Source organism: Paenibacillus radicis (ex Xue et al. 2023) (assembly GCF_024722015.1).
Classification (GTDB): Bacteria; Bacillota; Bacilli; order Paenibacillales; family NBRC-103111; genus Paenibacillus_S.
Genome location: NZ_JANQBD010000028.1, coordinates 1 through 113,720, shown reverse-complemented (window position 1 = coordinate 113,720; position 113,720 = coordinate 1). Strand labels below are relative to the sequence as shown.

At 46.3% G+C, this 113,720-nt stretch carries 96 protein-coding genes; 28 read left to right on the top strand and 68 right to left on the bottom strand.

The annotated features are described in order from the left end of the window. The coding region (locus tag NV381_RS30435; protein ID WP_258217080.1) for a hypothetical protein at positions 1–260 on the top strand (260 nt) is incomplete at its 5' end. Between the two features lie 510 nt (positions 261–770). Here the strand turns inward: NV381_RS30435 and NV381_RS30430 are convergent. The 5 genes from NV381_RS30430 to NV381_RS30410 all read right to left on the bottom strand — a co-directional run bounded on the left by NV381_RS30430 (position 771) and on the right by NV381_RS30410 (position 3,950). Continuing rightward, entirely contained in the window at positions 771–974 is a 204-nt protein-coding gene (locus NV381_RS30430; protein WP_258217079.1) for a hypothetical protein, read from the bottom strand. Between the two features lie 89 nt (positions 975–1,063). After that, positions 1,064–1,447, bottom strand: coding sequence for a metal-sensitive transcriptional regulator (locus NV381_RS30425; protein WP_258217078.1), 384 nt, complete (start codon positions 1,445–1,447; stop codon positions 1,064–1,066). A gap of 109 nt (positions 1,448–1,556) precedes the next feature. Then, positions 1,557–2,015 carry a DUF4871 domain-containing protein gene (locus NV381_RS30420; protein WP_258217077.1) on the bottom strand — a complete coding sequence of 153 codons (459 nt, stop codon included), beginning with the start codon at positions 2,013–2,015 and terminating at the stop codon, positions 1,557–1,559. A 185-nt stretch (positions 2,016–2,200) separates the two neighbouring features. Next, positions 2,201–3,232 (bottom strand): Gfo/Idh/MocA family protein, encoded by a 1,032-nt coding sequence (locus tag NV381_RS30415; RefSeq protein WP_258217076.1) that lies wholly within the window; start codon positions 3,230–3,232, stop codon positions 2,201–2,203. A 172-nt stretch (positions 3,233–3,404) separates the two neighbouring features. After that, entirely contained in the window at positions 3,405–3,950 is a 546-nt protein-coding gene (locus NV381_RS30410; RefSeq protein ID WP_258217075.1) for a PadR family transcriptional regulator, read from the bottom strand. 264 nt (positions 3,951–4,214) lie between these two features. Here NV381_RS30410 and NV381_RS30405 point away from each other — a divergent pair, with 264 nt between their 5' ends. Then, a complete protein-coding gene (locus tag NV381_RS30405) occupies positions 4,215–4,565 on the top strand; it encodes a DUF1904 domain-containing protein (RefSeq protein WP_258217074.1) in 351 nt (116 codons plus the stop codon). A gap of 470 nt (positions 4,566–5,035) precedes the next feature. Here the strand turns inward: NV381_RS30405 and NV381_RS30400 are convergent, their stop codons facing one another. The 12 genes from NV381_RS30400 to NV381_RS30345 form a co-directional block, all read right to left on the bottom strand. Next, entirely contained in the window at positions 5,036–5,779 is a 744-nt protein-coding gene (locus tag NV381_RS30400; RefSeq protein ID WP_258217073.1) for an alpha/beta hydrolase, read from the bottom strand. A 352-nt stretch (positions 5,780–6,131) separates the two neighbouring features. Beyond that, positions 6,132–6,494, bottom strand: coding sequence for a response regulator (locus NV381_RS30395; protein ID WP_308862370.1), 363 nt, complete (start codon positions 6,492–6,494; stop codon positions 6,132–6,134). Between the two features lie 286 nt (positions 6,495–6,780). Continuing rightward, positions 6,781–7,608: a phosphoenolpyruvate hydrolase family protein gene (locus tag NV381_RS30390; protein ID WP_258217071.1), complete on the bottom strand. Its 828-nt coding sequence runs from the start codon at positions 7,606–7,608 to the stop codon at positions 6,781–6,783. Positions 7,609–7,666: 58 nt separating this feature from the next. Then, a complete protein-coding gene (locus tag NV381_RS30385; protein ID WP_258217070.1) occupies positions 7,667–8,896 on the bottom strand; it encodes a Tm-1-like ATP-binding domain-containing protein in 1,230 nt (409 codons plus the stop codon). 626 nt (positions 8,897–9,522) lie between these two features. After that, complete coding sequence (locus NV381_RS30380; protein ID WP_258217069.1) at positions 9,523–10,278, bottom strand: sugar phosphate isomerase/epimerase family protein; 756 nt, start codon at positions 10,276–10,278, stop codon at positions 9,523–9,525. 112 nt (positions 10,279–10,390) lie between these two features. Next, positions 10,391–10,753, bottom strand: a complete 363-nt coding sequence (locus NV381_RS30375) for a cupin domain-containing protein (RefSeq protein ID WP_258217068.1) — start codon at positions 10,751–10,753, stop codon at positions 10,391–10,393. A gap of 21 nt (positions 10,754–10,774) precedes the next feature. After that, entirely contained in the window at positions 10,775–12,286 is a 1,512-nt protein-coding gene (locus tag NV381_RS30370; RefSeq protein WP_258217067.1) for an extracellular solute-binding protein, read from the bottom strand. 31 nt (positions 12,287–12,317) lie between these two features. Beyond that, a complete protein-coding gene (locus NV381_RS30365) occupies positions 12,318–13,199 on the bottom strand; it encodes a carbohydrate ABC transporter permease (protein ID WP_258217066.1) in 882 nt (293 codons plus the stop codon). Next, positions 13,199–14,110, bottom strand: a complete 912-nt coding sequence (locus NV381_RS30360; protein ID WP_308862371.1) for an ABC transporter permease — start codon at positions 14,108–14,110, stop codon at positions 13,199–13,201. The genes NV381_RS30365 and NV381_RS30360 overlap by 1 nt, the downstream gene beginning before the upstream one ends. 97 nt (positions 14,111–14,207) lie before the next feature. Further along, positions 14,208–15,203 (bottom strand): Gfo/Idh/MocA family protein, encoded by a 996-nt coding sequence (locus NV381_RS30355; RefSeq protein ID WP_258217064.1) that lies wholly within the window; start codon positions 15,201–15,203, stop codon positions 14,208–14,210. Positions 15,204–15,695: 492 nt separating this feature from the next. Next, a complete protein-coding gene (locus NV381_RS30350) occupies positions 15,696–16,253 on the bottom strand; it encodes a helix-turn-helix domain-containing protein (RefSeq protein ID WP_258217063.1) in 558 nt (185 codons plus the stop codon). Positions 16,254–16,333: 80 nt separating this feature from the next. Further along, the gene (locus tag NV381_RS30345) at positions 16,334–17,356 is read right to left on the bottom strand and encodes an S-layer homology domain-containing protein (RefSeq protein WP_258217062.1); all 1,023 of its coding nucleotides are present in this window, start codon (positions 17,354–17,356) and stop codon (positions 16,334–16,336) included. A 149-nt stretch (positions 17,357–17,505) separates the two neighbouring features. On the opposite strand from NV381_RS30345, the gene NV381_RS30340 reads away from it, so the two are divergent. After that, positions 17,506–18,000, top strand: coding sequence for a DinB family protein (locus tag NV381_RS30340; RefSeq protein WP_258217061.1), 495 nt, complete (start codon positions 17,506–17,508; stop codon positions 17,998–18,000). Positions 18,001–18,114: 114 nt separating this feature from the next. Here the strand turns inward: NV381_RS30340 and NV381_RS30335 are convergent, their stop codons facing one another. Next, a complete protein-coding gene (locus NV381_RS30335; protein WP_258217060.1) occupies positions 18,115–18,981 on the bottom strand; it encodes a helix-turn-helix domain-containing protein in 867 nt (288 codons plus the stop codon). After that, positions 18,932–20,071, bottom strand: coding sequence for an ATP-binding protein (locus NV381_RS30330; protein WP_258217059.1), 1,140 nt, complete (start codon positions 20,069–20,071; stop codon positions 18,932–18,934). The genes NV381_RS30335 and NV381_RS30330 overlap by 50 nt, the downstream gene beginning before the upstream one ends. Before the next feature lie 118 nt (positions 20,072–20,189). Here NV381_RS30330 and NV381_RS30325 point away from each other — a divergent pair, with 118 nt between their 5' ends. Together NV381_RS30325 and NV381_RS30320 are read left to right on the top strand one after the other, a co-directional pair. Then, on the top strand, positions 20,190–20,987 hold the full coding sequence (locus NV381_RS30325) for a DUF3891 family protein (RefSeq protein WP_258217058.1): 798 nt from the start codon (positions 20,190–20,192) through the stop codon (positions 20,985–20,987). Between the two features lie 20 nt (positions 20,988–21,007). Further along, positions 21,008–21,448 (top strand): DoxX family membrane protein, encoded by a 441-nt coding sequence (locus tag NV381_RS30320; protein ID WP_258217057.1) that lies wholly within the window; start codon positions 21,008–21,010, stop codon positions 21,446–21,448. A 222-nt stretch (positions 21,449–21,670) separates the two neighbouring features. Here the strand turns inward: NV381_RS30320 and NV381_RS30315 are convergent, their stop codons facing one another. Continuing rightward, positions 21,671–22,294 (bottom strand): NUDIX hydrolase, encoded by a 624-nt coding sequence (locus NV381_RS30315; protein ID WP_258217056.1) that lies wholly within the window; start codon positions 22,292–22,294, stop codon positions 21,671–21,673. Positions 22,295–22,488: 194 nt separating this feature from the next. Between NV381_RS30315 and NV381_RS30310 the strand changes: the two genes are divergently transcribed. After that, on the top strand, positions 22,489–23,274 hold the full coding sequence (locus tag NV381_RS30310) for an MBL fold metallo-hydrolase (RefSeq protein WP_258217055.1): 786 nt from the start codon (positions 22,489–22,491) through the stop codon (positions 23,272–23,274). Between the two features lie 89 nt (positions 23,275–23,363). Then, complete coding sequence (yqeK, locus tag NV381_RS30305) at positions 23,364–23,999, top strand: bis(5'-nucleosyl)-tetraphosphatase (symmetrical) YqeK (RefSeq protein WP_258217054.1); 636 nt, start codon at positions 23,364–23,366, stop codon at positions 23,997–23,999. A 36-nt stretch (positions 24,000–24,035) separates the two neighbouring features. On the opposite strand, the gene NV381_RS30300 is transcribed toward yqeK, so the two are convergent. Further along, a complete protein-coding gene (locus NV381_RS30300; protein WP_258217053.1) occupies positions 24,036–24,614 on the bottom strand; it encodes a histidine phosphatase family protein in 579 nt (192 codons plus the stop codon). 69 nt (positions 24,615–24,683) lie between these two features. Continuing rightward, complete coding sequence (locus NV381_RS30295; protein ID WP_258217052.1) at positions 24,684–25,097, bottom strand: NUDIX hydrolase; 414 nt, start codon at positions 25,095–25,097, stop codon at positions 24,684–24,686. Between the two features lie 644 nt (positions 25,098–25,741). Here NV381_RS30295 and NV381_RS30290 point away from each other — a divergent pair. From NV381_RS30290 to NV381_RS30280, 3 genes are all read left to right on the top strand, one after another. Next, positions 25,742–26,704 carry a carbohydrate ABC transporter permease gene (locus NV381_RS30290; RefSeq protein ID WP_258217051.1) on the top strand — a complete coding sequence of 321 codons (963 nt, stop codon included), beginning with the start codon at positions 25,742–25,744 and terminating at the stop codon, positions 26,702–26,704. Continuing rightward, positions 26,701–27,522 carry a carbohydrate ABC transporter permease gene (locus NV381_RS30285; RefSeq protein ID WP_258217050.1) on the top strand — a complete coding sequence of 274 codons (822 nt, stop codon included), beginning with the start codon at positions 26,701–26,703 and terminating at the stop codon, positions 27,520–27,522. The genes NV381_RS30290 and NV381_RS30285 overlap by 4 nt, the downstream gene beginning before the upstream one ends. A gap of 90 nt (positions 27,523–27,612) precedes the next feature. Beyond that, a complete protein-coding gene (locus NV381_RS30280; protein ID WP_258217049.1) occupies positions 27,613–29,010 on the top strand; it encodes an ABC transporter substrate-binding protein in 1,398 nt (465 codons plus the stop codon). A gap of 593 nt (positions 29,011–29,603) precedes the next feature. Here NV381_RS30280 and NV381_RS30275 read toward each other — a convergent pair. The 3 genes from NV381_RS30275 to NV381_RS30265 all read right to left on the bottom strand — a co-directional run bounded on the left by NV381_RS30275 (position 29,604) and on the right by NV381_RS30265 (position 30,773). Then, the gene (locus tag NV381_RS30275) at positions 29,604–29,918 is read right to left on the bottom strand and encodes a hypothetical protein (RefSeq protein ID WP_258217048.1); all 315 of its coding nucleotides are present in this window, start codon (positions 29,916–29,918) and stop codon (positions 29,604–29,606) included. A 97-nt stretch (positions 29,919–30,015) separates the two neighbouring features. Then, positions 30,016–30,528, bottom strand: a complete 513-nt coding sequence (gene def, locus NV381_RS30270; protein WP_258217047.1) for a peptide deformylase — start codon at positions 30,526–30,528, stop codon at positions 30,016–30,018. Positions 30,529–30,530: 2 nt separating this feature from the next. After that, the gene (locus NV381_RS30265) at positions 30,531–30,773 is read right to left on the bottom strand and encodes a helix-turn-helix domain-containing protein (RefSeq protein WP_258217046.1); all 243 of its coding nucleotides are present in this window, start codon (positions 30,771–30,773) and stop codon (positions 30,531–30,533) included. Between the two features lie 211 nt (positions 30,774–30,984). Between NV381_RS30265 and NV381_RS30260 the strand changes: the two genes are divergently transcribed. Then, complete coding sequence (locus tag NV381_RS30260) at positions 30,985–31,158, top strand: hypothetical protein (RefSeq protein WP_258217045.1); 174 nt, start codon at positions 30,985–30,987, stop codon at positions 31,156–31,158. A 137-nt stretch (positions 31,159–31,295) separates the two neighbouring features. On the opposite strand, the gene NV381_RS30255 is transcribed toward NV381_RS30260, so the two are convergent. The 7 genes from NV381_RS30255 to NV381_RS30225 form a co-directional block, all read right to left on the bottom strand. Continuing rightward, entirely contained in the window at positions 31,296–33,827 is a 2,532-nt protein-coding gene (locus NV381_RS30255) for a LuxR C-terminal-related transcriptional regulator (protein WP_258217044.1), read from the bottom strand. Positions 33,828–33,965: 138 nt separating this feature from the next. After that, positions 33,966–35,648 (bottom strand): S-layer homology domain-containing protein, encoded by a 1,683-nt coding sequence (locus NV381_RS30250; RefSeq protein ID WP_258217084.1) that lies wholly within the window; start codon positions 35,646–35,648, stop codon positions 33,966–33,968. A gap of 73 nt (positions 35,649–35,721) precedes the next feature. Further along, positions 35,722–45,006: a hypothetical protein gene (locus NV381_RS30245; protein WP_258217043.1), complete on the bottom strand. Its 9,285-nt coding sequence runs from the start codon at positions 45,004–45,006 to the stop codon at positions 35,722–35,724. Between the two features lie 51 nt (positions 45,007–45,057). Then, positions 45,058–47,412, bottom strand: a complete 2,355-nt coding sequence (gene secA, locus NV381_RS30240; protein WP_258217042.1) for a preprotein translocase subunit SecA — start codon at positions 47,410–47,412, stop codon at positions 45,058–45,060. Between the two features lie 456 nt (positions 47,413–47,868). Then, a complete protein-coding gene (locus NV381_RS30235; RefSeq protein ID WP_258217041.1) occupies positions 47,869–48,213 on the bottom strand; it encodes a hypothetical protein in 345 nt (114 codons plus the stop codon). A gap of 218 nt (positions 48,214–48,431) precedes the next feature. Continuing rightward, positions 48,432–48,794, bottom strand: coding sequence for a winged helix-turn-helix transcriptional regulator (locus tag NV381_RS30230; RefSeq protein ID WP_258217040.1), 363 nt, complete (start codon positions 48,792–48,794; stop codon positions 48,432–48,434). Positions 48,795–48,874: 80 nt separating this feature from the next. Further along, positions 48,875–49,426 carry a PadR family transcriptional regulator gene (locus NV381_RS30225; protein WP_258217039.1) on the bottom strand — a complete coding sequence of 184 codons (552 nt, stop codon included), beginning with the start codon at positions 49,424–49,426 and terminating at the stop codon, positions 48,875–48,877. A gap of 128 nt (positions 49,427–49,554) precedes the next feature. Between NV381_RS30225 and NV381_RS30220 the strand changes: the two genes are divergently transcribed. Together NV381_RS30220 and NV381_RS30215 are read left to right on the top strand one after the other, a co-directional pair. Continuing rightward, positions 49,555–50,778 carry an alpha/beta hydrolase family protein gene (locus tag NV381_RS30220; protein WP_258217038.1) on the top strand — a complete coding sequence of 408 codons (1,224 nt, stop codon included), beginning with the start codon at positions 49,555–49,557 and terminating at the stop codon, positions 50,776–50,778. Positions 50,779–51,488: 710 nt separating this feature from the next. Further along, positions 51,489–52,232 carry an SDR family oxidoreductase gene (locus NV381_RS30215; RefSeq protein ID WP_258217037.1) on the top strand — a complete coding sequence of 248 codons (744 nt, stop codon included), beginning with the start codon at positions 51,489–51,491 and terminating at the stop codon, positions 52,230–52,232. A gap of 18 nt (positions 52,233–52,250) precedes the next feature. Here NV381_RS30215 and NV381_RS30210 read toward each other — a convergent pair whose 3' ends face one another. The 4 genes from NV381_RS30210 to NV381_RS30195 form a co-directional block, all read right to left on the bottom strand. Beyond that, entirely contained in the window at positions 52,251–53,702 is a 1,452-nt protein-coding gene (locus NV381_RS30210; protein ID WP_258217036.1) for a serine hydrolase domain-containing protein, read from the bottom strand. An 11-nt stretch (positions 53,703–53,713) separates the two neighbouring features. Continuing rightward, entirely contained in the window at positions 53,714–54,709 is a 996-nt protein-coding gene (locus tag NV381_RS30205) for a serine hydrolase domain-containing protein (RefSeq protein WP_258217035.1), read from the bottom strand. Positions 54,710–54,739: 30 nt separating this feature from the next. Then, positions 54,740–55,492, bottom strand: coding sequence for a metallophosphoesterase family protein (locus tag NV381_RS30200; protein WP_258217034.1), 753 nt, complete (start codon positions 55,490–55,492; stop codon positions 54,740–54,742). Between the two features lie 249 nt (positions 55,493–55,741). Next, the gene (locus NV381_RS30195) at positions 55,742–56,158 is read right to left on the bottom strand and encodes a DUF2188 domain-containing protein (protein ID WP_258217033.1); all 417 of its coding nucleotides are present in this window, start codon (positions 56,156–56,158) and stop codon (positions 55,742–55,744) included. A gap of 152 nt (positions 56,159–56,310) precedes the next feature. On the opposite strand from NV381_RS30195, the gene NV381_RS30190 reads away from it, so the two are divergent. Then, positions 56,311–56,937: a LysE family translocator gene (locus tag NV381_RS30190; protein ID WP_258217083.1), complete on the top strand. Its 627-nt coding sequence runs from the start codon at positions 56,311–56,313 to the stop codon at positions 56,935–56,937. A gap of 1,045 nt (positions 56,938–57,982) precedes the next feature. Here NV381_RS30190 and NV381_RS30185 read toward each other — a convergent pair. After that, positions 57,983–61,741: a cadherin-like beta sandwich domain-containing protein gene (locus tag NV381_RS30185; RefSeq protein ID WP_258217032.1), complete on the bottom strand. Its 3,759-nt coding sequence runs from the start codon at positions 61,739–61,741 to the stop codon at positions 57,983–57,985. 968 nt (positions 61,742–62,709) lie between these two features. Here NV381_RS30185 and NV381_RS30180 point away from each other — a divergent pair. Continuing rightward, the gene (locus tag NV381_RS30180) at positions 62,710–63,471 is read left to right on the top strand and encodes a YqcI/YcgG family protein (protein ID WP_258217031.1); all 762 of its coding nucleotides are present in this window, start codon (positions 62,710–62,712) and stop codon (positions 63,469–63,471) included. Here NV381_RS30180 and NV381_RS30175 read toward each other — a convergent pair. After that, positions 63,468–64,781, bottom strand: coding sequence for an amino acid permease (locus NV381_RS30175; protein ID WP_258217030.1), 1,314 nt, complete (start codon positions 64,779–64,781; stop codon positions 63,468–63,470). The two genes, NV381_RS30180 and NV381_RS30175, sit on opposite strands and share 4 nt — an antisense overlap. A 91-nt stretch (positions 64,782–64,872) precedes the next feature. Continuing rightward, the gene (locus NV381_RS30170; RefSeq protein WP_258217029.1) at positions 64,873–65,475 is read right to left on the bottom strand and encodes a spore coat protein; all 603 of its coding nucleotides are present in this window, start codon (positions 65,473–65,475) and stop codon (positions 64,873–64,875) included. A 161-nt stretch (positions 65,476–65,636) separates the two neighbouring features. Here NV381_RS30170 and NV381_RS30165 point away from each other — a divergent pair, with 161 nt between their 5' ends. Continuing rightward, on the top strand, positions 65,637–66,239 hold the full coding sequence (locus NV381_RS30165) for an urea carboxylase-associated family protein (protein ID WP_258217028.1): 603 nt from the start codon (positions 65,637–65,639) through the stop codon (positions 66,237–66,239). A gap of 101 nt (positions 66,240–66,340) precedes the next feature. Here NV381_RS30165 and NV381_RS30160 read toward each other — a convergent pair whose 3' ends face one another. From NV381_RS30160 to NV381_RS30115, 10 genes are all read right to left on the bottom strand, one after another. Beyond that, entirely contained in the window at positions 66,341–66,634 is a 294-nt protein-coding gene (locus NV381_RS30160; protein ID WP_258217027.1) for a DUF6509 family protein, read from the bottom strand. Positions 66,635–66,739: 105 nt separating this feature from the next. Next, positions 66,740–69,643 carry a VWA domain-containing protein gene (locus NV381_RS30155; RefSeq protein ID WP_258217026.1) on the bottom strand — a complete coding sequence of 968 codons (2,904 nt, stop codon included), beginning with the start codon at positions 69,641–69,643 and terminating at the stop codon, positions 66,740–66,742. Then, a complete protein-coding gene (locus NV381_RS30150) occupies positions 69,627–71,804 on the bottom strand; it encodes a vWA domain-containing protein (protein WP_258217025.1) in 2,178 nt (725 codons plus the stop codon). The genes NV381_RS30155 and NV381_RS30150 overlap by 17 nt, the downstream gene beginning before the upstream one ends. A gap of 33 nt (positions 71,805–71,837) precedes the next feature. Further along, on the bottom strand, positions 71,838–72,731 hold the full coding sequence (locus NV381_RS30145) for a DUF58 domain-containing protein (RefSeq protein WP_258217024.1): 894 nt from the start codon (positions 72,729–72,731) through the stop codon (positions 71,838–71,840). Next, on the bottom strand, positions 72,728–73,717 hold the full coding sequence (locus NV381_RS30140; RefSeq protein ID WP_258217023.1) for an AAA family ATPase: 990 nt from the start codon (positions 73,715–73,717) through the stop codon (positions 72,728–72,730). Before NV381_RS30140 ends, NV381_RS30145 begins: the two co-directional genes overlap by 4 nt. Positions 73,718–73,752: 35 nt before the next feature. Next, a complete protein-coding gene (locus NV381_RS30135) occupies positions 73,753–75,459 on the bottom strand; it encodes a hypothetical protein (protein ID WP_258217022.1) in 1,707 nt (568 codons plus the stop codon). Between the two features lie 465 nt (positions 75,460–75,924). Continuing rightward, entirely contained in the window at positions 75,925–76,821 is an 897-nt protein-coding gene (locus NV381_RS30130) for an ABC transporter permease (protein ID WP_258217021.1), read from the bottom strand. Further along, a complete protein-coding gene (locus tag NV381_RS30125) occupies positions 76,818–77,747 on the bottom strand; it encodes an ABC transporter ATP-binding protein (RefSeq protein ID WP_258217082.1) in 930 nt (309 codons plus the stop codon). Before NV381_RS30125 ends, NV381_RS30130 begins: the two co-directional genes overlap by 4 nt. A gap of 146 nt (positions 77,748–77,893) precedes the next feature. Beyond that, the gene (locus NV381_RS30120) at positions 77,894–80,329 is read right to left on the bottom strand and encodes a DUF7408 domain-containing protein (protein ID WP_258217020.1); all 2,436 of its coding nucleotides are present in this window, start codon (positions 80,327–80,329) and stop codon (positions 77,894–77,896) included. A gap of 359 nt (positions 80,330–80,688) precedes the next feature. Further along, positions 80,689–81,447, bottom strand: coding sequence for a copper amine oxidase N-terminal domain-containing protein (locus NV381_RS30115; RefSeq protein WP_258217019.1), 759 nt, complete (start codon positions 81,445–81,447; stop codon positions 80,689–80,691). A 232-nt stretch (positions 81,448–81,679) separates the two neighbouring features. Between NV381_RS30115 and NV381_RS30110 the strand changes: the two genes are divergently transcribed. After that, on the top strand, positions 81,680–83,092 hold the full coding sequence (locus tag NV381_RS30110; RefSeq protein WP_258217018.1) for a DUF5050 domain-containing protein: 1,413 nt from the start codon (positions 81,680–81,682) through the stop codon (positions 83,090–83,092). Between the two features lie 154 nt (positions 83,093–83,246). Here NV381_RS30110 and NV381_RS30105 read toward each other — a convergent pair whose 3' ends face one another. Next, on the bottom strand, positions 83,247–84,236 hold the full coding sequence (locus NV381_RS30105; RefSeq protein ID WP_258217017.1) for an alpha/beta fold hydrolase: 990 nt from the start codon (positions 84,234–84,236) through the stop codon (positions 83,247–83,249). 133 nt (positions 84,237–84,369) lie between these two features. Further along, complete coding sequence (locus NV381_RS30100; RefSeq protein ID WP_258217016.1) at positions 84,370–84,867, bottom strand: hypothetical protein; 498 nt, start codon at positions 84,865–84,867, stop codon at positions 84,370–84,372. A gap of 127 nt (positions 84,868–84,994) precedes the next feature. On the opposite strand from NV381_RS30100, the gene NV381_RS30095 reads away from it, so the two are divergent. Both NV381_RS30095 and NV381_RS30090 read left to right on the top strand, forming a co-directional pair. Beyond that, positions 84,995–85,882 (top strand): AraC family transcriptional regulator, encoded by an 888-nt coding sequence (locus tag NV381_RS30095; RefSeq protein ID WP_258217015.1) that lies wholly within the window; start codon positions 84,995–84,997, stop codon positions 85,880–85,882. Between the two features lie 105 nt (positions 85,883–85,987). Next, positions 85,988–86,863 carry a phytanoyl-CoA dioxygenase family protein gene (locus tag NV381_RS30090; RefSeq protein WP_258217014.1) on the top strand — a complete coding sequence of 292 codons (876 nt, stop codon included), beginning with the start codon at positions 85,988–85,990 and terminating at the stop codon, positions 86,861–86,863. A 173-nt stretch (positions 86,864–87,036) separates the two neighbouring features. On the opposite strand, the gene NV381_RS30085 is transcribed toward NV381_RS30090, so the two are convergent. From NV381_RS30085 to NV381_RS30075, 3 genes are all read right to left on the bottom strand, one after another. Then, the gene (locus NV381_RS30085) at positions 87,037–88,020 is read right to left on the bottom strand and encodes an oxidoreductase (RefSeq protein ID WP_258217081.1); all 984 of its coding nucleotides are present in this window, start codon (positions 88,018–88,020) and stop codon (positions 87,037–87,039) included. 215 nt (positions 88,021–88,235) lie between these two features. Next, complete coding sequence (locus tag NV381_RS30080; RefSeq protein ID WP_258217013.1) at positions 88,236–88,979, bottom strand: AAA family ATPase; 744 nt, start codon at positions 88,977–88,979, stop codon at positions 88,236–88,238. A 521-nt stretch (positions 88,980–89,500) separates the two neighbouring features. Beyond that, positions 89,501–89,977, bottom strand: coding sequence for a YhcH/YjgK/YiaL family protein (locus tag NV381_RS30075; RefSeq protein ID WP_258217012.1), 477 nt, complete (start codon positions 89,975–89,977; stop codon positions 89,501–89,503). Positions 89,978–90,242: 265 nt separating this feature from the next. Here NV381_RS30075 and NV381_RS30070 point away from each other — a divergent pair, with 265 nt between their 5' ends. Both NV381_RS30070 and NV381_RS30065 read left to right on the top strand, forming a co-directional pair. Beyond that, positions 90,243–91,763 (top strand): CAP-associated domain-containing protein, encoded by a 1,521-nt coding sequence (locus NV381_RS30070; protein ID WP_258217011.1) that lies wholly within the window; start codon positions 90,243–90,245, stop codon positions 91,761–91,763. Between the two features lie 959 nt (positions 91,764–92,722). Beyond that, entirely contained in the window at positions 92,723–94,111 is a 1,389-nt protein-coding gene (locus NV381_RS30065) for a phytase (RefSeq protein ID WP_258217010.1), read from the top strand. A gap of 234 nt (positions 94,112–94,345) precedes the next feature. On the opposite strand, the gene NV381_RS30060 is transcribed toward NV381_RS30065, so the two are convergent. The 7 genes from NV381_RS30060 to NV381_RS30030 all read right to left on the bottom strand — a co-directional run bounded on the left by NV381_RS30060 (position 94,346) and on the right by NV381_RS30030 (position 102,494). Next, complete coding sequence (locus tag NV381_RS30060) at positions 94,346–95,320, bottom strand: aldo/keto reductase (protein WP_258217009.1); 975 nt, start codon at positions 95,318–95,320, stop codon at positions 94,346–94,348. 228 nt (positions 95,321–95,548) lie between these two features. Continuing rightward, positions 95,549–96,565 carry an NAD-dependent epimerase/dehydratase family protein gene (locus NV381_RS30055; RefSeq protein WP_258217008.1) on the bottom strand — a complete coding sequence of 339 codons (1,017 nt, stop codon included), beginning with the start codon at positions 96,563–96,565 and terminating at the stop codon, positions 95,549–95,551. A gap of 139 nt (positions 96,566–96,704) precedes the next feature. Beyond that, entirely contained in the window at positions 96,705–97,547 is an 843-nt protein-coding gene (locus NV381_RS30050; protein WP_258217007.1) for a carbohydrate ABC transporter permease, read from the bottom strand. Beyond that, the gene (locus NV381_RS30045) at positions 97,537–98,433 is read right to left on the bottom strand and encodes a carbohydrate ABC transporter permease (protein WP_258217006.1); all 897 of its coding nucleotides are present in this window, start codon (positions 98,431–98,433) and stop codon (positions 97,537–97,539) included. Before NV381_RS30045 ends, NV381_RS30050 begins: the two co-directional genes overlap by 11 nt. A 111-nt stretch (positions 98,434–98,544) precedes the next feature. Beyond that, positions 98,545–99,861 carry an ABC transporter substrate-binding protein gene (locus NV381_RS30040; RefSeq protein WP_258217005.1) on the bottom strand — a complete coding sequence of 439 codons (1,317 nt, stop codon included), beginning with the start codon at positions 99,859–99,861 and terminating at the stop codon, positions 98,545–98,547. Positions 99,862–99,984: 123 nt separating this feature from the next. After that, a complete protein-coding gene (locus NV381_RS30035; RefSeq protein WP_258217004.1) occupies positions 99,985–100,743 on the bottom strand; it encodes a response regulator transcription factor in 759 nt (252 codons plus the stop codon). A 2-nt stretch (positions 100,744–100,745) separates the two neighbouring features. After that, on the bottom strand, positions 100,746–102,494 hold the full coding sequence (locus NV381_RS30030) for a cache domain-containing sensor histidine kinase (protein WP_258217003.1): 1,749 nt from the start codon (positions 102,492–102,494) through the stop codon (positions 100,746–100,748). 266 nt (positions 102,495–102,760) lie between these two features. Between NV381_RS30030 and NV381_RS30025 the strand changes: the two genes are divergently transcribed. The 3 genes from NV381_RS30025 (at position 102,761) to NV381_RS30015 (ending at position 104,120) form a co-directional block, all read left to right on the top strand. Beyond that, positions 102,761–102,934: a hypothetical protein gene (locus tag NV381_RS30025; RefSeq protein WP_258217002.1), complete on the top strand. Its 174-nt coding sequence runs from the start codon at positions 102,761–102,763 to the stop codon at positions 102,932–102,934. A 146-nt stretch (positions 102,935–103,080) separates the two neighbouring features. Continuing rightward, the gene (locus NV381_RS30020; RefSeq protein ID WP_258217001.1) at positions 103,081–103,602 is read left to right on the top strand and encodes a DUF420 domain-containing protein; all 522 of its coding nucleotides are present in this window, start codon (positions 103,081–103,083) and stop codon (positions 103,600–103,602) included. 83 nt (positions 103,603–103,685) lie between these two features. After that, the gene (locus NV381_RS30015; RefSeq protein WP_258217000.1) at positions 103,686–104,120 is read left to right on the top strand and encodes an NUDIX hydrolase; all 435 of its coding nucleotides are present in this window, start codon (positions 103,686–103,688) and stop codon (positions 104,118–104,120) included. Positions 104,121–104,352: 232 nt separating this feature from the next. Here NV381_RS30015 and NV381_RS30010 read toward each other — a convergent pair whose 3' ends face one another. After that, positions 104,353–104,898 (bottom strand): hypothetical protein, encoded by a 546-nt coding sequence (locus tag NV381_RS30010; RefSeq protein ID WP_258216999.1) that lies wholly within the window; start codon positions 104,896–104,898, stop codon positions 104,353–104,355. A 207-nt stretch (positions 104,899–105,105) separates the two neighbouring features. Between NV381_RS30010 and NV381_RS30005 the strand changes: the two genes are divergently transcribed. Both NV381_RS30005 and NV381_RS30000 read left to right on the top strand, forming a co-directional pair. Beyond that, a complete protein-coding gene (locus NV381_RS30005; RefSeq protein WP_258216998.1) occupies positions 105,106–105,438 on the top strand; it encodes an ArsR/SmtB family transcription factor in 333 nt (110 codons plus the stop codon). 547 nt (positions 105,439–105,985) lie between these two features. Next, positions 105,986–107,722, top strand: a complete 1,737-nt coding sequence (locus NV381_RS30000; RefSeq protein WP_258216997.1) for a SulP family inorganic anion transporter — start codon at positions 105,986–105,988, stop codon at positions 107,720–107,722. Positions 107,723–107,966: 244 nt separating this feature from the next. On the opposite strand, the gene NV381_RS29995 is transcribed toward NV381_RS30000, so the two are convergent. Both NV381_RS29995 and NV381_RS29990 read right to left on the bottom strand, forming a co-directional pair. Next, complete coding sequence (locus tag NV381_RS29995) at positions 107,967–109,493, bottom strand: extracellular solute-binding protein (RefSeq protein WP_258216996.1); 1,527 nt, start codon at positions 109,491–109,493, stop codon at positions 107,967–107,969. Between the two features lie 41 nt (positions 109,494–109,534). Further along, positions 109,535–109,666 (bottom strand): hypothetical protein, encoded by a 132-nt coding sequence (locus tag NV381_RS29990; protein ID WP_258216995.1) that lies wholly within the window; start codon positions 109,664–109,666, stop codon positions 109,535–109,537. 533 nt (positions 109,667–110,199) lie between these two features. Between NV381_RS29990 and NV381_RS29985 the strand changes: the two genes are divergently transcribed. Then, entirely contained in the window at positions 110,200–110,472 is a 273-nt protein-coding gene (locus NV381_RS29985; protein ID WP_258216994.1) for a type II toxin-antitoxin system Phd/YefM family antitoxin, read from the top strand. Next, entirely contained in the window at positions 110,459–110,761 is a 303-nt protein-coding gene (locus NV381_RS29980) for a type II toxin-antitoxin system RelE/ParE family toxin (RefSeq protein ID WP_258216993.1), read from the top strand. The genes NV381_RS29985 and NV381_RS29980 overlap by 14 nt, the downstream gene beginning before the upstream one ends. A 141-nt stretch (positions 110,762–110,902) precedes the next feature. Here NV381_RS29980 and NV381_RS29975 read toward each other — a convergent pair whose 3' ends face one another. From NV381_RS29975 to NV381_RS29960, 4 genes are all read right to left on the bottom strand, one after another. Next, positions 110,903–111,520, bottom strand: coding sequence for an alpha/beta hydrolase (locus NV381_RS29975; RefSeq protein WP_258216992.1), 618 nt, complete (start codon positions 111,518–111,520; stop codon positions 110,903–110,905). Further along, positions 111,517–112,467, bottom strand: a complete 951-nt coding sequence (locus NV381_RS29970) for a ring-cleaving dioxygenase (RefSeq protein ID WP_258216991.1) — start codon at positions 112,465–112,467, stop codon at positions 111,517–111,519. Before NV381_RS29970 ends, NV381_RS29975 begins: the two co-directional genes overlap by 4 nt. Positions 112,468–112,516: 49 nt before the next feature. Continuing rightward, a complete protein-coding gene (locus tag NV381_RS29965) occupies positions 112,517–112,915 on the bottom strand; it encodes a DoxX family protein (protein ID WP_258216990.1) in 399 nt (132 codons plus the stop codon). Positions 112,916–112,994: 79 nt separating this feature from the next. Further along, positions 112,995–113,444 (bottom strand): MarR family winged helix-turn-helix transcriptional regulator, encoded by a 450-nt coding sequence (locus NV381_RS29960; RefSeq protein ID WP_258216989.1) that lies wholly within the window; start codon positions 113,442–113,444, stop codon positions 112,995–112,997. Between the last annotated feature and the right edge of the window lie 276 nt (positions 113,445–113,720).

Sequence of the window (113,720 nt, the reverse complement as noted above, 5' to 3'; positions counted from 1 at the left end):
CTAACTGTCTACGCTTAGCACCTAACATTACTATTAGTAGCCCAAGACTCGCTATTGGCGATGCGGCTGTACATCTTACCAAGCAGGGGTTCCACCTGCTAAATTACACGACCTTGCCCGGTCGCTCACGGAATTCTCACTTCCGCTATCGCCTTGAATTGGAGGTGGTTGATAGAATAACGGAACTCTCTGTTCCGTTCAAATCCTCCAGAGGCCATCACAGCGTAGCTTCTCCGCATAAAAATCCCCCTAGATTATGAAGTGCGTTAGGGTTACGCACTTAACTAACTCTGCGGCTTTTGGCATAATAATCATTATGATCTAATCTAAGTAAGGTTCGTTGGTTGGTTGGTTGATTCGTTGGTTCGTCATTGATCGGTAGGTTGGTCATTTGATCATTTGGTCAGTAGGTTCGTTCTTTGGTTCTTCGGTTGGCTGGTCATTTGATCATTTGGTCGGTAGGTTCGTTCTTTGGTTGGTTTGTCATTTTGATCATTTGGTCAGTTGGTTCTTCGGTCATTTCGTCATTTCGTCATTTGATCATTTGATCATTCGGTCAGTAGGTTCGTTCTTTGGTACTTTGGTTCATTGGTTTCTAGCTCATTCTTCATTCTTTTGAAGCTTCTAATAGAAGTCCTTTCGCCAAAGATACATTCGTGGATATTCATAGCTATACATCCCTTTGAAGTACTTGGAAACTACCGTAAATTTATACTCTTATCTATTAAAAAAAACCGACCCCAAGGCATCTCTATACTTATGCATAGACGCTACCTATTGATCAGTTCATTTACTTTCTTTAATGAGAAACCTGTTTGCTTCACAAGATCCATCACATTTGCACCCGGATTAGCCTGAATAAAAGCCCTAACCGCACGAGCATCCGCAATGTGGGATTTCAAGCAATCCGCACACATCGTATCTACGGCTTGCATATGCAATTTCCCACAGCCTCTACAATTAGAAACGTTCATTACTCCACCCGCCAATCGAATGTGTCGCAACCTGGAACTCTTTACCAAACGATTCGAAGAGGCGGGCCATTATTCGGGGGTCTTTTATATTATTTCATTAGTTTGCTCATTGTTTTTAAAAGCTCGTCAATTACCTCTTTATCTCCTTGTGTCAAACGCTCTACAACACAGCTTTTCATGTGGCCCTCCAGGAGTACTTTGCCAACACCGTTCAGCGCTGATTGAATAGCTGCGATCTGGTTGAGAACATCGTCACAATACGTATCTCTTTCGATCATGCCCTTTACTCCGCGAATTTGTCCCTCAATCCGGTTAAGGCGTGAAACCAAATTGTCTTTAACTTTAGCCGAGTGATGGCTGTGACGCTCACCGTCGGTACTACAGCAGGCTTCATCGGCTTCACTCGGAACATTGCTTCCCAATGGAGCAACTTCCAAGTTGTTTATTTGTTCATCAGATGCTTTGGCGCTCATGAGCAGTCACATCGCTTTCCTGGGTTTGGAGCCGCTTTCGCTTCGCCCCTGCAATTGTTATTTATTATACATGACTGCGCAGCAGTTTCAACTGATCGCTAGCTCTTGTTTATTTAACCTCGACTACGATGCTGCCCACCGATTTCCCATCAACAACCGCCTCCAGCTTCCACAGCCCTTTGGTAGGTAGTGAAAAGGTGGAAAAGGCCCGGGCTGCACGGCTCACACCGCCGATATTGCGATTCGGTACTCCGATAGCCCCTTCATAGAGCAGGTAACTTTTTCCCGACTTCCAATTAATGCCGTTCACTTGAAATGGTTTTCCGAACAAGGATTGCGGATCTTTCCAAAAAAACCACGAATACCGCTCCTTCTGCTTTACGTTAAATGGGGCATCGACAATAGCCAGTTGCCCTTCCTCACCACGCAGCGTCATGGAGAAATAGGAAAATGCGGGGCTGGCTTCCCAATAGCTGCCTCGGGTTTGCGACAGCTGATGTTCGCTATACCACAGCCCGATTGATAGTAAAATGATAAGTCCGCCAAAAGCCGCCAATTTCTTGATCATCTCGTGCTTCCTCCATATCCACTAGTGCTCTATCCAGCAGATCCCGCTATAGCTTAACTATACCATGAACCCTTTCCGGCTGTCCTTGTGAAAATACAGTGCAAGCTTAAAAAAAGACAGGCGTCCCCCACCTTTGGAAAAAATCGGTTCAGGAGGTAGCTCTGCCTTTATATGAATGGCTGTCTCTATCGGGTCAAAGCAGCAAGCTCGATCTTTCGACCTTCTTTGGCGCTCTGAAGTGCTCCGTACACCATAGCCATGCTCTTGAGGTTATCCGTGCAGTAGGTTTCGGGCTTGCGGCCTTCTACCAGAGCGGCGAACATCTCATCCAAGCAGCCTGCGTGTCCGCTTTGGCCGTTCCATGTCAATTCGGCCTCCGCTCGGCGGAAGCGGTCTGCAAAAGCTTTTTCCTGCGGATTCGCCACGATTTCAGCAAATGGTGTCGTTGCTCCATCCCACAAGGCCGTTCCCTTGCTACCGTTAACGCGCCATTGCGCCTCCCACGAGGTCGGGCTTCCTTCAGCGCACCAAGAGCCGCGGTAGCAAAACACGCCTCCATCAGCATATTCAAAAATACAGATGGCTGCAGCGTTCCCCTCATACCACGAACCAGCAGGATTAAACTCATGGCAATACACGGACACCGGATCCTTGCCAGTGATCAAACGCGCCTGATCAAACGTATGGATTGCCATATCAAGCAGCAGCGGGCTCTCCATAACATCACGAAATCCCCCAAAATGCGGCCCAAGAAAGAAATCCGCATTCACAAAACCAACCGTACCGATCTCGCCGTTCACAACCAAATCGCGGAAGGCCCGAATTTGAGGAAGATAGCGGCGATTTTGCATAATGGCGTAGGTTCTCCCCAGCTTTTCCGCCAGTTCTACAAGGCGGCTTGCTTCCGACATAGATGTAGCCATCGGCTTCTCCGCCAGCACATTGCAGCCCAGCTCCATCGCCGCTGTTGCAACTGCCGCATGGCTTTCCGGAATCGTCACATCAAACACTAAGTTAGCTCCTGAGGTAAGAATAGCCTCGCTCACATCGGTATAAATTCCGCAAGCAAGGCCATGCCTCTCGGCAGCTGCCGCGGCATACTCTTCCTTGATATCGACCAGCGCAACGATCTCAGCATCCTCGCGTTTTAAAGCGTATTCAATCCACGCTTTGGACATACCTCCGCAGCCGATCTGGGCAATTCGAAACTTCTTCATATTAGCAGCCTCCTGAACCTCGATCCGGGAATGATTTCAATCCCAAGCCGGATTGTTTAGATTCCTATACAGCTATCATACCGAAAGGCAAACATTCTGTCTTTATTCCATCTTGCGTTTTTTCTGCTTGATTATGTCATTTCAGCTATGTATTTCAACTTATTAAGATTCATTAGACGGATGCAGTAGAAGGCAGCAAGCCATATACCCAGCCGCACCATTCCAGCTCTGCTTGAGAATTGCTTACCGCTCTTTGTAACAGAATATAATTGCCGAAGCCGGGCGATGTGAAGCTGAGCTCACCGTCCAGCTCTTTTTTCAGTTCCGCAAGCATTTGTGAATATTTCTCAAGCTTGCTTTCGAATAGTGCTATACGGGCCTGTATCAGGCTCTTGGCAGCGGCTGGATCTGTGAGCGAAACGCAGTATGCTTTTAGCAGCAGTTCATCGCGTTTGACCGGCTCACTGGTCGTATTGGGAATCCATTGGCGCAGCTGCGCAATGCCTTGCTCTGTTATCGAATATATTTTTTTATCCGGCTTTTCCTTCTGTGCTACAGGTACGAACCGAACATAACCTGACTGCTCTAACTTGGCTAGAAGCGGATAGATTTGACTATGCTTAGCCCTCCAAAGAGGCTGAATTTGCTGCATTAACTCATAGCCGGTACGCGGACCTCCAGTTAACATAGCGAGCAATCCATAGGAAAGAGTGTTCATTGTGCCTCCAGTATGCCTTTAGTTGACATATGATTTGAACCATAGTACTATTTTGTCGAACCTATTATATGTAAAAATGTACATATAAGCAACTCAAAAAGCATTCATCGCTGATTATCCGCAAATGAATGCATGCCTGAACTTGCGGCGCTTTCTTCAGGGATTAGTACTAACTTAAGAAACGAGCTTTCTACGAAAACTTGTGCTTTTCGATGCTAAAGAAGTTTACTTTTTTGAACACTCACAATTAGGGAGACGGACATCATGCCTTATTTGCGCTTCAAAGGCTTCACCAGCGATTTTCTCAGATCCATTGCCCCACGAGTGGTTGATGAATTCGCTCAACTAGTTAATATTGCCAAGGAAAAGGTCAAGATTGAACTGCTTCTGACCGAGACCATTACACAGGTTCCGCTAAGTGTCGAGATTCTGATGTTTCCACGCAAGCAAGAAATTCACGATGCTGCAGCCGCCTCACTTAACCGGATTTTGCGCGAGTCGGGCTACGAGCAGGTTCATATATTTTATATTCTGTTAAGCCCTTCGCTCTATTATAAAAATGGAGAACCGTTAACGGCTGCACCTGTATCAAGTCCTGTTGAGGGTGCAACTTAAGCGAGTCTGGATGATAGATATAGACCTGATCACATACAATATCTTTGTAGACAACTAAAGAGGATAAGCTTCTTTCACCCAAACCCGGATTATCAGGAAAATGTCCAGTTAGTTGCTGGTTTAAATCCATTCCTAGTTGGTATAGCTGGAAAACCTCCCGCTATTTTCATCCATTTGGGCCCTTACCTCAAATATACCCTGAATTAATTGGAGCTTTTCCAGTTAGACTGCTCAGAAATGATATTTGGGTTAAATTAGCAGGAGCTTTTCCCTGTATTGCATTTCTTAGTGCATTTCTTATTGCATTCCTTACTGCATTCCTTACTGCATTCCTTACTGCAGCCGCCTGAAATCCTGGGCTCCTTTGATGGAAATAAATCTGGTTTACTCCAAACATATAAATTCAAAAATACCTGCAAAAAACTGCCCCTCGTTCATCTGACGAGGCGGGCTTGCAGGTTTTTTCAGGTTCATTCTTTAGCTTCAAGCTTCTCAAGCCAGTTAACCAGCAAGCTGACCGTGATCGAACGCTGCTTTTCGGGCGCGATTAACGGGGGATTGTCACCTTTTTGCTTACCATAGTTGCCGAACCCGGCGTGATTGCCACCGGTAATCTCAGCATACTCCGTTTGCTCGGGCAAGAAATCCTTCCCGCGCTCAAATACCTGCCGGTTCAGGACGCCGTCTTCAGTACCGACAAGGGACAAAGCCGATAAGGGCGCAGATCGAAGGCTTCCTCTCTTATCCGCATAGGCGGCCAAAAAGAAAACTCCCTTCACGCGTTCGGCGTTGCCGGAAGCATATCGCGCCGCCATCACACCTCCCAAGGAATGTCCGCCTATCACATAGGTTTGCTTGGGCAAAAGCTCAATTACCTTATCTGCCCTATTAATTCCGAGTACAGCTAAATTCAATGGCATTTTGATAATCCATGTCCGATAGCCTTCTTGAGCAAGCGATAGCGCTAAAGGCGCATAGCTTTCAGGCCGCACCAAACCGCCGGGATAGAATAGCACATCCGGCCGTTTCCCATTTCTCGGCTCAAATACAATCCATTCCTTACTTTCCGTAACCGATACTCCACTCCCGCCCCTCATTGCTTCAAGCGCTTCAGCATCAGGAGAATAAGGCTGCATCAAAGCTCTAACTGCTGCAAAAACCCCCACCACTGCCAGCAGCAGCAATAAACGGATCAAATTCCGTCTTGTCCACAAGGTGACTCCTCCTAAGCGTTTCTCTTTAGCAAAACGGCTTCATAATCTATTAAGAAAAGCTTTTATTCGAAGCCCTCTCGATGAAGATACATTCGTGTCTATGCGGTAGCTTTTCTTGCAATAACAGACTTCTTCAGCTCCGCTGAAAACTTATAAGTCTGTGAAGGGAATGCGAAATTCGATACCGGGTATGCTATCCGGGGAAACTTCGTAATCCTAAGGAATCTTTTGAAAAAACTCAATTATTACAGTATACCTTTTTTAAACGCCAAAAAAACCCTCTGCCCTGTCATTAAAGCGGCTAAGAGGATTATCTCGAATCGGTAAAGCGCGAGAGCTGCTGCAAGCTATATTATAGTCCCAGCACTTTGTTAACAGACTCCATCACGCGTTCTTTTTGAAATGGCTTAACTACAAAATCCTTTGCTCCTGCGGTAATGGCATCTACAACCATCGCTTTTTGCCCCATCGCTGAACACATAATGATTCGGGCAGACGGATCGGCCTTGCGAATTTCCTTAACTGCGCCTACTCCATCCAATTCGGGCATCGTAATATCCATTGTAACTAAATCGGGCTTTGACGATAAATAGGTACTGACAGCTTCAAGACCATTCGCCGCCTCAGCAATAATCTCATGACCTTCTTCTATTAACATAGTCCGCAGCATCATTCGCATAAAAGCCGCATCATCCACTATCATTATTTTAGCCATCATTCTTCCCCCATTCCCAACTATCGAAACCTATAACCTTATTATGGCAAAGGGGCATTAGATTAATTTTAGTTTACTTCGATGAACCTATTTAGTTTCCTGACATTTTCCTAACAAAACATAGGATACTCTCTTTATGATCGCAAACTATTAGGGAAGACCCTGAATATCCTCACATTAGTTAGCTGCTGCATCGAAAAAGAACAGCCATCCTTCATCCGTCTCCTGAAGTTCAGGACTAACGTTAGAGGCTGGCTGCTCATATCCCACACACAGAGCTAACGCATTAATGCGTCAATGCCTTAAACTTCTTCACCTGCTCAGTGATGGCAATTTCCGTAGGCAGCCGTTCCATGCTGGAAGCCCCAAAAAAACCGGCTACGCCTTGAGTCCGGCCAAGCACATATTGGGCATCCTCCGGCTCCGAGATCGGACCTCCGTGACAAATGACAAGGATGTCCGGATTGACACTTTTGCCCGCATTATAGATTCGCTGAACGAGGTCAGCCGATTCATCGAGCGTCAGAGCTGTCTTGGCTCCGATGCTGCCCTTGGTGGTCAAGCCAACATGTGCGACCAGCACATCCGCTCCGGCCTCGGCCATAGCAATCGCATCCTCCTCATTGAATACATAAGGAGTTGTTAATAAATCCAGCTCATGAGCCTTTCGTATCATTTCCACCTCCAGGCTGTAGCCCATTCCGGTCTCCTCTAGGTTTTGCCGAAAGGTACCGTCGATAAGCCCAACTGTGGGGAAATTCTGCACCCCTGAGAAGCCCTGCTCCTTCAGCTGCTTCAAAAAAACATCCATCATTCGGAATGGATCTGTGCCACAAACACCTGCCAACACAGGAGTGTCGCGAACAATCGGGAGCACTTCCCCTCCCATATCCACTACGATTTGATTCGCGTCTCCATATGGCATTAATCCGGCTAATGAGCCTCTTCCCGCCATCCGATACCTTCCGGAATTATAGATGATGATCATATCGACGCCGCCCGCTTCCGCGCATTTCGCCGATAAACCCGTTCCGGCCCCGGCCCCTACGATAAAGCGACCTTGTTCCACTTGAGAACGCAGTCGGCTAAGTATTTCTTGTCTAGCAATAGCCATGATCTGTACTCCTTCCATAAGGTTATTTATATAGCCTGCGTGGATTAAGTTAGTTATATTAAACCTTCGTGGCACTAACCATTAGCCGCAGCAAATAATCTGCAATCACATCAGCTACTGCAGGATCATTAATATCCTGTTCCAGCTCAATCATTGGGATATCCGATCTTAGATGCTGCTTGATTCCATCATATAAAGCCTGGCGCTCTTTCTTGCCGTCGAAAGGCTTGGAATCCATGTCCAATAAAGAAACTCCGGCTTTCGGGAACACAACGACTGTCGGGGCTTGGCTTACATTAAGCTTCTCTGCAAGTATACGGCCAAGCTCGCTATTTTCCGCTATTGTCGTTCTCATCAAAGTGGTGGTTGGATTATGCTGATAAAACTTACGATCCTTGAATTGAATCGGGACGGTTTCCGGGGGGCCAAAGTTGACCATGTCCAGCGCACCTACTGAGACAACCTGTGGAATCCCCGCTACACCTGCTGCCTCCAGTCGGTTAGGGCCTGCGGTAAAAATACCGCCTACCAGCTCATCAGCAAGCTCTGTCGTTGTAATATCGGCTACGCCCTTGATATAGCCGGCTTTGATCAGCTCCTCCATCGCCATGCCGCCTGTTCCTGTCGCATGAAATACGAGCAGATCATAGCCTTCCTCCTCCAGCTTCTCCCGAACTCGGGTAGCGCAAGGAGTTGTTACACCGAACATCGTGATGCCTAATGTTACTTTATCATCAACTAGTTCCTGTTCCCGCTCCTGCTGCTGGATCGTTCCGGCCAACGCATAGGCTGCATTGCTCAATATGCGCCGGGACAGTCGGTTAATACCGGCGATGTCAACAACGGAGTACATCATCATAATATCCTTAACGCCTACATAAGGCCTTGTATTACCCGATGCAACGGTGGACACCAGCAGCTTCGGTACCCCGATAGGCAGCGCCTGCATGGCTGAAGCCGCTACCGTCGTACCAGCTGTTCCTCCCATGCCGAACACGCCGCCCACGACACCGCTCCGTTCCAGCTCCGCGATAATATGCGCCGCACCGCGTGTCATAACGGCAACGGCCGTACCGCGATCACTCACCCTTCGCAGCTCGTCTATACTGGAGCCGCCTGCTCTCGCTACTTCGTCCGCTGATATATCCGGTTGAAATAGCGGCTCCGCCAGCACTCCGGTATCAATAACGAACGTTTCTACGCCGCATGCTTCCAGCGTATGCTTAACGAACAAATACTCCTGCCCTTTCGTATCCATGGCTCCGATCAAAACAGCCTTTCTCCCCATAACACCAGCTCCTTCAAGGATCGGTTTCTCAACTCAGCCAATTTCGTTCATTCAACTCATGTCCATACCCATAAAATACAATCTACTTCAACATAGGTGATTCTCTTATTCAAAACGATAGACCGGGGAGCCATTAGCAAGTACAAGCGGAACGACGATACGCTATTTTTGGTTTTTGGCATTGAAACGTACCCTTAGCGGAACAACAATACCTTATTTCAGCAAATCAGAGTCTATATGGCCGAAAATAACAAAATAAGGCATCGTCGTTCCGCAGTTGCTTCGATGGTGGCTCTTTTCGAACAAATAAGGCATTCACGTTCCGCTTTCATTGCTCTCAACTGTAACCAGCGGATTTGGCTGCCTGGGAGATAACGAAGTTAAATTCCACTACTTATAACCGAATTCGATTGTTTTTCTAACTTGCATCACTCATATCGCCAATAATTGTCTCCATAAATTGGGGGCAATGCGGGTCAAGCGCAGCCTCTATCGTTGGGCTCTGAATCAGGTAGAATAGTGCCTCCAACTGCAACTGTGGGCATTGGCTTGCTAATGACAGAACTACGCAAGAGTAGCTTACTGAGGTCTGACTTCCCTCCGGTGCTCAGCTTCGCTGAACGCATTCACTTCAAGCCGTCACGCATATAAGCATAGCAGGCTTTCATACCTTCGAGCACTGCGCCACCACTTTCCTCATCTGCCGAAACCCAACCGTTATAGCCAATCTCCTTAATTGCTCCAAAAATGGAGCTGAAGTCGATAGCACCCTCACCGAGCACCCTCCAATCGCCCTGCTCAAAATCTTTAAGGTGAAAGTTATCGATCACATGGCCGAAGCTGCGTATAACCTCTGCAACATCGCTAATGCCTGATTTCACCAAATGCGCGGTATCCACCGTCAAGCCGACAGACTCTCCCTTGACCCGATCGAAGAATAGATCAAAATCATCACGGTACATAACAGGATTGTTATGATGATGGTGCAGGGACAGCTTCACACCGTATTTTTGCTGCGCCTCTGAACCAAGCTCTGACAGAATGTCCGCGTACCGGCGAATGTCATCAGCTGTAACCTCTGCTCTCGGAATTCCATGGCAGTAGACAATGAGATCCGTGCCAACAGTTGAAGCAAGCCGGAATACGTTACGGAGCTGCTCTATGCTGGCATCATCCAGTCTGCCGCCCGTTATTAAAGCGGAGCCTAAGCCCGGGGCATCGCCCCATACTTCCTTGAACCTTCCCGGCTCAGCAAGAAACGGGGCATATTGTGCACCTTTAAGCTGCAGTCCATCATAACCAACGGCTCCATACTGTTGAAATAGCATGGTCTGCTCCTCAGCTGTAGCAGTCGGTCTTGAAAAAGCCAGTTGAATGCTCATTTCCAACCTCCCTTTATCCATTAATAGGACCCGAAGGAATCGGTTCATCCCTCCGGGTATGGTTATTATTTATTCACCAAATCGGTTCATTCTTCCGGATACAGCATATTATTTATTCGCCAATAGTCTGGCGATCCGGTGCTGAGTAGGTGATAATCATACGGCATGGCTCCCAGCTGGTAGTAGTCGCATTATGGGGTACGTTGCGCGGGATACGCAGCATCATCCCCGGCTCCAAATGAAAGGTTTCGTCACCCAAGGTATGATCGCATTCACCGGAAAGGACAAAGATAATTTCCTCACAATTCGGGTGTACATGTCTTGGATTGGCTTGACCTGCGTTGATATACACCATGCCGAAGGTCATTTCGCTGGCCGGATCAATATCCTGACCGCACAGCCATTGGATTTTCCCCCAGTTTTCATTCAGTATGCGTCCCGTATCTTGCATTCTTAGATCTGTGATGGTAGCCATACACTCATTCTCCTTTTATGTTTACTTCGCTGCTAAACGCTCTTTATAGGCGGCATTCATTTCTTGTATTATTTTCTGATAGTTGGCATCCTGCTTAAGATCCGCAACCATCTTATCCCAATCAGCTATAGTGGACTTGCCCATAACAACCTGCGTTTTCATATCGCCAATCTTCTTGTTGTAATCGGCTCCGAGTTTATTATTTGTTTCCGAAACCAGCCCGATTTCGGGTCTTGGCACACTGATCTTTGCTTTAGCGTCAATAATTTTTTTGTTCTTCTCGAATATTTCCTTAGGCATCCCCGGTGCAAAAGCATACATATACGGGTCATGCTTCATGAACAGCTTGCCGAATGATCCGGTTCCCAGATTGTCTTTAACCGCCTGCTCATTTGTTATAAAGAAGCCGTCTTCCTTCTTATAATGCATGCCTTCGATCCCATATTGCGATAAAGTGCTGCCTTCTGTTGAAGCACCGTAATCGAGAAGGGATAAGATTTTGCGCATTTTCGCTTCCGGAACACTCTTTGGAATAGCAGCGACTCCTATAAATCCGCTATTCTGCTGTTGGAACGGTCCCGCACCTGCGGATAAGGACACGATGGGCTCCCAATTCACCTTCGGATCTCTCTTCCATTGATCATAGGTCCAACGCCACATCGCCTCGATAGTTTCAGTCGTAACCCCTACTCTTCCGCTTGTCGCCATGTCCACCCAATCATCGTTCTTCATAACTGAGTAATCCGGCGGGACGAGCTGTTCATCATACAGTTTCTTCTTATACAGCAATGCCGCTCTCATTTCAGGCTCTAAATTAATGTCTATAAGGCCGCCATCCCTAACCTTCCATTTGGCCCCGGCACCTGCATAAATAAATTCGATTTGATCGTTTGTGCGCATGGTATAGCCATAGGTGCCTTTTTTCCCATCCGGTTCCTTTTCTTTAAACACTTTCATTACTTGATACAATTCATCGAGTGTCGTAGGCATCTGCAGGCCAAGCTTATCCAGCCAATCCTTGCGGATAAAAAAAGTCGTTCCACCCTCGAGAGGACGTACTATAGGCACAACGTAATTTTTACCATTAACCTTTGTGTTATCCCACATACTTTTTGGCGAATCCATTAAGTTCTTATAATCCTTCAAATAAGGCGTAAGATCCCAAAACGCCCCTTGCTTAACCATCGTTAGAAACTGGGGTACGGTCGTGTCCGGCAGTTTAATTACATCAGGAAGATCGCCAGAGGCTAATAATACATTTAACTTATCATTGAAAACAGTGTCTGAAACCCATGTGATATTCAGCTTCGTATTCGTCCGCTTTTCAAATTCCTTCGTAACCGGATTATCCGGCGATGGCGGCTGGGCAATCGAGAAGTTGCTGAAAATATTGAGGGCAGTAACCGCCTCCTTCTTGCCATCCTCCGATTTTGTTGTCGTCCCTGCTGGATTGCTGCCAGAGCATGCTGCCGTCAACACTGCCATAACCGACAGCATGGCAACGAGTGCATGCTTGTTCGAAACCTTTTTCATACTTAGACCCCCTCATTAATATGGGCTGCGGTCAGCCTTTGACCGAACCGAGCATAACGCCTTTGGCGAAGTGCTTTTGCAAAAAAGGATAAACTGCCAGAATAGGAAGCGTAGCAATGACAACGGCTGCCATTTTAATAGTTTGTTTAGGCAGTTGATTTTCCGACACCATCTCAGCTGCCGACGCCCCTCCTGTTGAGGTTTCCGAATCGATCAGCATAGTCCTCAATAAAACTTGTAAAGGCACTTTCGTATAATCATTAATGAACAAAATAGCATTGAAGAAGGTATTCCAATAACCGACCGCATAAAACAATCCGAATGCAGCCAGAGCAGGAGCCGACAGCGGAAGCACAATGCGGAAGAACGTTCCTATATCATTACAGCCGTCAATCATGGCAGCGTCCTCAAGCTCCGCCGGAATGCTGTCAAAGAAGCTTTTCATTAGAATGACATTCCATCCGCTGATCAATACCGGAATAATTAACGCCCATATGCTGTTGATCATTCCCAAGTCACGGACAATAATGTAATTCGGAATAATCCCCGCGTTGAACAAAATCGTCAATAAGACCATCAGCATCAAAAGCTTTCTGCCTCTTAATCTTTTTCGGGACATACCAAACGCCATGGCAGATGTAAAAACCAAGCTTAAACCCGTTCCCACAGTTGCAAGGAATGTGCTGACCAATGTAGCGTTTTTAAAAGCATCCGTATCTAATAAATAACGGTAAGATCCAAGCGACCAGTTCTGAGGAAATAAAACAAAGCCGCTTTTCTGCAAATATTCCTGGGGATCGGTGAAAGAAACGATAAATACGTAGTACAAGGGAAATAAGGTGATTAATCCAATAACAATCAATACAAACGTATTCACACTATTAAATAGTCGTCCTCCAAAGCTTTCCTTCATTAGTAGACTCCTTCCTCGCCAATCCGTTTGGCCAGCTTATTCGCCAAAACAACGAGCACAAGTCCTACCACTGATTTGAACAAGCCGACTGCTGTACTGTAGCTGAATTGTCCGCTCTGAATACCGTTACGGTACACATAGGTTTCAAAAACATCCGCATATTGGGCTACAGCTCCGTTATTCATCAGGAATACCTGCTCGAATCCGACATCCATTATATGTCCGAGCCTTAAGATGAGTAGAACCAGAATTACGCTTCGAATTCCCGGCAATGTCACATGCCAAGCCTGTAGCCACCGGTTGGCTCCGTCCATCTTGGCCGCTTCGTATAATTGGGGGTCAACAGCCGTGATAGCCGCCAGTATGATGATTGTTCCCCAACCGGTTTCCTTCCATATATTTTGTGCAACGAGCATGCCCCAGAAAGTGTCCGTATTCGTGAGAAAATCGTATTTGGGAAATCCCAGCGATACCATCATCATGTTGACGACTCCTGAGGACTGGGACAAGAGCAGGAAGGATATCCCTACAATAATGACCCAGGACAAGAAATGCGGCAGGTAAACAATCGATTGCAGGATGCTTTTGAAAAACTGGTTATTCACTTCATTCAACAGCAGGGACAGGATGATCGGCAGCGGGAAAAAGAAAACCAGATTCAACAAACTGATCACCATCGTATTGCGGAAGATTAGCAGGAAATCGGGATTAGAAAAAAAACGGATGAAGTGCTCCAACCCTACCCAATCGCTATTCCAAACCCCCGCATATGGGGAATATTCCTGGAAGGCTATAATGATTCCCCACATAGGGACGTATTTAAAAAGAATAAAGAAAAGCACGCCAGGTAAAACCAGCATATAAAGGTACTTGTCACGTCTTAAATCAGAGAAGAGAGTTCGTCGTTTCATCTTCTTATCCAGAGTGACGGACGATTGCAAAGCAGCCGAATGTGTATCCATATGCACTACCTTCCACTTCAATCATATTTAAGTATCGTTCACTGCATCAAACCACGACACCGTGCTTCAACTGAACAATACGCTGCTCGTTCGCAGAAACATAGGCTGCATCGAGAATGGAGATGGTGTTCAGGTTATCTCTTGAGCTATTAGGCGCTTCAACTCCAGTCTCCAGGGAAGTCAGCAAATGATTTAATCCTTCATAAGTAGCTACTTCTCTGGAAACTTGATTATCCCAGGTTTCTGACGGAGCTTTCTCCCCTTTACGATACAGGTCCACTTTGTTGTAAAGCGTTACAATTGTACCTGTCTCGCCGATTACGATCATTTCCGTCCGGTTGATGGTGGAAGAAAAGCTTTGAACATACGTCGCTACAGCATTATTTTCAAATACGACCTGAACGGTAGCATCCGTCTCTCCTACACAATGGATAGCAGATGAGGAACGATTCTGGCATACGACAGACACAGCCTCGGAGCCAAGAATTTGTCTGAACCCGTCGAACCAGTGAATGCCCATTACCGACAGCGCATTGCGCTCGCATTCCAGCCGCCAGCCTACATCCTGCCTGAAGAAGAGGTTTGTGAACAAAATGGAGGTTACCTTACCGATGATTCCTTCTGCAATCTTGTTCTTGATGAGCTCGAATGGGAAATGCCGTCTGAAGTTCTGGTTTATGGAAATCGGTACGCCAAGCTGCTGCGCCTTCTCTGTAATTTCTGTCGCTTCCGCCAGTGTGTCGGAAAAAGGCTTTTCAACGAATACAGGCAAGCCCGCTTCCAGCAATGGGAACACAATTTGTTTACGGATGGAGGTCGGCGTACACACCACAGCCACATCAATACCGCTGTTTTGAATAAAATCCTGCAAGTCTGTAAACCGCTGAGGAACCCCATACTTATCAGCTTTGGCATGCAATGCTTCAGGGTTCGGGTCGCAAAGTGCCGTTATCTCGATCCGTTCCGGATGCTCCTTATACCCCACGAAATGCAATTCAGTAACGCCACCAGCGCCCACAATACCTACTTTGTACTTTTTCATTTTCGTTAGTCCACTCCTCGTTATTAATAAAAAAATAAAATGTAAGCGTTATCAAAATAATCCTAGCTCCTGTACTCCAATATCCTCACGAAGTTAATACTGCGCCCCACTCTACGTTTTCCAACATGTCTGATTCGAAAGTAGTTGCAAATCCCCTCCTCGGTAGACTATCGTAATCTACAAATTCAGATCTTCTTCAACAATATTTATAATTGTTTAACATTGTTGTATTTAATTCAACTTAGTTGACTTGAGGTTATTGTACAATACTTTTTTTGGTAATGCAATCGCTTTCTTGAAATAAAATATCCCCACAAAGTGGGGTCTTGCTTCGAAGTTGATTCAGATACTTTGCGGGGAGCCCCAGAACATATAAATTCTATATATGCAAAAAAAAGGATAAACAGTAGGTTCTGTTTTACCCTTGAATAAACGAGCCTGCTGTGGGGCTGCCCTATGATGTCAGTATCTCTATAAGTCGTACACGCTGCCCTAGCTGTCGCTCGGCTTGGATTGGGTAAACACAGCCACGTATTTCACCTCATCGGTAATAGGGCTTAGCGTATGCTTTTCAATGGAATCAAAGTACAGGCTATCGCCCGGCTTCAACGTATACTCCACGCTGCCAACCTTGTACCGCATCTCGCCTTCCAGAATAAATATAAATTCTTCTCCATTATGGCTGTAAATATTTTTACTATCATGCTCTTCCTTCCGTGAAACAAAAAGAAACGGCTGCATCAGCTTCTCGCTTCGTTCAACAGCAAATGTGAAAAAGGAGTAGCCTTTATCGGTTTTGACCATCTTGGAGTGGCTCATCTCTTTGGTTGTATAGATGGTTCCAGACCGCTGCTGGTCATCCAACAAAATAGAAACCTTCGTACCCAATGCATCTGCAATCTTCATCAAGGTTGAAATGGGGGGCACTGTTTTCCCATTCTCGATCTTGGATAACAGGCTTTTCGAAAATCCGCATGCATTCGCTATATCAAGCAAATTCCGGTTTTGCTCGGTTCGCAGCTTTTTAATTTTATTCCCCAAATCCATCATAGTTTTATCTCCCAATTTAATTTTGTTCAACTATGTTTATCTTAACTATACACAGTAGAATTAGTCAAGGAGAATGTATGCTAATAGCCTTTCTCAAAAGAGCCTTTAATTGCTTCTACATCCTTAAACATACTCAGGTAGTCTGCCATTGACTTTTCATCGGCTGGATCGTATTGAACGTCAGTTGGCGTATGAAACACGTATACTTGGTCGCCTTTTTCTCCGATTTTCGTTGCACGAATTTGCCCGTTAATTTCTTCCTTGTTTTCTTCCCAAAACTTTTTAGACCATACAGAGATCGTGAATAGGATTCCATATTTAGTTGATTTATTAATAAAGTCTATATTATGTCCTGCTGAGGTAGGTGCGGTATCTGTTATATCATATTTGCCTTCCCAGCTTTTGGGGATTTTAAGAGAGAAACCGTATTGAGTATTTTCATAAATCTCACTTGGAGCTTGACCCTTCGGATCAGAATAAAGTTGCTGATTTGAAATTTTCATGGATGTATCTATTAATGCGGCAGCTTGTTCTCGGCTCAATGCATCCTGCAACGTACCTGATGAAAAGGGAATACCAAATAAGTTTTTGGCCAAACATTGGGTAACGCCTTCTCTCGCCCAATCCTCTAAAGGAACCGCTGATGCAAAATTTTGCTCGGATGGTTTTACCCCCTTCTGTTGAAGCAGCCTCCAAATAATGACGGCAGCCTCGTCACGTCTAATGAAAGCATCTGGAGTGAACCTATACTCAGCCGTTCCTTCAATAATTCCATGGTTCCAAGCTGTTTGTACGTACTGCGCTGCCCAATGCCCATCCAGGTCGAAAAAATGAAAATGTCCTCTATCCAGTGACAATTGAAAGCCAACCACAATCATCTTTAGAAACTCTGCACGTGTTATTGCATCGCGAGGTGCAAACGTTCCAGCCTCTTTTCCATCGATTACCCCTTTTTGCATAAGGCTTTGGATGTATGAATCATAGCTGTTTGAACTGTTCACATCCACAAAGGATGTCCGTTCTGCAGATGCTGTTATTGGAGACGCTAATGTAGTGATTGTGGTCATGATGATCAAACACTTTTTGAATACGGTTAATTCCATGCCAGATACCCTCCGTTCCTTTTCATTGTAGACGCAGAAGTTTGTCGATTAGTTCCAATAAAAGTTGGAAATCCCCCATTGAATACGGAAAAACTTTCCACTCGTCCGAGTTTGTAGTATGCTAGCCACATAAGGGAGGAGAGGAATCTATGACCAAACAACTGATCATCGGCGACGCCATGCACGAGCTGACCACTACGCGCCGCATCCTCGAGCGCTTGCCCGAGGAGCATATGGCGTGGAAGCCGCACGAGAAATCGATGACGCTGGGCGGGCTCGCCACGCACCTGATCAACCTGCTGAACTGGCAAATCGCTATTTTTCAGTATCCGGAGTTCGATCTTTCGACCGTACCGCTGCGACGGGAGGCTTTGGAACGACGTGCGGACGTGCTGGAGGAGTTCGACGCGAACATCAGCAAGCTGGAGAAGCTGATCGCCGAATGCGACGAGAAATCGCTCGGCGAGGAATGGACGTTGCGCCATGGCGACCATATCATTCTCCGTCAACCGCGTGCGATCGCGTTTCGCACTTTCGGATTGAGCCATATGGTCCATCATCGGGCTCAGCTCGGGGTTTATTTGCGGCTGCTCGATGTTCCGGTGCCGGGCCTCTACGGTCCTACGGCCGACGAGCAATTCTAATGAACTAACGTTCTCGATCCTATACGCATCATAAAGTCGCAGGGTATCGGTATAACCGCCGGTTCTCTGCGACTAAACGTTTGCATCCGGGCATAGCGCAGATGATTTGAACGTCTACTGAAAATCAAAAGCCATTAGCATACGAACCAATTGGGACCGGTTTCTGCATCCCGATTTGCTTAGCAGCTGGGACACGTATTTTTTCACGGTTACCTCGCTGACGAACAATTGTTTGGCCATTTCAGGATTCGTATAGCCTTGGAAGAGCAGGCGGGCGATGTCGGTTTCCCTGCCCGTAAGCCGAAACGGAAGAGACTGCGGAACTGCGATGGCTTGGCCATTCTGGGAGGATATACGGGTGAGCCAACGCCACCAGCCCTCCCCGCTAAGATCGAGCAGAAATGTCGGTGCCAGGCGATTATCTCCATAGTCGTGATGCGCGGCGCCGGGTACCTCCTCAAAACCCAGCCTTCGCAGATACTCCTGGTAAAACGGCACGTATGTGGATAGCAGTACTTTGCCACCGAATGCGAAATAACCGAGCGCCGCGTTCATCAGCTCCGACCGGGCAATAGCATCCGCCGGATCGGCTACGTCCAGCATGCGGACGTACCACCCCGCAGGATTTTCACGCGGTACAGATAACGCCAAGCGCTCTTCCACAGATAAAGTCTGAAAGTACGCTCTCGTGACAACACTTTCGCTTAAATAATCGAGCGTTTGCCGATGAATCGGAATGACAGCCAATAAGCCTATCATAGAGCCGCTTGGGCTCCGCAGCAGCTTAACCGAGTCCAATCCAAGCGCCAGCCAGTCTGCCGGATCGACCAAGCTCGCCCGCAGGGCATCCTCCTCATGCGACATTTCCAATGTGTAGATTGCATCACTCTCGTGGTCGAAGTAGCGGTTCTCCTTCTTGGCCGGAGCTACTCTACGCCGTTCCAGAAAAGCGCATACTTCGTGAAAGTTGCTTGCGCTCAACGTTTCCAACACATTGCAAGAAGAGATATCCTTCATAGCGATGGAGCGGATCATAGAATCGGATAAATGGAAGATTAGCTCCTGCAGCATCCAACCTGCGTTCTCTCGCGTCCTCTTTTTCACCAGCTCCAAATAATACTCCATACACCGTCTGCGGCATTCCGCGTATGTGTCCGGTTTGCTTTTGCGAAACGATGCCTGAACGGCCGGCCTCCCGAATGCCTTCCTGTACGTACCAGCCTCTTTGGGAATCGGATATGAATGACAACCGGGTTAACGCTTCGAACTCTTCTTCCGATGGAGCGCTGCCGCTAATCCGCCCCAGCATCTCCTGATTGAAAATCCGCGTAACTGAGGCGTATTCCGTCCACCGGCGAAGCGACCCGTCCATCGTTTCCCACAGCCATTGGCCGGATAAACGACCCAAATCCGGCCAGGCTTCCCGTGGTTCCGTCGGCGGCAAAAGGCTCAAAGCGGGTGGCAAGCCTTTGGACCATGCCGCTACCTTCGATAAGTACACCTCATCAGTCATCCCATGCTTGCCAAGAAACTGCCGAACCTCCAGGTCTGTAAACCCTCTAAGGGGCTGCGTCTCAATGCGCTGACGCCAGAACGATGACCTCAACCATTCTCCATCCAACGGATAGCGCCCGGAAATAACTATGACAATTCCCTTGGCGAGCTGAGAAATGAACGATTCGCGTAACCATTGATCCAATGCAGCCGCTCTCTCATATGAGTCCAAAGCGAGCACAACCTTGCTCTTGGCGGCTATCTCGTTCATCACATTTACCGGATTGCGGTCGCTTTCTCCCAGCTCGCCTTTCAGAAACGCTTCGAAGTCCTCTGGCGCTGACGCCACATTACGAAAGTCGGCAAGTACAAAAACCGCGCCTTCCCCCCGAGCCAGACAGCCGTATTGACGAACCAACCGACTTTTCCCTACGCCGCCGGTTCCATATATGTTCAACAGCGGAGCGGCTTGTTCCCCACTCTTAAGATATTTCAGCATTTTTGCTTGCTCCGACTCTCTCCCGATGAATGTTGAAGCTTCCAGCTTCTCTGCTTCCGTCCCCCAGCTATCCATCATTCATCCCTCCTCGCTCATAAATCGCCTTCACTCCTTATACGATCGTATACTATCCAAAACGAATTTGCGATGCTACTTTATTATCAGTACTGCAAAACATAATGAGAGGAAGTTTTCGATGCTGGTTGCGGAAAAACAAGACCGTTTCGTCCTCACGACGAACGACGATCATGCCAATCTAGCTGGACAAATGGCGCTGCATCTGAGGGATAGCGTATTTCCGGAAGATACTCGGCGCGAGGAATTCAATTACGCGGTAAAAGAACATGACCGAGCTTGGATCGATTTGGACGAGGTGCCGATCTGGAACGATGGAAGGGGCCGCCCATTCTCTGTCGCCGATTATCCATTGATGATAAGGCTGCCGCATTATACAAGAGGGCTTGCGGAGATAGAAGAACATAGCGAATACGCGGCGATGCTCTGCAGCATGCATTATACTTCTTTTCGGCCAGAGACGGTTTCGAATCTGGTGGGTGGCGTTTCTCCCAAGGCCCAAGTTTTCATCCTGGCCGAGAAGGAGCGGTCGAAGCGGCTCACCGACAAACTCGGTTGCCATTCCGGACAGTCCCTCGCACTGCTTCATCTCCACTTGAAGTGGCTGCAAGCGATGGATGAGCTCTCCCTCTGGCTTTGCATTACGGATGGAGCGAGTCGCACGAATAGCCTGCAGGCTGCATACCGGACGACCATGCGCGCGGATTCTCCCAATAAAGGGACAGAGTCCGATGAGCCTCTGCAGCCGTCTTGGATATCCGCAGATTCGGTCCGCATTTCTCCTTTCCCGTTCACGAATCCATTTGAGATGATGTGGAAGCGCAGGGAGGTGCCCAAAGAGCTGATCAATCAAGAGGGCCTGTATGCAGCTTATAGTCAAACACCGGTTATCGAGTCTGCGATTATGATTGTGCCATAAGAGAGAAGGAGATAAGCACCATGTTCGAGATTTCAGTAACAATTGTCCGAATTCTGCTTGGTATGATCTTCATCGCAGGAGCCGTCAACGGCTTCCTGATCCAGGCCGGCAAACAGCCCTTTATGCCTGTGAACCAGAAAGCAACTGGATTTCTTATCGACACGGGCTACCTGTATCCATTGGTTAAGGCAACCGAAATGACAGCGGGAGTACTCCTGCTCTTCGGTTGGTTCGTTCCTGCCGCCATCCTGCTTATTGGCCCCGTTGTCGTCAACATTTTCTGGATGCATCTGCTCCATGATAAGCCGTTGATCTGGGTCGGCGCCCTACTGCTTGCCCTTGTACTTTACTTGGCATTCGCGTACCGTTATTCTTTCCTGCCCTTGTTTTATGCAAATATGCCTAATGACCATAGCTATGTGATCTCTCAGCCAAATACTGAAGGATCCCAACAACAATAAGAAAAATCGTCATGACAATGAGTGCATATCCTGTCCATCGCGCTAGTCTACTATTCAGGCTGCGCGGCTGACGGGATTTTGTCCGTCCAATAAACAGCAAGCCGATCCCTATCAGTAGCGCCATCACAACACCAGATTGTGCATAAGCGGCCATCATGTCACTCCTTCCTTACCTGATTTCCACTTCAAGAGCCGAGCTTGTGCTCAGAGCTCACTCGCGAATCAATCGAATATTGTCTCCGCGGCCGACTCACGAACGCGCTTGAACAGCATGCGCATTTGCGACTCCGTCACTCGATCGACTGACAATGGTGGAAGCTCATCCTCACCGAAAAAGCCGATTTCACTCGTCTCAACACTCGCCTGTGGTTCCCCGCCGATCAGTTCACACTGAATGAACAGCTTGTACACGTGATAAGCAAGCGGCGTATGCGCGTGCAGATTGCGGTCAAGCGCCGCCAACAGTCTGACAGGCGTAACCTCGTAGCCTGACTCTTCCTTTATTTCTTTAACTACATTCTCCCGAGGCGACAATCCAATATCCGCCCAACCGCCGGGAAGAGACCAGCAGCCATCATTCACTTCTTTAACCAACAGCACCCGGCCATCTTGGATTACCACGCCCCTTACATCAACCTTCGGAGTAGCATAACCGATCTCGTTGGCAAAAAGTCCTGCCACCCGCTCTATTTCCAAGCCTGAATAAGCCGCCATCATTTCTACGCTAAGTGCCCTCAACTGCTCATATCGTTCCACATCATAAACATTTTGAGTATAGGTTAAGCCCGCTTGGGCTATAGCCTGAATTTTCTTTGCCCATTCGATACCCCGTGTATCCTCTGCCATATGATTATCCTCCCTTAACTACTTATGTTGTAAGGCTAGTCCAGATACTAATGTTGCCTGGTATTTATTGTAATTTCACAATCAACCAGCGTCAACACTTCTGAACAAAAATAGAGTAATGCTGCTTGTTGGCGCATTCGTTTCCTGCTATTCTTTTAGATGTAAAATGTCAGATTCTATGGAGCGACATAACTATGAATAAAGATACATTAATATTATGGGGTACGGGTGATTCCATGGGGGTTCCAAGGGTGTATTGCTCTTGCGAAGTATGCTCGGAGGCTAGAACGACCGGCTTGAACCGCCGATTTCGGTCGTCTGCGATGCTGGAAGCAGCTGAGGGTGAGCTCCTAATCGATTGCGGACCGGAATGGAGAACTCAGATGGAGCTTTTGGATAAAAGATTCATCGGACATGTGCTGATTACACACGCCCATTTCGACCATATTGCCGGACTCCCTGAATGGGCCGATGCCTGCCGCTGGCTGAGAAAGAAAGGACATGTATATGCACCTGCTGATGTGCTGCAAACGCTCCGCAAACAGTTTCCGTGGCTGGAAAATCAATTGATTTTCCACGATTGCAGCGCTGGAATGGATTGGGGAAACTGGCGCATTCAGCCGTGGAAAGTATGCCATGGGAAAAATGGCTATTCCTATGCTTATCGATTCGATAGGACGAAACCATCTTCTTACAGTTGGGCCTACTGCCCGGATTCAATTAATCTGAATGCCGAAGAAAAAGCCCCTATGTTCGGGCTGCAGCTGCTTATACTAGGGACCAATTATTATAAGGAGCCTGTCGATCTGGCAACCCGTTCCGTGTATGATATGGTCGAAGCCCTGGAACTACTCGAGGAGACCAACCCGGATCGCGCCTTGTTCACGCATATGTCTCACGGTGTAGATTTCCGAACCGACTATAAGCTGCCTGCAAGAGTCACATTAGCCGTAACCGGGATGAAATTAGATTTGAACTAGCAGATGTGACGGTAACTGAACAACTGAGTGGGGCTTCAGACAGATGTGGTATGATAATGAAAATACACTAAGTAAGAGGTGAAAATCACATGTACCTGCATCCGCTGCTGCAGCAAATGAAAAGCTCTATGACTTTCTCCGGAGATTTGGAGGAGGATGTCAGCAGCTTTCTAAGACTACATAATCACCCGCATACGGCTGAACACTGTTTAAAGGTTGGATATGAAGCAGGACGTCTGGCCGCACGCTTTGGATGTGATGCAGATCAAGCGCGCGCGGCAGGCTTTTTGCATGATATTAGCGCCATTATACCTAATAATCAAAGAATCGATGCAGCTCGGGAATGGAACCTCGACATTTTACCTGAAGAAGAGAGTTTCCCGATGATCATCCATCAGAAGCTTTCGCGGGTCATTGCTGAGCAAGTATTCGGCGTTGAGCTTACTCCGGTACTTGAAGCCATCGAATGCCACACAACCTTGAAAGCCCCAAGCACCTTGCTGGATAAAATTGTTTTTATTGCGGATAAAATTGAATGGGATCAATCCGGCCAGCCGCCTTACTTGGCAGAGCTGCTAAGTCAGCTGGATATCAGCTTGGAGCATGGGGTTTATGTCTATATCGAATATTTGTGGAGTCGCAGAGAGCATTTGAAGGTAGTCCATCCTTGGCTTATCGATGCTCATACAGATCTCGTGACATCTTTACGCTTAAGGAGGGATTAAAGTTAGAGGTGTGCAAGGGTGTGAACAACAAGGAGCTTAGGCTAGTTCCCATAATCGGCGTACCTCAATCAATTGATCCCTGTTGTCAAACTGCAGCTTATATATATCCGGCTTGCTCGTCTGCTTCCAAAATTCCAACCCATAGCTGCTGTCAAAATAGTTCATCATCACCGTCATAATATTTCCGTGGGTGCCGACAGCTATGTTTTTGCCCTTATGCCTCTTCATTACCTGCTGCAAAGCGGAAATACTTCTTTTCTGAGAAGCTTCATTCGATTCGCCGCCGGGCATGGCAAAGCTCGGTTCTTTGAACACCCTCTCTATCGTCGGCATGAAATCCTGATCCTCCATTGGATAATAGCTATCAGCAAGAAGCCTCTCCCTTAAATCCTCTTCGATCTCAATCTCAAGCCCTAATTGTTTGGCCAGCCCTTCAACGGTTTGGATAGCTCTTCTATAAGGACTCGATACGATAGCTTGTATATTTTGCTGAAGCATAATATTGGTTACAGCCTCAGCATCCGCCCGGCCTTTGGGAGATAATTCACGAACCCTTTCATTTTCGATCGAAAATGGCGACTCTGCATGCCTGACCATATAAATAGTGGTACCCATATGTGTAGACCCTCCTTCACCCATTTACTGCTGCATACTTTTACTGATCCAGGCCGTCAAACTGGCTGCTTAAAGCAGTCCGTTAGACCTGGCCAGAACCAAACCGAAGCCGAGCCTCGTATCCTGCCACTTCCCGCTGGCAACATGGGCAAACGCCTCCGCGACATCTATAAACAGAACATGGATGTCCTCGTCCTTATCGAGCTGTTGATTCTGTAATTCAACGATATCGTTTGTGAAAAACAGCGTAATGACTACCGGACTTTTGGGAATGCTGAACGTTCCCAGTTCTATTAAGCTGCCTGCAACCAAGCCCGTCTCCTCGCTTAATTCCCTGCGCGCTCCTTCTTTTAAATCCTCGTTATTTTCTATTCTCCCTCCGGGAAGCTCATAAGTGAATCTCTTCTTCCCTTCCCTAAACTGCTTAACAATAACCAGTTTGTTTTTATACAAGGCTACAACCTTTACTCCGTATACTTTCATTTCCGCTCTCCTTAGAGCTTTCCATATGGAAAGCTTGCATCGTAAGCTTTCGCTTGGTCCAAATACGCAGATGCAAGTACATTTATAAAATGATGACACATCCCATGCCCGCCAAACCTGCAATCCATTTATATTTCTGCATGGACTTGCTGGAAACCTTTATTCCTTTCCTTGACTTAGCAGCTCATACCGATTTGCTCATCGTATACCAGCTGTCTTCGCCGTTCGGATAGCTCTGCTCACTAATAATCTGATATTGAAGCTTCTTATAATAATCGACATTTTCAGGCAATGATAACCGTACCTCTACTCGGGTCTCCGAATAATATGGTTCTTCACCCCACTATGATATGCTGCTTGTCCATTTTTCGAGGTCATAAGTTACCCATATAATACCATAATAATTGACTAGGTTAAAAATTTTCTCCTGCTCCCTATCTCATTACCACTCCGCTGCCCCCTTAATGATATGGATATTTTGTAAAGGGAAAGCCCTTACTCCATGATAACTTCACATCCCCTTAACTCTTGGTTTACATATGTCCGTTATACTGACTAAGTCAACCCCTGCAATCATGGGGGCCAAACAAACATCCGGTATTTACACCATGAGCCAAGTGAAAACCGTAAGGAGTGAACACGCAATGAGTCTGTTAAAACAAGACCTCGGGTTGCCGTCACCCACAGAAGCAAATGCGCGGCAGCACCTGACCAAGGCTCAAAGCCTCCGCAATTTGCGGTTCAGAGAGAATCTGCTCGCCTGCTTGTTTCTCGCCCCGTCTCTTCTGCTGTTCGGCATCTTTCTTTTTTATCCATTGGTTAAATCCGTATATTTAAGTCTGCATTTGACTGACCCGCGAGGACGTATTGCCGCTTACGTAGGGCTCGAAAACTTTCAGGAATTATTTCTATCTGAGAAGTTCTATCAAAGCTTGAAAGTGACTTTATCCTTCACTCTGCTGACTGTGCCTACCTGCATCCTCATAGCACTATTGCTGGCTGCCTTGACCCATAACAAGCTTCGTGGCATGCGCGCTTTTCAATTCATTTTCTCCTTGCCCATTGCCATTTCCGTTGGAACCGGCTCCGTCATCTGGATGATGCTGTATCACCCGAGTGTAGGAATTTTAAATTATTTTCTAAGCCTCGTCGGTATCCAGCCTATCGGATGGTTGACGGACCCTGCATGGGCGTTGGTCTCCATATCCATCATGACCGTCTGGATGAATCTCGGCTTCAATTACATTGTGCTGCTGAGCGGACTTCAGGGGGTGTCTGAAGATATCTATGATAGTGCCAAAATCGACGGATCCGGTCCTGTACGCACCTTCGTCCAGCTGACACTGCCCCTGGTATCGCCAACACTATTCTTTGTTTTCATTGTATCGGTGATCGGTGCATTCCAATCATTCGGGCAAATCCACATCTTGACGCGAGGCGGCCCCATGAATACGACGGATGTAGTCGTGTACAACATTTATCAGGATGCATTCATTAACTTCCGCTTCGGTATCGGGAGCGCTCAGGCGCTCGTGCTGTTCGCAATCATCCTGGTTCTGACCCTTCTTCAGTTCAAAGTTTTTGAAAAGAAGGTGCATTATCAATGACCTCACGTTTGCAAAATACGACCATTTACATCGTTCTCGGGATTGCCGCTGCGCTGATGCTGTATCCCATATTATTTACCTTCTCCGCTACCTTCATGACGCAGGCCGAATCATCATCCTATCCTCCTAAGCTGATTCCTGGAGGGCTGTATTGGGAGAACCTTCTGCAGGTGGCGAAGCTTGTCCCGATCTTCAAATTCATTACGAACAGCTTCATGATCTCGACTGCCATTATGATAGGACAAATATTAACGGCAAGCTTGGCCGCTTATGCGTTTGCTTTTTTAAGATTCACTGGTAAAACGGTACTGTTCGCCCTGTTCCTCTCCACCATGATGATCCCTTGGGAAGTCACTATGATTCCGAACTATTTAACCATTAAAAGCTGGGGTTGGCTGGATAGCTACGAAGGACTGATCATCCCTTTCCTTGCTTCCGCTTTTGGAACCTTCCTGCTTCGCCAATTCTTCCTTCAATTACCGAGTGAATTGTTCGAGGCAGCGAAAATAGATGGATGCGGACATATTCGGAGCTTTTTCCGACTGGTGCTGCCATTGTCCCGACCGGCTTTAGCCACACTTGGGGTGTATTCCTTCCTGACTCATTGGAATATGTACCTGTGGCCATTGCTCATCACTAATGGAGAAAAGATGCGCACCGTACAGATCGGCATCAGCATGCTGCAATTCGAGGAAATGACCTCGTGGAATCTCGTACTGGCTGGAGTTACTTTAGTGCTGCTGCCCTCCTTACTGCTGCTCGCGCTTGGAATCAAGCAGCTTGTCCGCGGCATTACTGCGGGTGCAGTCAAAGGCTGACCGGCTGCACTGAGATTATTATGCGCCGGTAGGCTTAGGCGCTCTATATAGATTTACTCAACTACAAATTAAAGGGAGCGAACCTTACAAATGAAAAGCACCACTTTGAAAAGAATCAATATCAAGAGCCTGATCACGTTGTGTATGGCGGTTATGATGGTGCTTTTGGCAGCATGCGGCAATACCGGAAACCAGCCTGCAGCGAGCAGTGGAAACAAAGATGCAGCAGCACCTGCACCAACAACTAGCAGTAAGGGGCCGGTAAAGGTCATTTGGTGGCATTCGATGAGCGGTGAGCTCGGCAAAGCAATCGACAAGCTGGTTACCGACTATAACGCATCCCAGAAAAATGTTATTGTAGAAGCGGTTTTCCAAGGAACCTACGATGAAAGCTTGAACAAAATGAAGGCATCCATGGATTCCAAAAGCGGCCCTGCGCTCATTCAAGTATTCGAAATCGGCAGCCGTTTCATGATCGATTCCAAGGCAATTACTCCTATGCAAAAATTTATTGACCAAGATAAATACGATCTGACCCAGCTTGAAGAAAACATTCTTAACTACTATAGAATTGACGGCAAGCTGAACGCGATGCCTTTCAATACGTCCAATCCAATCCTTTATTACAACAAAGATATGTTTAAAGCAGCAGGCCTTGATCCGGAAAAACCTCCAGCAACCTACGAAGAAGTTGCCAAAGCAGCTAAAGCATTGACCAAAGACGGTAAATCCGGCGCTTCCTTCGCCATTTACGGCTGGTTTATGGAGCAGTTCTTCGCTAACCAAGGTGCAGAATTACTGAATAACGGCAACGGCCGCAAAGGTCTGGCTACCGAGTCCATGATTAACAGCGATGCAGGCGTGAAAACTCTTGCTTGGTGGAAGCAAATGGTTGATGATAAATCCGCATTGAACCTGGGACGCAAAACTGATGATACAAAAAAAGCATTTATCGCAGGCCAAGTTGCTATGACGCTTGATTCCACGGGTTCCCTTCGCGGTATCGTAGACGGCGCGCAAGGTAAATTCCAAGTAGGTACCGGCTTCCTTCCGAAGCCATCCGATGCTAAAGACGGCGGCGTTATTGTCGGCGGCGCAAGCTTGTACATCTTGAACAACCGTACCGATGATGAGCAAAAAGCGGCTTGGGACTTCATTAAATTCCTGGGAGAACCTAAGCAGCAAGCTTACTGGCACGTAAATACCGGCTACTTCCCGATTACGAAAAAAGCGTATGACGAGCAAACCGTAAAAGACAACCTGCTTAAATATCCGCAATTGAAAACAGCTGTTGATCAACTGCATTCTACAAAAGCTAACACGGCTACCCAAGGCGCAGTAATGGGCGTATTCCCTGAGGCACGCCAGCTGACCGAAGGTGCAATTGAAGAAGTGCTGAACGGTAAAAAGCAGCCGAAAGAAGCTTTGGACGCTGCCGCAAAAGAAATTTCCGGCAAATTGGGCACTTACAACAAGACGGTAAAATAAGTCGGTCTTGTCGACCAGCCTGACTGAAGAAGCCTCCAAATCCACGGTAGAGTGGAAGCTGGAGGCTTCTTTTATTACCTATAAACCAGAAAAAAGGCCGGCACAGGAGTACCCATGCCGGCCCCGACAGGAAACGGGGATTCACAATTTTTCACATAAGTCCGTATGACGTTAACTGTTACAGCGTATAACCGAATAATCGTAATCCGTCTCGCAAGGGATTCATTATCCAATAAGTGTATTTGTTTGTATCCGACAAACAACAAACGGTTTCCCCACTTTCCCGCCGCCGGATTCTCACCGGCTTCCTACCTGCAAACAGAACGATTGCAGACACGAAGCCAGGGAGAATTATCCTGACTATCGTACCGCTATCCCATATAAGCAGAAGCGTCAAAATCTATGTAATGCAGATGGTTGGATTGCTCAATTAAAGAGGACAGCTTCGTCACTTCACGTTCCTTCTTCAAGGACTCGTTGCGGTATGATTCCGGATCATATAGGGCTACTGTGAATAAGCTTGTAGCACCCTCGCCAAATCCTGAACGCTGCGTTTGACGCTCTAGTTTTTTACGGTTGCCTAACGACCCCAGCTACTGAATTTCTATTCGCGTTTGCTTGGCTAATTCGATGGCTTCCAATATAGTAATCGGCTGACCATCCCAAACAATAGTGCGTTCAATGTTGGCCTTAGCCAGCAATACATCAATTTTACGGAAATCGGCGTTAACGGCTTCAATCTCGCGGGTGAGAACATCCACGGACCGTGCCGGTATCTCAGCTGTCTCTCCTTTTTCTATGATCGATGTACTGTTCATATTTCTTTCGTGAAACAGCTGGTGTAATTTCCGGCCAATAGCTGCCCTTACGGATAAAGCCTCAGCCATCGTGATTTGTACTGTACTCATTGAAATGTAACCTCCTTTGTCATGCCATGTTATTAGACGCGGCTGGAAAGAAAAGGTTGCACTTAGGAATGTTGCTGAATTAACTGACTATCCAAATTCACTGGTTTGTCAATTTAATTACGTCTAGCAAGCTGATCTTGTGTTTCGTCTTCTCGTGATAGAGCCATTGATCTTGAGCATGATCGATAAACAGTACGCCGTTTAAATGGTCGATTTCATGCTGGATACATCTTGCAAGAAATCCGTTCCCCTCCATCTCAAAGGACTCGCCTTGTCTATTAAGGCTTGTTATTTTGACGTAGTCGGCCCTCATCACATTCCCATAATACCCCGGATAGGACAAGCAAGCCTCAGGTCCGAGCTGCTCCCCGCTAGCTGCAATAATCTGAGGATTAATTAACTCAATTAAACCATCACCACAATCCATAACGATAATTCTTCTAAGGATTCCAACTTGAGGCGCTGCAAGTCCGGCACGTCCGTCTGTCGCGTACAACGTTTCGGTCATATCCTCCAGCAGTTTGATTGTCTTCGAAGTAATGACATCAACGGGCTTAGCCGTTTTACGTAATATCGGCTCACCAAACGGAACGATATCTTTGACACTCATAGTTATGCACCCTCCGCTTCCTTCGGTGATGTGTATACCCATAGCTCGCCTGGAGAACAATTTAATGCTGTACATAATGCATCCAATGTATCTGCCTTCATCTGCTTCGGCTGGCTGGTTAACAATGCGCTAATTGATGGAGCGGATAGTCTATAATCGGCCCTTTCCTTAAGTAGACGAGCCAGAGCCGCGCCTGACCATATTCCTCTCTCCGCCATCACTTTTCTTAACATCCATTCAAGCAATTTTCACAACTCCTTACCTCAAAAAATATTAGTTATTACCTAATTTTATTAGGTATTTCCTTAATTTATTAGTTAATACCAAATATATCATAGAAGCTGAATCGACTCAATTGGTGGTGACAAACGATAATGAAGTCTTGGGCATACATGTCACCGTTTATCATTTTATGCTATAATTCGCTGATATAACTCTTATTGGAGGATCTTGAATATGAAAATATATGTCGTAATAGCACTTAGGGGAGAACAGATGGACAATGTTTTTGTCAGTACAGAGGAAGAAAAGGTGCTGGCATTAACGCCCTCAGACTTTGATGAATGTGATGCGCTCTTTCTGGAAGTGTGGGAAGACGATGCCAAGATTGACGATTATAGGCTCCAGTAAGCTGGAAAGCTAAGGATACTTCCTTCTCAGGCTCGACCTACGAATAGAGTGGGTACAAATGCAAAGACCGTCACGAAACTCGTGACGGTCTTTGTGGCAGACGGATCAACACACTACAATAAGCTTATTCTTGGCTGCTACAGAACCTTCAGCTCTCTAGCCCGCTGCAGCACCTGTAATCTGCTGTTGACGTCAAGCTTTTTATAAATATTTTTCATATGCATCTTGATTGTATTAGGTTTCACATTAAGCAGCTCAGCCATTTGCTTATTTACCCATCCTTGCTCAACCATTTTCAAAATTCTCGTTTCCTGCTCAGTCAATAGAACCATGGGCATCATTGTATCATCTGCATGAATATTTACCATTTGCAGCAGCCTCTTAATATAAATAAGCGATACCGTAGTCGAATTACGGATAAAGCTATGCTGCCGCATATGCAAGTATTGAGATAGCAGCTTGGCAATCACCGCCCCCTCGTCAATAAAGCTGCGCAGATATCCTTGTGGCTCTGCCAGAAGCAGAGCTGCCTCCAGCTTCAACAGCGAAGCTGGCGTATCCCCCTGTTTGTAAAGCACTACGCTTTGTACGATCAGCACCCGGATTTTATCATGAAGCCGCTCTCCATCCACTAAGCGGTACAGCCGGTCGAGCAGCCCCAAAGCTTCAGAACCCTGACTGTTTGCCGCGAGTGCCTTACTCAAATGAATATACATACTGATTTGATTCATTGGTATAGGATCCGTGCTCTTCAATCCGCAGGTATGCATCCAAGCCAAAGTATTATTTGTAAATCCTTCCAGTAGCGATAGTGAAGCCTTTTCTGAATCCAGCATCATCATAAAAGCCTGCTTATCCGGTGAGTTAATCCTGAGCTTCGCTTGTTCTAACAGCTCGAACGCTCTGATCGTATTGCCTTTAGCACGGCTAATCCTTGCTGCGGTAATGGAAGCCTGAACCAATATTCGTCCGTAGGGCTCCATCTGCTTTTGCTTAAGTACCCGCTCTACATATATTTCTGCTTCCTCCAACCGGTTCCACTCATACATCACCTCACCATATGCTCGATAGAAGTACCCGACGAATGGATAATGTTTCTTTTGCTCCCACACCTTGATCCACTTCAGAAAATAAGTAGCCCCTTCATGAAGATCTTCAATAAAAGCTAACAGAGTTTCATAGTCGGTGTCTTGGAACGTATTGCCTGAAATCATTTGCAAATAGCTGCCATTGGGCGCACGACGCTCGAACTCCTCAAGACATTCCGATGCTCGCTTGATATCTTTATGATACATAGCAATTTCACTTGTTATAAGCAAAAGGGAATCCGCCCACGGTTGCCACACAGGGTCAGTTAACTTATTTTGCAGCGCTAGCAGCTTGGCTTCAGCCAAGTCCAACTCCCCTGTATCCGCCAATATTTTAATATTGAAGCATTGAATACCGGGCATCATCTCCAGGTGAGCCTCAGGCAGCATATTTACCCATCGGAGCAGCAGCGCCCTCTTCAATCGAAGATCAAATAAGCTCCTCTCAATCAAGGATGCGGCTTCATCGTAATGATGGCCCGCAAGATAGTGCTCTACAGCCTCTTCCATTAACCCGTTCTCTTTCAGCCACCTGGCCGCATTCGCGTGTACCTCTGCCCACCGCTCCGGAAACTTGTGACGCAGCTGCTGCTGCAAGAAATCAGCAAATAAATGGTGATATCGATACCACTCCCTCCGCTCATCCAAAGGAATGACGAACAATTGCAGTCTCTCCATCCTGTCCAATCGTTCCTGACCATTTCCCAAACCTGTAACCGTTTCACATAATGAATGATTCATCCGGTTCAATATTGAGGTAGTTAATAAAAAGCTTTGGATCTCTTCGGGCTGCTGCTCAAAGAGCTCTTCTAGCAGATAAGTGGAAATATCCCGATGCCGCCCGCTAAATTCTTTAATAATCATCGAGGGATCTTCACTGCTTTTCACAGAAAGCGCTGCCAGATGCAGTCCGCTGATCCAGCCTTCCGTGCAACGAACGAGCTCGAATATCTCTTCCTCGGACAACAACAGCCCCATACAATTATGAAGGTAGCGCGCACCCTCATCCAATCGAAATTTCAAATTCTGAACGGCAATTTTTTTAAGCTCGCCTTTGGCCCGCAATCTTGCTACAGGAAAAGGAAGCTCAGAACGACTCGCTATATAAAGATGGATATTTGAGGGCAAATGCTCAAGCAAATACTCCAGTGAGGTATGAATAGAGGCAAGCTCGATCAGATGGAAATCATCAAGGATAAGTACCATATCGTCGGAAATATGGGCAAATCCATTCTGAAGCTCCACCAGGAAAGGCCCAAACACCCCTGAGATCAGCCCATCCAAATGCGAAGCCAGCTTGCCGCTTAAATTTGAATATACACGCTCGACAGCTGCAAGCACATAGCTCCAAAATTGAACAAGATCGTTATCATGGCGATCCAAGGAAACCCATACGGCAGGACATCCGCATTGCTGCACCCACTCGACCAAAGCTGTTGTTTTGCCATAACCTGCCGGAGCCGTCAGAACGGTCAGCTTGGCTTTTAATCCCTCATTAAGAGACTTAATGAGTAAAGGACGTTCAATAAGTAATTCATTTCTTGTATGAGGAATATGCAACTTTGTACCGAGAATCGACATTTAACACCTCTGCCCAAAAACGTATTATTATAACCAATTTCCTAATATGTATAACTCATCGGTACTATCATGCAAGTATTAAATAGGCTGGATTCTTTCGCCCTATTTTCGCGAAGATCCAGCCTATTTCCTCGTTATCTATTTATTTATAAATTGCAAATATTGAAGCATTCTTTCTAGCATCAAGGTTGCTTGAGCACGAGTAGCATTTTCATGCGGAGCAAATGTCGTATCTGTCATCCCCTGAATAACGCCGGCTGCGATTGATTTGGCAACTGCATCCTTCGACCAATCAGAAATATCGGCTCGATCCGTAAACTTATTGATAACTGTACTATCCGATGATACTTCTTTACCGGCAAATTGGAATGCTCTTATAATCATGGTTACCATTTGTTCACGTGTAATCTTGGCATTAGGTTGGAAGGTTCCATCCTCAAAACCGGCAATCAATTGGGCCGCTTTAGCAGCTCCTACCGCGCCAGAAAACCAATTCGCTGCGGTAACATCAGTAAAGCCGGTCGCCTTTACTTCTTCTACAGCCAATGAGCGTACGAGCAGCGCAGCAAATTCAGCTCGAGTGATATTATTATCAGGAGCAAACTTATCGTTCTCTATACCGTTAACAATAAGCTTGCTTGCCAGCAATTCGATATCATTCTTGGCCCAGTGACCGCTAATATCGGAAAATGTTTTTGGATTGTCAATAATGGTATAAATACTGTTTCCTTTGCGGAATAACGTTGCATTCACCCCAGTAAATAACGTCGGCACAGGACTGAAAGTACCATTTGCCTCGTTGTACATAACTCCTGTCGCAGTTTTTGCATTAACAGTTGATTGCACAGGGATCGAACGTTCTACATAACGGGTAAAGGAATTGATTGGTTTGCTTGTGCCGTCACTTGCAACAATGGAAACTGTAAAGTCCACAGGCACGCTCAATACTTGCCAGCCTTGCTTTGAAGCCGTTGAATTAACAGCAGCAGCTTTGTCAGCTTGGAGCTTATCCATTGAGATAGCAATCTTTACATCGCTCGCCGAAACGCCTTGCTCTCGAGCTATAGAGGCAACATCCAGCTGTTTGATAGGTAGGTTGTATGCACCAATACTTGTCTGTACTTGCAGCACTACATCCTCATTTTTAGAAGCAAGCAAACTCAACACCTGCGTAGTTAATTCCGTTTTCACTGTATTACCAGTTTCTTTTACATCCAGTACTAACACTTTCGATGCTGAGGTAGCCGAAGATGACATAAGCTCCGTCAGCTTCGAAGAATCAAAGGTTACCGTTACAACCCCATTCGATAATGACTCTTTGATCGCAGCGGTCAAATTTACGGTTCCGGCCGAATTATCTGTTGGTTGGCTTGTAGTCGGGGGGATGTAGACTCCGCCGCCACCGCCGCCACCACGGCTGCCTCCGGTTTCATTTGAACTCGGATTGTTAACGGTTATATTCTTAAGTGCAAACTCCCCGCTCGCTCCTCCATACCCTGCGATGATTGTCATTGTCCCCGTTTTATTGGAGGGTAATGTAAAATCAAAGCTGTATTGTCCATTATTGTCTTTGCCATATATCGCGTCCACATGAATAACATAACCGGTGCTATCCACCATTTTGAACGTAATGTCTTTGCCCGCAGGTGAGCTTCCTGTAATATGCAGCTGGCTTCCAACAACATAAGATGTATTGGTGGTGGAAATGGTAACTGGTGTAGTTGCTGCATAGGCAGAAGCTATGAATGCAGTTGGTGCGATTGGAGTTAGGCTTGCAGCTAGTAGTCCCAGAATGACTCCGGGTATAAGCGATTTTTTCATCACTTGAATGATCATCCCTTCTTATTTGGAAATTGAGGATGATGGAAGAATCCCCTCCATCATCCTCACTCCATTATTCAATCTTCATTGAAACCATTTGACTCAGCAGCTGTGAGCCGGTTGTACCGGTAATGTTATCGAAGAGATACGCCTTCACTGTATAATCCGTCAGAGAACCTGTAATGTTATCGAATGATTGGTTAACCACTGTATTGCCGACTATGTCCTGCTGGGATGCTATCAGTTGTACCGGCACTTGTGAATTGCCCGTTCCCTTTAAAAGCTCGAATATAATGACTTCGGTCCCTGCATGATCTTTTACCGGCTGTATCGTGATACTTACAGTAAGGTTTCCAATTCCACCGGAGCTCATTTTGCTGGAAGCTATTGCGAAATGCCTTCCATCAAAAATACCGCTAAGTGCCAAGGTGTCCATACTTTCGATAGAGGTGCCTAACGCATTTTTCAAGCCGGATACGGTAATGCTATCCCCTATTTGAATGGTTGAACCTGTGACATCCGTTACCGTGATGGTAAGAGTCTTGCCATTGTCGCTCCATTTGCCGTTGTAGGCAGCCCCCAAAACCTTCGGATTTGCCGTTGTTCCGAATTTGACGAATTGATTCACCGCTTCAGCATTTAACAGCTCTCCGCTTTGGTTCGTAGGCATATCAAACGTGATGGTCAGAATATCGTTCTTACTGATTGCCGATGTAGTTTTACTTATGTCAGCGCTTGATGCCACAATACTAAACACCTTTGGAATGTTCGCTTGTCCGAAAGAGCCTCCGATTACGTACGTGCCGGTTACTTTGACCGTCATCGTTACATCGGTAATGTTTAAGGAATCTAATGTAATGGTGCCATTATCCTTCAATATAGGGTTAAGACCCAGTTTCCCTAATGTGATTTCCAATGTTCTTGGATTTAACCATTTCCCAACTGCGTTCGCTCCCAAGATGCTGGACAAGCTCGAAACATCCAGAATACCTCCGCTTACCCCGTTCGTATTCGAAGCAAACGTAATCGTGATCTTATCTCCTTCTCCAGCTCCTGGATTAGCTCCATCGTTGGAGGCATTCACGCTGATAACAGCAGGAGCTGCCGTGGTTCCAAACGTACCCATCGGTATGAGAGATACGGTTGCCAGCTCCTTGAAGCCGGAAATATCCTTGATTCCGCTGCCTGCTGCAATAGTGACGGTATCTCCGTCTTTAATGGTAGCACCGGCACCAAGAGTTATAGTCAACTCGGAGTTATTGGAGTTCCAATTTATTTTAGAACTATCCAAGGCCCCTAAAGAATGACCGTTGCTTACACTAATTTTCGTATAATCAAACGCAGTATGATTCACCGCCGTACTGAATCTGAAAATTAGTTTATCACCTTCCACTTTGGCCGTACCGTCATCAATGATATCGATTCGACTCAATACCGGTTCCACAATCGTACCGAAGGTACCCGTCAAGGTTTGAATGGCCGCTGCTCCGGTCAGATATGCAATATGATTGCTGTCCATCAGGTTAAGCTTCGATAGATCTATTGTATCTCCGGTCTGTACGGTTGCGTCTGAGTATATGGTTATCGTGAGCACAGTTCCGGAACTCCATGCAGCTTCTGCCTTTGCACCGAGTGTATGGTTATTGGAAACGATAATTTTAGATACATCGACTGGGTTGATTTTATCCATTTCAGTACCAAATAATAATTCGATAGTTCCCAATATGTTGGCTGCAGAATCTCGTTTGTTACTTGTAGCCAAAGCATTGTTATATTTCGGAAGGATAGCAGGCATGAAGCTTCCGCCAAGTGTAATACTCGCAGGATTCAAAGGTGCCGTATCTGTTGCATCCTTGATTCCAAGGTTAGTTAGATTAAGGATATTTCCGATTTGCAGGTTCGCATACACAGCTCCGGATACGGACCCCGAGTAGGTTGCTAGGGAAACCGTCAATACCCGATTATTATTCGACCATTGGAAGGTGGCATAATCCCCTATAGTACTATAGGTACTGCCGGTAACAGTAATCAAATTTTTCGTGTTTGTTGTCCCTGAAAGTGGTAACTTTCCATTAGTAGGAGAATTGAATGTAATTATGATGTCATCGCCTGCTACAGTATTCAAATGATTACGATCTACGGCTATCGCAGACACGACTTCCGGTGCTACCGCTGTACCGAAGCTACCTTTGAGAGCTGGTAATGAAAGGCCATTCGCCAACAGTTGAGTTCCGCTTGCTGCATCATAAATACCGCCAACAATTGAAATTGAACTGGAGTTCGAAATTCCAATTCCCGTTCCACCCAAGGTAATAGTCAGAATAGTTTTATTTGTCTGATCTAAAACATAGGATGCGTTGCTACCGAATTTCCCTGTTGCACTATCCACCAATATGTTGTTTAAAGTAAAGTTCTTTAATTGCACTGGTGTATCGAAAATGATCTGCAGCTTGTCTCCTGGTGCAACTAGAGCCGTACCATCGCTATCAATTGCGTTAATAGCAGCAACATTCGGAGCAGTCGCTACCCCAAAATCTCCGGTTATAGAAATATTGGATTGAGCCGCCAAAGGAGCTTGATTCGTTGCATCAGAGATTCCGCTCACTGCTAACACACTGATCTTATCACTGACAGTTATTGTTGGATTATTACCCAATACAATTATTAGATGTGTATTGTTAGCACTCCATGAAAACGTTGGAGTTGTACCTAAATCATGGGAGTTGCCTACGATTACTTTGGACCAATCGATATTGCCACCATTCGTTGGTGTGTCAAAAATGATCTGCAGCTGATCCCCTGCTCCTACAGTCGGTTTTCCGTCTCCATTGATTGCATTGATCGCCTTAATGACCGGTGCTACCGCTATACCGAAGCTGCCTCCGATTAAGCTAGTCTGCGCAACCAGCTCTTTCGTGCTTGTTGCTTCATCTTTAATGCCACTGCCTGCTGCAATAGTTACTGTATCCGTCGACGCGATATTTGCTCCAGTACCGAGTGTAATCGTCAAGCGCAGTTTATCGCTGCTCCAGCTTTGTAATACCCCGCTCGTACCCAACGTATGGCCGCCGGTAAAGCTCAGCTTGGTCAAGTCTACGACTGCTCCATTTGACGGTGAATCCAAAGTAAGAACTAATTTGTCTCCAGCTCCTACCGTTGGTAGACCATCACCGTTCAACGCCGTAATTTTCGTTACTATCGGCGCAACCGCAACGCCGAAGCTGCCTCCAATGGTAAGTGCCGGTGTTCCAGACATAGCCACTTGGTTCGTTGCATCGAAGATGCCACTTCCGCTTCCAATTGTCAGTTTATCCATAGTTGTAACGACCGCATTAGCACCCAAGGTAATAGTCAGACGATACTTGTCTGTGCTCCAGCTTGATGTTGATGAAGTACCCAGCGTATGACCATTGTCAAGCACGAACTTCGTCAAATCTGCCATTCCCCCGTTGGTCGGTGTATCGAATACAACCACCAACTGGTCTCCAGCTCCTACTGTAGGGTTGCCATCACCATTTGCTGCGTACACACTTGTTACATTCGGGGCTACTGCAACACCGAAGCTGCCTAAGATGCTAATTCCGCTTATTGCAGCTACTTCCTTTGTGCCTGATGCCCCGTCTACAATACCACTGCCTGCTGCAATAGTTACTTTATCCGTCGTCACCATATTTGTTCCTGTACCGAGCGTAATCGTCAAGCGCAGTTTATCGCTGCTCCAGCTTTGGGTCACACCGCTCGTACCCAAAATATGTCCACCAGTAAAGCTTAGTTTGGTCAAATCTACGACTGCCCCATTCGATGGTGAATCCAGTGTCAGAACTAATTGATCGCCAGGACCAACCGTCGGCTTGCCATCTCCATTCAATGCCGTAATGTTCGTGATTATTGGCGCAACAGCTACACCAAAGCTTCCAGTGATGGCAATATCATTGCGCGCAACCAACTCAACCTGATTCGTTGCATCCTTGATCAGGCTTGATGCCAGCACACTAATCGAATCATTCGTTGTTATGGTAGGATTGTTGCCTAATACGATGGTCAAATGAGTATTATTAGCACTCCATGAATGCGTTGGAGTTAAACCAAAATTATTAGAGTTGCCTACGATGATTTTGGACCAATCGATATTGCCACCATTCGTCGGCGTATCAAAGATGATCTGCAGCTGATCCCCTGCTCCTACAGTCGGTTTTCCATCTCCATTAATCGCATTGATCGCCGTTATCACCGGTGCGACCGCTGTACCGAAGCTGCCTCCGATAATACTGTTCTGTGTAACCAACTCTTTCGTGCCTGTTGCTTCATCTTTAATGCCGCTTCCTGCCGCAATAGTTACCGTATCTGTCGTCGCGATATTTGCTCCAATACCGAGCGTAATGGTCAAACGCAAGTTATCAAGGCTCCAGGCTGAAGTTGCCCCAGTTCCTAACGTATGGCCGCCAGTAAAGCTCAATGCAGACAAATTAACAGAAGCTCCATTCGATGGAGAATCCAATGTAAGAACTAATTTGTCACCCACTCCTACGGTCGGCAGACCATCACCGTTCGTTGCTGTAATATTCGTCACTATCGGTGCAACCGCTACGCCAAAGCTGCCGCCGATGCTCAATGCCGCTGTTCCAGGCAGCGCCGCTTGATTTGTTGCATCGAAAATTCCGCTCTCGCTACCAATTGTCAGTTTATCCGCGGTTGTGATGGTAGCTCCAGCTCCCAACGTAATTGTCAGGCGAAGCTTATCCGCACTCCAGCTTGATGTTGGTAAGGTTAGTAAATCACCCAGAATATGGCCATTGTTGATGGAAAATTTCGTTAAATCTACAGAACCCCCATTGGTCGGTGTATCGAATACAACCACCAGCTGATCTCCAGCTCCTACCGTCGGTTTGCCATCACCATTCGCTGCGTACACGTTTGTTACATTTGGTGCCACCGCTACGCCAAAGCTGATGCCGATTGCCTGATTGGAGACAGGTGAAATTTCGATCGTCCCTGTTACATCAAAAATTTTATTGGATGCAGCTATGTTTACTTTATCCGTCATTTGAATAGTTGGGTTATTGCCAAACACAATTTGCAAACGAGTATCAAATCCATTAATTGGGTCTAACCAATGAAAAGTCGGTGAAGCTCCAAAAGGATTCGTACGTGTTATAGCTCCCGTACTATCTGTTATCAAAATTTTCGTAGGATCGAACGTTGAATGGTCAACCGGTACATTAAATACAAATTCAAGCGTATCGCCAGCAGCTATATTTGCAGTTCCATCGCCATTCGTAGCAAACACATTACTTAATTGAGGCTGAACGATTTGCCCAAATGTCCCTGTAATGGTGCTAGAACCGCTCATGCTTGCAAGCTCACCGCTGACATCCTTAATTGCTGCGCCAGCACCAATCGTTATTGTATCTCCAACAACAATGGTTGCTCCAGTTCCTAGTGTAATGATCAAGGACTGCCCGTCTAAGCTCCACGCAGCGGTTGCACCTGTTCCGAACGTGTGCCCTGCGCTTAAACTGATATTACTCAGAATGCTTGTTGTCGAAGGCTTGTCCGTTACAGCCGTAAAGTAAACGGTAACCTTATCCCCCTGATTAGCACCGCCGTTACCTGTATCATTGGTTGCAACGATACTATCAATAGCAGGGAGAACTCCAAATCCGAAAGTACCGCCAATTACTGCGGTAATCTGCGGGATGCCCCCTTCGCTACCCACATTCTTTAATGCATTAGCTGCGATAACCACGCTATCGCCTTTCTTCACATCAATGCCTGTTCCAGCCAGATGAATCGTCATTTCTTTTCCGGTATTATCCCAGCTTACGGTTGCCGTTGAACCAAAGCTTCCAGTTCCTCCCGCAGCTTTGCTCAAACTTACCGTCGATCCCAAATTAGCTGTCCCAATGGCTTGGTTCGTAGGCGTGTCGAAATAAACCGTAATCGTATCTGTGGCCTCTGCTGCTATACCGCCTGCGACATTCGCTGCATCAACACCTGTTGCTGCAAGGCCTCCCCCTGCATTAATAGCTGGAACTTTGCTACCAAAGCTGCTTGCAATCACTGTATCTAATGGTCCGCTTAACGCCACACTCTCTAACGATGGGTCCTGTATGCCTTCGCCCGTTGTGTCATACGTAATGGTATCGTTTTGGACAATGGTCGCATCAGTACCTAATGTTACACGCAATTTCCCATTCGCTTGCCATACCGCGCTCGCACCTGCCGCAGCCGTGCCAATTGTATGCCCATTATTCAACGTAATTTTGGCAAGTGTGGCAGTGCCGCTCTTTTTGTTGATTGGCTGGTTGAAGGTAAGGTCAACGCTTTGACCGCCTTGTCGATATGTCGTATTGTCATATGTCGTAATAGTCATAGCCGTAATAGCCGTTGGCAGTGTCCCTTGACCGAAGGATGGTGCGATTGCCATCGGAGTGCTCGATCCGATTGCTGCGCCTTCTCCGCCAATGTTCTTCAATGTCAATTGCGAGTAGTCAATCGTCACTTGATAATCTGACGTTGCATACACATCGGCCGTTGTTCCCAATTTAATTTCCAAGGTTTTGTCGTCCGTCCAACTCACCGTGGAGTTACCCCAAGTTCCATGGCTTAATCCAAATGCACCTAATGGCGGAGTTGCTTTATCAGTTGGGATATCAAAGACAATTCGTACAGTATCATTCTCATGAGGCCCCACATCGCTCGCTGTATTATCTGCGGTTATGCTGGACACAATTGGAACTTGCGAGCCAAAGCTACCTGTTATGGTTTGCTGAATCGATGCAGGGGCAGCTGTTTCCCCGGAATAATCCGTTAAATTTTCACCTGTTGTATCATAGGTAATCACCTTACCCACAACAACTGTCGCATTTGTACCTAGTGTTACACGAAGTGTTGATGAATTCTGCCAAACAGCACTTCCGCCTGTACCCAGAGTAGCGCCGTTCACCGATAAGTTGCTGAACTCAGCCAAGTCTCCATTCTTTTTATTCGTTGGAGCATTGAAGACCACATCAAAGTACTTTCCATCGTGACGGTACGTTGTATTATTATAGGCCGGTACAGCCGAAGTCATCGCCAAAGTTGTGGTTCCAAATGAACCGCTGTCTATCAGATGAGAGGTCGAACTAATGGCACTTGCATTCGCAGCGTCTCTGAGACCCGCGCCCGCTGCAATAGTTACCAAATCACCCTTAAACAACACAGCATCAGCATCCAACGTTACGACTAATGTGCTGCTGTCAGTCCATGAAACAGTCGGGGCGGTTCCAAATGTTCTACCAGTTGGGAGCTCCACGAAGGTCGACACATTGCTGTCAGTGATTATCTTATTCGTTGCTGTATCAAACACAATCGTAAGAGTATCCCCTGACCCAGCACCATTCTCAATATCCACTCCGTCTTCAGCGGCCGTAATACTTGAAATTGCCGGAATGCGTAAATTTGCATACGAATTTGTTACCGTTTGGGGGTTACCACCCACGTTCTTAGCATCCTCATAATCCACAGTCATGTTGACGTTATAGGCAGAAACAAACAATTCAGGCAGTGCTGCAGCCCCATTTGTTGCCGTTCGAACTGGCTTGAATTTCCCTTTAAATACACCCGTATTTACATCTGTTTCAGTTACAGTCAAATTAAAGCCTATTGGATCGCTAGCGGAGTAAACATGAAGCTCCGCCGTCTCCATCGCCAGTGCATCTGTATTCAAATCCGTATCATTCAAGGTTACTTCGATGATCTCTTGACCACCTGTATTAGTTCGATCAATCGTCACAACTCCCGTCATCGTATCCTTACGCTGCAAGGAAGCTGTCACAGGTTGGTTAGTTGAATTATTCGCCGTGATCGCATCCGTATAGGTAACCGCAACCGTAGCTCCGTTAACAGCATCTATAAGACCTCCGGAGCTTGTACCTATGCTGAATGTACCCGTGAACACACCCGTATCGGCCGCTTCGGTCAGATTCAAATTGACTCCTGTCGGATTGATAGGCGATGTGACTAGGACCGTGATCGTTTCCCCTAAAGCGAGGTTGTCCTTAAAATCAGCATCATCAACCGTAACTGTAATCGTTTCTCCAACAGCAGCCACGCTCTTATCCACCGAAACCGTACCGCTGACATGATCTTTGCGAGTAGTCGACTGAGTCAATAAAGCGACAGCGCCCGTTCCATCTCTAAGATCATTGTAAGTAACCACGGCCGCATTTGCGTTCGTAACCTTAATTTTGGAAAGTCCTGCATCTGTTGCATCCTGCATAGTAAAGGTACCGCTGAATACGCCACTATTGATTCCTGTTTCTGTAAGCGTCAGATCAAATCCTGCCGTGTCATCAGGGGAGCTGACCTTCACCTTCGCTATCTCAGTAGCATTAGCATCGAGATTCAAATCATTATCCGTTAAGGTCACAGTTACAGCTTCATTGTATGCAGCTTTTGCCGGAGTGATCGTCAGTGTTGAGGATGAGAATTCTTTGCGAACTAACCGTTTAGTTATTAGACCTGGAAAGTTGTCTGCTTTCTTATCGTCCATATATTCGATATAGATCGGTGCGTTGTTAAGAGGACTAATATCCTGTCCTACCTTGAAAGTGCCTATGAACACGTTAGAGTTCAAGCCATTTTCAGTCAAAGCAATCGTCTGGCCCGATGTGCCTGCGTTCAGAGTCAAGTTAACTGTTTTCGTCTGGCTCGATGCTTTATCTGTATTCAGGTCATCATCCGTTAATTCAACTCTTACTACCTGACCATCATATACAACATCACCGATTGGAGCCTGCGATGAATTATCGAAGGTTTGAAACACGCCTGTTACATGATCACGTCGCTCGATAATTTGTAAGGCCGGACTCAGCAGATCAGCCCCAAAGACACCCGGATCGAGGACTGTAACTGTCCCGCCCACTGCCACTTTAATTTCATTAGGCCCACTTGGAATGGCAGCTGGGTCTATTAATTTCAGACTAGTTTCGAAAATTCCTGAATTAGCCGTTGTTTCAGTCAAAGTCACATAAATCGGATTGCCTGTGTCATCATTGGATACTACCGCCAGCTGTGTTGTCTCTATACTGCCGGCGTTCTTATTGAAGTAGGTTCCGGCATCCGTAACTGTAATTTTCACGGATTCTCCTGCAGCTGCAAAATGCTTGTCCACTGCCAAAGTCCCTGTCGTTGCCGCATAAGCCGTCTGAGTTTGCATCATTGGCAGAATGGATCCCAACAATACCGCAGAACTGGTTATAACACTGGCTGCCTTTTTCTTCTTATCAATGCTCGTTTCCCGTCTTTGTTTAATATCCTTTAAGCGAGATTGATTCATATCTTCTTGATCATTCACAAATTGATCTTTATCCGACATAGCAGTTAGTTCCTCCTAAAAAATATTAAATAATTTATAAGCTAAAAAAGGTTAATCCATACTATTCCAAATGATTCGCAGTGCGTCTTGCTCAATAGAATGGATAAGCTTGTCAAACATTTGAAAGGTCTCTCTCTCAAACTCGGCAAACGGATCCAGCTGGGCATAATTCCTTAATTCAATCCCATTCTTGACTTCCTCAACAGACTCCAAATAATGGATCCAATTCCTGTCAATAGAATAAATGAAGGCTTGCCGCTTCAGTTCCAATCCATCTCCTGCACATGCTTCTTCTTTATCCTGGTAATATTCCATAAGCTGTTCTGTGAACATACCGCTCAGTTCATCCAGCTCCAATTCTTGCAATCGCTCCAACCTAAGGGGCCTCTTATATGGGAATACTGTGCCCAAGCTCATCGTTAATCCGATCATATCCCAATCCTCAGGAAGTGTCCCGTTACAGAACTCAGCAACCTTTTGTTGAATGGTTTTCTGGATCATGTTCTGAACCTTGAAAGTCAAATCAGCCGCTTCCAGCATCTCGTTTCTCATAGAGTAAATAATTCTGCGCTGCAGATCGAGAACCTGATCGTAAACCATTACACGCTGCCTAACCGTCTGCATCTCGCCCTCAACATGTGCTTGCGCATCCCGAATACCGCGAGCATATCGAGGATTGTTTATGAGTGAATAATCACTTGTATTGAGGCTAAGAAGTTCGTCCATCAGATGGTCGGGATAATAGTTCATTAACAAATCATCCTCAAAGCAAATAAAGAATTGTGAGCTCCCACAATCTCCTTGTCTGCCGCTTCTGCCCCGCAATTGATTGTCGATTCTCAGAGAATCATGTCTTATCGTCCCTATGACCATAAGACCTCCCAGCTCCTCTACTCCCTCGCCAAGCCGGATATCCACACCTCGCCCCGCCATGTTCGTTGAGATAGTCACAGCCCCATGCTGTCCAGCTAGACGAATTACATCCGCTTCCTCCTCATAATTTTTCGCATTCAATACTTTATGAGGTATATTTTGCTCCAGCAGCATAGCGCTCAGCCGTTCTGATTTCTCAATCGAAGCGGTACCTACCAATACGGGCTGCCCTCTAGCGTTTACACCAATGATTTCCTGTACGACTCTATTAAACTTTTCTTCTTCGGTAATGAATAGCTGGTCCGGATGATCAATACGATTAATAGGCTTATTTGTAGGGATAGCTATAACATCAGTACCATATGTTTTCATGAATTCATCTTTAACCTCGGTCGCAGTACCGGTCATACCGCTAAGCTTGTCATACATTCGAAAATAGTTTTGCAAGGTAATAGTCGATAATGTTGCTGGCTGTCCCATCACTATAATACGTTCCTTGGCTTCGATAGCTTGATGCAGGCCTTCAACGAAACGGCGTCCAAACAACAGTCTTCCTGTATTTTGATCGACAATAACCGCCTCAGTCTTCGCCTGTTCATTCTTTACAAGGACATAGTCCACATCTTTCTTCAAAATAAAATGGGCTCGCAGCGACTGCAAAATTTTATTGTAAAGATCAGCATTGTCTATGTGCATCATATTGGTGAGGCCCAATGCCATTTCGCATCTATCAACCCCCTTCTCAGTGAGCATGATCTGTTTGGTTTGTTCAAAAATCTCATAATCCTCGCTGGTCAAGTCCTTAACAATATTATCTATGTAATAAAAATACTCAGTACCTTTTCCAGGCTCGTCAGAGATTAACAAAGGTGTACGAGCCTCATCAATCAAGATGCTGTCCACTTCATCGATGATGACATAGTTCAGCTTGCGCTGGACACGATTAGCCATGTCATAAACCATATGATCGCGCAAATAGTCAAAACCGAGCTCATAATGAGTTGCGTAGGTGACATCACATTGATATTGAGCTTGCTTTTGGGAAATCGACATATTGCTTTCGATACAACCCACAGTAAGACCCAGAAACCGAAAAACCTTCCCCATCTCCGTGCTGTCTCGCTCGGCCAAATAGGGATTGACGGTAACCACATGTACCCCTTCACCTGACAAAGCGTTTAAATAAGCGGGGAAAACAGCAACGGCCGTTTTACCTTCTCCTGTTTTCATTTCTGCAATATTTCCTTCGTGTAGAACAATCGCTCCCATTAATTGAACATCATGAATCCTATATCCAAATACTCGGAAGAACGCTTCCTTCACTAGGGCGTAAGCCTCTGGTAATTGATCTGAGAGGGACATGCCGTTCGCAATATTTTGCTGCATGACTTGGGTATGCAATAAAAGCTCATCATTCGAATTATTTTCAAAAGCTCTATGTAATAGATTTATTCTGGCTATAAGAGGCTTATATTTGGATAGATTGCGATCCACAGAGGTCTTGCGATAGTAATCACGTAATAATCCGATCATATTAGCTTTACTACCTCCATTCCTTACCCGTACCTTTCATTTAACAAAAAACTGGGTATTTAAGACTATAAAATAAGATATTTCCCAAATACTAGTAGTTACTTAGACCTTCATCCCTATATAAATAATCAATATTTCAACAAGATATTGGGCCTTATGCAACAGTATCCTAATTTTCGACAAAAATAAATCCCCCAAACGGGGGGTTAGGGGTGTAAGAAGTAGGAGTTACCAGGAGGTTATTCCTATTAACATATCTCCCCCTTTTTCCAGCTGCAAAGCCTGCAATCTGCTTCAAGACCAAGGAGGATAGGGATTAATTGGTTATAATACTAAATTAGGACATTGCAAAATTGGAAAAAAGAGAGGAGTTGGGAGGGGAAGCGAGGGGTGGGGGTGAGTATTTAAATAATCGTCTGAAACATGATTCCATCAACTCTGCTTGCTGATTTATATTTATTTTCTCTTGTCGTCCTTGTCATCAATCTCCATATATTCTTCTAATTCCTTCTCAATCTGTTTATTCCGCTCAATTAACTCAGCATGATCTTTCTCATTTAATTGCTCGGTTTCCAATTCCTTTTCAATCTCATCATTACTCATGTTAAGATCATCTTTATCTGCTATACCCAGCTTCTCCTTTATCCTCTGTAAGTCGGAGTGAATTTCTTTGTTTCTTATATGTGTGCTTAAAACTAATCCAAATATTACTGCTATAAGCGCCAATATTCCATACGGGCCAAGGAAAAGCGAGATTATAATGGCTGCTACTATGGCGGTTATTGTACCAAATATGGTCATGTTTTCTTTTCCTCTCTTTTTTGAATTTCACTAAATTTGGCAATCAGCCAGCTAAGGTTAAACTCATCATTCATTGTCATTTTATCCCTCTATTCATGGTTTTTCTCCCCAGACTGATATTCCAATAATACCACATTATGGAAAAACAAAGCCCAAAAACCCCTAAAAAATGTTAATTTTAGAGGTCATTTATCAGTAAAACTTTTCAACCAAAGGGGTCAGTCCGCTTTCCGGGATCTATGGTTAACTCCCCAATCGTACATAATTTCAAAAATAGGCTCCAGAGTCTTTCCGTACTCACTCATTTCGTATTCAACCCGCGGTGGCATTTCCGGAAATACTTTGCGGCTAATTAATCCATCCTGTTCCAGCTCCTTAAGATGCTGAGTGAGCACCTTCTGCGAAATGCCGGGAATTAAGCGACGGAGCTCATTATATCGTCTTCCGCCTTCGTTAACATGCCAAAGTATAAGCATTTTCCATTTGCCGCCTATCGCTTGAATCGTTGTCCAAACATGAATATAGCAGTCGATATCCTCTTCGTTGTACCCTGACTGAGACCTCAAAAAATCTAAATCCATTGATTTCCCTCCCCTATTTCAAAAAATCGTTATACTGGCAAATTTGCATTCTATCCTATTTACCCGATTAAAAAAATCCTTTATATCTCATTTTTATTAAGCCAACCGATCATTGAGTCGCACCATTCTATACTGCAGCTCTCGAATCTAATTCCCATCTCAATAACGGCCACAGATGAAAACAACGGATGATCACTGGTTAATCGCTCATTCTGCTCACGGATTGAAGCAACTTTGCCCTTATATTGCTCCATGCGCTGCTCATGCTCCCGCTTTTTCTCCTCTAGAATCGGAATCAAAATTCCCGGCTCCACCAGCCACGAGCTGTATTGCTTAAGCAGAAATTCCTCCCAATCGCCCGGCTCACCTGGCTCCATAACCCATTTCTTCAAGCATTCAATTCCCGTGTCCGTAATTTTATATACTTTCTTAGCAGGCCTATATGATTCTCGTTCATACGCTTGCAGCTGTACTAACCCTTCTGCTTCTAGCTTGGAAAGTACGGGATAGAGCTGGTTATTGTTAATTTTATGGAAGAAATTGACTCTTCCCTTCATCTGCTGCTTCATATCATAGCCACTTAATGGCTCACGCGCCAATAAACTAAGCAATACAAATTGAATCGAACTCACTTGTAATCCACCCCTAAAAAATAAGTTAATTTTAACATAAGTTATTATTGACATATATTCTTCAATGTTATAAGTTAATATTAACCTATTAAGTGGTCAACTACAACCAAAAATAAGGAGCGATTACGATGAATCTTGTGTTTAAGGATCAAACTTTTTCTTTTGAACTACTGCGTACCCTCAGCTATACACCCTATGGAGGGGCTGATATTGGCGAATGTTTATCGACCGCATATCGGATCGAGGAGGGCAGCTTTGAAAGCTGGTATACCGAATGGTACAAAACAGCAGAACGAATCCACGCGCTGGCTCAGGATAGCATGGAGCAAGGCAATCGGATCAGTGCCCGAGAGTTCTATATGCGGGCCTCCAATTATTACCGTACAGCGGAATTTTTCCTGCATGGCGTTCCAAGCGATCCACGGATATTGGAGACATGGGGAAAAAGCCGTACTACATTCCGCCAAGCTATTCGATTGATGGATACTTTAGTGGAGCAAGTAGAAATTGTTTATGAAGGGGGATATTTGCCAGCCTATTTCTATCGTGTGGATGATTTGCAACGGCCTACATTACTGGTTCACGGGGGCTTTGATTCTACTGGGGAGGAGTTGTATTTAGAAGTAGCAGCGGCGGCATTGCAGCGTGGATACAACTGCATTACCTTCGAAGGTCCCGGGCAAGGCGCGGTCATCCGGGAGCAGCAAATCCCGTTCCGCAACGATTGGGAGAAGGTTGTCACGCCCGTAGTTGATTACTTGCTGACCCGGCCTGAGGTTGATCCGCAGCGGATCGCCCTCGTAGGTATTAGTCTTGGGGGCTATTTGGCGCCACGCGCCGCAGCCTTTGAGCATCGTCTGGCCGCTTGTATCGCTAACGATGGACTGTTCTCCAATCAATTCGGTGAGATGGGCCGCAAGCTTCACCAAGGATTTACTGGAGATTTGAATGATCCGAGCTATATGAAGGAATTCATATCCCTATTAATGGACAAAAGCACCAATGTTCGTTGGGCTATCGAGAACGGAATGTTTACTTTCAAAGCTGACTCCATTAACGAACTCATGGAAAAAACGGAGCCCTTCACATTAGAAGGCGTAGCCGATAAAATCAAGTGCCCCACACTTGTATGCGAAGCAGAGGATGACCATTTCTTCGCCGGTCAACCCCAGCAGCTCTATGATGCGCTCACTTGTCCGAAAACCTTTATGAAGTTCACCGCGGAAGAGGGGGCTGAGGAGCATTGTCATTTCGGAGCGCTGCTGCTGCTCAATCATCGCCTTTTCGATTGGCTGGATCAAACGCTGCATGTAAAAGAAGAGAATCCTTTTAATGAGACTGCAGTTGTGTAAATGCGAAAAAGAAGGGGCAGTCCCGAAAGTCATTTTGGGACGCCCATCCACCACTTTATCCTGAATATAGGGTTGCAAAAGAATCCTCAATTTCAACTTTAATTTATGAACCCTGTTCTTCTCTTGTGTCACATTTTGAATGAGCTTTCGACGATACCATGTCAGCAGCCTAACGAACCTCAGACAAATATCAGGAAATTGTCAGGCTAAATTGCTCCGAAAATAGCATTCCTAGCCTTATAACTGGAATTTCTCATGCTAATTCTACGTATTTAAGCTGATACTATCCATATCACCTATATTAGAGTTAGTTTTTCCAGTTAGATTGTTTTCAAACGATATCCAGGCTGGATTAACATGAGAATTTCCCTCTATTACTCGTCCATCAGTAGCCGTCTGAAAATTTTAGTCTCCTCTAGAATACGTATTCGCGAATAAATAGCACATCAGCCTCAAAGCCAAATGTCATACGCATCATTTCCATCCAATCCGGCTTTCTGGCATGTCATTTCCCCCTTCTACAGCAACATATTACAATTGTAAGAAATATTCCAAAGCGTGTAAATCAATGAAATTTACAAAGCACTTGGAAAGATCGAAAGCCGCATCTTATCCATTTCTAACTTAAGAGTAACTATCAGATAATAAAGTGCCTTCTTGCGTGCTGCAAGTTGAAGCTTTACATTATAAGCAAAGGAGCGTGTGTAACCATGTCAAATAAATGGGATGGAAAAGTAGTTATAGTTACTGGGGCTTCCAGAGGGATTGGGCAGGAAATTGCTGAGCAATTCGCCATAAACGGAGCAAAAGTTGTAGTGAATTATGCCAATCGTGCAGATAAAGCCAATTCAGTCGTCGAAGGCATCCAAAAAAATGGAGGAGAAGCCATAGCCATTCAAGCCGATATTAGCCGTGTTGCGGAAGTGGCACTGCTGTTTCAAAAAACTATCGAAGCCTTCGGACAAGTCGATATTCTCGTAAACAATGCGGGGTTGATGGTGACTAAGCCGATCCAGGATGTAACAGAAGAAGATTATGATCGATTATTTGCTACAAATGTGAAAGGCACCTATTTTGCTTGCCAGCAAGCAGCCAAACATATGAGAGAAAACGGACGAATCATTAACTTCTCTACCTCCGTCACCGGGGCCATGTTTCCTGCTTACAGTGTATACGCTGGTACTAAAGGTGCTGTTGAACAGTTTACCCGTCAGCTTGCCAAAGAGTTCGGACCCAAGGGAATCACGATCAATGCGATTGCTCCTGGACCCATCCATACCGAATTATTTACAAACGGCAAGACCGAAGCGCAAATTGAAGGCATTATCCGAATGAATTCATTCGGCCGCTTGGGTGAAATGGATGATATCTCGGGTACCGTCCTCTTCTTGGCAAGTGATGAAGCCCGCTGGATTACAGGTCAAACTATTAAAGTTAACGGAGGATTTGTATAAGATTAAGAGTTCAAAGAGTCAATCATAGCTCTTCAACTTGCCATTGATTGTGTAATCTTCTATGTTATGAGATACATTTATACGAAATTGAAGCTCTATATTGGGGTTATTGAATTTAATTGTGTAGGTAACCACGTATGGAGTCTCAATATAGAATAAAGTAAGCTTCAGCGTATTGTTATCCGGCCATTCAGCGTAAGCAACAGCCTCTTGCTGGTGAAGAGACAAGTCTTTAGTAAAGATATCTTCTATAGTTACGGGCTTTGTAAAATCAAACGATAAGACTTTATTATTCCTATCTTCATAAATAAGCTGAACCTCCAATTTCTCTTCCGTTTTGAACAGATTCAGCTCTTGGAGATGGCGGGAATTTTTGTCCATGATGTAGCATTGATGACTCCTGTTCGGTACAACGTCTGAAATTGGCTTAAGCAGCGGAACAGGGTAGGACATATTAGCAAGATGCTGTTGCAGCTCATCATTATCATCAAGTGATGGACGACTATCCGGATCTAACGGGTCCATAATATGTTCAAATATTAAATCTAAAAGCGTTTGGAGCGGCTTCATGCTTGCAAAGCTGGATGTGGCGGCAATAACTATACGCTCATTCGGTGCAACAAAACATAATTGTCCAAAAGCACCATCGCCCCTGAAGCAGCCTCGGCGACATAGAATAAATTGATATCCATAGCCTTGAGAGGTATCCATCCTGGTTTCACCTCTACGATTGTCACTTTGCTCCCGGGTAGCTAAATCTATATACGATTCCGAAACAATTCTCTGACCCTCGTACATGCCCTTATCCAAAAGCATTTGACCAAATTTGGCTATGCTTTCGGTAGTTAGGCTTAATCCCATCCCCCCTGCAGTTATTCCCATTGGACAGGTTTCCCACGAGGGCCTTGGTATCCCCAAAGGCTCAAACAACCGTGGCATCAAAAAATCAACCAAGCTTTCACCCGTTACCTTTTCAATAATGGCCGATAACATATAAGTAGCAGGAGTACTGTAACGGTAGTAACTGCCAGGCTTGTGCTGCACTTCCAACGATAAGAATGCTTTTACCCAGTCCTGCTCATTTACCACATAACTATAAATATTTTCGTGATGGCCCGTATTCATGGATAATAGATGGTGGACGGTCATTTGCGTTAAATTTACGGATAGTTGAGCTGGTAGCTTGTCCGGGAAAAAAGAGATTACTTTATCCTGCAGGTCCAAATATCCATGGTCACAGGCAATACCTGCAGCTATCGAGGTAAAGCTTTTGCTAAGTGAAAACAATAATTGCTGAGCATCCTTGCGATAAGGCTTGCGCCAAAACTGGGCCGTAGACTGTCCATCCTGCAACAATATAAAGCTATTCAGCTGCAGATTCAATTCTTCAACCCGAGTAAAAAAACGCAATAAATGCTTGGATGAAAGCCCATGGTTTTCTGGCAAATCACGCCTTATTTCTGCTCTCAATTTAAGTCCTCCTATTTAAGAGACGAGATGCACTTACATACTAAATCTCCAAAACTTTGGATGTCTTTAATATAATCAAACTCCAAAGGATTAGGCTCAGTTTGATTTAACATTCTTACCGCCACAGCATTATACTCAGGTATGACCAGCACTGTATTACCATATAAACCAAGCGATTGATAAGAGCCCTTGGGCAGCTGGCTTCCTAACTCCGAAGCAGGTCGTGGTTGATCCTGTACCCACCAGAAGAATCCATTCCGGGGTAAACTCTCGTCAAGGCCTGGGGGAGTAAGGATTGAAACCGATTGCTCCCATATGGAGCCAGGAATAATTGATTCCCCCGTAGACTGGCCTCTCGTTAAATGCAAATATCCCCAATAAGCTAATTCACGTGTGCTTACAAATAGATTGGCTTCATCGCCTTGATCTCCTATATAGGCATCGTTAAGCCACACCAGCTTCTCATTGTTCTCTTTTCTCCAGCCTGTTTCTGTAAATCCATAAGGTACGAAAAATCTTTCCTCCATTACATCAGCAAGCGGTTGATCAAATACAACTTGAATCATTCGAATAAGCAAATTTACCCCTGCGTTATTATATTTCCAATCCGTTCCCGGCGGAAAAATTCTTTTATTCGGGCCCAGCAGGCCATGCGTGTGGGTCAGCAAATGTCTTATAGTCGTTGAACCCAATACATTTTCGTCCAGGTCATCCAAATAGTCCGTAACATAATCATCGAGACCTCTTATTTTACCTTCGTGGAGGGCAAGACTAACAGCGAGACCCAAGTAAGTTTTACGGATCGATCCGATATTGAACTGGGATTCCGCGTCTACCCGTCGACCGATTCCTGTATTATCATGATGACCAGCATACCACTCGTTAACGATACAATCATTCTGAATAACGAAAGTCGAGGCAGCGGAAGCTGAGATCAGGTTCTTTGTCCCTAAAACATATTGATTAAGCTCATTAAAAGAATCGTTCAATTGGCTTTCCAAGCGCACCTTGTGTTCTCCTGTTCCAAGTAAATTTGGCTATACGGCCGATTTGTTGAAGGAATAAGTAAATACGGCCTTTCTAACCGCCTGTTCAAAAAGCTCTGTATCCGGCATAGACCGGTCTTTGGCTATTCGAATTACTTTCTCAATATCATAACTAACTCTACGAATCTGCGTCGATATGTTCTTCCCGTGAATGTCAATAATAGAATAGCTTGCACGGTTATCTCCATCGAAGGGAAGACCAATACTGCCACAATTTACAATTAACCTGCCCTTTGCATTTCGAGTAAAAGCATGATGAATATGACCAAATAGCACCATCTGGGTCGAATCCTCTTTGTGTAAGGAGTCGAGCTCATCCTCTGTCGCCCATGGCCAAATAATAGTTCCGAGTGAATGAGGCGAAGCATGGTACAATTCAGCTTGAAAATCCTCGATATTAAAAACATACTCTGTCGGTAAGTGGCCTATCCAATGTTGTTCGTCAGCTGAAAGAAGCTTTTTATTATACATAAATTGTCTCAGGTTCATGGCATCTTTATCATTCTTGGGCAGCCAATCAGAACCGTCACGGTACCGGGAAAAATAATTATCATGGTTTCCTCTAACGGAAACAAGCGGATCCAGTGAGTGCAATAAATCCAAACATTCCACAGGTTGAGGACCGCGCATGACCAAGTCTCCCAAAAACACTATCGCATCGGGGCTTTGTTGACGTAAATCACTAACTACTGCTTCAAAAGCTATTGCATTGCCATGTGTATCTGAGATTACAGCAAGCCGCATGGTTTAATACACCCTTTGCTTTTAGTAGTATAAGTACATTAATTTACCAATCTAAATATAACGAATGTGTGTTCGTAAAACAAGTGTTTCTCTTTTACTTGTATAAATCGACAGCTCGCCAAGTAAATACCTTCAGCGGTCAAAAACAGCCTACTTTTATTTGGTACCGTGTAAATAAATAAAAGCCGGATTCCATATGGAGCCCAGCCTTTATCTATTTACCCATGGTTATAATCGACCACTAATCAACTATGAATAATTATGTGAGGTCTCTACCGTACCGTCTTTACGATGAATAATTGCACATTTGTTAGCGTCAGATGCCCATTCCCGGGCTTTGTCTACGGCTTCCGCCTTCGTATCTGTACTTAACCGTGCATAATCAGAGCCCTCCTCCTTCACGGCCCATCCATCCCCATGAGGGACGACATGGTAATTGAAGGGACTCCCCTTATACCGCATAGGACCGGAGTTATCGTGTCCACTATAGCTATGCAGCGGATGGTCGTCATTCCATTCCTTTGCTTTAGCCATTGCAATCGCAATAGCTCTTCCTTCCTGATAGCCCTCGTCCAACAGAGCATTAGCAATTTCGATCGCTTTGCTTCTCACGCGCGACTCCAGGTTTTTCATGGAAACAGGGTAATCGTTCTTTTTCCAAGGCATGAATAAAACCCTCCTCTCGGGATTGTCTTACGCTAATACTTAGCCATTTGATCCTGAATCGAAACAATCCTTATCGCGGCGGTCAATCATTCTAATCATCATTCCATCCGAATACAATACCTTGTACAAGTACTCACCGGAGGGCGAAGATGATGAATACTTTTATATCCTATATCATTTTAGGCTTATCGCTGTCTGCTCCAATCGGGCCGGTTAACGCAGCACAGCTGGACAAAGGGATCAAACACGGCTTTCTTCACGCATGGCTCGTAGGGTTAGGCGCTATGGCAGCAGATGTTATCTACATGCTGTTCATTTATTTGGGTCTCGCTCATTTTCTCCATACACCTTTCATGAAAACATTCCTTTGGGCCTTTGGTTTCTTTGTTCTTGTATATACGGGAATCGAAAGCTTGCTGCAAATCAACAAAGGACACGCCACCCGAACCACTAAAGAAGAATCTACCGGCAAATCCTTTATCTCCGGTTTTCTGCTGGCACTGTCCAATCCGCTTAATATTTTATTTTGGCTCGGTATTTACGGATCTATCCTGGCACAAACCGTCGAGTCCTACGGCATGCGTTATGTATTCATCTATAGCTTGGGTATATTTATGGGGATTTTCCTGTGGGATATTATTATGGCAGCTATCGCGAGCACGCTGTATAAATATGGAAGCGGTCAAATCATAAAGCTTATCTCAGCATTAGCCGGAGTATCGCTGATCGGTTTTGGGTTTTATTTTGGTTATCAAGCCTTTAAGGCATTATTTTTGTAAAAAAGATTTTCCAGCGGCATGTCACAAATAACGGAATGACATTCCGCTGGTTATGAACGCATACTTTTAGCCCCCGACTTTACCGATCAGCACACCTCATTCTGCTTTATTTTTAGGCCCCCGTAACCGTGCAGTATAAGAAAAGCTTCTATTCGAAGCCCTTTCGATGAAGAGACATTCGTGTCTTAGCGGTAGCTTTTCTTGCAATATCAGAATTGTTCAGCTCCACTGAAAACATATAAGTTCTGATATTTTAAGAAAAGCGCCTTGTGGCGTCCTCGGTGAACAATTTTCGTTTGTCCACTTTGGAGAGATGGTGTGGGATTACAGTCGCTGTTGAAGTCGTGTTCCTTGAATGAAATGCTTGCGGTGGGAAGAACACGAGCTTCGAAGGTAGGTTACGTACCCGAGCATTCACCGGAGACCAGGGCGGACGCTCACACTCCTCAATCCCACACCCATGCCCTCTTCTGTTCTACTCCCCGCTTTGCGCTGCTTCCTCACTTCCCTAACCCGGTCTTCGAGCCGCTACTCATAGCCATGGATGTACATGTACATCCAGCCCCATCTCCATTTAAGAAGAGACATCTGCACTTACCCTAAACAACCCGCCAGTACTGAATCCACGAAAGTGAAGGTCATTTCGGAAGTAATAGTTCCTTTATCAGCTGGAAAGCCCAAAAAACAGAGTGATAACGGAACCGCCAGTTCCGTTATCACTCTGTTTTTATGCATACATGCTCAATTCGGCCAGCTTAACGGAATTCCCACTTCCGCTATCTCCTTAGATTAGAGTTGACTGATGGAATAACGGAACTCTTAGCTCCGTACAAAATCCTTCAGGGCTATCGGCAAGCTCCGGTTCAAACTTATACTTCCTTATCACTTAGAAAGGATATCCCCACTTTAGCTGTATAGAACAATCCAGCGTGTTAAATAAGGGGTAAGCTTCGCTCACCCCAAACATATAAATTCTTATCTGTCAAAAAGGACCATTGCCAGTCAGTTGGCAATGGTCCTTTTTCTTCTTAACGTATGGATAAACCTACTTATTAATCAAATTTGCTTGCTGCAGCAATCTTCTTAGCATTGCTGCCGTTTGAGCACGTGTAACATTGTCGTCTGCGGAAATTTGTCCGTTATCACCTTGCAAAATATTATTCTTCACAGCAACTGCAAGATCTTTTTTAGCCCAGGCTGGAATCTTGGAGCCATCTGTAAAAAATTCCAATTGCTTAGTTACTTCTTCTTCAGACAATCCATTGTTCAGCTTGACAAGAGTCAATGCACGTGCAACGATAGCCGCCGCCTCTTTTCTCGTAATCGTCAGGTTAGGACGGAAGGTCCCATCCTCATAACCGCTGATTAATTTGTAAGACACGCCCGTTTGTACGACACCAGCAAACCAATCGGATGCTTGAATATCCTTTGGAGCATTGTCCCCTACACCCGGCTTCAATCCAAGAGCTCTAACCATAATAGCTACAAACTCTGCACGAGTGATCGCTTTGTCCGGTTGGAAAGATTGATCGGTTACACCCTGAACAATTTGTCTGGACGCCATATCATTCACGTCTTGTTGACTCCAGCTAGTTTCTACATCTGCAAATTTTTTAGGACTAAATACAACTGCGTAGCTGCTGTTGGTTAAGCTGTTAATGACCGCAATCGTTTTGCCATCGATCGTCACCAGCTTGGTTGGCACATGGGTTAGAGTTCCATCTGTATTCAGTACAACAGCTGTTGTTGCCTGGGAAGCACCGGTTCCAGCCGGTAGAGTAATCTGACGTTCAACATAGCTCTGAAATTGGTTAACCGTTACCGATTTACCCTCCCATGTCGCTGTAACCTCAAATTCAATAGGCTTACCCACTAGTGTCATATTTCCACCGGCAGCTGATTTTTCTATAGTTGCAGCTATCGTCGGCAGAGACGAACCTATTTTAATACTGATCTTGATATCTTCCAGCTTTACATTACTGCCCAACTGAGCGGAAATACTGCTGACATTAATTTGCGAGGCCGGAAGTGTGTAGGTTGCACGATCTGTTTTGACCTCAATCACAGCCTGTTTGCCTTCCATTGCTTTCACCAGCTTGCCGTTCAATTCACCGATAACTACATCTGCGTTACCTGTAACCGGAATCGACAGCAGCTTATTCGCTTCTTTCTCCAGTTGAGCGATCACTTTGTCATTGTCCACGGAAATGATTGTTACACTTTGATCCCCTATTTTGTCATTCTTTGCTGTAGCTGATTGATCTTGTACGACACCATCTACAACAATTTGCACACCGTTCGACTGAGATACCGAACTCCCGCCACTGGATGTTGTCGAATGCTGAGGTAACCGATTTACGTTGATCGTGTATGTTTTTAATGTCGTGCCATCCTGTGCAGTAACTTCAACGGTCACCACGTTTGCTCCAATATTCAGTGGAAGCTCCGACGAAGCCGCTCCACCTGCCGTCACAACACCATTGACACGAATAGTTGCCGCCGGGTCGTACACGGCTCCAGTGACTGTCAAGCTGTGCGTACTGTTGGGCACAGTTGCTGTATACGCAGTTGTATTGGATACGAACGCTGGATCTAAGCTTCCTGCACTTATTGTCAATGCTTTTAAGTCTGCATTGTTAGAAGGTAACCGATTCATGTTGATTGTGTATGTTTTTAATGTCGTACCATCCTGTGCAGTAACTTCAACGGTCACCACGTTTGCTCCAATATTCAGTGGGAGCTCTGACGAAGCCGCTCCACCTGCCGTCACAACACCATTGACACGAATAGTTGCCGCCGGGTCGTACACGGCTCCAGTAACTGTCAAGCTGCGCGTACTGTTGGGCACAGTTGCCGTATACGTGGTTGTATTGGATACAAACGCTGGATTTAAGCTTCCTGCACTTATTGTCATTGCTTTTAAGTCTGCGTTACTAGAAGGTAACCGATTTACGTTGATTGTGTATGTTTTTAATGTCGTGCCATCCTGTGCAGTAACTCCAACTGTTACCACGTTAGCTCCAATATTCAGTGGAAGCTCCGACGAAGCCGCTCCACTTGCCGTCACAACACCATTGACACGAATAGTTGCCGCCGGGTCGTACACGGCTCCAGTAACTGTCAAGCTGCGCGTACTGTTGGGCACAGTTGCTGCATACACGGTTGTATTGGATACAAACGCTGGACTTAAGCTTCCTGCACTTATTGCCATTGCTTTTAAGTCTGCGTTGCTTGATGCCACTACCGTAACCTGAAATCCTGTACTTGCCGATAAACCGTTAGCATCGGTTACAGTCAACCAAATAGACGTTGTTCCCGTTTGGCCTTGGGCCGGTGTAAGAGTTACCGTACGATTCCCGCCGCTGCCACCCAAACTAATATTTCCCAGGGGTATGAGTGTTGAGTTGTACGTAGCTGCTGTAACCGTCAAGCTTCCTGCACTCGTTTCCGCATCGGATACGGTGAACGCCAGGGGGCCAAGGACTCCGTTTACTTTAACGCTTTGATATACAATGCTGCTTACTGTTGGAGGGGTATTTACATTAACCGTGTAGCTTGCGCTCATTATCGAGCTATCGGTCATTCCTGATTTCACAGCAATTGCCTTAATCGTTGTCGTACTCGTCACGCTGATTGGCGTACTATACAACGTACTGCCGACGGTCGGCGTGGTTCCGTCAATCGTGTAGTAAATCTCCGCATCCGGGGTCGGCGTGGATAAGACTACTGTCGTGCCTGCTGCCACCATACCGGAGGCTGGGCTCGCTGTTGGAGCAACCACTTGCTGTTGAGCCGGGTTAGTGGCCACAGCCGTAGAAACCATGAAGGTGCCCACCATAAAGGGACCAGGGCTTAAAGCTATTGTCTGAATTACCGTGTTATCGGAAGTTCTGATTACGCTCATATTGTTACTAGTATAATTGACCGTAAAGGCTCGTGTGCCATCTGCAGATATACCAATGACGTAGGGGTTAGTGCCTACGGAGATGGTACTTACCACTGTATTATTAGTAGTATTAATAACAGAAGCCGTGCTAGAACCGCTATTCGCCACATAAACCCGGCTCCCGTCGGGAGAGACCTCAGTAGCAGTAGGTAATGTGCCGACTGTTATAGTTGCTTCCACAGTGTTGTCTGCGACTTTGATTACTGAAACTGAATTTCCTGACTGATTGGCTACGTAAATCTTGGTACCATTGGGATTGACCGAAAGGCCATACGGTCCAACACCTACCGTAATCTGACTAGAAACGGTATCGTTTGTAAGATCAATGACTGCTACTTGGTTGGCGGTTTGCTGTGTCAGAAACAGCTTCTGGCCTACTGTTACCATTGCTATAGGATTTGCTAATACAGTTATTGTACCAGTAACAGCAAGCGTTGCAGTATTGATTACTGAGAGAGTATTGCCATTCCTGTTAGCTACATAAGCTTTGCTGCCATCCGAGTTAAAAGCTACCCCGTGAGGCTGTGCACCCACTGTTATTGTACGGATCACCGTATCGGTAGCCGGATCTATAACCGATACAGTGCCACTGGACCGATTGGTTACAAAAACCTGAGTGCCATTCGGGTTGAACGCTGCACTATTGGGTTGAACCCCCACCGTAATTTTGCCCAACTCCACCGTACCGTTTTCCAGATCTACCACATCAACCTTGCCGGTACTATAGCTTGTAATGTAGGCTTTCTTTAATATATTGGTAGTGGCCGCAGAAGCGACCTTAAAATCACCAAATAAGGTTGATATCATACATAATATAAGGACAATTGCTGCAAGTTTAACTCTCTCATTTCTAAACATGTTTACCTCCAATAAATATGTATTAGCTCTCGGTGTTTATCAAAGCACACCAAAACAAGGGCTTCCATGTACCATCTGAAGCTCTTTCCTTTCCTCTACTTGCATTATTCGGCAAATTACGAATCCTCCTTTGGATTGCCACGGAATGAAATTTTGCAGCCAAGATAACATGGCACTTAAGACCTATGATTTCTGTGCTTCAAAAAGGCACTAATATCCTTCAGTCATTCAAGCAGCAGGAGCGGTCTTACAGCCATTATAAAGACTTTGCACTAAACAAAGACTAAACAAAGACTAACAAATATACATCTTAAGCATAAATTTACTCTATTTTCGACTTTTTGTTCAACAAAAAAACTGTATATTCGACAGATTTTATAAATATTTAACATATAAGGACAATCTAGTTGTAAATAATTACCAATATTGCAAATCCCGGATGCGCGTTTCGGCATTGCATGGCGGTCGATCCAACCTCATCCAGACATATAAAAACCGCATCCAAAGACCTATACAATCAGATATGACCCTCTAAGAACGACAATGGCAGCAAGCACAAGATATCATTCGATTCGAAGCCGTTGCCTACCCAAAAACCTGCAATTATACATTCTTTTAGCCGGTTAATCGTAGTATCCTTGAATTCATGCAAATGTACATCTTTTTTTCCATTCTTAGCTAATACCGGACCGAATCACATGAAAATTGATGTACTTTTGCAGTTTTGTTCTCTCTACAGCAGTTTCGGTAGGAAAATAACTGCATATTCGCAGGATTGTATGCGGAGTGATGGTCGGAGAAGGGACAAGCACTGATTTTGAGGTTGAGCCCTTATAAATATTCAAAATTAATGTAATTTCCCAAACTCAACACACGCTCATATTCAGAATAATATATAAACAAGGACATTCACCTAGTACTCCTCCTCTTCATACAGTATCACGAACTGATGAAGGAGGATCTATCACATGTCTGAGCTGTACACAAAAAGCTGGTTGGATGAGCGATTATTTGAGCTCGCGAATTGGCAGCAGGATGCATTTCAGCAATTCCAGGCGATGATTACCGATACTCATAATGAATACCCCTGTATCCCCGGGAGACAAGGCTTTATTTCCGATCATCTGCGATTCGGCTTTGTCGGAGATCCCAGGTCGCACACCTCTCCTCAAGCTCTCGCTTCCTTATTGAAGCAATACGGACAATGCTCTAGAGCGACTGGCAAGTATGCTTCACTGGTCGTATTTTTCAACACACCCACTACTTTATCCACTAATTATTCGGTTCAAAATTACGAGGAATTATTCTGGTCGCTGCTCAGTCAGTTAAGCCAATACGATGAAAAAGAATGGCCGAAGGAGGTTTCGACCGATCCCTCCCACCATTCTTGGGAATTCTGCTTTGATGGGAATGCTTATTTTGCCTTTTGTGCGACACCCGCCCATACCATTCGCAAGAGCAGGCATTTCCCTTATTTTATGCTCGCTTTTCAGCCGCGATGGGTGTTCGAGGAGCTTAATAAATCCAAATCAATCAGTCACAAATTAAAAGATGCTATCAGAAGCCGTTTGGCCAACTACGATGGAATACCCGCGCATCCTTCCTTAAAAGGGTATGGTCAGGAGGATAATCTGGAATGGCAGCAATATTTCCTGCATGATGATAATCACATTCCCTCCAAGTGTCCCTTCACAAGAATGAAGCAAGCTATTAAAAAATTACACTTCTAAAGCGTGCTCCTCCATCTTGCTCTCATAAACCAGGTCACCGCAGCTATAATGACAACCAGGAGCAAACTCACTCCAAATCCAGGTCTGCTCGACGCTTCCAGCCATGTTCCCGAGACAGCCGCACCGATTAATCCGAGAGCAATAAATCCCTTTATTTTAGCTCCAATGGATAGCTTCACCACTTTGGGGGCTGAGAGCAATATGATGGACCAGGTATACAAGAGCACTAATCCGGCCGCAGTTGCGATATGCTCGAATATATGTTTAGGTAACCATGCAACTAATAGGATGGATATAACTATTCCCATTAAAGTTAAACCCAGCGCAGGATAGGGGGTTCGGCGCTCCCCTATTTTGATGGAAAAGCAATTGGGGGCATCCCCGTCCTCTGCAAGTGTAACCAGCATTAACGTTACCGCATATTGAGACGCAACCATTGTAGAAAACCCGGCTATAATAAGAACGGCATTGAACACATGCTCAAGGGCAGGTAAGCCTAAGCTTCTCAAGCCTAAGACAAACGGACTTTCCTCTTGCTTCAGCTGGTCCAAGGGGACAAGAACGAGCAGCAATCCTATAGATGCAATATAAAGAAAGGCTACTAGAGCAAGCATCAGCTTGCCGGACTTCGTCACTTCCTTAAGCTTACTTAAATCAGCTGCCATCAGCCCCATCACTTCAATTCCTCCAAAAGCAAAAAATACATAGATAAGGCCCGTCCACATTCCTCTCCAATCAGGAGATAAAAACTTGGAAAAACTTATCGAAGACTCCGTTCTCGATAGTCCCCAATCGAACCAACCCAGCCAAATAGCCAGAGCAACTAAAATAAACATGACAATGGCGGCCACTTTGATAATGGACAGGATATCCTCCGTTTTCTCCAAGCCCTTGGTTCCCAGAATGATGACCGTAAGGCCAAGCGCGGCATAGATGGAGGTAAATATCCAGAGAGAAACCTGCGGAAACCAAAATTGCGAGAAAATGGAGAGAGCTGTTAGTGAGCTGCCTGATATTAGCATTTCGGAAGTCCAGTAGAGCCAGCCGCTGCTGAATCCGGCCCACTGACCATAGGCTTGTTTGGCATAGGTACGAAATGAACCCTTCTCCGGCTGAGCAGCCGTCATTGCAGCCAGAGCTTCAAAAACAAAATAACTGCCTAATGCCGCAAGTACAAACAAGACCATCACGCCAAAGCCGCTTTTATGTATGGCAATACTTGAACCTAAGAAAAAACCGGTCCCAATGGTACACGCTACACCAAGCAACGATAAATGCCACCATTGGAGATGTCCTTGATGTGTTTTCATGCTTCTCCCTCCTCGTATCCAAATGGCTCCAAATACTTGAAGAACCTTACAAGCTTTCTTGTAAGGTTCCCCGGGTATAAGAAGTTCAGAGTTATACGAGATATGGCGAAGGAGCATAGCTGTTCCGCATCTGCTGCATATCCTGTTGAGCCAGCTGAGGAACCTGATAATAATGTCTTTTATTTTGATACAAAAACAGCTCGTAGCCCATTTCAATAAAATTAGGCACACTATCCGCCATCATTCTCCGAAGCACAGGATTCGTAATTTCTAATGACGTCATCGCAAGCAGGGAAGCTGTTGATTTAATAAGCCCCAGCATGTAAGCGGAAATCCCCTGTCCATTGATTTCTTGAATAGACATCATCGGTTTCTTGGGTGCTGTTTGCTGCATTCCGTAGATCACTTGATTATTTTGGTTCATCTTATACGAATGTGTAGGATGCGACGGGTCTCTGCCTGTGGAGAAAGCGTCAACTGTAATGTTGTACAAATCGGTAATAAACCGATGCTGCCGATAAAGAATCTGCTTCAACTCCTCGTCTTGTATGAATTGCTCGAACATGACGTATTGATCCAACAAACTAATGAAGCTTGATAAAATTTCATGAGAATCAAACATTTCATGACCGCCATGATTCATCATGGAAGGCATTTGGCCTGTAGAAACTTGATTTGAATAGGAAGTTTGCATGCTGTTTAATCATTCCCCTCTAATGTTTTACTACTCCCATATAATTCATTGTTTTCGGCTAAATTATTCACCGAGGCAGGTAAGCCATCTGGATAAGTTCACCTAAGGTTAGCCAAAATAAACTGTTAGGATGATCAGCTATAGGAGGGGTATCAAGTATCATGACTCAACAGCAAACAGTTCACGAATGGCTTATTCCTTCCAAGGAAGGGCGCAGCTTTCAGCTGGCAAAGGGCCAAACCCTGAAAGTGATTGACGTAAACGGTCAGCAGGTGGCTGATTTCGTCGCATATCGGGAAAGTGATTCCAAGGAACGATTGGACCCTAGTGTGACCATGGATGCGCTGCGTACTATGAGTATCAAGCCAGGCGACCTTTTATATTCTAATTTGTATACACCGATGCTCACTCTGCTGGAGGACACCGTTGGTAAACATGATTTCATTAATTCCGCTTGCCGCCCTGAAATGTATGAGTTTTTATATAATAAGCCTAATCACCAGAGCTGTTATCATAATTTGAATACCGCTCTTTCCGAGTTCGGTATCCCGCAGCCGGATCAGCATTATCCGTTTAATATTTTCATGAATACAGTGATTGACGGTCGTGGAGATATTCAAATCGAAGCCCCCCTGTCCGCTGCTGGTGACTATATTACATTAAGAGCCGAAATGGATGTCATTATAGCTATTTCCGCATGTCCATGTGAGGAGAGCGTCTGCAACGGCTATCAATGTACGCCCATTAGAGTGGAAATTACGTAGTTTTCCAAGGTTGCACCAAAAAGTTTAATTTCCAACTACGATCAAGGAAGAAAAATAAATAGAGGTTCACCAGATGTTTTCCGGTGAACCTCATTAAGAAACTATTCAGGCAAATTATCCTTACAAAAAGCGCTTAGTAGAGCTTCTTCATCTTCTTCCAAGTCGAAATCCAAATACTTTGCCGTATTTCTCTCGTAAATCTCGTATCTTAGAATTCCACTGAGACCTTCCTCCACACGGTAAATAACCCTTATATACAACCCGCTTTCAGAGTACAGCTCATCATCCTCAGGCACTTCAATATCCAGTATAAACTCATAGCGCTCCCCAGTTAAAATTTTAAAAGGATCCTTAACCTGTTCCACGCTAAAAGCAGTAATTGTTATTTCACTCATGCTATCATTCCTCTCTCGACCTTAACCCTCTTTGCCAAAACTAACTGTCTCTAAGACATTATACAGTAATCTGCAAGGAAGGAAAGGAGCGGCGGGACAAGCGGCTTACCTCCGCTTGCGGTTTTTGGCGGCGAGCAGACGGTTCATCGTCTGCTCCCCAGGCGCCGGAGCCTGCGCTTGCGGGCCGCTGGCCGCGCGCGGAGGCGCATTCGATGCCGCGCTTGGCGGCATCGGCGGTGCTCCGCCAGCGCCTGCGGGCGCGCTGGCGCGAGCTGCCGCATCGGCGGCCTCGGCCGATGCGCCGCGTTCGAGCAGCGTCGCCCCGTCGCTGCTCGCGGCTCTTGCCGGGCGAGCGAGCCCGGCGAGGCGCTTGCGCTGCTGCAGCCGCTCGAGCCCGGCTGCGGCAGCCGCCGGCTCGGGCTGGAGCCGGCGGCGGGAGCGCGCCGTCCACAGGACGGCCACGCGCTCCCACGGGATCGACAGCCGGCGCACCGCGATGTCGAGCAGCCAGAGGAGAAGCGCGACAATCAGCAGCGGCATCGAAATGTCATGCGACTGCCGCTTAGGCTTCACTTCTCCTTGGAACACCTCCTCCGGCCGCTCCAGGGAAAGCAGTCTCCCTCCCGTCAGCTCCGCCAGCTGCTTCAGCTTGCCTGCCGGGTCAGCCGGATTGATCTTATACTCCGGAGAATAAGGTATAACGAATCCGGTGGTGAAGCTGCCTAAGCTTTTTTCCTTATCGGATGCATCCTTCAGATCAATTTTCGCTAAATACACTCCCGGCTTCTGCACAGCCAGCTTCGATTCATATTCACCAGGAGCCGTTGGAGACAAAGAAAGCTCGGTCTTCCCCAGCGTGTCATCCGTTATCGATGCCTGAGCATCGCCTTGAACGCCGGACAAACTGCTCTTAATGGCCAGCGTTGCCTCGTTACCGTTCAAATGGGAGGAAAGAGTAAACGGAGACGCTTGAAACTGCGGAAATGTCCACTTGATAATCTGACTGAATACATTGGAGAAACGGTCCCATGCAATCCAATCGGCTGACCACTTTCCGGTAATATCACTGGTCCAAGCAACGCTTCTTCCCGAGCCGTATTGCCATCTGGCAAGCAGCGGGTCCGGTTCAGGGCTCATAAGAGCTACCTCAGCCGTCTCCTTCGGGGTCACTGCCACATAAGCATTTATCTTCGGCACACCGTCTCCGAACAGCCCCTTCCACTCCCCAGTCTGTCCCAAAGCCGGTACAAAAGGTTGGTCCACAATATAGGTCCTCGCCATCATAACAGCTTCGCGGCTAAATATCGCCGGCAAAGTCGATTGGTCGTTCGTATAGTAGAACCGCCCTTTGGCCATCTTCGCAATGGACTCCAGCAGCTGCACATCCGACCCTTCGCCTACGGCAACCGAGGACAGGGTCATATTATTTTTCAGCATATTTTCCGTTAACTGCTCGTAGCTTTGATTCGTGGCCGATTGGCCGTCCGTCAGCAGAATAATATGCTTGCGCTGCGCCTCCACCTTCAGCATCCGCTGATAAGCTTCGTCCACCGCGGTATAAATTTCCGTGCCTCCGGCAGGTTGAATAGATTGGATCTGCTCCAGCACCTTTTTGCGATCGGTCAGCTTTTGCGGCTCGACAACCCACCACGGCGTCGAATCGAACGCCACAACACCAACGCTATCCTTCTTCCGCATCAGCTCCACCGTGCGCATCGCCGCTTCCTTCGCAAGCTCCAGCTTGCCGCCTGCCATACTTCCGGAACGATCAATCACAAGAATCAGACCAAGCGAGGGGATCTCCCTTTTGCCCTGTAAATCCATGTAGACCGGGAGCGCTTTTTCAATCGGTGTTTTAAAATAACCTCCCATGCCGTAGCTGTCTTCCCCACCCAGCATCATTAGCCCTATCCCGTAGCTGCTGACAGCCGTTTCGATCATTTCCATTTGTGGTCCTGAGATCCTGGTTGCGGATACGTTGTTTAAAATAATGCTGTCATAACCGGCATAATTGGCCATCTCGCGCGAAAGCATTTCCGGTGGAATAACCTCATAGCCGATAAAGCTCGACTTCAATACGGACTCAATGTTGCCGGAGCTGCCTGTCACACCTTCAACAACAAGTACTTTGGGCGGCCCCGTCACCCTGCTAAAGGCGTACCCTATATTGTTCTCAGCCTGCTCATCCTCGGCAAAATACAGCTCAGCACGGTAACGGTGAAATCCGGCTTCCTTCGCAAGACTCTGCAAAACAAACCGGTTATCCCCCCGTTCAACCGTGACCGATTGCTTCGATATTTCCTGATTTTCTTCATAAATCCGCAGCTCTCCCGAACCGGCAAAAGTGCTGGCAATGGCAATTTCCAATGTATATTTCTCACCTTGGTACAGCTTCTCAGGCAGCTTCAGGCTGTCGATGGAAACGTCTTTTTTCGCGGATTTAGGCAAAGGCAGAACATCTACCGGAATTCCTTTGTCCTTCAGCAGCTTTCCCTGCCTCAGCAGGTCTCCGACATTCTCATTGCCGTCCGTCAGCAGCACGACCCGTGGCGTGGACAGATCAGGCAGCATGGAGCCAGCCAACTGCAGCCCTTGAGCCAGGTTGCTGAACTGCCTGTTGACTTGGCCTGTAAAACTGAACTCGTTTAAGCTTTGGGAAGTCAGACTCCGCTCCACAATTGCATCCAGGCCTGTAGAAATGACGCCGATCTGATCGTCCTTTGCTTTGGCATCCGCGGATGCCTTCAGCCACTGCTCGTAAGCTTTGCTTGTCTGCATGCTGTCCGAGCGGTCGATCACATAATAGACAGCCTTCTGCTCCAAAGTCGCAAACCATTGAATGCCGCTAAGCGATAAAATCAACAGCAACAAAATCATCGTCCGCAAGCCGACAGCTAACGCTTTGCGTGTGCCGAGCAGCTGCAGCTTGGTTCGCCACATCCATATGGCAAATCCAATCAGCGGGAGCAACAGCAGCAGAAACCACGGCTCATTAAATTGAAGTCCCACGCCGGTACACCCCCCATTCCACAAGCATCAGGATTGTTACCAGCAGCACAGCCCAACGGACCAACGAGTAGAGTGATTGTCCGTTATGGTCATTGGTGCCGGCATTGGCAGCTTTCCCTTGGCTGCCAACTTCGTCTCCAGCTGATGAAGGCTGTGTTGACTGATCGCTAGCAGCATTGGACCCACCGTTAGTCTGAGGTTGTATTTGTGTGCCTCCATTTGCAGCCGCGGAGCCCTGTGCAGCAAAAACAGGCTCCTGCTGGGGCATAACAGCCGTTTCCCTCGGATCAGCCGTGACCTCAAGATAAGTTTTGCGGTCAGCCGAGCTGCTGCCTGCCCCAGCTCCCGCAGCCGCATGCTCCACAAATTGATACAGCCCCGGCCGGTTCGGCACGGTCTGACTGCTGGTTACGGAGCCTTCCGCCTTCTCAGCCGCAATAACCGGCAGCGGATCGCCGACGATATCGAGCGGCAGCCATTCCGCTGAGGTCGTCTTGCCGGAGAGCGGAATGTCTATGCGCTCACCGGCAACAGCTCTGCCTAAACTGAAAGCTTGGCGGCTGCCGAGCCATTCAACGGCGTTCTGTACCAATACAGGGAATTCTGAGCGCAGCGGCAGATCCGATTGATGCAGGTCAAATGCAAACAGCAGTCTGGGCTGTCCTTTATCCGATCCTGCGTAGACGATAGGCTGTGATCCCAGTGAGATAACCGCTTTTCCCCAAGAGACAGCTTCCTGCTTCTGAAGCTTGGCAATATGCGTATCCTGCAGCCGGATATACTGGGTTACAGGATGATCAATAATCTGATACTCAGCCGCAGGCGCATTCACTTCTGCCATTTGTGCCGGTGTGTGAATATACCAGACCGGCTTTTGCTCCAGCAGCTCCTGCCATGCTTTATCAGCAATGTCCGCCGCCTTCACCGAATCAAGTACGACCAGATCAACCCCGCTGCGAGGCGGTGTTAAGGGTCCAGCCCCGCCTGTCTGCACCTTGGTCACTTCCGCATGTGATAGCTGAAGCGCCTTCTCCAGAAAAACGTTGCCTTCCGTCACAAGCAGCACCTTTTTGGTCCGCTCCCCCGGTAAAAAGGCGAAAGCTTGATTATCAGCCGCCAACGCATCCTTTATATTAACCGTCAGCTTGTAATAATCGGCTGATTGAAGCTTGTCGAAGTAGAAGGTTTTCTGCTCCCCGGGCTGCAAGGATTCATGACGGACATCCCCTAAGCTGCTGCCGCTATAAAGCTCAATATCGAACTCCTGCTTGTTTGATCCTTCGTTTTTCAGCATAGCCACAGCATGGATCAGTTCTACGCCATTAGTGCTTGATGTGCTTGCATTTGATGCTCCTCCAGTTGAACCGTTTGTACTTGTCGATGTAGGCGAGCCCTCTGTACCAGGCGAGCCATTTGAGATTGCCGATGTACCCATTACACCTGAAGGCTTGACGCCGAACTGAACAACACGCACATTTTCAACGCTTTCCCCCGCTTGTCCAGCACGTATCACCTTTACCGGAACACGAAAGGACAGCCCAGCTGTCGAATCCGTCCATTGACCGTCTGTATACACGCGGATTTCTGAATCCTTATCATCCTGAGTGAGCGCTGCTGCTAAAGATAGGGTCTCTTTATAGGCTGTTTTCCCATAATATGGAGTGACTTCATTTAATGCAGCCTGAATGGCATCCCTCTTTATCTCACGAGATACCAACACATCCGGCTGGCCCCCCATCGTAATCAATGTGATTGCGCTGCTGGAGGCGTCCTTTTTCACAAGTTGAGCTATGTCCTGCTTCGCCTGCTCCAGCCTGCTAAGCAGCTGTCCGTTCTCACCCTTGGCTGAGGTTAATGTCTCCATGCTAAAAGAGCGGTCAAGCACGACCACAACATGGTTTTTGGCCCCTCCGGAGCTCCATATAAAGGGCTGCATCAAAGCTAACACCAGTAAAGCAGCGATCAGCAGCTGGAGAAGGAGCAGTAAATTGTTGCGCAGCTTTTGCCAGGGGGTATTCGCCTCCAGATTGCGAAGCACTCGATTCCACAGCAGATGGCTGGGCACGATGGTGTCGATATATTTGCGTTTTAAAATATACATAAGAACGATCACAGGCAGCGTCAACCCGAACCACAGGCTGAGGAGCGACTGGAATTGCATGGTTGTCACCTCTTACTTTTATGTCCAAATTCGCTACAGCAACACACCGCTCTGCCGAAAAGCACGTTGAACCGTATCCAGAAGAGGCGTATCCGTTACCGTTAAGACGTAAGTCATATTACGTTCATGGCAAAAGCGCTGCAGACCTCGCGTGTACTGCCCAACTGCCTCCTGGTAGGCCTTGATGATTCGGCCGGTAACCGCGACCTCCTTGCCCGAGAGGGATTCACTATCGATGAGTCGCAGGTCACCGGCTAAATCAGGATGCATCTCCTTCGGGGAGAGTACCTGCACAATTACAACCTCCTGACGGGCGGCAAGCAGATAGGAGAGCGACTCCTCGACCCCTGATTCATATAGAAAATCAGAAAAAAGCCATGTCACACCTGGCTGCCTGGGAAGCTGGGCAGGCTGCATCATGGCGGCTGCCATGTCGCCTGACGACTCGACAGCTGCCTGCTCCAAAAACTGCACAAGCCGGTGCATCGATCCCTTGCCCCGCAGCATAGGCAGCTGCCGATCGATCTGGTCGCTGAACAGCCGTGTGCTGACTCGATCATAGCCGGCAAGCGCGATATACCCTATGCACGCAGCCAACTGACGAGCATACAAAAATTTGTTCGCTGCACCCTCGCCGAAATCCATAGACTGTGAACAGTCGATATATAAGTTCACTTGCAGCTCCTGCTCATCCATGAACTGCTTAATAAAGGGCTTGCCGGTTCGACCGAATACATTCCAGTCAAACTGGCGTGTATCATCGCCCGGGGTGTACAAGCGGTAATCTGCAAACTCCTGCGAGGAGCCAAGCTGTCGAGACCTTCGTTTGCCCTGCATCGTACCGCGAACCCGGTTCTTGGTGGAAAGCTGCAAAGCATCCAGACGCAGCATCAGATTGGAATCCAGCAGCAAGCCCGACTCGTTCATCGGCTTCTCTCCAAGGAGGCGATAATATCTTGAACAAGCGTATCCGTAGATACGCCCATGGCTTGACCCTCAAAATTCAGGAAAATCCGGTGGCGCAGGGCGGGTACGGCAACCTTTTGAATATCGTTCACGGAAACATGCAGCCTCCCCATGCTCAATGCACGCACCTTGCTGACAGAGATGATAGCTTGCAAACCACGTGGACCGGAGCCATACCGGACGTATTTCCGAACCGAATCCGGCGCTTGGGCTTCAGTAGAATGAGTCATCATAAGCAGCTGCAAAGCGTAATCCAACACATCGTCAGCTACCAGAATATCCTTCGCACCACGCTGGATTTCTTCCAATAAAGCACCGTTCGCTGCTGTATCAACTGTGGTTTCGTAAGCTGATGTAGTCCGGATAATAATTTCCTTAAGCTCTTCTCTCGTCGGGAAAGTGACGTTGATCTTCAATAAAAACCGATCCAGCTGGGCTTCTGGCAGCGGGTAGGTGCCTTCGTTCTCCAACGGATTTTGCGTTGCCAGTACAAAGAAAGGACGAGGAAGCTGATGCGTTGTAGTGCCGATTGTCACCGTCTTCTCCTGCATAGCTTCAAGCAAAGCGCTTTGCGTCTTAGGTGTCGCACGATTAATCTCATCGGCCAAAATCAGATTGCCAAAGATAGGGCCTGATTGGAATTGGTAGGAGGTCTCTCCCTTGGTGCCAAACTGAATGATATTGGTTCCGGTAATATCCGCAGGCATTAAATCAGGAGTAAATTGGATACGGGAAAAATGGAGGTCAAGCGTATCGGCAATGGTACGGACCAGCATCGTTTTGCCAAGTCCCGGGATTCCTTCTAGCAGCGCATGTCCTCCGGTAAAAATGCACCAAAGAATTTGCTCGACTACCTCCTGCTGACCGACAATAACCTTGCCGATCTGCTCCTTCACTGCCGCGAAGGTTCCCATCCATTGTTCCACTTGCGCTTTCGTCTCTATCATGGCTTCACCTTCACCTCTGCATGGTTCATTGTCATTTATCGATTCGGTTGGATTTCCGTAAAATAATCACGTACCAGATTCTGTACATTTTGCGGCAGCTGGCTGCGGTTTAACGAGCTTTTGGCCTCATTGGCGTATTCGGTGAACACTTCCTCATACGGCCTCGTCGCTCCGTCCATCATTGGCGAGGAGCCGCCCTTCTGTACCTCGCCCCCGGAGCCGTTAACCGCCCCTTGATCGGACTGCACGTTGCCAGAGCCTTGCAGATTACGCGGCGTCGTTACCAGGCTCCTCGGCCCGTTGCCGACTCCCGCTCCGTTGCCTCCCGCACCTGCCCCTGCACCCGCTCCGGTACCTGCCCCTGCACCCGCTCCGGTACCTGCCCCTGCACCCGCTCCGGCTCCTGCTCCGGCACCCGCTCCGGCACCAGTGCCCGGCTGTGCTCCTGCGCCTGGCGGCGCGCCAGAGCTCGGCGTGCCGCCGGGGCCTGCAGGCATCGCAGCCGTGGCCAGCGCATTCGCGAGGCCGCTCGGGCCCCACGCGGCTGAGAGCGCTGCGCCCTGTGCCGCCAGTTGGCCTGCCATCGGCAGCCCAGCCTGCGCGATCTGCGCGGCCTGCTGCATCGCCAGCGCTTGCTGCTGCGCGTTCAGCTGCTGCTGCTGGAGCGCCTCAGCGAGCCGCGCTTCCAGCTCCTTCAGCTGCGCTTCGAGCTGCGCCGGATCGGCCGATGCGTCGCTGGCCTGCTTTTGCAGCTCCTTCGCAGCAGCCTCCATCGCTTTGCGCAGCCGCTCCGCCTGCTCCGATGAAGCATCCGGCATCGCTGCTGCGAGCTTCTCCAGCTCCTTCGCGAGTGCTTCCTTCTGCTCCTTCGTCAGCTTCAGCACCTGCTCGCGCAATTGCTCGGCGCTTTGGCGCAGCATTGAAGCGTCCTGCTGCTTCAGGCTTTGCCCTAGCTGCTTGAGCATCGGCTGCCGCTGCATTTGATCAGCCCACTGCTCCGCTTCAGCCTGTCGCTTGGCTAACGGCTCCGCCTGCTTTTGCAGCTCCTTCATCGACTTCTCCATTTCATCAAGCGCCGTCTTAACGTCCCGACTCTGCTCAAGTCCTTCCTGCAATTGCAGGAGCGTTTGCTCGGTTGGCTTTTTGACAATGGGATCGAGCTTTTCAGCCTTCAGCTTCTCTGCCATACTTTCCACATTCTGCTTTTGCTCTTCCACCCATGAAGCTTCCGCTTGCTTTCGTGCCAAAATTCCATCCATCTGATTAGGTAGAATAAGCGTGACCGCCAGCATGCAGGAGCAGATGCCAATAACCCATAGCCGCCTTTTAAATCCGCTCAGCATAACTACCTTCGGAAGATTTCGCACTGCCGCTTCGGTAAAAGCAATCGCCGATTCACGCTGCATACGGATAATAGGTGTGTCTTGATGCAAATATTGAAGCGCCGTAAGTACAGTTTCCTCGGCACCCGCTTTATCCAGTACTTTAGCAGCCGCCTCTGGCGTTATCCTTCTTATCAAAGGGTACAGCACACCAATCATTCCCCCAAGGAGCACCAGCAGCACAGCCTCCAACCGATAATAAGGAATCGGAAAGAAATGCCCGGCGAGCATCCATAGGAAAGCAGCAATCAATCCCGCCACCAGACCCAGTGCACCCAGCTCCGTCATGCGGATTCCAAGCATTCTGCGTCGGACCGGCCGAAGCAGCTCCAGCAAACGCTGCGACTCCACATTCAGCATAGCTATAACGACTCCTTTCATCTCTTATTCCATTACGCCGACTCCAGTCACTCCAGTCACTCCATAGCGGTGTTGAATACTTGGTGCAATAAAGGGAGTTTCCCCATAGATTCGGAGCTCCTTCATCCTTTTATCAATAGGGCTGCTATCTATGAGAAGCCCCCACTCTCACGGAACATCATTCCGTTATTTGTCTTGCATCTCATCATATTCATGAAGTTGCGGAAATACGATGCGCTATTTCATCTCCAACCTGCCGAAATGCCCACATTTCCAACAAATAAGACATCCTAGTTCCGTTTCATTTGATTTATGACGTGTGAACAACCAAATAGCGCATCCCAGTTCCTCTACCTGCCATCTAGAAGCAAATAAGATGCTCTCGGTTAACCTCATCTCATAGGTCCAACATCCGATTAACTCGCTACTCGTTATTTAGAAATCCACCCTATTCCATCAACAAATCTAACCCCGCTTCTTCAATCTCGGGCGAATGTATCGAATACTTAGCAGCAGCGCTCCAACAGCCAACACTGCATATACAAGAACAAATTCCTGCCACAGCTCAATAGGTGGGGGCGTCGGTGTGCCGCTAGGCGTCATTCTATTGCCGAACGCTTCACGATTGAGGCTCGGCTCGAAAATACTGAGCAGCGCAGCAACCGGGTTAAGTCCGAGCACATAGCCAACCCAACTGTAAGATGGAGGATTGACCCCTTGATTGTATTGACGCAGCACACCCTGTAAAAAGATATATAACAGTCCCGTTCCGGCAAATACAGCCAGAGTAAAGCCATAGGTCACGACAACTGAGATCATCGTCCGCTTAAATATGGTTGAAAACAGTACACCGAACGCACCCAGCACGAACATTGCAAAAATATAAAACAAGAACACCAAAGACAGCTGCTTAGGAGAAATGCCGCCGAACAGGAACACGATGCTGTATACCGGCAGCGTAGCGATAATAACCAACAGCATAAAGCTTAATGAAGAAACCAGCTTGCTCAAAATAATCGTTGTCGAGCTCTGCTGTGTCGTCAGCAGTATGTTCAGCGTCTGCTTCTCCCGCTCCCCGCTAATGACGCCGGCCGTCAGGCCAGGTGTCATAAAAGCAACCAGCACCAGCTGGGCAATGCTCAGGAAATAAAACAGCTCCCGGCTTTCCTGTGGGCGGAAGCTCGCTGCTCCGCCGCGAATTCCGCCTGTATTTAAGTATATAAAACCCATTGCTAACAGCCCAATAGCAAGCAAATAGAACAACAATGACAGAGACGAGCGCGCCGTCCGCATGCGCAGCCGGAACTCTTTGTCCAATACAGGATTAATTAATGTTTGGCGCCAACCGAGCCCATTCCTCACAGCGTATCGCCTCCTTTCGTAATCTCCAAGAACACATCCTCCAGATTCGTTTGCGCTTCACTGTACGTTATGATCCGGTAGCCCTTGCCAATCAGCTCCATGAGCAAGTTGGACTGATCCTCATCCTGTCCCCCGAAATGCACATGGATACCCTGCTCATCATGCAGCACCATGGAAACATGTGGCTGATCCTGCAGAAATGCCGCCGCCTCCTGCTCCCGCTCCAGCACACGTATGTGCAATACCCGTTTGACCCGCATCCGGTTCTGGATATCCTGCACCTTGCCTTTGGCAATTAGCTGTCCATGTTCAATGACGCCGATCTCATCCACCATTTCCGCCAGCTCCGGCAAAATATGCGAGGAGATCAAGATGGTTTTACCCATCGACTTAAGCTCCTTCAATATCTCACGCATTTCAATCCGGGCTCTCGGATCAAGCCCTGACGCCGGCTCATCCAAAATCAGCAGCTCTGGATCATGCACCAAGCACCGTGCCAAGCATAGCCGCTGCTTCATCCCCCTCGATAAGGAATCGACATAGAAATCCGCTTTATCCGTTAAGTTAACCAGCTCCAGCAGCTGAGGAATGAGCTTCTCCCGATCAGCTCGTGGAATTCCATAGCTGGCTCCATAGAAATGAAGATACTCTGTTGTTTTGAACTGATCGTACACACCGAAGAAATCCGGCATGTAGCCGATTAGCTTGCGCACTTCCTTCGGATACTCTGTTACTTCGAAGCCGCCAACCTTGGCCGAGCCCGAGGTCGGTGCGAGCAGCGTCGCCAGAATCGACATCGTAGTTGACTTACCGGCTCCGTTGGGTCCGACGAATCCAAACACGGAGCCCTTGGCAATATCCATACTCATCGATTTCAACGCAGTAAAGCTGCCGTAGGTTTTCGTTAAATCCTTAATTTCTATCATCGGCTTAGGCAAATTCTGATTATCACCCGCCGGTCTCTCCATTTCTCGACCCGCACTCACCGCTGTGCCAATCTCCCCGTTCTCATTCAACGGCTCTGCTACCTCTGTACTTCCCATCTTCAGCTTGCTCACTTCCTGATCGTTGCTCATTGGCGCACCGTCCCTTCCAAGGCTACCTCAGGGAACTGGAAGCCGAACTGTTGTGTGGTCGTAGCCTTCATTCGTATTGTAGTCCCACCGTCTATGATATAAGCTGACAGCCTATCCTTTTTTTCTACCGGGGTGCGCAGGTCAAGCGGCTCCCAATCTTGCTTTTCCCCATTCCACAGCTCTAATGTCAGAAACTGCGGAACGCCTGCTCCACCTGGCATACGCATATCCAGCTTCGTATAGGAAGCACCCTGAATTCTCGGAAGAGCGTATTCGAACGTCACAGAACCATTGCCGATCACTACCATTCCGTTTGGCTCCATAAATAATTGATTCGTATTGTTAGCAGCAATAACAGGGCTTATATAGCCTGCAGGAATCGATATCTTATCCCCTTGAACAACTTGGAAATCAACCGCCTGCACCCACAGGTTCAATTGATCGGAGTTAGCCTCCTTGCCGTTCACCTTGAATAACGATTGCTTATCCTTACTCCAGCCGATGACTACGGGTTTCCCCTGATTCATCCCTTTGCTGCTATTGTTCATGTACGAATTGATCATTTGGCGTTCACGTTCATGGGTATCCATGTTTCCATTGCCGTTTCTGTATATCATGCCGCCATTCATTCCGTTCGGGTTATTAAACAAAAGATAGCCGTAATCGAAATTACCATTATTAATATTTGTAGGAGAAGTTAACGCAATCGGCTTTTTCTCCCCAACCTTTAATTCTCCTACGTTGTACACGCTCCGGTTGATAATAATATTAATATCGTTCAGGTCACTTTTCGTTGCATTGGCGATTTCACCTTTAAGTCCAGTGGAATCCAACGTCATGTTCACCTCGAACTTACCTAACTGCTCGACTTCATCGTTTTGAACCCATGCTTTGCGCACAGACCAATAAGGTACATCCGACCAACCAATTCGCGTTTTTTCCGCATCCAGACGAATGTGTTGATCGGAAATCCCGGTCAGCTGACCATTAGAACCAAAGCCCTGATTCGTGTTAGCCAAAACTGTGCGTGCAGCCTTAGGAACCTCAAGCTCATAATTCCCACCGCGAGGAACAAACACAGCTGTAGCACTTGTCCGCTGCCCTTGACCGCTGCCGTTAAGCTCCAGAGTGTTGAGTGTATGTATTAATGTTGAGCTTTTGTCCGAAGATCCGATCATAAAAATAACGGCGCTCGACAGAATAGAAAAGGCTGGGATGATAATCCAGGCCCACTCTCTTTTATCCATTTTTTTCAGCAGCAGATATAAAAACGGAGCTACAAGAATGACATAAATCAGAAACACGATCAGCAGCAGGAAGAAGGACGGCGACACTAACGAAGGGAAAAAATCGAGCGCATACTGCACTTCCATAAATTGATTCATGAAGGAATAGCCCGGTCTTCCACGCTTCATATTGGTTGGTCCTGAGTGGCCTTGGATTACTTTCTCCCATAGTTCGGGATTTCCGTTCCACGAGGCGACCGGATTGAGCGCGAGGTCATAGGCCACGTACCATACTTCTCCACTTCCTGTGTTTTTTCTGGCAAAAAGGGGCAGCTGCTTCTCCTGGGTAATGATCTCACCTGATCTCAGCCCTGATGTTGAAACCGTAAAAGGCTCGCCAAGCTTAAGCTCCTTACCCGATGCTTGCTCGAGTGACGACAGACCGGATAAAGAGGTTGTTCCTGTGTAAGTTACCGGTGACAGACTCTCGAAAGCTTTAGCCGTCTTAGGGTACCCGGCGCCACCAGCCAACACCAGCGTACCGCCACGATTTACCCATGACGTAATTGCTGTAACCTGATCTTCCTTCAATTGGTCGGAGGCAAAATCATTCAGGGCGAGCACATCGAGACTTTCAAGCATAACCGATTCGCCTGGAAGCTGCTCCGGCTTCAAATGAATGACGCTGACCGCTATATTTTTTGACTGCAGAAGCGATAAAAAGTTAAGTGTATCCGGGTCCCGCGCCAGCACCCCTACTTGAACCGACTGAGTAGGCGTTGCCGCTATGTAATCATTGCCTTTGGTAATGGGGACGATCTCCCCTTTACTTAAATCACCTTTATAAAATTTAATAACATTATTTTTGCTGTTGTACGACATGCCCGGCAGAGACATCCACACAACCTTCGTCGTCTGCTTAGGCAAGTCAATGTGCTTGATGTAAGTGGCGTCGCTGCCTCCCATTGGATTGACCATCTGCACAACCAGATCGCCGCTTACATCTTCAGACGGATTGGTCACGGTAAATTTAACCGGAAACCACTGTCCATCTTTTATTTTACCATCATAGCCCGCTTCCATCTGGAGCTCTATCGAACCCGCAGCTGCCGCAGGCCGAATCCACAGTAAGGAACACACACACAGAACAACAACCATGATCCCCATCCATAAGGTGAGCCGTTTCTTCTCTCTGTCTAGTACCACCGTATTTCTCCTCTCCATTCATGGGAAATTGTTCTAAATCCCGTTTCTCTATTGACGCTTATGCATAAAGAAAAGTTGCTTGAATAGTAAATATTTGGGTCTTATGATGCAGACTATCCTAGCTAATGAATTGCGTAAAAACAACTGGAATCCAGTTCGCGCTGCTGCCAAACCTTAGAGATTGCTTTTCGAGTTAAAGATCGAGAACTGACTTTGGTGAACATACTGCTGTAAATACGGATAAAACCGTCCAGATGTGGGCGGTTTTATTCATACTCTTCATTCTATTTTAATCACAGTACTATTTTCTTCCAGCTACACAATTTGTCATCGCTTGACACTATTAATTAATTAATTAATTAATTAATTAGTCCTCTTGCTTTTAAGTCTTCTTTGTTGAGTAAAATCCCCGCTTTGGAGTTCATGGCACGTATGATCCCTTGTTCGGTGTATAGAAACACTGGCTTCAATTTCCCTACGCCATTAAGTAAACTGAAATCAAATTTTGTAGAAGTTTTCGTTAAATCCGCTGCCGGCATCCATTCATCTTCAATAGGAAAACCTAAATCTTTAATGTTGGACTTTTTGACGTGGATATTGTTTTTGTAAACTAACATAGAGAGCTTCCCCTTGTATTTCTGGTATAACTTAGGGACATCCCCCTGCTTGTACTGATCTTCGAATGAAAAAGGGAAGCCAATTCCAAAAGCACCTATATTTAGATTTGTAACGGAGTTATCACCAGATAAAGAGGCTTTAATATCATTTCCCTCATAAAATCGAATCAAATCAAGAACATTGATCCATTCTGATAAGTCTGGAGCTTCGGTCAACTCTTGATACGGATTGCTCTTATCCTGCTTTTGCTCGAAACTGATTGTTCCCGTTGTATCTTCATAACCAAGCTCGTATCCGAGCAGGTCAGCAACCTCTCGTACAGGTAAATATGAAGTTCCATCCACTACTAAAGGGCTGTACTTTAATTCCTTCTCTACACCATTCACTTTAAATACAAACTTGGCAACGGTCGCCTGCACAGCTTCAGCGGAAGCGGCAACTGCCGTCGCAGTTGACCCGATTATCAGGATAATAGAAAGAACAATAATAGTTTTCCTCATAAAATCTCGAACTCCTTTTTCTTCCAATATACCATAAAATGTTATATCTGCTGCAACCTTTAACTAATTCCTCTGCATGGCCGCTTGGATACTATTTACCTTCGCCCCAGATTCCTTTGATCTCCCTTCTTGTAACAATTTCTATTTTCATCCTCTTTTGGTGTAACTATAGCAACTGATTTCACGTTAAAAGATTAAGAAATAACTATTCGTTTTTTAAAAGGAGTGCTCTATGCTTAATAAAATAAACCTCAGCCTCATCACGCTGTTAATCAGCTTGTCATTAGCTTGGCATATTCCTGTTTCACAGGCAGCAGCTCCACTTGATGTTCAAGTGAGCTTTCCCCAATTTCCCGTTACTGTGAACGGCACTGTTATGGATTTGCGGCACAGTGAGTACCCCCTTTTGATCTACAAAGACGTCACTTATTTCCCTATGACATGGAACAATACCTCCGCACTTGGTTTATCGCTCCATTGGGACGCAGCCAACGGACTATCGCTGAAAAAGAATGTTGCCTGCGTACCGCTTAAGCAAGATTTAATTCCGCAGATCCAATCGAATGACAACAGCCAATCAGCTGTTCTCGTTCCATTCCATGTCCAAGTGAACGGAAAAGCAATTATTAACGCAGAAGAACCTTATCCATTGCTGTTGTATCGGAGTATAACTTATTTTCCAATGAGCTGGAAATTTACAAACGACGAATTCGGCTGGAAAACAAGCTGGGGGAACATGGATCGCGGATTCGGAATCGAGTCGTGCGGCGGAATGTCGAACAACCAAACGAAGCAGACTGACGTTTTGAATGTCGCCAATTCTGGTCAGCTTGCGGTTCAAGGCGATTGGATTTATATGAATCCAGAAGGGAGTTATGAAGGGCCTAATCGGCTTGTGAAGGTGAAAAAGGACGGTACCGGAGAAGTGAAGCTATCTGACGACAATGCAAGATTCATCAACATCGTGGGTGATTGGCTGTACTATACGAATAAAATGGACGGTATATACAAAATAAAGACCGACGGAACCCAACGCTCACAGGTATCCGCTGTGTCCACTGCACAAATATGGGTGCAGGGCGATTGGATTTATTATATCCGCAGCAATCAAACGAAGGAAACCATCCATAAAATGAACATCGATGGGTCGGACGATCAAGAGCTTGTCAGCGGGATAAGGATGTATCCCTTCTTCATAAATGCCGGGCAGATCTATTTTCTGATGCAGGAAAGTGACGATGAACCCTCTAACCTATACCGAATGAACCTCGATGGTTATGAGCAAAGCAAGCTTCAATACAATGTAACCAGAGCAATTGCTATCGATGATTGGATCTACTATGTCGGTGATTACGGAAAACAGTTAAATAAAATGAGCGCAGATGGTTCTGTAATCATTCCCCTTTATACTTCGGATCATTGGATAACAACTCTGCACTACCGCCAAGGCTGGATTTATATGATGAACGGAACCTTTGGCATTCATAGCTCGGCCTATATGGATAAGCTGCGAATAGATGGAACCGGACTTTCAGGATTGGGGGAAGCGCGTTCAGCGGCGCTTTATTTCGTTGATCAATCATTATATATATCTCAAAATTCTTGGCAGAGCAGCAATACTCTAGTTCATATGGATGTCGATTGATGTGACCGCTTGGTCAGGGGAGATATCGTTGGTTACAAAGTGACAAGGCAGTTGGACTTTCTAGTGGAACGGATGTACAGCTCCCTTCACCGAACCTGCGAGGGGAGCTGTACATCCGTTCCATTTCTACCCATAAAAGCGTTAATCTATTAGCTTAATAATCTTCATGCTTCTCGTGCTGATCTGGTTGTTGCTCCGATAGTTCTGCAATTTGCGCTTCCAGAGCCTTAGTGAATTCTTTATCCGCAAAGTGCGCTATTTGCTCATTGTGATTCCCATATTCATTCTCAAGATCGTATTGACTCTCAAGCTCATTGTCGTTCACATGCTCATGCGTAAGCACCTGTCTATGCTTGGACTCACGCCAGCGTTCATCTTCTGCAAGCTCAATCCACGAGCGAATCATCCCGGAGAGCTCCACCCCATTCTTAATGGGCAGCTGATGATTGGCGTTAGCGATAAATTGCAAGGTACTTTGTGCCAAATTACGCTTCAGCATATGGGCATATCGGTGGAATCTCCTATCCTTTTGCCCATAGATCAGCTGTATCGGGGAGTCAATTTCATGGAGCCGCTTCGTGCAATTGAAACTCAGGCTGTATTCGAAATATTGTTGACTGTTGCGGATATGCCCTTGTATAGCTTGTCTATACAAACGTTGGAACGTCTGCATCTTATCCGCATTCCCCGCCGACATCACAGCCGCCATTAGATGCTTGCCTTTAAGCCGAGATACTTGAATCGCCGCCCATATCCAGGCCCGATTGTACCAATCGCTCATTTCCGGCATCGAGCTGAGCAGAATCCCCCCGAGAAAACGATCCGGGTAAGTTAGCATCGCTTGCAAAGCGACTGACCCGCCGGTAGAATATCCGCACAGGTAAGCCGAAGGTAAGTGAAGGGCATCCAGCAGCTGCCTGATGTCCCCGACAATAAGCGGATAGGTTACCTTTCGTTCGGACGGCTCGCTTGCTCCATGTCCTCGAATATCGAATGTAATGATCTGAAAAGTATCGGCCAGTTGCTGACGCAAGTAGGTAAAGCAGTTACTGGAAATCATCGGAGGATGGATGCAAACAATCGGCACCCCGTTCCCCTCTGTTTGATAATGAATCTGTGTTCCGTTCAATTCGACCATTGGCATGAAAGAGCACCCCGCATATTGTCATTCCTAATAGTTCTAGATTTCCCAATGCTCTCTCTTCCATGCACTTTTTTTCCTAAGCCTCAGCATATTTGTTGGTTCATTCGCAGTGTCCTGTGTGATATATTGACAATTAGGTGCTGGCCGCAGCGCTCTGCCTTTTTTGGATGGCATGAACTCCCATAACAACCAGGATAAGCTCTTCTATGGGCAGGGCGGAAAGATTCCTCAAAGCAAAGGCGCCTGAAGAGAACATTCCATCCGTTCTAGCGAATTCTGCTACTACTTCACCACTGACTGTCGTAACCGTATATTCCTTGGAGAAAGCAGGAGCCTCAATCCGAAGCTCTCCGTGATGACCGACATACGCATAATGCTTTTTGAAAAAAGCCATCTTTGCTTTAAGAGCACCGATCTCATCACCGTCTCGGTCCAGTACTAACCATGTATTGGAGAAAAAGCGGAATTTACCGCTATAAGTCATACGCCCCCGATCATCGAGTACATGAATACCCGAAGAGAACATGCTTTGCAGATCAAGCTCGCCCATTTTGTTGTTGTGCTCATCACGAATATCTGTCAACCCGGTCGAGAAAAATCGGTCGGAGAAATATACCGTGCGTACCTCCATAAAGATCCCCCTTTTCAATTTAATAGGATGCTTTCTTTTCTATAACGAGAGCAACAGGGAAATAGTTACAGTCCAGGCTTGAAGAAATCGGAGCTTAATAAAGCTATTAGAATAGGAGAAGTCCGCGATGGACAAGCACCCGATAGAAGATTTCCCGCTTCTCAACGCGAGCTTTGAACGCAGCTCCAATGCGGGCAAGGCTCGCTGTGAGCCAGCATGGCATTGGCGACCCCACCAGCCGCTACAGGATTACGATCTATGGTATGCCGTTGCTGGCAAGGGAACTATGACAATAAATGGAGTCTCGTATCCGATCCAAAAAGGCAGCTGTTTTCTTATTCGTCCAGGCGATATAACAGAGGCAACACAGGATTTAAACGATCGGCTGACCGTTATTTTCATCCATTTTAATCTGACGGATTTGATTTCAAAAAAGCCCTTTGATGCCTCGCTGCTTCCTGATCGCCATACATTAGTAAGTGATACGTTGTTTATAGAAATGCTGTTAAACCGATTGCTGCAAGTCGTATACAACAATGGCGCTTGGTCGGATATCGAGTATAACCTGATGCTCAAACAAATTATGCTGTATCTGTACCGTCGGCAGCAGGAGGAGCAAACCTCATCGGCCGGCAAGCAAAAGCAAGTGATCGCACGCGTGATCGGTTATATCCGTGAGGACGTTGGAAGAAGAATGTCGCATCAGGAAATTGCGGATCATGTTCAGCTTTCTGCAGAATATTTAAGCATTTTGTTCAAGAAGTACACCGGTACCTCCATCAAGCAATACATCACCGATGTTCGTTTGGAAAGAGCTGTGCATCTGCTTATGGAAACTCCCATGAACGTATCTCAGGTTGCAGAGTCTTTGGGTTATGCCAACGTTTATTTATTCAGCAAGCAATTCAAGGAACATTATGGAGCTCCGCCATCCAAGTACAAGTGGGGAACAGAGCCCTCCCGCGCTCACGGCAGTGTCAATCACAACGATGAGGACAATGACAACGAAAATTAACTGATATCGGTTTAAGTATAAAAAAACGTATTCTGCCTTCATTTCTATGCCCCCTTCTGCTTGGTATGATAAATTCAAGCAGAAGATGAAGGAGGCCGTAACAAAATGAACGAAGCCAAGGAGCCAAGAACCTTATACTCTTACGAAAATCAAGATGAGCAGCAATTAGCCCAAGACATCGCCGAGAAGCTGTACCGCTACGATTCTATTGAATCGGACCGCATCCGAACGATACAAGACTTTACCGAACAGCATGTGAGACAATTTTGGGAACGCGGTTATTTAGTTATTGATGAAGTATTGGATGAAAAGGAAATTAAGGACTCGTTAGAAGCCTTAATGGATATCCTCTATGAGCGTTCATTAGGCTCCAAGGTGCAGTACGTCAAGCCAAAATCCCAGCTTCATTCTGATGAAGAAAGAGAGCTTGCAGCCCGCAAAATATATGATTATATTGACCATGAGCCGCGGCTCAGACATGTGGCCTTTCAAGACGGTATCATGGGAGTCATGGCACAGTTGTTCGGTGAAGAAGCTAAGGTCGCGCAGGATCAAGCCATTTTGAAACCGCCTACAGGCGGTGCCGAGAAGCCATGGCATCAGGATATGGCCTACGGCCCACTCGCTTTCGACAAATCCGTAATCGGTATATGGATTGCACTCGATCCAGCTGAGTTGGACAACGGCTGTATGCACGTCATTCCATACTCCCATCGGGATGGTGCCGTTCCTCATTATGCTGTCCGTGATTGGCAGCTATGTGACCTGAGCGTGCAGGTCGAGCGTGATGTCGCTGTTCCATTAAAGCCGGGCGGTGCGCTTTTATTCTCAGGCCTCCTGCATCATGGGACACCACCGAATTTTTCGGTGAAAAGACGTCGGGCGATGCAGATCCACTATGCAGCGGAATCAGCCAAGAAGCTGACGCCGCTTGAGTATAAGAAAATGTTCACCAATGAAATGACTGGGGCGGAATGCTGATCGGTGAAGCCCAGCACCCATTGAGCCTCACCACCCTCAGTCAAACCTGCTGCTGCATGGTTTCCACAATTAAAATTGAGCGGCCGTAAGGGCAGCAAAGCGGAAGAAGGCCTCAGAACCATTATTCAATGTGGGACTGAGGCTTCTTTTTTATGATGAATGAAGGCTAAGAGCTATAATTCAACTACAATTCGTCCTCTGACACGTCCGGCCAATATCTCCTCCGCCGCATGAGGCACATCCTGCAAGCGGATCGTACGGCTGCCGATCCTCTCCAGCTGCCCGTCGGATTTCAGTTCAGCGGCCATCCGTTCCCACAAAGCGCTGCGGCGCTCTATAGGGTATTGGACGGAGTCGATACCGAGCAGATTGACGCCGCGCAGGATGAACGGATGTACCGTTGTCGGAACGGTACCGCCGCCAGTGAGGCCGCTGACCGCTACGGAGCCGCCGTAGCGGATGGAAGCCAGCAGGAATGCCAGCCCGCTGCCCCCGACAGGGTCAACGGCGCCGGCCCACTGCTGCTTCTCCAGCGGCTTCGCCGGGACCACGGCCCCTGCCGCTGCGGCGCTCAAGCGCCCAACAATGTCGCGGGCACCCAGAGCCCGCAAGTAATCATGCTCCTCCGCTTTGCCGGTGCTCGCAGCAACCTCGTAGCCCCTCGCAGCCAGCAGCGCGACGGCAACACTGCCAACCCCGCCGGTGGCTCCAGTCACCAGCACAGGGCCTTGCGCGGGATGGAGCCCGTTATGCTCCATCCGCTCAATCGAGATCGCTGCCGTTAACCCGGCTGTACCTATCGCCATTGCTTCGCGCGGCTCCAAGCCTGCCGGCAGCGGCACAACCCAATCGGCGGGAACACGCGCCATGGCGCTGAATCCGCCGAAGTGCGAGACGCCCAGCCCGAAGCCGGTCACTATGACCTTCTGGCCCGGATGAAACCGTGCGTCTGCCGAGGTGCATACCTCCCCGGCCAGATCGATGCCGGGGATATGCGGATACGATCGGACTATACCGCCATCCAATCGGCAAGCGAGTGCGTCCTTATAGTTCACTCCCGAATAGTGAACACGAATAAGCACCTCGCCCGCAGGCAAATCCTCGACCTGCAGCTCCTGCAAACTTATAGCAAGCTGATCATCTTGCTTATTTACCATTAGTGCCTCAAACGATCTCCGTTCCAAATGATATACCTCCCTAAAGTTCCGCCAAGTCGAAACTAATTTCGTAAGCATCCAGAAATATCTACTCACCTAACATTAAGGGGCTTTAATAATCAAACACCTTAACCATTATTCCTCTAAATAATTATTCCTGCGAACCGACACAGCTTCTGCTATTACCTAATTCGGCTGCCCGCTATCAGCCCTATTCATTCATCATCTTCGGCAAACAGCTCCCGAAATATAGCTCCGCGATTTTCCAAAAACCGGCGTGTCAGCTGATAATGCGACGTCTCTTCATAAGCAATCTCATGTATAGGACCCTCGTCAAACGAATAGATCTGCGCCCCCGGGAATCCCAGCAAAATGGGGGAATGCGTCGCAACAATAAATTGAGAGTCCGGACTTAAACGGTGAAATACGGATAATAAGCTTAATTGACGGGCTGGGGATAACGCAGCTTCCGGCTCGTCCAATAAATAAATGGCCCTTCTCCCAAATCGATTGCGGAACAACGATAGAAAAGATTCCCCATGCGACTGTTCATGCAGCGATTTGCCTCCGTACGGGGCATAAAATTCATGTCGGTATTGCGGCTGCTCCCGCACCATCTGATCCAAATAATTAGCGAAATTAAAAAACGATTCTGCTCGAAGAAAAAAGCCGCTCGTCACCTTGCGATTCCAGGTTAACCGGATGTAAGGCCCGAAATCAGCCTCAGTCCCATCCAGCTCATAGGTCTGATTAGCGCTGCCTCCGGCTGTATGGAAACCACATTGCCAGGCTATAGCCTCCAGCATGGTTGATTTCCCCGATCCGTTCTCCCCTACGAAAAAAGTAACCGGCCCACCGAAAGGAAGCCCTTTAGTCTGCGCCAATGCAGGCACTGTAAATGGATACTGGCCGCCAGCAGGAAACTTGTCACGCAGAATGGTAGCTTCACGCAAAAACATGTTCATCCCCTCCTGAGAGATTTCCTATCCTAAGCACATTCCCATCATATCGAAAAGCTCTCTCCGGGTCGAGCCTCACGTTGGCTCCCCAACTGTCAATCCAGCATTGCTCATTTCCCGACTGAAACGGAACCTGGTTCCTCTATTTCCACTCGCACACGTTAACATTATAATCAAACGGAACGTCAATCACTTATTCCCCCGAAAATCCATCTGATTGGCCTTCCAGTAGTCAAATAGCTGATCGTAGTTCCGCCCCCTCCAGTATAGAGCCGCTTTCGCCAAAATAGCGCACCTACGTTCCGCCAATCGCCAATCGGGTTAATTGCACGATTAGTGATTAGCCTCTCGCCATCTTACTCGCCCTAAATTGGAGCACTCGACCTTGAAAGCACTGATAAGCCTGCCTTCCTGCTCCACTATGATAAGTGTCCCTTCATCTCAGGCGCCGCTCGCATCAGCTTCTTAAAAATATTAAAGGGTAGGCCTCCTGATCGGAGCCTACCCTCATTAGCTTGCTACTATTCAAACAGCAATGATTTATGAATTTTGATGACGACTTTGCGGATTGGCTGATCTTCTGAGACACTGCAGCAAGGACGATGAATATCACCTGGGTAGAACACGGTAAAGGAGCCCGGGCTTAGTTGAATCGCGTTTTCCTCAGCTATTTTGCTGTAGAATGCAATATCCCTCGCCGCAAAATTTTCTTCGCTAATTACTGCATCCTCAGTTAATGGTGCAACCCGGATGACCTCTTCACCTGCCAGCAAAAACTGAATATCCGTATAGGTTTGGTGCGACTCGGGCCGCTGCTTCTCCCAAGACAAGGTTGTCGGCTCCTGCAGCAGAGCAAACATAAGATCTCCTTCAATATCGTACCTGCCAGGTTTCAATGAACTAAAATCAGTACTTTGAATATACTCCAGCCCTCTATTAACCGCTTTAGGATAAACCTGCTTTTCCCGTTCCCAATTCTTAATATCGCTAATGATCATTTGTAGTCCGCCTCCTGCAAGATATAGTCCGTATTCGTTACCCTTTCCCAGTATAAACCTGTTGACTTGTTATGAAAAGACTAACTAATGAGTTAAACTTCTCTGAGGCGGAGTTTTCCGTAATCTTATATAATTCGATTGGTTGGTTTTACAGTTAGACATTCCGGCTAGAGACCCATATAGTAGAAAGTGTACGAATTTTATTCCATCTGCATCTTTTGACGTATTAAAAAAAGATGCGCTTTGAATTTAGGAGGTTTAAATAATGAACACAAAGCTATCAGCTCGCTTATTACCCCTTGCCATCGCTATCTTCTTATCACCATTATCGTCATTCCTTCCATCGCAGCATCCAGTATATGCAGCCGATGCACCTGGTTTTACTGATACAGCCCGCCACTGGGGGGCTACAGCAATCTCATGGGCCGTTCAAAATAATATCGTCAACGGTTACGAAGACGGAAGCTTCCGACCGGATCAATCGGTATCCGAGCCGGAGTTTCTGGCGATGCTGCTGCGGGCTTACCCCGAGGTTAAGCTTGCTGCTTCAGCTTCCGGATCCGCCTGGTACAAGCCGTATTACGATGTAGCAGACAGCCGCAAATGGCCTGTACTGCATAATACGGATGCAACCAAGTTTAACCGCGGACTTGTCGCTCAAATTATTACAGCTTCGCAAAAAGGAACACAAAGCCTAAACGATTCTATCCGCTACCTGCTCGACCAAGGCTTGTCTGAGGGGAAAACAGCGGCAACCGTTGCCGGCTATCAAGCTGCCGATCGCTTATCGAGAGCCGAAGCGGTGCAATTTATCCGCAACGTGAAGCAAAAGCAATTCCAGCTCATCCTGGAAAATGGAGCCTCTTCTGCAGCCGCATCATCTTCTCCTGAAAGTCCGGCTAATCCAGCGACGCCTCAGTCATCAGCCTCGGCCAACACGGTCACAGTAAAAGGCATCCATATCGGGGATGCGGCGGAAGATGTGATCGCCAAGCTCGGAGAGCCAGCGCGTAAGGATTTAAGCGAATATGGCTTCCAGTGGTTCATATACAACCAGGATTACAGCAGCTACGCACAGATTGGGATTAGCGGGGGCAGGGTTGTCGGTCTATATTCCACCTCCGCCAATTGGGAGTACAACGGTTTGTCCGATGGGAGCGCCAAAAGCGCAGTACTGAACCTGTACGGTCAACCCCTAGCCTCGATTACCAAGGGCAACACCCGCTTTAATATGAACTACGGCAAGGGTGAATACGGCACTTATGAGACATCGGATTCTTATGTCACCTTCTTTTATGACCTTCATCGCAACAACGTTGTTACAAGCATCCAGACAATCGCCAAGCCAACGGAACTCGCTTTGGCTGCCTTTTATCCGGAAGCCAGCGATTCGCTGATCACAGCTTACGAGCGGCAAATCTTCGACTTGGCTAACGCAGCCCGCGTCAAGCTAGGTAAGCCTGCTTTCATCTGGGACGATAAAATAGCCGGCACAGCGCGCAAACACAGTGCGGACATGGCCGCTAACAACTATTTCGCGCATGAAAGCAAGAACGGAGCCTCTCCGTTCGATCGGATGAAGTCGGATGGCATCGCTATGCAGGGTGCCGCAGAAAACATCGCCGCCGGCCAGACCAGCGCCATCTATGCCCACGAGGGCTGGATGAACTCGGAGGGCCACCGCAAGAACCTGCTCAGCGACATCCAGCGTCTCGGCGTTGGTGTAGCGTTCGGCGGCAAGATGACGATCTATTACACGCAAAACTTTTATACACCAAGTAAGTAGCATACTGAAGAAAGCCCGCTCCCCTAATTCTAGGAAGACCGGGCTATTCTTGTGCAAGCTGCCTATTTGTGTTACTGACACTTCAAATACAGTTGTACGTGTACGCTTGCTCTATACTGCACGTCCCTCGGCGCTGAAGCTGCCGTAACGGATAACCGTCCATCCATCCCGATTTTGTCACATTCGCGATGGCATCCTTCTCCCAATGCGAATTGCATCGACGTCTGTGTACGACTTGCCCGCTTGCTTCTCTGCTTGTTCCGATCAGCTCGCTTATTGCCCCTCGCCATCGCTATGTTCTTATCAAAGTGATGATAATCCAAAAGGGCAGTAAACCGCTTGATGAAATCATCATAATATATGTGGCTACCCGGATGAGCCTTAGGAGTGCCTCAGGCTCATTGTCAGTGCAGAAGAATGGTGGAACGCAGTCGGCGTATTTGACAGATGATTGATTCGATTGATTCGTATAGAAAAAAATAACTTCACCAATGTCCAACTTCTAGAAATGTGAATTGACAAATGGGTAATATTCACTTACAATTTTGGTAACGTTTCCGGTAACGTTACCAAAATATAAAAGGATGTGATACTTTAAATGAGACCGCAAGAAAATCTACACTTGTAATCCTCCAACAAAGGCATTTAACAACAGCTTACTACTTACTACAGACGTTCTACATATGTTGCTACACTGCAACCGCACATCTCCTGAGCTTTATCGGGAGCTTATTTTTATCCAACAAGGAAAGCGCTTACTCTCTTTAGCTTGTTTAAGCCACCAAGAAGGAGCCGATAACATCTTAGGATGAACATCCACTTCTATAGATCAACAGTTGTAAGCACTTTCCTGCATTGAAATTAAGGAGATCGAGCCACCGTAAAAGATTCGTAAACGCTATTTAAACATAAATTATAAAGCGCTTACACAACTCCATTATTGAGAGGGGAAATTCAATATGAAATTACTGAAATCCATATCTGCATTGGCTATTTTGTCTACCACTTTGTTTTATTCCACTGCTTTTGCAGCAGACTATGAGCCTTTACGGGAAATATTGCAGAGCAACGGGGCTTCTGTTGTGTGGGATGCCAATACAAATTCAGTACTGTTTAAATTGCGGAATGGTAAGGCCGGTTCTATCACAATAGGGAGCGATGAATACACCATCGGTTCGAAAACTGGGAAGATGCAGGCCAAGGCAGCGCTTATTAAAGGCGTCGCAAATGTTTCCCCTGACCTTGTGAAAATATTAAAGCTGGAAAATGCCGGGGGAGTCAAGCTGGACTTAGCCAAGCAAAGCGATGAAAAATTGTTTACGGTAACAGCCGATGTCGAAACGGATGCGGTAGATACCGGAAAGGATGCAGCCGATGATCCTTCCATTTGGGTTAATCCAACCGATCCTGCTAAGAGCAGAATTATCGCAACGAATAAAGGTGGCGGCGTACTGGTATACGACCTGAGCGGCAAACAGTTGTATTCCTATCCGGTTGGCAAGGTTAATAATATTGATGTACGTTATGATTTCCCTCTAGCCGGTAAAAAAATAGATATTACAGCAACGACAAACCGTAGCAGCAATACAGTTGACATATTTGCTATTAATCCTGAAACTGGCGAATTAACCAACATTGTTGGAGATAAAATCAAGTCGAAAATGCCTGAGGTGTATGGCTTTTCACTTTATCACAGTCTGAAAAGCGGCAAGTTTTATGCGTTGGTTTTGGGACACGACGGTGAATTTGAGCAATGGGAGCTTGCTGATAACGGTTCCGGTAAAATCAATGGGAAATTGGTGCGGGAGTTAAGCTTGGGTACTATTTCCGAAGGGCTGGTCGCGGACGATGAATACGGTTATATGTATTTCTCGGAAGAAAACATAGCGATCTGGAAATTTGATGCGGAACCAACGGGCGGTTTGCTGCCGGTCGGTCGAGTTGATGTTGCTGACGGAGCGCGATTGACTACCGATATTGAGGGTCTAACGATATACTATGCTAATGACGGTAAAGGTTATTTGATTGCCTCCAGTCAAGGGAGTGACCGCTATGTGTTGTACTCACGTGAAGGCAACAACAGCTATGTAGCATCATTCCAGGTTGGGGACGGCAAATATGATGGGACGTCTGAAACCGACGGAATCGATGTACTAAGCTTTGGTTTAGGTAAACAATTCCCCAACGGCATTTTCATCACACAAGACGACGAGAATATAACGGATGGCAAAACTTACAACCAAAATTTTAAAATTGTTCCGTGGGATAAAATTGCTGATGGTGCCCCAACTCCTTTATTAAAGGATAATAAAGTTGATCCACGCAGCTTGGTACCGCGCAGCCGCTAAGGTTGGAAGCAACCCAGTCAGATCCGTCTGACGGCCGTAAATAAGTTTCAAGTGATCGCACCAGATTTTATGGATGAAGAGGCCTTAGAGCTGGTGCAGTTGCCTCTAAATCCCCAATTGCGCTCCTCCTTGTACGGCCAAATTCGGGCACGCGCAGACCCTTAATGGTCACGCATGCCCATTGAAGTACGGTACAGGAGGACGCAATGGTCTGGAGGAATATCCGATTCCCCACTAAGGCAAACGATACCAAGCAAACGGCTTTCCGTAACGGTAAGCCTCGCTCAGCCGCTCCAGTTCATCCAACGTATCGGCTCCAAGCTCAAGCGACACACTCTTCAAGTTATCCTCCAGCTGCTGCACTCCTGTGGCTCCAACTATTACACTTGAGACCGTCGGCTGCTGCATAAGCCAGGCGAGTGACAGAGCGCTTGGTGTGCAGCCTAATTCGTCAGCCAGCTTATTCACACTTCGGCCGAGCTCCATTCTGCCTTCATCAAGGAATTTGCCGAAATTAGGATCGGTATCGGCACGCGATCCTTGCGGAGGCTTGTCCGCTGATGTGTATTTCCCTGTCAGAATTCCGCCCGCCAGTGGGAAATACGGGATGATACCTACCCCTTGGTCCAAACAAACCGGAACAAGCTCCTGCTCGGGAGTGCGATCGGCGAGCGAATAGCTGACTTGGGTGGAAACGAACCGGTTTAGCCCCAATCTATCACTGATGCCCAAAGCCTTCATCAGCTCCCAAGCTGCATAATTCGATGCTCCGATATAACGTACTTTTCCAGCCCGAACCATGTCGTCCAATGCTCTTAAAGTTTCCTCAAGCGGTGTTTGTGGATCAAACGTATGAATCTGGTACAAGTCCACGTAGTCCGTTTGCAGTCTTTTCAAGCTGTTATCCAGCTCCTGTTGTAAATGATACCTGGAGGAGCCTCTTTCGTTAGGTCCTGCACCCTTGACCAGACCCGCTTTTGTTGCCAGAACAGCCTCATGGCGTCGGCCTGCCAAAGCCAATCCAATGATTCGCTCCGATTCAGAGCCGGTATAAATATTAGCCGTATCAACAAAATTAATTCCCTGATCCAAAGCTTGATGTATAATCCGAATCGAGGTTTCCTGATCAGCACGTTTTCCAAATGCGTTAGTTCCCAAACCTAATGCTGACACCTTAAGCCCACTACTGCCAAGACGATGAAATTTCATAAAGCGGTCCAGCTCCTTTTCATTGATATATACCCTTATTATACCATTAAGCGGGACAAGGATCACAGAAAGAACCCCACATACCGTAACGGCTGCGGGGTTAAGGTTATATATTAAAAAAGGGGGTCATCTATTATTATAAGCGTTAATCATTAATACTAGATGAAGCCCATATTTCATTTGTGTTACAAATTGGGCCAGGCCGATGCCTTATAGCGCTACTTATTATTAAATTTTCAACGCTTCAATCTGATTACCCCATTGGGCATGCAGCTCGGTCAGGCGGTCTTCCATTAAATCCTTCTCGGTATCCACTGCCATAGCTTCATTTTCGTACCAATCCAGCATCATTCGAAGCCCATCATTCAAGGAGATTGTCGCTTCAAAGCCGGGAATATCCTGTTTGATCTTCGAGTTATCCATTAGGCCGGAATAGCTTTTTTCGTAATACAGATGACCAAACAATCCGGGATTACCACGCATCAAAAGCTCGGAAGGCATGTGCACAATTTTCGGCTCGATACCAAGGATTTTGCCAAATTCCATATACAAGTCGTTCCAAATACTCACTTCTTCGTTAGTTGCGTGATAAGTCTTGCCGAAGGTCCGTTTATTACCCGCAGCGCCGACAAAAGCTTTAGCCAAATCAGGGGCAAACGTGAAGCTCCAAGGTGTCGTTCCATCTCCAAACATCACAAGAGGCTTACCGTTGCGGATGCGGTGAACGATGTTGTAATTTTGACGCAGCACACCCAGATTGGCAGCTCCAACTCCGTAGGTCAATGATGGTCGGATGATCGTAATCGGCAGTTGGCCTTCGCTGATGACCCCCTGCAGATAACGTTCCATCTCAGCTTTTTGAAACGCATAGCCGAATTCAGGATTATCGAACAGCTCCTCTGCATCCTCTCGGATGGGGTTTGATTTGAGCGGTCTTTTATAAACGGCAACACTGGAGCAAAAGATGATTTGACCCGCAGTATTGCTAAACGTCTCAACCGTAAACCGCGCATCCGCTGCATTAAAGCTGATCATATCGATAACGGCATCGAATTGACGGCCCTCCATCAGCTTCTTGAAGCCCTCTTGATCGGACTTATCGCCATGGATCCATTCCAAGTCTTTGCCAAAAGCAAGCCGTTTGGTGCCTCGGTTAAAGATAACTACTTCCTGTCCGGCTATCAGCAATTGCTCCACAATCTGCCTGCTGATGACACCGGTTCCTCCTAATATTAAAACCTTCAATTTCTCCACCTCTTCTACCAAATTAGCACGATGCTACTATCCACTCCTTATTTTAACAGATATTTGCTCTATTTTATAAGAGCCTATTTTGAAACGCGCCCAATTGCCGTCAGATCAACGTCATCTCGGAGGCGATGCTCTACTTTAATCCTGTCATGGCTACACCTTCGATAAACTTTTTCTGCGCGAAGAAAAATACCGTAAGCAGCGGAACCGTAGCTACAACGGAAGCTGCCATTACCAAATGCCACTCTGTCCCACTGTCCGAGGTGAATAAAGACAGAGCAAGCGGGATCGTGTACAGCTTACTGGAATTCAGATATACCAACGGTTCAAAAAATTCATTCCAGCTGTGCAGAAACGTTAAAATCGACAAGGTAGCCATCGCCGGTGTCGCTAGCGGCAGCATAATCCTCCAAAAAGTTTTCCATGGCGTACAACCATCGATTTTAGCCGCTTCATCCAGATCATTAGGAATCGTAATAAAAAACTGCCGATACAAAAAGACGCCGAACATCCCGCCTGCCCCAAGCATCGGAGGTACAATGAGCGGAAAATGAGTATCTACCAAACCAACCTTGGATAACCATATAAACAATGGAATCGTAGTGATTTCCGTAGGGATCATCATGCTGCTCAGCAAAATCAGAAAAAGTGTGTTTTTCCATGGAAAGGATATTTTCGCGAAAGCATACCCGGCCAGCGCCGCGAAGAGGCAGGTTCCAACCGTGACCAAGGCGGCAATATATAGGCTGTTGAATAAATACAAATGAAAGGGCTGCTTGGCGAACAGGTCGATGTAATTGTCCCATTTAATCGGACTCGGAATCCACTGCGGCGGGAACGATAAAGCCTGCTGAAAATCCTTCAGGGAGGTACTGACCATCCAATAAAAAGGGATCAGAATAAAGAACGTAATGGCAAATAAAATGGCATATTTAGGTATGGTTTTGGCAGCTTCCGCCCATCTTTTATTGTTCATGATGCACCCACTTTCTTCTAATGCCCCACTGCATAACCGTCAGAACGAAAATAATAAAAAACAAGATAAATGCTACGGCCGAAGCATACCCGAATTCGTACATTTTGAACGCCTGCTCATAGATGTAGTAGACGAACACATAGGTGCTTGTACCTGGACCGCCCCCGGTTAAAACGTATATTTGCCCAAAAACCTTAAGAGATCCGATCATCGTAATGACAAGGACCATGAATACGGAAGGAGTTATCAACGGAAGCGTTACGTTAAAAAATGTTTTCCACCTGCCGGCCCCGTCAATTTTGGCTGCTTCATAGTACATAGGGGGGACATCGTTCAGCGCAGCAAGGAAGATCACCATATTGATCCCCAATCCTTTTAACAAGGTGATGATAATAACCGTTGGCATAGCCAAGGAAAGATCGTACAGCCAGGCCGGTCCGGTAAGTCCGAATATGCGTAGAATCGAGTTCACGAGTCCGTTATCTGTTTGGAAAATATATTTCCAGACCGTAGCCCACACGACAATAGATGTAACTACCGGAGTAAAAATAGCTGTTCTGAAAAAGCCGACGCCAAGGATTCGCTCCTTTAACAGCAGGGCCAGCGCCAAAGTCAGCACGATATTCAACGGAACGAAAACAATGGAAAAATAAAAGGAGTTCCAGACCGTAGCCCAAAATACGGAATCTCCTGTGAAGGCTTTGGTGTAATTCGCCAGTCCAACAAACTCTTCTTCTTTAATCAACGACCAATTGGTAAAGCTCATCATAAATGCGGCGATAATCGGCCCCAACAAAAAAAGGACATAACCTATGACCATCGGAGAGATGAACATATAGCCGTACCATTTTTCACGCTGCATTAATTTTCCTGTTTGGGTATTCACTGTAAGGTCCCTTCCTCCACTTCACTTTTGTTTCAGAAATATCGCCAAGCTTTCGCTTGGCGAATCGAAACATCTATACTTAAACCCTTAAGCTTATTCTTCTGTAATCATTTATTTCATGAGAGGCGTTACCTCGTCTTCCATTTTCTTAAGCACCTCTTTTACCGGGTAGGTCTTCGTATACAGCATGTCGATAACGGTCTGAACCTTCACATCGATTTGCTGCCAGTTCTTATGTGCGTTTTGCGCTCTAAGCTTGCCGTTCATCGGATCGATCAGAGATGCTTTAATGGCTTCTTTCGTCGGAGATTCGAAGCCCTTGGTCAATGCATCAGATGCCAGTACAGAGCTGCGGTTAGGCACATACATGAAGGCAAACTCGGTCATCGCTTCTTTACTTGTCATAAACTTCAACAAATCCTGCGCTTCCTTCTTATATTTGGAATCCTGCATGACGGAATAGGCGGCCAGTCCGGTTGCAGCAGGCGCATCCTTGTTAGGTCCTTTCGGCATCGGCGCAATATCCCATTCAAAGCCCTTGATGCTTCTGGCTGTATTGACGTACGCATAGTTTTGCCGGGACATGCCGATTTTTCCGCCTTCAAATGTGATTTGATCCCCCGGCTTCGGATGGATTTGATCCTTAAAGATCATATCCGATATCAGTTGAAGCGCCTTCTCACCCTCAGGAGTGTTAAGTGTAAATTTGGTGCTCTCCTCATTCATAAAATCCGCTCCAAAGGCCCAGAACGTATCCAGATAGGCATCCTCCCAAGCCTTCCAGCCATTGGCGGTAATTAAGAAGCTGCCATAAATGCCTTTGGATGAATCGGTAATAGCTTTAGCTGACTTTAGGTATTCGTCGTACGTCCAATTTCCTTCCTTGTACTGCTCGAGTGGGGTTTTTAGTCCTTTTTCCTTAAATAACGTCTTATTAAAAAAGATAACTTTAGGCGGATTTAGAAAAGGTACACCATACAGCTTGCCGTCCTTTTTCAGGCGTTGAAAGCTTGACGGTATGTTGTCGTTAAAATCATATGCCTTGTCGTTCTGAATGTCGGAAATATCGGCCAATTGCTTCGCTTCGATAAACTGCGGTATCATTTTATCCGACATCCATACCAGATCAGGCGCGGTTTTGGAAGCAACCATAATCGACAGCTTTTGCTGATAATCGGCAAATGGAACCAGCATAAACTCGACTTTTATATGAGGATTTTGGGCAGTAAACTTCTTGACATACTCCTCCAATATTTTCTTACGCGTATCGTTTTCTCCCCACATACCGACTTTGAGCACAATGTCTTCTTTAACCGCTGGCTTGGGAGACGCTGCCGTTTCCTTGGGTGTGTCCTTTGTGGCCGAGCACCCGATTATTAAGCTTACTGCCGATACGAAAAGCACGGCCATAGACAACATTTTCTTCATACCTGATTCCCCTTCGTTTCTCATTTGATAAGCGCTTACATATGTAATGATAGAGAAAAATATCCATTCGAGAAATCCAAATGAATCGAGTTATGGTTCAAAAAATCGAGGTCTTTCCGTTCGCTAACGAACCTGGTTTTCGCGGAAATCGGAGGGGGTTACGCCTACAAACTGTTTGAACACGGTCATAAAATATTTGGCATTCTCGTACCCGGATAGCTTGGCGACCTCGTAAATCTTTAAATTCGTCTCCTGCAAAAGCTGCTTGGCCCGCTCCATTCTGCATTGAATTACATAATCCACGAAGTTCTGGCCTGTTTCCAGCTTGAATAATGAGGATAAGTATTGATGGTTCATATGAACCTTGTTGGCAATGAATTGGAGGGAGATATCCTGATCCAGGTTGGAATGGATGATTTCTCTGACTGTGCGAATAATTTTCTTTTCATTCTCCTCCACACTATTCCCGGCTGTATGGGATTGGCTTTGAAGCGCACTCATTTTGCGGCTGTCCAATCTTCCTTTAAGACCGGTTAAATATTGGGTTAGCTCCACTCTATCGACAGGCTTCAACAAATAATCCTCAACTTTGAAGCGAAGCGCTTTTTTCACATATTCGAAATCTCCGTAACCGCTGATTACCAAAATCGGAGTATCGGGGAAATTATGCCGCACCTGCTCGATCATCTCGATGCCGTTCATTTCCTTCATCCGTATGTCTGTAATAATTAAGTCGGGCAGGATGCTTTTCATCGATTCAAGAGCTTGGCGGCCGTTTTTCTCCTCTTTTACCACGATGAATCCGCCGATTACTTCTTCAATCAGCTTCTTTAAGCCCTGTCTGATCAGATCCTCATCCTCGACAAGTATAACTTTGTACATGGTTATTCCTCCCATTGGAATGGCAATCGAATAAAAACGGTCATTCCTTTATGTGCATTTTTCTTTAGCAAAATTCCATAAGGCTCACCATACAATAGCCGTATTCGCTGGTGTACGTTACGCAGCGCGTAGCCGCTGCTTTTTTGACCGAATTCCTGCTTCACCGGATGCTCTTCCCCTGCATAATCAATACGCCGCAGCACCTGCTCCATCGTTTGCACATCAATCCCCAAGCCATCGTCCTCAACCGAGAGGATCAAATCGTCGTTTTCCGTTGCCGCCCTTATTCGGATCGTAACCGGATCGCTGCCCATCCCATGCTCGATGACGTTCTCCACAAGCGGCTGCAAAATGAGTTTCAGAACGAGCACGTATTGCAGCGACGGATCGATAAAGATCTCCATTCGCAAGCTGTCCCCACATCGCAATGCCTGAATTTGCAAGTAGGATTCAACAAATCTTACCTCATCGCGCAGATAGACGGCGGATTGATTTTTGTCCACCGTATATCTCAGCAATTTGCCGAGATTGGTGACCACATTCGAAAGAGCCAGATGATTGTGCTGCACAGCCATCATATTGATCGATTCCAACGTATTGTAGAGGAAATGGGGATTCATCTGGCTCTGCAGTGCTGATATTTCCGCATCGCGCTCACGTAATTTCGTTTCGTATACTTCACGAACAAGACGGTCGATCTCCCCCACCATCCGGTTAAAAACCTCGGTCAATTGCCCGATCTCATCATTGGTCGCAACGATAGCACGCTCTTTGAAAAAGCCTTTCTTGACCAGCTCCATTTTACTCTGCAGATGACGGATCGGCTTGACCAATCGGTCGGAAGACAGGATGGCAAGTATAAGAGCGACCGCGAGCGAGGTCAGTGATATCATTAACGTATAGCTCGTTATCTCCTTAGCTTCCTTCCTCAGCTCCCCGAGAGGGATTTGGCCTAATATTTGCAGCCCTGTATATTTCGATTTGGTCCAAGCGCTTAAAAATCTCGGATCGTTCACATCAGGCTCGGTTATGGTCGACTGTGGATGCAGCAGTGTTTTATCCTTATCGTATATGTACAGCTTGCTGTTATTGCCTAAGTTAACGGAGGAAAATATTTTTTCAAAGCCTTCCGCTTTAAGATCAACCTTAATGAAGCCAATTTTACTGTGCGTATACGGTTCGCGGATTAGCCGCGACAGCGATACGACCGTTTTAGGCCCCGTTGTATAGTAGGAAACAGAATGAGGCGGATTGATCGTTAGTCCTCCGTCTTCCAGGTCGGCTTTTTCCATCCAATTATTTGTTTCCTGCTCCCAATAGTTCGTTACGCTTGTATCGGAATTGCTGAATAAGCTGCCATCATTCGTAAAAATGAGAATGCTTTCAATTTCAGACCGGTCAAATGCCATAGAGGAAATGAATAAATTGGTCTTGAACTGCTCCTCCGCAGTCAAATAGACTCCTTTTTGGTAGGAGCTGCTGTGGTTCTTCAGAATGGCGAGGACGTTCGGATCATAGAGGGGGGATAACGTCAATCTCTCGATCTCTTTGACATATCTGTCCAGATTGATGCGGATTTGATCGACGATTTGCAGCGTGTAGTTTTTCGTATTCTGTTCGACATTAGCCGAATACTTGGTATACGTGAATGCGCCGCTGATTATAAAGGGTATCGTAATCAGAGCCATGAACAGGATCATAAATTTCATTCGAAGCGATAGAAATAGACGATTGAGGTTGGCCAGCAACATGCAACACTTCCCTGACGGCAGCTTACCGAATAAGCACTACAGGCTTTTATTCGGCCGTTTATTTCTGTAATGGTATCACAGTTTTTTACATAATGGGACAACTATGTAGTTGTTTCCGGAGGCTAACTGCTTGCTCGCCATGAGCTCTAGAGTTCTACTCTGTTCTTAACGCTGCTTGCTTATCGATCTTACCACCAAATTCATGATTATATTTCCAGTATAAGGGAAGAATACTTACCAATCTGAACAGAAGGGAGAGAACAACGATGGAAGCCAATATGGGCATAGATGATGTGCTTGCACAAATTCATCAACTGAAGTCTAACGGTCTGCCTTTGAATAAAAAGAAGGTTAAACAGTCCCATCCACAGCTAATGCAGAATGCTTTGTTTTACTTTCCTAGCTGGGAACACGCGATCAATACAGCTGACTCTCTATGATTCAGGCAAGAGGCTGGCATTAAAGGATGCCAGTCTCTTCTCGTGGAAAGTTACAGAACTGTGTACTTTATTGATTTCCGCCATTCATTACGTATAATTACAGTAGGACAGCTTGAAGCTGTGAATCACGCAATTGGGGGAAGGAAATGAAATCACGCAATTTTATGCCGCTTATCGCCACTTTTTCAGTAGTGCTTGTCGGAATTATCGCTTTATTATTTTTTCTGCCAGGATATCAAGGAAGCCTTGGCTTCGACGTCACTATTTTCCCATTATTAAATGCTATTTTTAACGGCTTCACCTTTTCATTCTTACTGATCTCACTGTACGCAATAAAACGTAAAAACATCCCCATGCATCGAAATTTCATTCTTTGCGCCTTCACTACAACCGCCCTGTTTCTTGTTTCCTATGTGATCTATCATTACTTGACAGAGCCGACCTTGTTCGGTGGCCCTACTGCGCTTAAGTACATTTACTATTTCATCTTGATTACTCACGTCCTGCTAGCCATTGTCAATGTCCCTCTCGCTTTGATTTCCGTTACAAGAGGCTTTAATATGCAAATAGAACGCCACCGCAGAATTGCTCGCTGGACGATGCCCATCTGGCTTTATGTCAGCAGCACTGGCGTCATCGTGTACCTCTTAATTTCACCTTATTACTAGTATTAACTCTTATCGGTACACAAAGTTACACCGGTTCATCATTAATCGCATCTATTATAAACGTTCATTCTGGAGGCCTACTTTTGAGAACCCCAATTTTATACGGTTCGGTCCATCTGTTGTTTTACCGCAATGATGAAGTTTTACTATTAAAGAGACAGAACACAGGCTTTGAAGATGGTAAATGGAGTGTTGTTGCAGGGCGAATGGATGGCGGTGAAGAGGTCAAAGCAGCTGCCATACGTGAGGCCAAAGAGGAGGCCGGGGTAGACATCGATCCCGCTGAAGTTGATGTTATAGGTGTCATGCACAGAAAAAATACGAGCTCCGAATGGATCGACTTTTTTCTAAAAGTACGCTCCTGGAAAGGCCAGCTAGTCAATGCCGAGCCGCATAAATGCCAGGAGCTGGAATGGTTTAAGCTAAGTGAGCTGCCGGAGCCTATGGTCTCCTATATTCACAAAGCGCTTACGAATAAGCAGCAGGATGGAGTTTGGTTTGAAAGTGTAAATTGGTAAGCCTGCATCTGCTCGTTCAATTAAAAGAAGCACACCTCCCGGTGTGCTTCTTTCTTCTTAAGAGGATATACTATTAGTTTTCTTAATCCTCGTCTTCTTCTTCCCATTTGCGTGAGTAGGCTTTCTTAGTCACCCAAAATGTCAATCCACATACGATGATTATCGTAATTATACCTAAAACTATCGTTCCACCAATCCCCAACCAGACCACCTCCTGCGCATAATTATGCTGTCAACGGCTATAATAGTTTTCCTTCTCCATTCTAAATTGCTTGAAATCCAGCATGTGATTTCTTTGCTTTTTTAATACATGGCGAGCAATTTCAGAATCAGGGTAAAGTAAATTATTTATCATATAAGATTCTAATGTATCATTGAATTGGGAAATCATTATTTTTTTGTGGATACGCAGCTCTTCTAAATCACGGGCAAATGCATCGACTATGCTGCGAATTCGTGGATCGGGTTTATCCAGCCATAATGGAACAACCACTTGAGTTGGAGTGAAGTCTTGCCTGTAGTCCTGACCTGGGACTTGCTCCCAAAATAAGTTCCACGCCTCCAGTAATCCGAGCTCAAAAAATATATACTTCTGAAAGCCGCACAGCCATGCCGTACAGCTGGTGTTACGTGATTGGCAGCCCACTCGGTCTCTCAAGTAAGAACAGCTTTTACAGCAAGACCCGCCATTAGGCACACATACCTGACAAACCGCTTCAATTCCAACATCACCTAAATAGCCGAGTCCATGCTCTATAATTTGTTCCTTTGTTGCCATTTTCATGTTTCACCTTTAAAAACAAATTTGTCATTCATTATCTTTTCATTCATATATCTTGTTATTTGAATATATAGGCATTATAAGTCAATACAATTAATACTGCAATCAACAGGAACATCTATTAATGCTTGGGAGTTACTTGAACAAGAGGCTTTTTATGTTATGATAATATCTAAATATTTGAATATACGAGGAGAATCCGTTATGAACCTTGAGCTCCAGCAATTTAAGGCGGAATTTTTTAAAGCCTTGGCCCATCCTATGAGAATTCGTATACTTGAAGTGCTTTCCGAGGGCAGCAAAAACGTAAATGAGATCCAAACCATTATCGGCAGTGAAGGTTCAGCCGTTTCCCAGCAGCTATCGATTCTAAGAAACAAAAATGTCGTCTTTGGCAGTAAGGAAGGGACATCCGTAGTGTACAGCTTGCGCGATCCCCTGGTTAAAGACTTGCTTCAGGTAGCCAAACAAATTTTTGACAATCACTTGGTCGGAACAATCTCTCTATTGGAAAGTATGCGGGTGTCAGAAAATTGAGATGTATCAAAGCTTAATGATAGTACACGGCTACGGCTAGGTGCTCCCCTCAGCATGTCATCCAATGTAGTTCAACGCTGGTCTTGCGCTGCAGGATTGACTAGCGGGAAATCCTCCCGTTAATCCCGGCCGCGAGGGCCTTTTTCTGCAAATAACTGGAAAATGGCCAGCAAATTGCATCGTTTAATGCGTTTTACCCAATATTTTCTTGTAATAAATGGAGTTTTTCCAGTTAAGCGCCTCACCGAAGCTCTGACGGGAGTATTAGCTCCAGAAATTCCAGTTAAACCATTCGCTATCGCCTCAACGATGATGCCTTCGTGTTTTAGCAGCGCTTTTCGTGCGAGCAAAATATTCATCATGCGTTTTATTGTTAGCTCAGCAGAAACTTATAAAGTTTAGCATAGGATCAAACAAAACAAAATAGAAAAAGTATATTTATCAATGTCTACAAAAAGGGCATTGTTTTTTTATATGCACAGGTTTATTATTCTTAATATATTCAAATAATCAAATATTACAAATATCAAAGAAGAAGGGTTGTCATTTGAAATGGTCCGGGAGATTTGAAGGCTATACTTACCCTATGTTGCGTCGTGATCTGGTTGCAGGGTTGATTGTTGGCGTGGTTGCTATTCCATTAGGAATGGCATTTGCTATTGCTTCCGGCGTAAAGCCTCAGTTCGGTATTTATACGATCATAGTTGCCGGTATCCTGATATCTTTGCTTGGCGGGTCCAAATTTCAGATTGGCGGACCTACGGGAGCATTTGTCCCCATTCTATTTGGCATTGTCATACAGTACGGCTATGAGAAATTACTCATTGCCGGCCTATTAGCCGGGATTATTCTTGTCTTAATGGGCATTTTGAAGCTGGGTGTTTTAATTAGATACATTCCGCGGCCCGTTACCATTGGATTTACATCCGGTATCGCCGTTATTATCTTTTCAGGCCAAATCGGTAATTTCCTGGGGCTAAGCAATCTACAACGCCATGAAGATTTTTTGTCTAATATGAACGAAATCGGGATGCATCTGTCTACCTTAAATGTTTGGAGCGTCGTCACGGCCCTAATCAGTTTAGGGGTCCTATTAATCATGCCTAGAATCAGCACTAAAGTTCCCGGTTCTTTAATAGGATTAATCATTTCCAGTATTGCCGCAACCTTATGGTTCAGCGGAAATGTGGCAACCATCGGATCCACCTACGGGGTAATTCCGAGCACTCTCCCCAGTCTCGCCATTCCTCCTATTTCATTCGATACAATCAAAGAGCTGCTTCCTCCTGCTTTTATAATTGCTATGCTTGGCGGTATTGAATCCTTGCTCTCGGCTGTTGTTGCAGATGGGATGTCCGGCAGCAGGCACAACAGTAATAAAGAGCTTATTGGCCAAGGGATTGCGAACATAGTCACTCCTCTATTCGGGGGAATTCCTGCAACAGGAGCTATAGCGCGGACTGCTACAAATATTAAAAACGGAGCCGTATCCCCTATTTCCGGGATCGTTCATGGAGTCGTCGTTTTGTTAATCCTGCTATTATTCGCTCCGTTTGCTTCTGCCATCCCACTTGCCAGTATGGCGCCTATTTTAATGGTAGTTGCCTGGAATATGAGTGAGAGAAGAGAATTTGCCCATATTCTCAAAACAAGAACAACGGACTCTTTGGTACTTGTCATAACCTTCCTTCTTACCGTGTTTACAGATTTGACAACGGCAGTAGAAGTCGGATTGATCTTAGCCATCCTTCTATTCGTCAAACGGATGAGCAATGTACTTACGGTGGCCAAAGTATTGCCGGATCCGTCATTGAAGCATGAAAAAGTGGGGGCCTATATGGTTAAGGATGATCATGACTGTCCTCAACTGAGTATTTTTACGATTGAAGGCCCTTTGTTTTTTGGCGCAGCAAGCCTATTTGAAAAGTCCATTATGGAAGCTCTCCCGTCCCGTCCGGCAATGCTGCTGCTTCGTATGGGAAAGGTTCCTTTTCTGGACTCTACCGGGGAATCCAATTTGGCAAGCATCGTGCAGCATTTCAAACAATCAGGCGGGCTTGTGCTCATCTCAGGCATTCAAAGCCAGCCTGCAGCCTATTTGAAAAGAACCGGATTAAGCGAACAAATTGGGGACGGTCATTTCTTTGAACATACGGGAGGGGCTATTGATTACGCAGTGGGAAAAATGGATCCAGCCAAATGCTTAGGATGCAAACACTTTGCATTCCGCGAATGCGCCGCTTTATCTAATCCGGCGGCAGTTGGAAAGGCTAACGAGCAATAAATAAGTAAAAAGAGCGCCTTTCAGCACCAGTTGCTGAGCCTGCTCTACTATTATCAGTTGTCGGTTGGCCGGCCCGCATGCTGCAAGCACGGAAGCGGATACTAGCATAGTTGCAGCTACTTTAATGCTTTATTCATCGTTGTATTCCTCCCCTTGGCAAGGGGTTTTTCATTTAATCCTATTCACGCAGCAAAGCAGGATGGCTAAGCCATCCTGCTCACTTGTTGTGTCGTGTAACGCTTTATTATTTAGCTGCTTTATTTTTGGCAATCGCTGCTTCGAACTCTTTAATCAAGTTGTCGCCGCCTGCTTTACGCCATTTGTCGATCGCTGCTGTAAAGCCAGCATCGTCCAATTTACCAACAATGTAATTAGTTTGCGCATCCCACATCATTTGATCCAGTTCTTTACCGCGTTCCGAGTAAGTTTGTGAAGATAGAGTCAGGGTTGGGTTATGAACAGCATACTTCAAGTTGTCCGGCTCCATTTTGTAACCTTTCATTGCCAATGGAGTATCTTTCAATTGAGGTACGTTGTATGTTTCAAAGTTCAACAAGCTATCGCGGTATGGCTTAACTTCACGGTTAAATGCAGTCAAATCAACCCACTCAACCAAATTATTTTCAACTTTTTTGAAGTGAACGCCTTCGATACCACGTTTTTGCAGGGTGGACATATCCGCATCCAACAATTTATCCATGAATGTCAAAATACGTTTCAGTTCAGCTTCGGTTTTCACAGTCGATTTAGGGAATACCAACAAGCCGTTGTAACCATTTTGTGCGGCAACCTTAAATCCTTGAGGTCCTTCCATAGGGATAACATCCAACTGAGCTGTAGGGACTACCTTAACCAAACGGTCCTGGATATTTGCAGCGTTTGTCGCCACGCCGTTCAATTTAAGAACCGAACGACCGGACTCAAATGCTTTATCCAATTCTGTGCCATCTAGAGCTGGGAAGTCCTGATTGATTAGCTTCTCTGCATAAAGGCGCTTGAACAATTTCAGTACATCCATAAATTGCGGTGTCAAAAACTCTGGTGTCAGCTTGCCATTGGCATCTGCGCCCCAACGGTTAACTCCACCTTGGGCTACGGCAAAACGAGTCAATAGAGACGATGGACCTTCGTTGTACTTTTTATCCAACATAAAGGCGTAAGTATCATTTTTTCTCAGGTTCTTAGCTATTTCATACCACTCATCCAGCGTTTTAGGCATTTTCATTCCGTTAGCATCTAAAATATCTTTACGGAAAATAAATGCTGGGCGCGCTATTTCACGGAACTGTGGAATTCCATAAAGCTTGCCATCAACCTTAATATTTTCATAATACTGCGGGTTCTGTGCGGATAGGTTTTTGTAATCCTTAAGTAACGGACCTACTTCCCAGAATTGTCCACCCTGAATTGCATTAATAACAGTTGGCACATAGCTAACCATCAAAACCTTTGGCAATTCGTTAGCAGCGATCATGACGTTAATTTTCTCGTCATAAGTAGAAGCAGGTACCCACTGGATGTTTAGTTTAGTATTAGTGCCTTTTTCAAGAGCTTGCTCAATTACATTCCCTTTAGCTGGAATATCGCCTACTTGTTTAAAGACTATAGACAGGTCCAAAGGTGTAGTATCTACTTTAGGAGCTTCTGCCTTAGGAGCTGTCGATGTCCCATTTGTTGCTGTTTTTGCCGGTTCTCCGCTGCCGCAGGCAGCTAAAACTCCCATTGCCAATGTAACAGACCCCATAGTTGCAATCCACTTTTTATGTTTCATTGTATACCACGACTCCTTTTCTTTCTGTATATATTGAGGGTTTAGGTTACCCAAACCTTTCGGTATTCATCTTGCTGCTCCGACTCCACTTCATAAAATAACAGATGCAGAAGATTCGATTCCATCATTAACTTGAATGCGCTTCCAACAAATCCACTTAAAGTCAGCATCACATCCATTAGCTCCAGATTAAAATGTAATAATTTGGAATGAAAGCGCGTAACATTTAGTCTGTAAACAAGCTGCCAACTATCAGGTCCAAGCTTGCTTGTCATAATGTCTTTGGCGCTAAGAAAAGTATACCTTCCTTATTTCGTTTCAAACAATCATCTTTATTTAACTTCCTGAAAAAACCCGAAAAACCCTTGTGGAATAGGGTTTTTAACCACTTTTCCCACATAATCCATCATCACTTTTTCACGTAAAAAACCATCAAAAATTAATTTTTGAACATGGCTGTATATTGTAGATTCGATTGATTCGACTGTCAGTTGCTCTCCAAACAGTCCACAGAATCCAAGTCGTCTATGATACCGAACATGCGTATGTTATCAGTTTGGAACGAATCATTCATGGCACCCGCGTATAATAGAAGGTTGATACAATCATCGCTTGCAGCAATATTCACTCCTAATATAGCATTTAATTTGCTCTTAATTATGCTACAATTAAATCCATAAGAACATAACTAAGGAGGTAAACAATTATGCCTACAATCCGTCCGATTTCAGATTTGCGTAATAACGCGAATGAAATATCCGAATTTTGCCACCGGGAGCGTGAGCCTGTGTTTATAACTAAGAATGGCACTGGTGACATGGTTGTCATGAGTATCGAGGAATATGAGCGTCAGCAGGCCTTGATCGAACTATATAGCAAGTTGTCCGAAGCTGAAGCTGAAATTGCTGACGGCGCTATCGGAGAGGACTTCTTGGAAGTGTCCCGGAAGTTAAGGTCAAACATTCGTGGAAAAATATAAAGTGCTCATTTTCCCAGCTGCCAAGAGGGATTTACAGGAAATCATCGATTATCTTAATGAACAATCATCCTATGATGATTTCAAGTTATATGATGACATTAGTGATCAGATCGCATCACTTGGAGATCTGCCGTTTCGATGCCCTTTGACCAAAAATTCCACGCTTCGGTTGAAGGGTTATCGTGTTTTAGCTGTGCATAGCTATCTGGTGTTTTATGTAGTCAAGAGCGATGTTGTGCAGATCAGACGTATTTTGCATGGGAAAAGACATTACGACTCATTATTGTAAAAGAGCGCCTCGTCCTTCAGCCATTAGAGCATCCGGCATTGTCTATCTATACCAAATAAAAAGATGCAGCCCGACTTGTTTCATGTCTGGCCGCATCTTTCATTTTCTAACTTCCATGATCTTTAGAAAGCTATCCTGACTTCACTGAGCAATAAGCTGGCTCTCTGTGTGAAACCAAGCTGCCGCAGCCTCAACCTCCGAAGAAGTTAATTGATGACCGAAACGCTCCCAATGTACCTTAACCGATGCGCCGGCCTCACTAAGAAGCGTTTGGAGCTCCTCGGTCTCCCCGGCTGAACAGATCGGGTCGTTAGTCCCGGCACCAATAAAAATCGGTATACCTGACAAATCCGGAATCGGAATCCCTCTCCGCGGAACCATAGGATGGTGAAGAATAGCGCCTTTGAGCGCCTGCTTATAATGGAAGAGCAGACTACCTGCAATATTGGCCCCATTGGAGTATCCCACCGCCACTAGATTGCCGCGGTCAAATCCATAGAGGATTGCAGCCTCATCCAAAAAGTCATTCACTTCCTTCGTACGGAAAATCAGATCTTCTTCGTCAAACACACCTTCTGCCAATCGTCTGAAGAAACGTGGCATCCCATTTTCCAGTACATTTCCTCTAAGGCTAAGTATCGAAGATTCCGGAGAAATTCGTTTGCCCAGCGGCAGCAAATCTCGTTCCGTTCCTCCGGTGCCGTGAAATAGAACTAACGTCGGAGCCTCCGGGCTCCCCTTTTCAAAAAGATGCTTCATCCTTGTTTCCCCTCCAATACCCTAACTTGGATAGGCAGCAGATTGGCTTCGATTTGAGAGCGCGCTGACTCGAACCACTCCGGCAGCATCAATTTCTCGCCGAGCGCCTCAGCAGATTCGTCATGAGCGAAGCCCGGTGGATCCGTAGCGATCTCAAAAAGTATTCCGCCTGCCTCCCGGAAATAAAGAGCATTGAAATATTGACGATCTATGATCTCGGTTGGACGATAGCCGTAATCTTGCACCGAGCTTCTCCATTCCGTATGTTGTTCGAAATCCAAAGCACGCCATGCGATATGATGAACTGTTCCTGCACCATCGATGCCCCTGCCCATGACAGCAAACGGTACGTCAATAACGTTGCCGATATCTCCTTTGGACCGATAGCGGGCATAAGCAACGTCCTCTGCCACTTTTTCCAGGCCGAGCAGATGCTGCAATGCATCCATAGTTTTCATCGGGTTGGTGCTGAAGAGAACAGCGCCTCCGAACCCTTTGATCGCTTGATCTGCCGTGATACCATCGAATGACCAGCTGCTCTGCGGCCCCTCTTCACGTTCGACAAGCTCCAGACGCAAGCCCTCATTATCTGTGAACTGCAAATATGGCTCTGAAAAGCGGCTCACCTTCGTAACCGAGATACCGTGGCTTTCCAACCTGTTCTCCCAAAATGCAAGCGAGCCCGGCGGTACCACATATGTGGTAATACCCACTTGCCCTCCGCCAATTCTCCCTTTGCGGGAATCCGGCCACGGAAAGAACGTAATAATAGTTCCCGGGCTTCCCGCTTCGTTGCCGAAATACAAGTGATACACATCAGGAGCATCGAAGTTAATTGTTTTCTTAACGAGACGAAGACCTAGAATACCAGCATAAAAATCAACATTCTCCTGTGGATTTCTTGCAAAGGCAGTGATATGGTGAATACCTGCAGTTTGTAGTGACATTTGAATTCCTCCTTTATTGTTTTCCCTACTTGTTAATTGAGTATTCGAATTAATTAAGTACTCCATCCAAGGAATATGCTCCTGCGCCTGTCAAAGCTATTCCAATTACAATCACAATGAGCACAAGCGGATATTCGTAACCATTGGCTGTTGACCAAATCCCGTTTTTCCCATGAACTTTGGCAATGGCGCCAAGCATAGTCAACGTGATAAGCACAGCGGCTAGAGGAGTAAACAACCCTAGTGCAAATAGCACTCCACCTATCAGCTCCATCAATCCGGCCAATACCGCCATCGCTACTCCCGGCTTAATACCGACCGATTCCATCCAACCGCCTGTTCCTTTAGGCCCATAGCCTCCAAACCAGCCAAACAGCTTCTGAGCTCCATGTCCTGCAAACAATAACCCAACTACCAAACGAACCAATAACAATCCAAATGCCATCATTAAAATCATCCTCCATTTAGTTTTAATTTAATAATCTTTATTTTAAGATATATGGCGAGAAAAACGGCCACCGAGATGGCTATTGCTCCTCTGCTCCTTTTCCTAATTTCTTAAGCAATTCGACAGCTATCAGCTTTTCATCCTGAGAAAGAGCTTTGGTTAAGCTATGAATAGTAGCGGCATGATCAGGAAAAATACGGTCAAACATGGCATTGCCTTCTGTAGTGATCTCAGCGAATATGACCCTGCGGTCATCTTTGCAAGGCACACGCTTCAATAGACCTTTCTTTTCCAGCTTGTCGATATTGTACGTAATGCTTCCGCTCGTAATCAATATCTTCTCCCCAATTTGCTGCAAAGGAATTTTCCCCTTCGTATACAACACTTCGAGAATCATAAATTCGGAAGGTGACAAGCCGTATTCCTTCATATCCTTGACAGCTCGATCCATCACGGTTCTATAAGCTTTGGAAAGTACTACGAATAGCTTGAGCGAAGACGCATGTTCCTTATCTAATTCGTTTGGCATTTTTAAGTCACCCCCTGCGATGTCTTTGATTTAATTATCTTGAATTAAAGATATATCATTTACTCATTCCTGTCAATAGCAAATCACATAATCACAGCATATTTTTTAAATATTCATTGTTATGTGCAGCAGAAGCAACGTCTACAAGCTATTATAAGAAAAACGCCTTGCGGCGTCCTTGGTGTACCCTTTCGTTTGTACGTGGGGAGGGATGGATGTGGGATTCCGGTCGCTGTTGAAGCTCGTGTTCCCTCGAATTATAGGCTTGCAGCGGTG

Excerpts from the sequence above, each read along its gene's own strand:
- NV381_RS30160 (WP_258217027.1), bottom strand. The coding sequence starts at position 66,634 with ATGAGTGAAATAACAATTACTGCTTTTAGCGTGGAACAGGTTAAGGAT.
- NV381_RS30365 (WP_258217066.1), bottom strand. The coding sequence starts at position 13,199 with ATGAAGGAAAGCTTTGGAGGACGACTATTTAATAGTGTGAATACGTTT.
- NV381_RS30275 (WP_258217048.1), bottom strand. The coding sequence starts at position 29,918 with ATGAGTACAGTACAAATCACGATGGCTGAGGCTTTATCCGTAAGGGCA.
- NV381_RS30110 (WP_258217018.1), top strand. The coding sequence starts at position 81,680 with ATGCTTAATAAAATAAACCTCAGCCTCATCACGCTGTTAATCAGCTTG.
- NV381_RS30060 (WP_258217009.1), bottom strand. The coding sequence starts at position 95,320 with ATGAAATTTCATCGTCTTGGCAGTAGTGGGCTTAAGGTGTCAGCATTA.
- NV381_RS30370 (WP_258217067.1), bottom strand. The coding sequence starts at position 12,286 with ATGAAAAAGGTTTCGAACAAGCATGCACTCGTTGCCATGCTGTCGGTT.
- NV381_RS29965 (WP_258216990.1), bottom strand. The coding sequence starts at position 112,915 with ATGATGGCATTTGGATTGTTATTGGTTCGTTTGGTAGTTGGGTTATTG.
- NV381_RS30075 (WP_258217012.1), bottom strand. The coding sequence starts at position 89,977 with ATGATCATTAGCGATATTAAGAATTGGGAACGGGAAAAGCAGGTTTAT.
- NV381_RS30145 (WP_258217024.1), bottom strand. The coding sequence starts at position 72,731 with ATGAACGAGTCGGGCTTGCTGCTGGATTCCAATCTGATGCTGCGTCTG.
- NV381_RS30385 (WP_258217070.1), bottom strand. The coding sequence starts at position 8,896 with ATGGGGAGAAAGGCTGTTTTGATCGGAGCCATGGATACGAAAGGGCAG.
- NV381_RS30035 (WP_258217004.1), bottom strand. The coding sequence starts at position 100,743 with ATGTACAAAGTTATACTTGTCGAGGATGAGGATCTGATCAGACAGGGC.
- NV381_RS30360 (WP_308862371.1), bottom strand. The coding sequence starts at position 14,110 with ATGAAACGACGAACTCTCTTCTCTGATTTAAGACGTGACAAGTACCTT.
- NV381_RS30005 (WP_258216998.1), top strand. The coding sequence starts at position 105,106 with ATGAACCTTGAGCTCCAGCAATTTAAGGCGGAATTTTTTAAAGCCTTG.
- NV381_RS30090 (WP_258217014.1), top strand. The coding sequence starts at position 85,988 with ATGAACGAAGCCAAGGAGCCAAGAACCTTATACTCTTACGAAAATCAA.
- NV381_RS30095 (WP_258217015.1), top strand. The coding sequence starts at position 84,995 with ATGGACAAGCACCCGATAGAAGATTTCCCGCTTCTCAACGCGAGCTTT.
- NV381_RS29970 (WP_258216991.1), bottom strand. The coding sequence starts at position 112,467 with ATGTCACTACAAACTGCAGGTATTCACCATATCACTGCCTTTGCAAGA.
- NV381_RS30185 (WP_258217032.1), bottom strand. The coding sequence starts at position 61,741 with ATGTTTAGAAATGAGAGAGTTAAACTTGCAGCAATTGTCCTTATATTA.
- NV381_RS29975 (WP_258216992.1), bottom strand. The coding sequence starts at position 111,520 with ATGAAGCATCTTTTTGAAAAGGGGAGCCCGGAGGCTCCGACGTTAGTT.
- NV381_RS30290 (WP_258217051.1), top strand. The coding sequence starts at position 25,742 with ATGAGTCTGTTAAAACAAGACCTCGGGTTGCCGTCACCCACAGAAGCA.
- NV381_RS30345 (WP_258217062.1), bottom strand. The coding sequence starts at position 17,356 with ATGGAATTAACCGTATTCAAAAAGTGTTTGATCATCATGACCACAATC.
- secA (WP_258217042.1), bottom strand. The coding sequence starts at position 47,412 with ATGATCGGATTATTACGTGATTACTATCGCAAGACCTCTGTGGATCGC.
- NV381_RS30415 (WP_258217076.1), bottom strand. The coding sequence starts at position 3,232 with ATGAAGAAGTTTCGAATTGCCCAGATCGGCTGCGGAGGTATGTCCAAA.
- NV381_RS30230 (WP_258217040.1), bottom strand. The coding sequence starts at position 48,794 with ATGGATTTAGATTTTTTGAGGTCTCAGTCAGGGTACAACGAAGAGGAT.
- NV381_RS30285 (WP_258217050.1), top strand. The coding sequence starts at position 26,701 with ATGACCTCACGTTTGCAAAATACGACCATTTACATCGTTCTCGGGATT.
- NV381_RS30405 (WP_258217074.1), top strand. The coding sequence starts at position 4,215 with ATGCCTTATTTGCGCTTCAAAGGCTTCACCAGCGATTTTCTCAGATCC.
- NV381_RS30195 (WP_258217033.1), bottom strand. The coding sequence starts at position 56,158 with ATGCCTTGGAAAAAGAACGATTACCCTGTTTCCATGAAAAACCTGGAG.
- NV381_RS30395 (WP_308862370.1), bottom strand. The coding sequence starts at position 6,494 with ATGGCTAAAATAATGATAGTGGATGATGCGGCTTTTATGCGAATGATG.
- NV381_RS30030 (WP_258217003.1), bottom strand. The coding sequence starts at position 102,494 with ATGTTGCTGGCCAACCTCAATCGTCTATTTCTATCGCTTCGAATGAAA.
- NV381_RS30220 (WP_258217038.1), top strand. The coding sequence starts at position 49,555 with ATGAATCTTGTGTTTAAGGATCAAACTTTTTCTTTTGAACTACTGCGT.
- NV381_RS30065 (WP_258217010.1), top strand. The coding sequence starts at position 92,723 with ATGAAATTACTGAAATCCATATCTGCATTGGCTATTTTGTCTACCACT.
- NV381_RS30250 (WP_258217084.1), bottom strand. The coding sequence starts at position 35,648 with ATGAAAAAATCGCTTATACCCGGAGTCATTCTGGGACTACTAGCTGCA.
- NV381_RS30330 (WP_258217059.1), bottom strand. The coding sequence starts at position 20,071 with ATGATGGATAGCTGGGGGACGGAAGCAGAGAAGCTGGAAGCTTCAACA.
- NV381_RS30425 (WP_258217078.1), bottom strand. The coding sequence starts at position 1,447 with ATGAGCGCCAAAGCATCTGATGAACAAATAAACAACTTGGAAGTTGCT.
- NV381_RS30310 (WP_258217055.1), top strand. The coding sequence starts at position 22,489 with ATGAATAAAGATACATTAATATTATGGGGTACGGGTGATTCCATGGGG.
- NV381_RS30280 (WP_258217049.1), top strand. The coding sequence starts at position 27,613 with ATGAAAAGCACCACTTTGAAAAGAATCAATATCAAGAGCCTGATCACG.
- NV381_RS30350 (WP_258217063.1), bottom strand. The coding sequence starts at position 16,253 with ATGATGGATTTGGGGAATAAAATTAAAAAGCTGCGAACCGAGCAAAAC.
- NV381_RS30140 (WP_258217023.1), bottom strand. The coding sequence starts at position 73,717 with ATGATAGAGACGAAAGCGCAAGTGGAACAATGGATGGGAACCTTCGCG.
- NV381_RS29960 (WP_258216989.1), bottom strand. The coding sequence starts at position 113,444 with ATGCCAAACGAATTAGATAAGGAACATGCGTCTTCGCTCAAGCTATTC.
- NV381_RS30235 (WP_258217041.1), bottom strand. The coding sequence starts at position 48,213 with ATGACCATATTTGGTACAATAACCGCCATAGTAGCAGCCATTATAATC.
- NV381_RS30260 (WP_258217045.1), top strand. The coding sequence starts at position 30,985 with ATGAAAATATATGTCGTAATAGCACTTAGGGGAGAACAGATGGACAAT.
- NV381_RS30115 (WP_258217019.1), bottom strand. The coding sequence starts at position 81,447 with ATGAGGAAAACTATTATTGTTCTTTCTATTATCCTGATAATCGGGTCA.
- NV381_RS30040 (WP_258217005.1), bottom strand. The coding sequence starts at position 99,861 with ATGAAGAAAATGTTGTCTATGGCCGTGCTTTTCGTATCGGCAGTAAGC.
- NV381_RS30100 (WP_258217016.1), bottom strand. The coding sequence starts at position 84,867 with ATGGAGGTACGCACGGTATATTTCTCCGACCGATTTTTCTCGACCGGG.
- NV381_RS30010 (WP_258216999.1), bottom strand. The coding sequence starts at position 104,898 with ATGGCAACAAAGGAACAAATTATAGAGCATGGACTCGGCTATTTAGGT.
- NV381_RS30085 (WP_258217081.1), bottom strand. The coding sequence starts at position 88,020 with ATGGTAAATAAGCAAGATGATCAGCTTGCTATAAGTTTGCAGGAGCTG.
- NV381_RS30165 (WP_258217028.1), top strand. The coding sequence starts at position 65,637 with ATGACTCAACAGCAAACAGTTCACGAATGGCTTATTCCTTCCAAGGAA.
- NV381_RS30340 (WP_258217061.1), top strand. The coding sequence starts at position 17,506 with ATGACCAAACAACTGATCATCGGCGACGCCATGCACGAGCTGACCACT.
- NV381_RS29995 (WP_258216996.1), bottom strand. The coding sequence starts at position 109,493 with ATGAAACATAAAAAGTGGATTGCAACTATGGGGTCTGTTACATTGGCA.
- NV381_RS30175 (WP_258217030.1), bottom strand. The coding sequence starts at position 64,781 with ATGAAAACACATCAAGGACATCTCCAATGGTGGCATTTATCGTTGCTT.
- NV381_RS29985 (WP_258216994.1), top strand. The coding sequence starts at position 110,200 with ATGCCTACAATCCGTCCGATTTCAGATTTGCGTAATAACGCGAATGAA.
- NV381_RS30420 (WP_258217077.1), bottom strand. The coding sequence starts at position 2,015 with ATGATCAAGAAATTGGCGGCTTTTGGCGGACTTATCATTTTACTATCA.
- NV381_RS30325 (WP_258217058.1), top strand. The coding sequence starts at position 20,190 with ATGCTGGTTGCGGAAAAACAAGACCGTTTCGTCCTCACGACGAACGAC.
- NV381_RS30050 (WP_258217007.1), bottom strand. The coding sequence starts at position 97,547 with ATGAACAATAAAAGATGGGCGGAAGCTGCCAAAACCATACCTAAATAT.
- NV381_RS30300 (WP_258217053.1), bottom strand. The coding sequence starts at position 24,614 with ATGGGTACCACTATTTATATGGTCAGGCATGCAGAGTCGCCATTTTCG.
- NV381_RS30245 (WP_258217043.1), bottom strand. The coding sequence starts at position 45,006 with ATGTCGGATAAAGATCAATTTGTGAATGATCAAGAAGATATGAATCAA.
- NV381_RS30125 (WP_258217082.1), bottom strand. The coding sequence starts at position 77,747 with ATGATAGAAATTAAGGATTTAACGAAAACCTACGGCAGCTTTACTGCG.
- NV381_RS30025 (WP_258217002.1), top strand. The coding sequence starts at position 102,761 with ATGGAAGCCAATATGGGCATAGATGATGTGCTTGCACAAATTCATCAA.
- NV381_RS30355 (WP_258217064.1), bottom strand. The coding sequence starts at position 15,203 with ATGAAAAAGTACAAAGTAGGTATTGTGGGCGCTGGTGGCGTTACTGAA.
- NV381_RS30375 (WP_258217068.1), bottom strand. The coding sequence starts at position 10,753 with ATGGCTACCATCACAGATCTAAGAATGCAAGATACGGGACGCATACTG.
- NV381_RS30070 (WP_258217011.1), top strand. The coding sequence starts at position 90,243 with ATGAACACAAAGCTATCAGCTCGCTTATTACCCCTTGCCATCGCTATC.
- yqeK (WP_258217054.1), top strand. The coding sequence starts at position 23,364 with ATGTACCTGCATCCGCTGCTGCAGCAAATGAAAAGCTCTATGACTTTC.
- NV381_RS30390 (WP_258217071.1), bottom strand. The coding sequence starts at position 7,608 with ATGGCTATTGCTAGACAAGAAATACTTAGCCGACTGCGTTCTCAAGTG.
- NV381_RS30190 (WP_258217083.1), top strand. The coding sequence starts at position 56,311 with ATGAATACTTTTATATCCTATATCATTTTAGGCTTATCGCTGTCTGCT.
- NV381_RS30170 (WP_258217029.1), bottom strand. The coding sequence starts at position 65,475 with ATGCAAACTTCCTATTCAAATCAAGTTTCTACAGGCCAAATGCCTTCC.
- NV381_RS30080 (WP_258217013.1), bottom strand. The coding sequence starts at position 88,979 with ATGTTTTTGCGTGAAGCTACCATTCTGCGTGACAAGTTTCCTGCTGGC.
- NV381_RS30430 (WP_258217079.1), bottom strand. The coding sequence starts at position 974 with ATGAACGTTTCTAATTGTAGAGGCTGTGGGAAATTGCATATGCAAGCC.
- NV381_RS30320 (WP_258217057.1), top strand. The coding sequence starts at position 21,008 with ATGTTCGAGATTTCAGTAACAATTGTCCGAATTCTGCTTGGTATGATC.
- NV381_RS30255 (WP_258217044.1), bottom strand. The coding sequence starts at position 33,827 with ATGTCGATTCTCGGTACAAAGTTGCATATTCCTCATACAAGAAATGAA.
- NV381_RS30105 (WP_258217017.1), bottom strand. The coding sequence starts at position 84,236 with ATGCCAATGGTCGAATTGAACGGAACACAGATTCATTATCAAACAGAG.
- NV381_RS30410 (WP_258217075.1), bottom strand. The coding sequence starts at position 3,950 with ATGAACACTCTTTCCTATGGATTGCTCGCTATGTTAACTGGAGGTCCG.
- NV381_RS30315 (WP_258217056.1), bottom strand. The coding sequence starts at position 22,294 with ATGGCAGAGGATACACGGGGTATCGAATGGGCAAAGAAAATTCAGGCT.
- NV381_RS30135 (WP_258217022.1), bottom strand. The coding sequence starts at position 75,459 with ATGCTGAATGTGGAGTCGCAGCGTTTGCTGGAGCTGCTTCGGCCGGTC.
- NV381_RS30200 (WP_258217034.1), bottom strand. The coding sequence starts at position 55,492 with ATGCGGCTTGCTGTAATCTCAGATACACATGGCAATGCAATAGCTTTT.
- NV381_RS30215 (WP_258217037.1), top strand. The coding sequence starts at position 51,489 with ATGTCAAATAAATGGGATGGAAAAGTAGTTATAGTTACTGGGGCTTCC.
- NV381_RS30180 (WP_258217031.1), top strand. The coding sequence starts at position 62,710 with ATGTCTGAGCTGTACACAAAAAGCTGGTTGGATGAGCGATTATTTGAG.
- NV381_RS30150 (WP_258217025.1), bottom strand. The coding sequence starts at position 71,804 with ATGCAATTCCAGTCGCTCCTCAGCCTGTGGTTCGGGTTGACGCTGCCT.
- NV381_RS30020 (WP_258217001.1), top strand. The coding sequence starts at position 103,081 with ATGAAATCACGCAATTTTATGCCGCTTATCGCCACTTTTTCAGTAGTG.
- NV381_RS30295 (WP_258217052.1), bottom strand. The coding sequence starts at position 25,097 with ATGAAAGTATACGGAGTAAAGGTTGTAGCCTTGTATAAAAACAAACTG.
- def (WP_258217047.1), bottom strand. The coding sequence starts at position 30,528 with ATGAGTGTCAAAGATATCGTTCCGTTTGGTGAGCCGATATTACGTAAA.
- NV381_RS30380 (WP_258217069.1), bottom strand. The coding sequence starts at position 10,278 with ATGAGCATTCAACTGGCTTTTTCAAGACCGACTGCTACAGCTGAGGAG.